Annotated in this window: 102 protein-coding genes and 3 pseudogenes (2 of these 105 cut by a window edge); 75 read left to right on the plus strand and 30 right to left on the minus strand. The window is 58.2% G+C overall.

What is annotated here, in order from left to right; all coding sequences use genetic code 11:
* The 3 genes in view from PSUM_RS01075 to PSUM_RS01085 are tightly spaced (at most 24 nt apart) and all read left to right on the plus strand, a layout consistent with a single transcriptional unit that may run on beyond the window.
* Positions 1-369, plus strand: partial view of a Rieske 2Fe-2S domain-containing protein gene (locus PSUM_RS01075; protein WP_020798269.1) — the final stretch only. 573 nt of this gene lie to the left of the window's left edge; only the last 369 of its 942 coding nucleotides appear in the window; its start codon lies beyond the left edge, outside the window; the stop codon is at positions 367-369.
* 17 nt (positions 370-386) lie between these two features.
* Positions 387-1,415, plus strand: coding sequence for an aromatic ring-hydroxylating oxygenase subunit alpha (locus tag PSUM_RS01080; RefSeq protein ID WP_020798268.1), 1,029 nt, complete (start codon positions 387-389; stop codon positions 1,413-1,415).
* Positions 1,416-1,439: 24 nt separating this feature from the next.
* Positions 1,440-2,219 (plus strand): SDR family oxidoreductase, encoded by a 780-nt coding sequence (locus PSUM_RS01085; protein WP_083348827.1) that lies wholly within the window; start codon positions 1,440-1,442, stop codon positions 2,217-2,219.
* On the opposite strand, the gene PSUM_RS01090 is transcribed toward PSUM_RS01085, so the two are convergent.
* A complete protein-coding gene (locus tag PSUM_RS01090) occupies positions 2,216-2,611 on the minus strand; it encodes a VOC family protein (RefSeq protein ID WP_231989908.1) in 396 nt (131 codons plus the stop codon). The genes PSUM_RS01085 and PSUM_RS01090 overlap by 4 nt on opposite strands.
* Before the next feature lie 201 nt (positions 2,612-2,812).
* On the opposite strand from PSUM_RS01090, the gene PSUM_RS01095 reads away from it, so the two are divergent.
* Genes PSUM_RS01095 through PSUM_RS01115 form a run of 5 tightly spaced genes read left to right on the plus strand, consistent with a single transcriptional unit; the run spans position 2,813 to position 8,988 of the window.
* Positions 2,813-5,050, plus strand: a complete 2,238-nt coding sequence (locus tag PSUM_RS01095) for a CoA transferase (protein ID WP_020798265.1) — start codon at positions 2,813-2,815, stop codon at positions 5,048-5,050.
* A gap of 50 nt (positions 5,051-5,100) precedes the next feature.
* Positions 5,101-5,838: an SDR family NAD(P)-dependent oxidoreductase gene (locus PSUM_RS01100; RefSeq protein WP_083348828.1), complete on the plus strand. Its 738-nt coding sequence runs from the start codon at positions 5,101-5,103 to the stop codon at positions 5,836-5,838.
* 24 nt (positions 5,839-5,862) lie between these two features.
* Entirely contained in the window at positions 5,863-7,158 is a 1,296-nt protein-coding gene (locus tag PSUM_RS01105; RefSeq protein WP_020798263.1) for an acyl-CoA dehydrogenase family protein, read from the plus strand.
* Entirely contained in the window at positions 7,155-8,207 is a 1,053-nt protein-coding gene (locus PSUM_RS01110) for a phosphotransferase family protein (protein WP_020798262.1), read from the plus strand. Before PSUM_RS01105 ends, PSUM_RS01110 begins: the two co-directional genes overlap by 4 nt.
* A 25-nt stretch (positions 8,208-8,232) precedes the next feature.
* Positions 8,233-8,988: an SDR family NAD(P)-dependent oxidoreductase gene (locus tag PSUM_RS01115; protein WP_020798261.1), complete on the plus strand. Its 756-nt coding sequence runs from the start codon at positions 8,233-8,235 to the stop codon at positions 8,986-8,988.
* Between the two features lie 39 nt (positions 8,989-9,027).
* Here the strand turns inward: PSUM_RS01115 and folE are convergent, their stop codons facing one another.
* Together folE and PSUM_RS01125 are read right to left on the minus strand one after the other, a co-directional pair.
* Positions 9,028-9,585, minus strand: a complete 558-nt coding sequence (gene folE, locus PSUM_RS01120; RefSeq protein ID WP_020798260.1) for a GTP cyclohydrolase I FolE — start codon at positions 9,583-9,585, stop codon at positions 9,028-9,030.
* Positions 9,586-9,646: 61 nt separating this feature from the next.
* A complete protein-coding gene (locus PSUM_RS01125) occupies positions 9,647-13,210 on the minus strand; it encodes an indolepyruvate ferredoxin oxidoreductase family protein (RefSeq protein WP_020798259.1) in 3,564 nt (1,187 codons plus the stop codon).
* A 321-nt stretch (positions 13,211-13,531) separates the two neighbouring features.
* Between PSUM_RS01125 and PSUM_RS01130 the strand changes: the two genes are divergently transcribed.
* From PSUM_RS01130 to PSUM_RS01165, 8 genes are all read left to right on the plus strand, one after another.
* Positions 13,532-15,202: a DUF1302 domain-containing protein gene (locus PSUM_RS01130; protein WP_020798258.1), complete on the plus strand. Its 1,671-nt coding sequence runs from the start codon at positions 13,532-13,534 to the stop codon at positions 15,200-15,202.
* 66 nt (positions 15,203-15,268) lie between these two features.
* Positions 15,269-16,621: a DUF1329 domain-containing protein gene (locus PSUM_RS01135; protein WP_020798256.1), complete on the plus strand. Its 1,353-nt coding sequence runs from the start codon at positions 15,269-15,271 to the stop codon at positions 16,619-16,621.
* Positions 16,622-16,687: 66 nt separating this feature from the next.
* Complete coding sequence (locus PSUM_RS01140; protein ID WP_020798255.1) at positions 16,688-17,506, plus strand: SDR family NAD(P)-dependent oxidoreductase; 819 nt, start codon at positions 16,688-16,690, stop codon at positions 17,504-17,506.
* A 33-nt stretch (positions 17,507-17,539) separates the two neighbouring features.
* Entirely contained in the window at positions 17,540-17,989 is a 450-nt protein-coding gene (locus PSUM_RS01145; RefSeq protein ID WP_020798254.1) for a nuclear transport factor 2 family protein, read from the plus strand.
* Positions 17,990-18,026: 37 nt separating this feature from the next.
* The gene (locus tag PSUM_RS01150) at positions 18,027-19,388 is read left to right on the plus strand and encodes a phosphotransferase family protein (protein ID WP_020798253.1); all 1,362 of its coding nucleotides are present in this window, start codon (positions 18,027-18,029) and stop codon (positions 19,386-19,388) included.
* Between the two features lie 59 nt (positions 19,389-19,447).
* Complete coding sequence (locus tag PSUM_RS01155) at positions 19,448-20,269, plus strand: SDR family NAD(P)-dependent oxidoreductase (RefSeq protein ID WP_020798252.1); 822 nt, start codon at positions 19,448-19,450, stop codon at positions 20,267-20,269.
* Positions 20,270-20,280: 11 nt separating this feature from the next.
* Entirely contained in the window at positions 20,281-21,528 is a 1,248-nt protein-coding gene (locus PSUM_RS01160; RefSeq protein ID WP_020798251.1) for an MFS transporter, read from the plus strand.
* A gap of 95 nt (positions 21,529-21,623) precedes the next feature.
* The gene (locus tag PSUM_RS01165) at positions 21,624-22,550 is read left to right on the plus strand and encodes a quinone oxidoreductase family protein (RefSeq protein WP_020798250.1); all 927 of its coding nucleotides are present in this window, start codon (positions 21,624-21,626) and stop codon (positions 22,548-22,550) included.
* 39 nt (positions 22,551-22,589) lie between these two features.
* On the opposite strand, the gene PSUM_RS01170 is transcribed toward PSUM_RS01165, so the two are convergent.
* Positions 22,590-23,495, minus strand: a complete 906-nt coding sequence (locus tag PSUM_RS01170) for a helix-turn-helix domain-containing protein (protein ID WP_083348829.1) — start codon at positions 23,493-23,495, stop codon at positions 22,590-22,592.
* A gap of 142 nt (positions 23,496-23,637) precedes the next feature.
* Between PSUM_RS01170 and PSUM_RS01175 the strand changes: the two genes are divergently transcribed.
* Positions 23,638-24,549 carry a LysR family transcriptional regulator gene (locus PSUM_RS01175; RefSeq protein ID WP_033043238.1) on the plus strand — a complete coding sequence of 304 codons (912 nt, stop codon included), beginning with the start codon at positions 23,638-23,640 and terminating at the stop codon, positions 24,547-24,549.
* Between the two features lie 167 nt (positions 24,550-24,716).
* On the opposite strand, the gene PSUM_RS01180 is transcribed toward PSUM_RS01175, so the two are convergent.
* Together PSUM_RS01180 and PSUM_RS01185 are read right to left on the minus strand one after the other, a co-directional pair.
* Positions 24,717-25,166, minus strand: a complete 450-nt coding sequence (locus PSUM_RS01180) for a hypothetical protein (RefSeq protein WP_020798247.1) — start codon at positions 25,164-25,166, stop codon at positions 24,717-24,719.
* Between the two features lie 138 nt (positions 25,167-25,304).
* Entirely contained in the window at positions 25,305-25,685 is a 381-nt protein-coding gene (locus PSUM_RS01185; protein WP_020798246.1) for a TetR-like C-terminal domain-containing protein, read from the minus strand.
* An 80-nt stretch (positions 25,686-25,765) separates the two neighbouring features.
* Here PSUM_RS01185 and PSUM_RS30825 point away from each other — a divergent pair.
* The 4 genes and pseudogenes from PSUM_RS30825 to PSUM_RS01200 all read left to right on the plus strand — a co-directional run.
* A pseudogene (locus tag PSUM_RS30825) lies at positions 25,766-25,969 on the plus strand (DUF1329 domain-containing protein); the annotation flags it as partial.
* 395 nt (positions 25,970-26,364) lie between these two features.
* A complete protein-coding gene (locus tag PSUM_RS01190; RefSeq protein ID WP_020798243.1) occupies positions 26,365-27,402 on the plus strand; it encodes an amidohydrolase family protein in 1,038 nt (345 codons plus the stop codon).
* A complete protein-coding gene (locus PSUM_RS01195) occupies positions 27,399-28,598 on the plus strand; it encodes a phosphotransferase (RefSeq protein ID WP_083348830.1) in 1,200 nt (399 codons plus the stop codon). Before PSUM_RS01190 ends, PSUM_RS01195 begins: the two co-directional genes overlap by 4 nt.
* Before the next feature lie 2 nt (positions 28,599-28,600).
* Positions 28,601-29,386, plus strand: coding sequence for a tyrosine-protein phosphatase (locus PSUM_RS01200; RefSeq protein WP_083348831.1), 786 nt, complete (start codon positions 28,601-28,603; stop codon positions 29,384-29,386).
* Here PSUM_RS01200 and PSUM_RS01205 read toward each other — a convergent pair.
* On the minus strand, positions 29,383-30,267 hold the full coding sequence (locus PSUM_RS01205) for a DMT family transporter (protein WP_020798240.1): 885 nt from the start codon (positions 30,265-30,267) through the stop codon (positions 29,383-29,385). The two genes, PSUM_RS01200 and PSUM_RS01205, sit on opposite strands and share 4 nt — an antisense overlap.
* A gap of 90 nt (positions 30,268-30,357) precedes the next feature.
* Complete coding sequence (locus PSUM_RS01210; RefSeq protein ID WP_020798238.1) at positions 30,358-31,203, minus strand: SDR family oxidoreductase; 846 nt, start codon at positions 31,201-31,203, stop codon at positions 30,358-30,360.
* 420 nt (positions 31,204-31,623) lie between these two features.
* Between PSUM_RS01210 and PSUM_RS01215 the strand changes: the two genes are divergently transcribed.
* The 8 genes from PSUM_RS01215 (at position 31,624) to PSUM_RS01250 (ending at position 42,858) form a co-directional block, all read left to right on the plus strand.
* Positions 31,624-33,285 (plus strand): DUF1302 domain-containing protein, encoded by a 1,662-nt coding sequence (locus PSUM_RS01215; RefSeq protein WP_020798236.1) that lies wholly within the window; start codon positions 31,624-31,626, stop codon positions 33,283-33,285.
* A 30-nt stretch (positions 33,286-33,315) separates the two neighbouring features.
* A complete protein-coding gene (locus PSUM_RS01220) occupies positions 33,316-34,674 on the plus strand; it encodes a DUF1329 domain-containing protein (protein WP_020798235.1) in 1,359 nt (452 codons plus the stop codon).
* Positions 34,675-34,769: 95 nt separating this feature from the next.
* Positions 34,770-35,900 carry a YCF48-related protein gene (locus PSUM_RS01225; RefSeq protein ID WP_020798234.1) on the plus strand — a complete coding sequence of 377 codons (1,131 nt, stop codon included), beginning with the start codon at positions 34,770-34,772 and terminating at the stop codon, positions 35,898-35,900.
* Between the two features lie 35 nt (positions 35,901-35,935).
* Positions 35,936-38,467, plus strand: coding sequence for an efflux RND transporter permease subunit (locus tag PSUM_RS01230; protein ID WP_083348832.1), 2,532 nt, complete (start codon positions 35,936-35,938; stop codon positions 38,465-38,467).
* Between the two features lie 47 nt (positions 38,468-38,514).
* Entirely contained in the window at positions 38,515-39,486 is a 972-nt protein-coding gene (locus PSUM_RS01235) for a VOC family protein (protein WP_057715112.1), read from the plus strand.
* Positions 39,483-40,301 (plus strand): enoyl-CoA hydratase/isomerase family protein, encoded by an 819-nt coding sequence (locus tag PSUM_RS01240; RefSeq protein WP_020798231.1) that lies wholly within the window; start codon positions 39,483-39,485, stop codon positions 40,299-40,301. Before PSUM_RS01235 ends, PSUM_RS01240 begins: the two co-directional genes overlap by 4 nt.
* 33 nt (positions 40,302-40,334) lie before the next feature.
* Positions 40,335-41,156 (plus strand): SDR family NAD(P)-dependent oxidoreductase, encoded by an 822-nt coding sequence (locus PSUM_RS01245; protein ID WP_020798230.1) that lies wholly within the window; start codon positions 40,335-40,337, stop codon positions 41,154-41,156.
* Between the two features lie 97 nt (positions 41,157-41,253).
* Entirely contained in the window at positions 41,254-42,858 is a 1,605-nt protein-coding gene (locus tag PSUM_RS01250; RefSeq protein WP_020798229.1) for a phytoene desaturase family protein, read from the plus strand.
* Positions 42,859-43,001: 143 nt separating this feature from the next.
* Here the strand turns inward: PSUM_RS01250 and PSUM_RS01255 are convergent, their stop codons facing one another.
* Complete coding sequence (locus PSUM_RS01255) at positions 43,002-43,667, minus strand: TetR/AcrR family transcriptional regulator (RefSeq protein WP_020798228.1); 666 nt, start codon at positions 43,665-43,667, stop codon at positions 43,002-43,004.
* A gap of 173 nt (positions 43,668-43,840) precedes the next feature.
* Here PSUM_RS01255 and PSUM_RS01260 point away from each other — a divergent pair, with 173 nt between their 5' ends.
* The 5 genes from PSUM_RS01260 to PSUM_RS01280 all read left to right on the plus strand — a co-directional run bounded on the left by PSUM_RS01260 (position 43,841) and on the right by PSUM_RS01280 (position 48,844).
* Entirely contained in the window at positions 43,841-45,118 is a 1,278-nt protein-coding gene (locus PSUM_RS01260) for a cytochrome P450 (RefSeq protein WP_020798227.1), read from the plus strand.
* Positions 45,119-45,169: 51 nt separating this feature from the next.
* A complete protein-coding gene (locus PSUM_RS01265; RefSeq protein ID WP_020798226.1) occupies positions 45,170-46,201 on the plus strand; it encodes a hypothetical protein in 1,032 nt (343 codons plus the stop codon).
* 140 nt (positions 46,202-46,341) lie between these two features.
* On the plus strand, positions 46,342-47,130 hold the full coding sequence (locus tag PSUM_RS01270) for an SDR family NAD(P)-dependent oxidoreductase (RefSeq protein WP_020798225.1): 789 nt from the start codon (positions 46,342-46,344) through the stop codon (positions 47,128-47,130).
* A gap of 45 nt (positions 47,131-47,175) precedes the next feature.
* Positions 47,176-48,486 (plus strand): MFS transporter, encoded by a 1,311-nt coding sequence (locus PSUM_RS01275; protein ID WP_020798224.1) that lies wholly within the window; start codon positions 47,176-47,178, stop codon positions 48,484-48,486.
* A gap of 7 nt (positions 48,487-48,493) precedes the next feature.
* On the plus strand, positions 48,494-48,844 hold the full coding sequence (locus tag PSUM_RS01280) for a nuclear transport factor 2 family protein (protein ID WP_020798223.1): 351 nt from the start codon (positions 48,494-48,496) through the stop codon (positions 48,842-48,844).
* A 44-nt stretch (positions 48,845-48,888) separates the two neighbouring features.
* Here PSUM_RS01280 and PSUM_RS01285 read toward each other — a convergent pair whose 3' ends face one another.
* From PSUM_RS01285 to PSUM_RS01300, 4 genes are all read right to left on the minus strand, one after another.
* Positions 48,889-49,722, minus strand: a complete 834-nt coding sequence (locus tag PSUM_RS01285) for an oxidoreductase (protein WP_020798222.1) — start codon at positions 49,720-49,722, stop codon at positions 48,889-48,891.
* Positions 49,723-49,807: 85 nt separating this feature from the next.
* Positions 49,808-51,043: an NAD(P)/FAD-dependent oxidoreductase gene (locus PSUM_RS01290; protein WP_020798221.1), complete on the minus strand. Its 1,236-nt coding sequence runs from the start codon at positions 51,041-51,043 to the stop codon at positions 49,808-49,810.
* 20 nt (positions 51,044-51,063) lie between these two features.
* Positions 51,064-51,384, minus strand: coding sequence for a 2Fe-2S iron-sulfur cluster-binding protein (locus PSUM_RS01295; RefSeq protein WP_020798220.1), 321 nt, complete (start codon positions 51,382-51,384; stop codon positions 51,064-51,066).
* Positions 51,385-51,411: 27 nt separating this feature from the next.
* Positions 51,412-52,674, minus strand: a complete 1,263-nt coding sequence (locus PSUM_RS01300) for an MFS transporter (protein WP_033041598.1) — start codon at positions 52,672-52,674, stop codon at positions 51,412-51,414.
* A gap of 365 nt (positions 52,675-53,039) precedes the next feature.
* On the opposite strand from PSUM_RS01300, the gene PSUM_RS01305 reads away from it, so the two are divergent.
* The 6 genes from PSUM_RS01305 to PSUM_RS01330 all read left to right on the plus strand — a co-directional run bounded on the left by PSUM_RS01305 (position 53,040) and on the right by PSUM_RS01330 (position 58,487).
* Positions 53,040-53,276, plus strand: coding sequence for a ferredoxin (locus PSUM_RS01305; RefSeq protein WP_007942510.1), 237 nt, complete (start codon positions 53,040-53,042; stop codon positions 53,274-53,276).
* 51 nt (positions 53,277-53,327) lie between these two features.
* Positions 53,328-54,086, plus strand: a complete 759-nt coding sequence (locus tag PSUM_RS01310) for an SDR family NAD(P)-dependent oxidoreductase (protein ID WP_083348833.1) — start codon at positions 53,328-53,330, stop codon at positions 54,084-54,086.
* Positions 54,087-54,152: 66 nt separating this feature from the next.
* Complete coding sequence (locus tag PSUM_RS01315) at positions 54,153-55,103, plus strand: 2,3-dihydroxybiphenyl 1,2-dioxygenase (protein WP_020798217.1); 951 nt, start codon at positions 54,153-54,155, stop codon at positions 55,101-55,103.
* A 1-nt stretch (position 55,104) separates the two neighbouring features.
* Positions 55,105-55,989 carry a fumarylacetoacetate hydrolase family protein gene (locus PSUM_RS01320; protein ID WP_033040042.1) on the plus strand — a complete coding sequence of 295 codons (885 nt, stop codon included), beginning with the start codon at positions 55,105-55,107 and terminating at the stop codon, positions 55,987-55,989.
* 38 nt (positions 55,990-56,027) lie between these two features.
* Entirely contained in the window at positions 56,028-57,614 is a 1,587-nt protein-coding gene (locus PSUM_RS01325; protein WP_033040044.1) for an MFS transporter, read from the plus strand.
* An 87-nt stretch (positions 57,615-57,701) separates the two neighbouring features.
* On the plus strand, positions 57,702-58,487 hold the full coding sequence (locus tag PSUM_RS01330) for an IclR family transcriptional regulator (RefSeq protein WP_020798214.1): 786 nt from the start codon (positions 57,702-57,704) through the stop codon (positions 58,485-58,487).
* A 9-nt stretch (positions 58,488-58,496) separates the two neighbouring features.
* Here PSUM_RS01330 and PSUM_RS01335 read toward each other — a convergent pair whose 3' ends face one another.
* Together PSUM_RS01335 and PSUM_RS01340 are read right to left on the minus strand one after the other, a co-directional pair.
* Complete coding sequence (locus PSUM_RS01335) at positions 58,497-59,687, minus strand: thiolase family protein (protein WP_020798213.1); 1,191 nt, start codon at positions 59,685-59,687, stop codon at positions 58,497-58,499.
* The gene (locus PSUM_RS01340; protein WP_020798212.1) at positions 59,687-60,085 is read right to left on the minus strand and encodes a Zn-ribbon domain-containing OB-fold protein; all 399 of its coding nucleotides are present in this window, start codon (positions 60,083-60,085) and stop codon (positions 59,687-59,689) included. The genes PSUM_RS01335 and PSUM_RS01340 overlap by 1 nt, the downstream gene beginning before the upstream one ends.
* A 139-nt stretch (positions 60,086-60,224) precedes the next feature.
* Between PSUM_RS01340 and PSUM_RS01345 the strand changes: the two genes are divergently transcribed.
* The 4 genes from PSUM_RS01345 to PSUM_RS01360 all read left to right on the plus strand — a co-directional run bounded on the left by PSUM_RS01345 (position 60,225) and on the right by PSUM_RS01360 (position 64,113).
* Positions 60,225-60,926, plus strand: a complete 702-nt coding sequence (locus PSUM_RS01345; RefSeq protein WP_020798211.1) for an SDR family NAD(P)-dependent oxidoreductase — start codon at positions 60,225-60,227, stop codon at positions 60,924-60,926.
* Positions 60,923-61,921 carry a fumarylacetoacetate hydrolase family protein gene (locus PSUM_RS01350; RefSeq protein ID WP_020798210.1) on the plus strand — a complete coding sequence of 333 codons (999 nt, stop codon included), beginning with the start codon at positions 60,923-60,925 and terminating at the stop codon, positions 61,919-61,921. Before PSUM_RS01345 ends, PSUM_RS01350 begins: the two co-directional genes overlap by 4 nt.
* A gap of 121 nt (positions 61,922-62,042) precedes the next feature.
* Positions 62,043-63,443: a Rieske 2Fe-2S domain-containing protein gene (locus PSUM_RS01355; RefSeq protein ID WP_020798209.1), complete on the plus strand. Its 1,401-nt coding sequence runs from the start codon at positions 62,043-62,045 to the stop codon at positions 63,441-63,443.
* A gap of 94 nt (positions 63,444-63,537) precedes the next feature.
* On the plus strand, positions 63,538-64,113 hold the full coding sequence (locus PSUM_RS01360; protein ID WP_020798208.1) for an aromatic-ring-hydroxylating dioxygenase subunit beta: 576 nt from the start codon (positions 63,538-63,540) through the stop codon (positions 64,111-64,113).
* Between the two features lie 84 nt (positions 64,114-64,197).
* Here the strand turns inward: PSUM_RS01360 and PSUM_RS01365 are convergent, their stop codons facing one another.
* Positions 64,198-64,938: a DUF2889 domain-containing protein gene (locus PSUM_RS01365; protein ID WP_020798207.1), complete on the minus strand. Its 741-nt coding sequence runs from the start codon at positions 64,936-64,938 to the stop codon at positions 64,198-64,200.
* A gap of 101 nt (positions 64,939-65,039) precedes the next feature.
* Here PSUM_RS01365 and PSUM_RS01370 point away from each other — a divergent pair, with 101 nt between their 5' ends.
* On the plus strand, positions 65,040-65,840 hold the full coding sequence (locus PSUM_RS01370; RefSeq protein WP_020798206.1) for an SDR family NAD(P)-dependent oxidoreductase: 801 nt from the start codon (positions 65,040-65,042) through the stop codon (positions 65,838-65,840).
* 202 nt (positions 65,841-66,042) lie between these two features.
* Here the strand turns inward: PSUM_RS01370 and PSUM_RS01375 are convergent, their stop codons facing one another.
* Entirely contained in the window at positions 66,043-67,674 is a 1,632-nt protein-coding gene (locus tag PSUM_RS01375) for an ATP-dependent acyl-CoA ligase (RefSeq protein WP_020798205.1), read from the minus strand.
* A gap of 183 nt (positions 67,675-67,857) precedes the next feature.
* Here PSUM_RS01375 and PSUM_RS01380 point away from each other — a divergent pair, with 183 nt between their 5' ends.
* The 17 genes from PSUM_RS01380 (at position 67,858) to PSUM_RS01460 (ending at position 84,958) form a co-directional block, all read left to right on the plus strand.
* On the plus strand, positions 67,858-68,589 hold the full coding sequence (locus PSUM_RS01380; RefSeq protein ID WP_083348834.1) for a TetR/AcrR family transcriptional regulator: 732 nt from the start codon (positions 67,858-67,860) through the stop codon (positions 68,587-68,589).
* Positions 68,590-68,934: 345 nt separating this feature from the next.
* On the plus strand, positions 68,935-69,999 hold the full coding sequence (locus tag PSUM_RS01385) for an amidohydrolase family protein (protein WP_020798203.1): 1,065 nt from the start codon (positions 68,935-68,937) through the stop codon (positions 69,997-69,999).
* A complete protein-coding gene (locus PSUM_RS01390) occupies positions 69,999-70,850 on the plus strand; it encodes a fumarylacetoacetate hydrolase family protein (RefSeq protein WP_020798202.1) in 852 nt (283 codons plus the stop codon). Before PSUM_RS01385 ends, PSUM_RS01390 begins: the two co-directional genes overlap by 1 nt.
* A 13-nt stretch (positions 70,851-70,863) precedes the next feature.
* The gene (locus tag PSUM_RS01395; protein ID WP_020798201.1) at positions 70,864-71,766 is read left to right on the plus strand and encodes a 3-hydroxyacyl-CoA dehydrogenase; all 903 of its coding nucleotides are present in this window, start codon (positions 70,864-70,866) and stop codon (positions 71,764-71,766) included.
* Positions 71,763-72,938 carry a thiolase family protein gene (locus tag PSUM_RS01400; RefSeq protein WP_020798200.1) on the plus strand — a complete coding sequence of 392 codons (1,176 nt, stop codon included), beginning with the start codon at positions 71,763-71,765 and terminating at the stop codon, positions 72,936-72,938. Before PSUM_RS01395 ends, PSUM_RS01400 begins: the two co-directional genes overlap by 4 nt.
* A gap of 1 nt (position 72,939) precedes the next feature.
* Positions 72,940-73,443 (plus strand): carboxymuconolactone decarboxylase family protein, encoded by a 504-nt coding sequence (locus tag PSUM_RS01405; RefSeq protein WP_020798199.1) that lies wholly within the window; start codon positions 72,940-72,942, stop codon positions 73,441-73,443.
* Between the two features lie 139 nt (positions 73,444-73,582).
* Positions 73,583-74,860 (plus strand): cytochrome P450, encoded by a 1,278-nt coding sequence (locus PSUM_RS01410; RefSeq protein WP_020798198.1) that lies wholly within the window; start codon positions 73,583-73,585, stop codon positions 74,858-74,860.
* A 201-nt stretch (positions 74,861-75,061) separates the two neighbouring features.
* Complete coding sequence (locus tag PSUM_RS01415) at positions 75,062-76,369, plus strand: amidohydrolase family protein (RefSeq protein ID WP_020798197.1); 1,308 nt, start codon at positions 75,062-75,064, stop codon at positions 76,367-76,369.
* 111 nt (positions 76,370-76,480) lie between these two features.
* Positions 76,481-77,629, plus strand: a complete 1,149-nt coding sequence (locus PSUM_RS01420) for an acyl-CoA dehydrogenase family protein (protein WP_020798196.1) — start codon at positions 76,481-76,483, stop codon at positions 77,627-77,629.
* The gene (locus PSUM_RS01425; RefSeq protein WP_020798195.1) at positions 77,629-78,702 is read left to right on the plus strand and encodes an acyl-CoA dehydrogenase family protein; all 1,074 of its coding nucleotides are present in this window, start codon (positions 77,629-77,631) and stop codon (positions 78,700-78,702) included. Before PSUM_RS01420 ends, PSUM_RS01425 begins: the two co-directional genes overlap by 1 nt.
* Entirely contained in the window at positions 78,699-79,499 is an 801-nt protein-coding gene (locus PSUM_RS01430; protein ID WP_020798194.1) for a crotonase/enoyl-CoA hydratase family protein, read from the plus strand. The genes PSUM_RS01425 and PSUM_RS01430 overlap by 4 nt, the downstream gene beginning before the upstream one ends.
* Positions 79,500-79,541: 42 nt before the next feature.
* Positions 79,542-80,666: an acyl-CoA dehydrogenase family protein gene (locus PSUM_RS01435; RefSeq protein WP_033040994.1), complete on the plus strand. Its 1,125-nt coding sequence runs from the start codon at positions 79,542-79,544 to the stop codon at positions 80,664-80,666.
* 24 nt (positions 80,667-80,690) lie between these two features.
* Positions 80,691-81,242, plus strand: a complete 552-nt coding sequence (locus PSUM_RS01440; protein WP_020798192.1) for a glutathione peroxidase — start codon at positions 80,691-80,693, stop codon at positions 81,240-81,242.
* A gap of 4 nt (positions 81,243-81,246) precedes the next feature.
* Complete coding sequence (panC, locus tag PSUM_RS01445; protein ID WP_020798191.1) at positions 81,247-82,128, plus strand: pantoate--beta-alanine ligase; 882 nt, start codon at positions 81,247-81,249, stop codon at positions 82,126-82,128.
* Entirely contained in the window at positions 82,125-82,982 is an 858-nt protein-coding gene (locus tag PSUM_RS01450; protein ID WP_083348835.1) for a cache domain-containing protein, read from the plus strand. Before panC ends, PSUM_RS01450 begins: the two co-directional genes overlap by 4 nt.
* 42 nt (positions 82,983-83,024) lie before the next feature.
* Positions 83,025-83,765: an alpha/beta fold hydrolase gene (locus tag PSUM_RS01455; RefSeq protein WP_083348836.1), complete on the plus strand. Its 741-nt coding sequence runs from the start codon at positions 83,025-83,027 to the stop codon at positions 83,763-83,765.
* Complete coding sequence (locus PSUM_RS01460) at positions 83,765-84,958, plus strand: MFS transporter (RefSeq protein ID WP_033041000.1); 1,194 nt, start codon at positions 83,765-83,767, stop codon at positions 84,956-84,958. Before PSUM_RS01455 ends, PSUM_RS01460 begins: the two co-directional genes overlap by 1 nt.
* A 687-nt stretch (positions 84,959-85,645) precedes the next feature.
* Here the strand turns inward: PSUM_RS01460 and PSUM_RS01465 are convergent.
* Positions 85,646-86,095, minus strand: coding sequence for an antitoxin Xre/MbcA/ParS toxin-binding domain-containing protein (locus PSUM_RS01465; RefSeq protein ID WP_020798187.1), 450 nt, complete (start codon positions 86,093-86,095; stop codon positions 85,646-85,648).
* A gap of 199 nt (positions 86,096-86,294) precedes the next feature.
* Positions 86,295-86,549, minus strand: coding sequence for a helix-turn-helix domain-containing protein (locus PSUM_RS01470; protein ID WP_020798186.1), 255 nt, complete (start codon positions 86,547-86,549; stop codon positions 86,295-86,297).
* A gap of 111 nt (positions 86,550-86,660) precedes the next feature.
* On the opposite strand from PSUM_RS01470, the gene PSUM_RS01475 reads away from it, so the two are divergent.
* From PSUM_RS01475 to PSUM_RS01485, 3 genes and pseudogenes are all read left to right on the plus strand, one after another.
* Entirely contained in the window at positions 86,661-87,242 is a 582-nt protein-coding gene (locus tag PSUM_RS01475; protein ID WP_020798185.1) for a hypothetical protein, read from the plus strand.
* Entirely contained in the window at positions 87,239-88,624 is a 1,386-nt protein-coding gene (locus PSUM_RS01480; protein WP_020798184.1) for a DEAD/DEAH box helicase, read from the plus strand. The genes PSUM_RS01475 and PSUM_RS01480 overlap by 4 nt, the downstream gene beginning before the upstream one ends.
* Before the next feature lie 201 nt (positions 88,625-88,825).
* Positions 88,826-89,836, plus strand: a pseudogene (locus tag PSUM_RS01485) (inositol monophosphatase family protein).
* A gap of 159 nt (positions 89,837-89,995) precedes the next feature.
* Here the strand turns inward: PSUM_RS01485 and PSUM_RS01490 are convergent.
* Positions 89,996-90,712, minus strand: coding sequence for a hypothetical protein (locus tag PSUM_RS01490; RefSeq protein ID WP_141195464.1), 717 nt, complete (start codon positions 90,710-90,712; stop codon positions 89,996-89,998).
* Positions 90,713-91,039: 327 nt separating this feature from the next.
* Here PSUM_RS01490 and PSUM_RS01495 point away from each other — a divergent pair, with 327 nt between their 5' ends.
* Together PSUM_RS01495 and PSUM_RS01500 are read left to right on the plus strand one after the other, a co-directional pair.
* Positions 91,040-92,668 carry an RNA-directed DNA polymerase gene (locus tag PSUM_RS01495; protein WP_020798181.1) on the plus strand — a complete coding sequence of 543 codons (1,629 nt, stop codon included), beginning with the start codon at positions 91,040-91,042 and terminating at the stop codon, positions 92,666-92,668.
* Entirely contained in the window at positions 92,658-93,392 is a 735-nt protein-coding gene (locus PSUM_RS01500; protein WP_042955442.1) for a hypothetical protein, read from the plus strand. The genes PSUM_RS01495 and PSUM_RS01500 overlap by 11 nt, the downstream gene beginning before the upstream one ends.
* Before the next feature lie 596 nt (positions 93,393-93,988).
* On the opposite strand, the gene PSUM_RS01505 is transcribed toward PSUM_RS01500, so the two are convergent.
* Genes PSUM_RS01505 through PSUM_RS01520 form a run of 4 tightly spaced genes read right to left on the minus strand, consistent with a single transcriptional unit; the run spans position 93,989 to position 98,938 of the window.
* On the minus strand, positions 93,989-94,447 hold the full coding sequence (locus PSUM_RS01505; RefSeq protein WP_042955441.1) for a hypothetical protein: 459 nt from the start codon (positions 94,445-94,447) through the stop codon (positions 93,989-93,991).
* Entirely contained in the window at positions 94,444-96,375 is a 1,932-nt protein-coding gene (locus PSUM_RS30840) for a hypothetical protein (RefSeq protein WP_020798179.1), read from the minus strand. Before PSUM_RS30840 ends, PSUM_RS01505 begins: the two co-directional genes overlap by 4 nt.
* Positions 96,375-97,877 (minus strand): site-specific integrase, encoded by a 1,503-nt coding sequence (locus PSUM_RS01515; RefSeq protein ID WP_083348837.1) that lies wholly within the window; start codon positions 97,875-97,877, stop codon positions 96,375-96,377. Before PSUM_RS01515 ends, PSUM_RS30840 begins: the two co-directional genes overlap by 1 nt.
* Entirely contained in the window at positions 97,874-98,938 is a 1,065-nt protein-coding gene (locus tag PSUM_RS01520) for a site-specific integrase (RefSeq protein ID WP_197677868.1), read from the minus strand. The genes PSUM_RS01515 and PSUM_RS01520 overlap by 4 nt, the downstream gene beginning before the upstream one ends.
* A 197-nt stretch (positions 98,939-99,135) precedes the next feature.
* Here PSUM_RS01520 and ligD point away from each other — a divergent pair.
* Positions 99,136-100,974 (plus strand): annotated as a pseudogene (gene ligD, locus PSUM_RS01525) (DNA ligase D); the annotation flags it as partial.
* A gap of 84 nt (positions 100,975-101,058) precedes the next feature.
* Here the strand turns inward: ligD and PSUM_RS01530 are convergent.
* The 6 genes from PSUM_RS01530 to potE all read right to left on the minus strand — a co-directional run bounded on the left by PSUM_RS01530 (position 101,059) and on the right by potE (position 108,075).
* Positions 101,059-101,733: a DUF3313 domain-containing protein gene (locus PSUM_RS01530; RefSeq protein WP_020798175.1), complete on the minus strand. Its 675-nt coding sequence runs from the start codon at positions 101,731-101,733 to the stop codon at positions 101,059-101,061.
* A gap of 46 nt (positions 101,734-101,779) precedes the next feature.
* Positions 101,780-103,048, minus strand: a complete 1,269-nt coding sequence (locus tag PSUM_RS01535; RefSeq protein ID WP_083348839.1) for an OmpP1/FadL family transporter — start codon at positions 103,046-103,048, stop codon at positions 101,780-101,782.
* Between the two features lie 267 nt (positions 103,049-103,315).
* Positions 103,316-103,594: a DUF3303 domain-containing protein gene (locus PSUM_RS01540; RefSeq protein WP_008063017.1), complete on the minus strand. Its 279-nt coding sequence runs from the start codon at positions 103,592-103,594 to the stop codon at positions 103,316-103,318.
* 214 nt (positions 103,595-103,808) lie between these two features.
* Positions 103,809-104,210 carry a hypothetical protein gene (locus PSUM_RS01545; RefSeq protein WP_020798173.1) on the minus strand — a complete coding sequence of 134 codons (402 nt, stop codon included), beginning with the start codon at positions 104,208-104,210 and terminating at the stop codon, positions 103,809-103,811.
* Positions 104,211-104,383: 173 nt separating this feature from the next.
* Positions 104,384-106,669: an Orn/Lys/Arg family decarboxylase gene (locus PSUM_RS01550; protein ID WP_020798172.1), complete on the minus strand. Its 2,286-nt coding sequence runs from the start codon at positions 106,667-106,669 to the stop codon at positions 104,384-104,386.
* Positions 106,666-108,075: a putrescine-ornithine antiporter gene (gene potE, locus PSUM_RS01555; protein WP_020798171.1), complete on the minus strand. Its 1,410-nt coding sequence runs from the start codon at positions 108,073-108,075 to the stop codon at positions 106,666-106,668. The genes PSUM_RS01550 and potE overlap by 4 nt, the downstream gene beginning before the upstream one ends.
* A 182-nt stretch (positions 108,076-108,257) precedes the next feature.
* Here potE and PSUM_RS01560 point away from each other — a divergent pair, with 182 nt between their 5' ends.
* The 7 genes from PSUM_RS01560 to PSUM_RS01590 form a co-directional block, all read left to right on the plus strand.
* On the plus strand, positions 108,258-108,611 hold the full coding sequence (locus PSUM_RS01560; protein ID WP_042955448.1) for a hypothetical protein: 354 nt from the start codon (positions 108,258-108,260) through the stop codon (positions 108,609-108,611).
* A gap of 206 nt (positions 108,612-108,817) precedes the next feature.
* The gene (locus PSUM_RS01565; RefSeq protein WP_033039169.1) at positions 108,818-109,234 is read left to right on the plus strand and encodes an organic hydroperoxide resistance protein; all 417 of its coding nucleotides are present in this window, start codon (positions 108,818-108,820) and stop codon (positions 109,232-109,234) included.
* Positions 109,235-109,906: 672 nt separating this feature from the next.
* Positions 109,907-110,554, plus strand: coding sequence for a hypothetical protein (locus PSUM_RS01570; protein ID WP_033039167.1), 648 nt, complete (start codon positions 109,907-109,909; stop codon positions 110,552-110,554).
* 364 nt (positions 110,555-110,918) lie between these two features.
* Positions 110,919-111,836: a LysR substrate-binding domain-containing protein gene (locus tag PSUM_RS01575; protein WP_020798167.1), complete on the plus strand. Its 918-nt coding sequence runs from the start codon at positions 110,919-110,921 to the stop codon at positions 111,834-111,836.
* 253 nt (positions 111,837-112,089) lie between these two features.
* Entirely contained in the window at positions 112,090-113,277 is a 1,188-nt protein-coding gene (locus tag PSUM_RS01580) for an aromatic ring-hydroxylating oxygenase subunit alpha (protein ID WP_020798166.1), read from the plus strand.
* A gap of 12 nt (positions 113,278-113,289) precedes the next feature.
* Positions 113,290-114,735, plus strand: coding sequence for an aldehyde dehydrogenase family protein (locus tag PSUM_RS01585; RefSeq protein WP_083348840.1), 1,446 nt, complete (start codon positions 113,290-113,292; stop codon positions 114,733-114,735).
* Positions 114,736-114,740: 5 nt separating this feature from the next.
* Positions 114,741-115,105 carry the start of an FAD-dependent oxidoreductase gene (locus PSUM_RS01590; protein WP_020798163.1) on the plus strand. The gene runs 1,033 nt beyond the window's last position, so 365 of the gene's 1,398 nt are visible here — the first part of the coding sequence; its start codon is at positions 114,741-114,743; the stop codon falls past the right edge of the window.

The raw sequence follows: 115,105 nt of genomic DNA on the forward strand, positions 1-115,105 counted from the left end.
ACACAAATCCTGCCTTCGCAGTTTGTGGTGGATTACCCCTTGATTGTGCGCACCGCCGTCCCATTGAACGGCGGTACTGTTCGGGTGGATTTGCTGAGCGAAGATGAATTGCCGCTAGTGACGCTGATGATCGCGACCGGTGCCAATCGTCGTGGCACCACCAGCCTGTGTTGGCGTGGCTACGTGCATGAGCAGGTGCCGGCCAGGGCACCGTTGCGCTGGCGAGCAGCACGCCTGCGTAAACAAGCCCCATTCCAGGTGAAAAGCCTGATTGATGGCGCAGCCGTCGCGGCCTTGTTGCAAGCCTCATCCCGTGAACTGCGTGGGTTGCGCCAACCGCGCCTGATTCCCGTCAGCGCAGTCGTCTGAGCACAGGAGTTCCCACCATGCATGCCGTGCCTTCCTCCACCGATACGATCCCTGGCAAAGTGCGGGGTGACTGGACGCCGATCAACTACGACCTGCGTGACACCTGGTTCCCGGTGTCCCATAGCCGCGACCTGAGTGCGCGGCCCATTCGCCGGATCATTCATGCCCAGCCCTATTACCTGTGGCGGGACAACGGGCGCGCGGTGGCTGCCGAGTTTCATCCGCATTTCCCCCAGAAAGAGCTGATACTCACAGCGTTTACCGGGGGACGGGGCTTTTATCCGCTGGTTGAGCGTTACGGCTACATCTGGGTCTGGTACGGCAATCCGGACGCTGCCGACATGCAGTTGCTCCCGCATATTCCGTTTCTACCGCAGGACGGCAGTCTTCCCGGTTACACCCAGCGTACTGTGCGGTTTGATGCGACCTCGGCGCTGTCGGTGGAAAACCTGATTGACCTGACCCATGCCGATTTCCTGCATGCCAATACCATTGGCGACGGTATCAGTGAGTCGGACGTGGTGGAGGTGCAATGGACCTCCGAGACCGTGACCCGCACTCGTACCGTGGCGCAAAAGTCAGTGGCGCCCATCATGCGCTGGGTCGGCGGTGTGCGCGCCAAATACCAGGACTTTCGCGCCGTGCTGCACATTCACTTGCGCAGCAACGTGTGCATCTCCTATCCGCGCTTTCGCCCCGGGTATGACGTGCCCAACCTGCAACCGTTCCTGCCGGTGGGCAAGCATAGATCGCGGTGTGACGTCACCTTCAACACCACCGCTGCACCCGCGCCTTTTCGCTATGTGATGCCGCGCATCAACTACATCATCCAGCCCCAGGACAACTCGGTGGTGCGCCCGCAGAACCAACGTTATTTCGAGGTCGACGAACGTCGTGACTTGCACTCGCGCTTCGATACGCCGGGTACCCGTTATCGCTACCAGATGGAACAGTTGGTCGAACGTCAGCGTGCCGGCCAGTTCGCCTACGGCAGCGACGCTGAACCCGGGCGGGATATCACAGCCTTGCTCGGCATGAACGACTGACACCCACGCACGAGGAGTACTGCAATGGATCTGGGTATTGGTGGGCGTATTGCGGTGGTGTGTGCATCCTCTCGAGGGCTTGGCAAAGCCTGTGCGCTGGCATTGGCGCAGGAGGGCTGCGAGGTGCTGATCAATGGCCGCGATGCCGAGAGCCTGGCCCACACCGCGCAAGATATTTTACGCAGCACGGGTCGACTGCCACGCACCGTGGTGGCCGACCTGTCCACCGCAGCCGGTCGACAGGCGCTGCTGGCCGCGTGTCCGGTGGTGGATATACTGGTGACCAACAACGGAGGCCCGGAACCGGGCCGTCTGGAGGACTGGGACCATGCCGCCTGGTTGGCGGCCATTGAGGCCAATATGCTTTCAGGCATTCTGCTGATTCAGGCAGTGGTCGGCGGGATGCGCGAGCGGGGGTTTGGCCGCATCGTCAATATCACCTCGGCGATGGTCAAGTCGCCACGCTTGCCCCTGGGATTGTCCACGGCGGCGCGTGCAGGGCTCACGGCTTTCTGCAAAGCCCTGTCAGTCGAAGTCGCGCGCGACAAAGTGACCATTAACAATCTGCTGCCCGAACGTATTGAAACCGAGCGCCTGCGCTTCATGACCGAGCAGTTGGCCAAGCATCGCCGACTCAGCGTCGAGCAGGCGCGGGTGGAAATGCTCAAGCCAATAGCCGCGCGCCGATTTGGCCAGCCGAGTGAATTTGCAGCGGCCTGTGCGTTTCTTTGTTCGGCTCAGGCCGGCTACATCACCGGGCAAAACCTACAGGTCGACGGCGGCAGTTACTCCGGGTTGATCTAGCCGGCCCGGCGTTCTTTCCAATCGGCTGGCGGCTCTTCGCTGGCGTCAAAGTCGAGTTCGACTTCAACCCCGTTGGGGTCCTGCATGAACAGCTGCCAGGTGCGTTGCGAGCCTGGCGCACGAATGATTTTGAAGCGCACGCCATGCTCGATTAGACGCGTGCACATCGTCTGCAAGCCACTGGCATGAAAGGCCATATGGTCGAGCACGCCACGTCGTGGTTCCGGCATTTGCGCTACGCCCACGACATGCAGCACTGGCTGGTTCCGGGTGTAAAGCCAGAACCCGGGAACCGGGAAGGGCGGGCGTGGCCCCTCAACCAAACCCAGCACCTCAACATAGAAATCCCGTGTCACCTGCAGTTGGTCAGAGACAATAGTGAAGTGGTCCATGCGCAGGATCATGTCGAGGCCCTTGATTGTGTTATTGAACTGATTATTAACTATTGTTCATATCCGTGCTTATGATTCTATATTCGGAATACTAATCTATATATGAAATTAATTTTCGATGGCTTAGGGTGACGCCATGGATTCGTTCTGCAGCTTTGCTGCAGAACGCTTTGAGCAGAACAAGCCACTGAAAGGTGCTGTATGAGCCAGGCAATCCTTGAAGGCATTCGCGTCATCAGCCTGTGTTCCGGCATTGCCGGTTCAGCCGCGGGCCTGCAACTGTGTGAAGCAGGTGCCGAAGTGGTCATGGTTGAATCACCCGGCAACGCGGCTAGAGACCACCAGGTGCTGTTCGCGGTGCTCAATCGTGGCAAGCGCAGTGTCACCCTTGACCTGGAGAACCCTGCCGATCGCCAGCAGTTGCGGTTGCTACTGGCCAGCGCCGATGTGCTGCTGCACGATTTCACCCCGGCAGAGGCGCAGGCCCATGGTCTGGCAGACGCGCTGCTCGTCGCAGACTTCCCCCGATTGGTTGTCTCTGCGATCAGCGGCTGGCCGCAACGGCACGCGCTGGCGAATGCCATACCACGGGAAACACTGATCCTGGCGCGCCTGGGCCTGTTGGATGAGCAGCCCGCGCATCGCCCCGGCCCGGTGTTTGTGCGCATGCCATTCGCCAACTGGCTGGCCTGCTGGCTGTGTGTGGTCGGGGTAATGGCGCGGTTGCTGGCGCGGGACCGTGACGGCTGTGGCGGCATCGCCCATACGAGTCTGGCACAGGCGGCCCTGGTGCCCATGACCATGCATTGGAACCGGGCGCAAACGCCAACCCCAGCCTTCGCCAAGGGCCTGGATAAATACATTCCGATTCCATTGCACCAGTGCGCCGATGGCCGCTGGCTGCATGTGCATTACTCGCCGGACAAATCGCCGTGGATGGCCGCAGCGCTCAGCGAACTGGGCGAAACCGAAGTGACTCGCCTGAATGCGTTATGGCCACCCAGCCATGTGGCGCCCAACTTCGGCGCCAACAAGGCGATTATCGCCACACGACCGGCGCAGGATTGGGTCGAGCATTTCTGGCAGCACGATGTGGCCGCGCAAATCGCCGGCGCCTTTGGCGATATCTACTTCGACGAGCAGGCGCGCCTCAATGGCTATGTGGTTGAAGTTGACGATGTACAACTGGGCAAGACCCTGCAACCGGGTCCGGCCTGGCAGGTGCAGCTACCTGCGCGAGTCGGCGGCAGTGCACCACTGGTTGGTGAAGGGAACGCAGTACTGCCGGGCGCTGATGCATTGCTCCCAGTGCAAGGGAACAAGTGGAGTCCCGCTCCATTGCCACCGCTGCATGGCTTGAAAGTCTTGGATCTGGGCGCCTACCTGGCCGGGCCGTTTGCCTGCATGCTGCTGGCGGACCTGGGCGCCGAGGTCATTAAAATCGAAGCCCCTAAAGGCGACGCCATGCGCCGTCTGGAGCGAATTTTCAGTGGTACCCAGCGGGGCAAATTGGGGGTCGCGCTGCAACTGGGTGATCCGCAAACCGAGCCCGTCGTCGAGACGCTGGCACGCTGGGCCGATGTGGTGCACCACAACATGCGGCTGCCGGCCGCACGCAAACTCAAGGTTGACTACGAGCGTCTCAAAGCACTTAACCCGCAGTTGGTCTATTGCCATGTCAGCGCCTACGGGCCGAACGGCCCGCGTGCGGATTGGCCAGGCTTTGACCAACTGATGCAGGCCTCCTGCGGCTGGGAGGTCGAGCAGGGCGGCGAAGGACAAGCGCCGATGTGGCTGCGTTTCGGCGTGGGTGATTTTTTTGCCGGTTTATCCTCGCTTTATGGCTTGCTACTGGGGTTGTACGAGCGTAACCGCAGCGGCGCCGGGCAAATGGTCAGTTCCTCATTGTTGGGCGCCACGTTGCTGTCGATGAGCGAAGCGGTGGTGCTGGAGGATGGCAGTCTCACGCCTGTCGCCCATATGGACGCGCAACAGACGGGGCTGAATGACGCACACCGTCTGTATCTGTGCAGCGATGCCTGGCTGGCGGTGGCAGCGCTGCAGCCTGATGAAATTCAGCGCTTCACCGCACTGGTGGGCAGTCGTCCCGAGGATTATTTCGCAGGCCTCACCCGGCAGGCGGCACTGGCAGCACTGACTGGCGTGCAGGTTCCTGCGCAGGCCGTGCTGGAGGCGCAGATGGATGCGTTTCTCGACAGCCCCGAACACGCTGCCGCGGGCCTGCATGCCCATTATCCCCATGCGGTGTACGGGGACCTGCAACAGATTGGCGCGTTCTGGGATTTCGGCAATTTGCCGTTGTCGCTGAATCGCCCGCCACCGGCCCTCGGCCAACATACCCGGCAAGTCATGGCAGAGCTCGGTTACACCCGCAGTGAAATTGAACGCATGGCCTCGGCGGGTCTGGTGGCGCTGTAAAAGCGTGGCTATTGCTCGACAGCATTCATCGACAAGCACAAGGAACACCCATGTACGAGTTGGATTTCAGCGGTAAAACCGTGCTGGTGATCGGCGGTTCCAGTGGCATTGGCAATGGCATTGCACAGAACTTTCGCCAGCGCGGTGCCGAAGTGCATGTCTGGGGCACACGAGCCTCGGCAGCGGCCTATCGAGATTCACCCGACTCTAATCTCGAAGGCCTGCACTACGCCCAGTTCGACGTTGCGGACGCGGCGTTGATTGAAGTCGCCAGCGTGCCCTTCACCCGCCTGGATGTGCTGGTGCAAGCACAAGGCACGGTGCTCTACGACCGTCAGGAATTTCTGACCGAGGGTTTCAAGCGCGTACTCGACGTCAACCTCATCAGCCTGATGGTGTGCGCACAGAAGTTTCACCCGCTGTTGATGCAGGCCAAGGGCTCGATGATCACCGTCAGTTCCGCTGCCGCCTTCCACTCCACGCGTGGCAATCCGGCCTACAACGCTTCGAAAACCGGTGCTTTTGGACTCACTCGCACCCTGGCCGAAGCCTGGGCTCGTGACGGCATCCGGGTCAACGGCATTGCCCCCGGGCTGATGGAAACCAAGCTGACACGGGTAACCACCAGCAACCCCAAGCGCCTCGAAGGCGCGTTGCGGGCCATTCCTCAAGGGCGCCTGGGCACGCCCCAGGACATGGCCAACGTGGCGCTGTTTCTTGCCTCGCCGCTGGCCAGCTATGTGCTCGGCCAAACCCTGTTGGTCGACGGCGGCATGCTGCTGGCCTGATCGTTATTTACTAGGAGACACACCATGGCCTGGGACTTTCAGACCGACCCCGAGATACAGGCGGAACTGGATTGGATCGAGCAGTTTGTACGTGAGGAAGTCGAGCCCCTCGATCATGTGCTGGGCAGCCCGTGGAATATCCACGATCCGTTGTTCAAGCAGCTGGTCAAGCCGCTGCAAGCGCAGGTGAAGGCACGCAAATTGTGGGCCTGTCACCTGGGACCGGAGCTGGGTGGGGCAGGGTATGGCCAGGTGCGCCTGGCGTTAATCAATGAAATTCTCGGTCGTTCGCTGTTTGGCCCGATTGTGTTTGGCTGCCAGGCCCCAGATTCCGGCAACGGGGAAATCCTCGCCCATTACGGCACCCCGGCGCAGAAGCAGCGCTACCTGCAACCGCTGCTCGATGGCGATATCGTGTCCTGCTTCGCCATGACCGAGCCGCAAGGTGGCGCGGATCCCGCCGTGTTCACCACCGAAGCGGTACGCGATGGCGATGACTGGCTGCTGAGCGGCGAAAAATGGTTTGCCTCCAATGCCCGCTACGCAGCGTTCTATATCGTGATGGCGGTCACCGATAAAAGCGTATCGGTGTATGAAGGCATGTCTATGTTCATCGTCGCCGCTGACGCGCCTGGGGTTAGCATTATCCGTAACGTCGGTATCGCCGATGACCCAGCCGCCACCCATGCTTATCTGTCATTCGACAGGGTGCGAGTGCCCGCGGGCGACATGCTCGGTGCGCCCGGCCAGGCATTTGTCGTGGCTCAGGTTCGGCTCGGTGGTGGCCGCGTGCACCACGCCATGCGGGTGATTGGTCAGGCGCAAAAAGCCCTTGATACACTCTGTGAGCGGTCCCTGTCGCGCAGTACCCAGGGCAGCCGTTTGGCGGATAAGCAAATGATCCAGGAAAAAATTGCCGATTCATGGATCGAGCTGGAGCAATTTCGCTTGCTGGTGATGCGCACGGCGTGGCGCATCGATCAGTACCAGGACTACAAGCGAGTGCGCCAGGACATCGCCGCAGTGAAGGCTGTTATGCCCAAGGTGTTGCATGACATCGCCGCCCGCGCCCTGCATGTGCATGGTTCGCTGGGCGTCAGTGAAGAAATGCCCTTTACCGGCTACATCGTGCGCTCCTTCCAGATGGGACTGGCCGATGGGCCAACCGAGGTGCACAAAGTCACGGTTGCCAAACAGCTGCTGCGCGACTATCAGCCCTGCGACGAATTGTTCCCCGATTACCATCGACCCACCGCCGAGGCCCGTGCCCGGGAAAAATACGCCGACGTATTGGCCAGCCTTGGCGAGCGCAATCCATGAACGACTGGCAGGATCTGGTCGACCTCGAGCGCCTGGCCGACTGGATGGATAGTCAAGGCCTGGAGCGCGGCCCCATCGAGGCCCCGATACGTTTGACCGGAGGCACGCAAAACCTGCTGCTGCGCTTTCGGCGCGGTTCGCGTGAATTCGTCCTGCGTCGGCCTTCCAGGGAACTGCGCGAAGTCGGCGGCAAGACGATTGCCCGTGAAGCGCGCTTGCTCAAGGCATTGGCGGGGTCGCAAGTGCCCCATGCCGGTTTGATTGCCGATTGTGCTGACCCAGGCGTTTTGGGCGCCAGTTTCTACTTGATGGAACCAATACAGGGTTTCAATCCCAACTGCGCGACCGGTTTGCCGGCGCCTCATGCGCAGCAGTCTGAAATGCGCCGGCGCATGGGGCTGGCCATGGTCGATGCGCTGTTGCGCCTGGGCGAAATTGACTACCAGGCGGTGGGGCTGGCGGATTTTGGCCGGCCTGAGGGTTTTCACCAGCGTCAGGTCTCACGCTGGCTGGCGCAGATGGACAGTGTCAAAGACTATCCCGGTTGGCCCGGCGCCAAGGGTCTGCCGGGGCTCGAACGCTTGGCCCAATGGTTAAGCGAGCATTGTCCGCAGCAGTTCCAGGCCGGTATCCAGCACGGTGACTTTCACCTGTCCAATGTCATGTTCCGGCACGACGACGCAGAGCTCGCCGCGGTAGTCGATTGGGAGCTAGCCACCGTCGGTGATCCGTTGCTCGATCTCGCCTGGCTGGTGGTGACCTGGCCCGATGCCGAGGGTCGTGGCGCCGGCACCATCGAAGTGCATCCCTGGGATGGCTTTTGCAGCAGCGATGAATTGGTCGCCCATTACCGCGCCGGCAGCTCACGCTCGTTGGCGGACTTGACCTGGTACCTGGTGTTGGCTGGGTTCAAGCTCGGCATTTTTCTCGAAGTCAGCCACGCACGTGCCTGTGCAGGTAAAGCTTGCAGGGTCACCGGTGAAAAACACCACGCCTCGGCGCTGCGCCTGATCGCTACGGCGTTGCAACGTATCGAGCAACTATCCTGATATATCCAGACAAGAGGAACAGCCCATGCAACTGGCCGGTAAGCGGATCATCGTCACGGGGGGCGCCCGCGGCATTGGCGCGGCAGTGGTCAAGGCGTTTGTGGAAGAGGGTGCCCATGTCGTCAGTCTCGACCTGGGCGAGGCAGCCTCGATAACGGGTGACGGTGGTGGTTGGGCGCACTCGCGAGTCTGTGACATCGCTGACAGCCAATCGGTGGACGCGGCCTTTGCCTGGGCCAGCGAACAGCTCAACGGTCTGGATGTGCTGGTGCATGCCGCGGGCATCGCGCCGAATGCCAGCGCCGACAGCATCACGCTGGACGAGTGGGAAAAGGTCTTTGCGGTCAATACCCGTGGCACTTTCCTGACCAACCGAGCGGCCTATGAGCAGCTCAAGGGCAGCGGCGGGCGCATCATCAATTTCGCCTCTGCCGCAGGCGTACTCGGACAGCCGGGCAAAGCCCATTACGCCGCCAGCAAGGGCGCCGTACTGGCGTGGACGCGCACGGTGGCGCGGGAGTGGGGGCCCTTGGGCATTACCGTCAACGCGATTGCTCCGGCGATGTGGACGCCGATGTACGACGCCACCCGCGCGAGCATGGGCGCCGAGCAATTGCAGCAACACGATGCGTACATGGCCGGCCAAGTACCAATCGGCGGCAAGCTGGGCGAACCGGCCCGGGACCTGGCCCCTGTGCTGGTGTTTCTTGCCGGCGATGGCTCGCGGTTTGTCACCGGTCAGACGCTGGTGATTGACGGCGGGATGATGATGCTCAGTTGAGTGGCAAGCAGTGTGCCTGGGTGAGCCCGGCACACGTGCCTAGCGACCGCGGATCAGCTGCAAAAACTCCTGGCGGGTGTTGTACGACTCGCGGAAGGCGCCGAGCATCACCGAGGTGCTCATCACCGAGTTTTGTTTCTCAACACCGCGCATCATCATGCACATGTGTTTTGCCTCGATCACCACCGCCACCCCGGCGGCATCGGTCACCTGGGCAATGGCGTCGGCAATCTGGCGTGTCAGGTTTTCCTGAATCTGCAAACGGCGGGCGAACATGTCGACAATACGCGCGATTTTCGACAGTCCCAGCACTTTGCCTGTCGGTATATAGGCGACATGGGCCTTGCCAATAAACGGCAGCAAATGATGTTCGCACAGGGAGTAAAGTTCGATGTCCCGGACGATGACCATCTCATCGTTGTCCGATTCAAACAGTGCGCCATTGACGATTTGTTCGAGGCTTTGCTGGTAGCCATGACAGAGGTACTGCATGGCTTTTGCTGCGCGCTTTGGCGTGTCCAGCAAACCTTCACGTTCTGGGTTTTCACCTACGCTGTGGAGAATCTCACGGTAATTTCTGGCCAGTTCTTCGTTCATGGTTTGACCTTGTTGAATGAACCAACATCCCGGGCTGCACAATGTTCAGCCCGGGCAAGGCTTATAGTTGAGTGACGGCGATTTTGCTGTTGCTCTGGCTGGCATCATGGAATTGGGCGGTGTTGCCATTGCGCCACTGCTCCAGCAATTGCGCCTGGCGTTGTTGCGCATGGCCGAGGAATCGCTCTTTGACCGGACCATAGCCGCGAACGCTTTCAGGCAATTCCACCAGATCCTGGGCCAGGCCCAGTTTTTGGGTGGTCAAGCCCGCCAGCACTTCGTCGAGGATCTGTTCGTAGTTGGCCAGCCAATTGCGTTCCACCTTGCGCTCATGGGTACGACCGAATGGATCAAGCCATGTATTACGCAGGAACTTGAGCCTGGCCAGCAGTTTGAAGCCTTGCAGCATCCAGGGGCCGAAGCTGCGTTTTTTCGATTCACGGCCGGAGCCGTTATCGTTCAGCAGCGGCGGAGCGAGGTGGAAGCGCAGGCGATAGTCGCCTTCGAAGCCAGCCTGGATTTTTTCCAGGAATTGGCCGTCGGTAAACAGACGGGCTACTTCATATTCATCCTTGATGGCCAGCACTTTGAAGTAGTAACGGGCGACGCTTGCCGACAGCTTGCCGGGTTGCCCGAGCAGTGCGGTTTCTGCCTTGATGAATTGCTCGACACGATAGCGGTAGCGTTGGGCATAGGCGTAGTTCTGGTACGCAGTGAGAAACTCCATGCGCCGTGCCAGCGTTTCTTCCAGGCTTTGCGACAGTAAGCGGTCCGGGCTTTGCACCTTGCCGGCTTCCAGTTTGCGTAATACCCGTGGCAGGTCATGGGCGCTGCGCCGACCCCAGTCGAAGGCCGAGAGATTAAAGGGCACCGCCGTGCCGTTCAGTTCGATGGCCTGTAGTAGCGCCGCTTTACCCACCGGCAACCAGCCCTTCTGGTAGGCATAGCCGAGCATGAACGTGTTGGTCGCAATCGAATCACCCATCAGGGCCGTGGCGATTTTGCTTGCGTCGATAAAATCCGCATGCTCAGTGCCCACCGCTTCGGCGATTTGCTCCGACATGTTGCCGGTCTGGAAGGTCGGGTCCGGGTGTTTCAGCAAATCACCAGTTTCCGCCTGCTGGGCGAAGGTACGCACAAAGGCGCTGGTGATGGTTTCTTCGCTGTTGATCAAGGCATGGGTCACGCCATGACGCAGTTTGGACAGGGTTTCGGTGTTGGCGCTGACCACCAGGTCGCAACCGAGCAGCAGGGCGGTCTCACCTTCGGCAATCCGCGGTGCAAACAACTGTTCCTGGTGCGCGGCAATGCGAATGTGCGACCACACCGCACCGCCTTTTTGTGCCATGCCGGCCATGTCCAGATTGAGCGTGCCTTTGCCTTCGATGAACGCCGCCATTCCCAGCAGGGCGCCGATGGTCACCACGCCCGTACCGCCCACGCCAGTGACCAGGATGCTATATGGCTCATCCAGCGCTACGGTCGCGGGCGTCGGCAAATCCCACACGTCATCCTTCGCGGAAGCCAGGGCTTTGGGTTTGCGCAAGGTGCCACCTTCGACCGTGACAAAACTCGGGCAAAAACCGTTGAGACAGGTGAAGTCTTTGTTGCATGAAGACTGGTCAATTTCACGCTTGCGGCCGTACTCGGTTTCCACCGCCACCACCGACATGCAGTTGGATTTGCTGCTGCAATCGCCACAGCCTTCACATACTGCTTCGTTGATCACGACCCGACGTGCAGGGTCCGGGAATTTGCCGCGTTTACGCCGCCGGCGTTTTTCCGCGGCACAGGTCTGGTCATAGATGATTGCCGACACCCCCTGGAACTGGCGCAACTGTTCCTGCACTTCGTCCATTTTGTCGCGACGCAGCACCGGCACGCCGTCTGCCAGATCACGGATGTGCTGATATTTCTCGACATCGTCACTGACGACCACAATACGTTGCACGCCCTCGGCCGCGAGCTGTCGGCTGATCTGCGCAACGCTGAGGCTGCCGTCCACAGGCTGTCCGCCGGTCATGGCCACGGCATCGTTGTAGAGAATCTTGTAGGTGATTTGCACCTTGGCCGCGATGGCGGCCCGAATCGCGAGAATGCCGGAGTGGAAATAGGTGCCGTCGCCCAGGTTGGCGAAGACGTGCCGGGTCTTGGTGAAAGGTGCCTGGCCGATCCATGCCACGCCTTCGCCGCCCATCTGGCTGAAGGTCTGGGTCTGCGGATAGATCCAGGCCGCCATGTAGTGGCAACCGATACCGGCCAGTGCACGACTGCCCTGCGGGACCTTGGTCGAGGTGTTGTGCGGGCAACCGGAACAGTAGTGGGGCACGCGTTCCATCAGGTTGCTGAACTGGCCTTTGCTGGCCAGTTGTGCGTCCAGTACCGCCAGGCTTACTTGCAGCGGACCATTCTGATGCAGGCGCAAAATACGCTTGGCCAACGCACGGGCGATCATTGCCGGGGTCAGGTCATTGGTCGCCGGCAGCAACCAGCCGGTGTGCGGCAGGCTCCATTCGCCTTTATCGTCAAACTTGCCGACGATGCGCGGTCGTACGTCTTCGCGCCAGTTGTAGAGTTCTTCCTTGAGCTGGTACTCGATCATGTGGCGTTTTTCTTCGACCACCACGATTTCTTCCAGGCCCTCGGCAAACTGGCGCACGCCTTCGGCTTCCAGCGGCCAGACCATACCGACCTTGTACACGCGCAGGCCGATCTGCTGTGCGAGGGTTTCATCGATACCAAGGATTTTCAGCGCCTGGCACACGTCGAGGTACGATTTTCCTGACGTTATGATGCCGATGCGCGCTTTCGGTGAGTCCATCACGATACGGTCGAGACGGTTGACCCGGGCGTAGGCGAGGGCGGCATACAGCTTGTGTTCCAGCAGGCGTTGTTCTTGCGCCAGGGGCGGGTCAGGCCAACGGATATTCAAGCCGCCTTCGGGCAACGGGATATCCGGAATGATCGGTTGTACGCGATGAATGTCGATGTCGACCACGGCCGCGCTTTCCACGGTATCGGCCACCGCCTTGAGCGCAACCCAGCAACCGGAATACCTCGACATGGCCCAGCCGTGCATGCCGTAGTCGAGGTATTCCTGCACACCCGATGGCGCCAGTACCGGCATCATGACCGCTTTGAAAATGTGCTCGGTCTGATGCGGCAGCGAGGAGGAACGGGCGCCATGGTCATCACCGGCAATCGCCAGCACACCGCCGAATTGTGAGGTGCCGGCAGCGTTGGCGTGACGGAACACGTCGCCACAACGGTCGACGCCCGGGCCCTTGCCGTACCACATGCCGAACACGCCGTCGTAGGTCGCGCCTTCGAAGATATTGACCTGTTGGGTACCCCAGATCGAGGTGGCGGCGAGATCTTCGTTCATGCCCGGATGGAACACCGTGTGGTGTTCCTTGAGATAGTCGCGGGCCTTCCACAAAGCCTGATCAAAACCACCCAGCGGCGAGCCACGGTAGCCGGAAATAAACCCGGCGGTATTCAGACCATTGGCCAGATCGCGCTGGCGCTGCATCAGAGGCAGGCGCACCAGCGCCTGAATCCCGGTGAGTAAAACTTTTCCGCTGTGCTGGATGTATTTGTCATCCAGAGACGGGGACGCACTCATGCTCATCCTCCAGGCTTTATTGTCATGGCGGCGCCAGGAGAGCGGCGTTGCCTAGTTATTGGCCGGAGTCTAGGGAGGGGGGTGTGGATCGTAAAATCACAAAAACAGCGGGGTGGTATTGGATATTTGAATACCGGAATGTTCTTTGGCATTTGATCAATATCAAATGCATTTCAGCAATGCTCCCAATCGTTGTGCCCAAACCTCCCTGTCCCGTTTACTTCAGCCATATCGAAGCCCTCAGGCCAGCGCTCTTCGGCGCGGTTGAAACGGCCCGGCACTTCGGCTGCCAATAACAAAAAGAATGGGAAGGGAGTGTTGATGATCGACGCAAAACCAAAGCCGTTAAGCCTGGCCATCTGGCTCAGTGTGATCGGGTGTGTCTTGTCCGTTGGCAACAGTAGGGCTGCCGAGTTCGATACCGGCAATCCGGACCTCACCGCGCGCTGGGACAACACCGTTCGCTACAACGTCGGCGTGCGAGCTGAGGGGCGTGACAATGCCTTGGCCAACAACGCCACCTACGACGAGTCTGATTCCAAGTTTGATAAAGGCGATGTGGTGACCAATCGCGTCGACCTGATGAGCGAAATGGAGGTGGCCTATAAGAAGTACAACGGCTTTCGCATCAGCGGCGCTGCCTGGTACGACCAGGCGTACGAAGACACCGATGTCGAAACCAGCGATGGCAACGTCTTCTACCCCGGCGCATTTCCGGGTAAGAGTACGCCGAGCTATACCAACGGCCATTACTCCAACTTTACCAAGCGCTACCACCGCGGACCCAGCGGCGAATTGCTGGACGCCTTTGCGTTTACCCGCTTCGACCTTGGCGACATCCCGGTCAGCGTGCGTGCCGGCCGGCACACCGTGTATTGGGGCAATGGCCTGTTGATTGCCGGGCATGCCATTTCCTACTCACAAGCACCGCTGGATGGGCGCAAGGCCGTGAGTAACCCCGGCACCGAGACGCGCGAAATCTTCCTGCCGTTGACGCAGATTTCCACCCAGGCGCAGGTCACCGACAAGTTGTCGCTGGCGGCGCAATATTTCTTCGAATGGGACACTACTCGTGCGCCTGAGGGCGGCACTTACCTGGCCTCCGCCGACATCGCACTTGAAGGCCCGGACCGCTTGCCGTTGTTCAGTGGTTTCACACGGCCATTGATCGATCCGCTCAAGCCCAAGGACGAGGGCAACTGGGGCGTGATGGGTACCTACAGCTTCGACTATCTGCACTCGGAAGTCAGCCTGTACTACCGCGAGTTCGATGATTACAACCCGTGGGGCCTGCAAGTGGCGCCGACTTTCGCCCGCTACGTTTACGCCAACAACGTCAAGCTTTATGGCCTGGGTTACTCCGCAGGGCCGGTACTGGGTGGCGGCTCCGTGGGGGTAGACCTGTCGTATCGCCAGAACACTTCCCTGATCTCCAGCAACATCAGCACCGTCGACAACGAGGGCGCCCGAGGTGATACCTGGCACCTGGTGGTCAACAGCCTTTGGTTGCTGCCGCGTACCAATTACTTCGACACCGGCAGCCTGATCACCGAAATGGCGTTCAGTCACGTGGAAAAGGTGACAGAGCATGAAGAGCTGTTCAAGGGCGAAGGCTACCGCGGCTGCCCGGCGGGGCAGGACAAACACTTCGGCTGCGCCACCGACAACTATGTCGGCCTTGCCGTTAGCTTTGCGCCGCAGTGGCTGGGGGTGTTCCCCGGTTGGAATATTTCTACCCCGATGAGCGTGGATTACGGCGTCAGCGGCAATGCCGCCACAGGGGGAGGCAACGAAGGCAAATACACCTGGAAGGCCGGTGTGAAGGGCACCTACGACGAGCGCATGGACGTGACGCTGTCTTATATCGGCTACGGCAGCGAACGCCATTACGCCGATGTCAATGGCGTAGGAAAAACCGTCGTCGGTGGTTCCGGCGACGTTGGACTGTCCGACCGTAACTGGGTCTCCCTGACCGTCAGCACAGCGTTCTAAACCGCCCCTGAAATGCAATGCAGTGATCACCGGGCTTGGTGATCACCCATCTGAATGGAGAAGGTCATGAAGATTAATTCTTGTGCGATAGGCCTCGTGGCCATCGCTTTGGCGGGGTCGGCGGTGGCTGATGAGAGCTTCACTACAGCGGACCTGGGCGGCAAGCTCACGGCGTTTGGTTCGATTGTCGCCGGCAACGCGGCGGGCACTATTCCGGCTTACGACGGTGGTCTGAAAGTCCCTGCCGGTATGGTGCCTGGCGATGGGACCTGGCCGAACCCGTTTGCCAATGAAAAGCCACGCTTGCGCATTACCGCAAGCAACGCGGACCAGTACGCTGACCAGATGACGGCCGGGCAGATGAAGTTGCTCAAAAAGTACCCCGACACGTATTACCTTGAGGTGTACCCCACCCACCGGACCGCCACCTTTCCAGCAAACTTCCTGGCAGCTACCCAGCGCAACGCCACCCGCAAAGACTGCAAAACCGAGAACGATGGTCTGTCGATCAGCGAAGCGTGCCGTGGCGGCCTGCCTTTCCCGCTGCCGCGCGATGGCCGCGAGGTGATGTGGAACTACATCCTCAACTATCAGGGCGTGAATGGCTGGGACTGGAACCACAGTGCCTATGTGGTCAATGAGGGCCACATCACGCTGACCAACACCAACCGTTCCACCGGCGAAAAACCTTTCTATCAAATGGATGTGCCAGGGCGTGATCCGAAAATCGCCCAGCGTATCTGGTCGCACGTCGTCGCGCCGGCCCGTACGGCCGGGCAGGCATCCGGGTATTGGGATTACCTCGACCCGGTCACCGACTCCCGCTACGCCTGGAGCTACAGCACCGGCCAGCGGCGTGTACGCAAGGCTCCGGAGTTCAACTACGACACCCCTAACTCGGCGTTCGGCGGGGTAGCGTTCTACGACGAAATCTTCCTGTTCTCCGGGAAGATGGACCGCTTTGACTGGAAGTTGGTGGGCAAGAAGGAAATGTTGATTCCCTACAGCAACTACACGCTGAAATGGGGTTGCGACATGGAGAAAAAGCTCATGCCCAACCACATCAATCCGGCCTGTGAACGCTGGGAGCTGCACCGTGTCTGGGTGGTGGAAGCGACGCGCAAGGACGGCGTGCGTCACGCGCAGAAAAAGCGCCGCTACTACATCGACGAAGACACCTTTGGCGCGGCTGTCTACGACGCCTGGGACGACAGCGGTGCGTTGTTCCGTACCGGCTCGCAGTACAACATCGAGGCCTACGGTATTCCCAACAATCCGCAACAGGATTCCTACTCGCTGTACGACTTCACCCGTGACCAGTACGGCATGTTCGGTAATGGCCCTACACGCTACCGCCAGGAACCGGTCGCCGAGCGTGAAGCCAACCCACAGACCATCGCTGGTGGTCAAACCCGCTGACATCGTGCGCCCTTTTCGGCGTTCGCCTCGGACGCCGATTTTTTTCTTCGTTCCCGAGACCTATTCATGAGCGAGATTCTGAAACGCCTGGACGGCAAAGTCTGCGTGATCACTGGCGCGGGCAGTGGCATTGGCCGCGCTTCGGCACTGCGTTTTGCCAGGGAAGGCGCCACCGTGGTGGTCACCGATCTTTTCGCCGAATCGGCGCAGGCCGTGGCGGCTCAAATCGGCGCCAATGCCCTGGCATTGCAAGTGGATGTCGGCCAGGAAGACGCCCTGCGGGAGATGGTTGAACAGACCGTCCGGACTTTCGGCCGTATCGACGTGCTGTTCAATAATGCGGTGTACCGAAACCCGGCCACCACCCGCGATATCGACTTCATCAACTTCAACACCGAGCTGTTCCACAACTGCATGCGTGTCAACGTGCTGGGCGGTGTCCTGGCGTGCAAATACGCTTTGCCGCACATGCTCGCCCAGGGCAGCGGTTCGATTCTGTTCACATCGTCCACCAGCTCGATTGCCGGCGAAATCTCCCAGTTCAGCTACGGCGCCTCCAAGGCTGCGCTCAATTGGTATGTGCAAACCATTGCCGCCACCTTTGGTAAACGCGGCATTCGTTGCAACGGCATTTTGCCGGGGGTCATTCGCACACCGGCCATGGAAAGCTGGGCCAACGAGGCCATGAAGAGCGCTTTTCTCGACCTGCAAAACGTACCGCAACTGGGGGAGCCGGAAGACATCGCCGCCATGGCCGCATTTCTTGCCAGCGACGACGCGGCCTACGTCAACGGCACGTTGATGCGTGTAGACGGTGGCATGAGCTGCGGTACGCCGATGGTGCCAGTGGTGCGCAATTTCCTGCTGCCCCAAGCCTCGATCTGATCCCGATCAATTCACTGCACTGGAGCCCGTTTCATGGCACTCGAACAGGAACGCTTCATCCTCGACATGCTGGCCGCCTGGGGCGATGGCAGCGACGGCAGCCGCCCGGATATCGAACGCATCATGGCCACTTTTGCCGACGACGCTGTCTGGCAACTTTGGGTACCCGGTGGTCCGGTGATCCGTGGTCGTGACGCGCTGCGCAAGGAGATAGAGCGGCAGATGAGTTATGTCACGCATAACCACTGCAACACGCGCCACATCGTTTCTTCCGAGCGAGTGGTAATGACCGAACGCGATGATTACTGCGTCAGCAATGGCGTCCCCATGCCGCATTCGATGGTGGCGGTGTACGAGCTGAACGAGCAAGGCCTTATCTGTGCCTGGCGCGAGTACCTGGACACCGCTGACCTGGCGAAGAAAAAGGGCGTACCGCTGGAGCACGTGGGCGGGCCGAGCGCTGGTGTTATCAGCACCCATTGATAGCGGCGCTGGACATCAGCGTCTGAGGGAGACATGTATGCCAACAACAAATGTGACCTGTGATCCGGTCGAAGAAAAGCTGCGTACCTTTGTCGAAGGTCTACTGGGCGGGAAAATCACCGCCATGCAGCGTCTGCTGCGCTGGCGCCCGGCCTGGAACCTTGAGCTGCAACGCGATGGCGAAACCCTTCAGTTGCATATTCGGGGCGAGCGCGGTGGGGATGTCAGTCCATTCCCGGATCTGCGCCGGGAGGCGGACATTCTCTCCTTGCTCGGTCAGCAAGGCGTGCCCGTACCGCATATCTACGGCTTTTGCGAAGACCCGCAAGCCATCCTGATGCAGTTGGTGCCGGGTAGCCGTGACGTCAGTACGGCGAAGAGCGATGCCGAACGTCATGGGGTTGCACGCCAGTGGGTCGATGCCATGGTGCGTATGCACCAACTGCCGTTGCAACCCTTTATCGATCAGGGTATCAGCCTGCCCAAAGGTGCCGCGGACATTACCCTGGCGGGTCTGGAAGCCTATTACCCGCTGTATGCGCGTAATAAAACCAAGCCTCAGCCTCTGGCCGAATTCGCCCTCGGTTGGCTGCGGCGCAATGTGCCACAGCACCGAACCCGGCCTGCTTTCGTTCAGTACGATTCGGGGCAGTTTCTGTTCGAGAACGGACAGGTGCATGGCCTCTACGATTTTGAGTTCGCCATGATCGGTGATCCTCTGGCCGACCTCGCTTCGGCGCGCATGCGCGACAATTACGAACCGCTCGGGGACAGTTTTGCGGCCTTGTATCGCTATTATCAGCAAGTGACCGGCGAACCGGCGGAGCCTGATGTAGTGCGCTACCACACCGCGCTCTTCGCCACGGTCAGCACCATGCAGTTCTCGGCATCGGTGGCCACGCCACAACCGGGTGACCCGCATGACACCTACACCGAATTTGATATCGCCCTGCGCCGTGTGGTGGTGCATGCGCTGGCCGAGGCCATGGGTGTTCCCCTGCAAAAGCCGAAGCTGGACGTTGTCGGCACTGGCCCAAATGCACAGCTGCTGACCATGCTGACCGATGCCTTGGCCCAAGTGGAGGTTGCCAGCGATTTCCAGAAAACCAAATTGCGCGCAGTGAGCAAACTGGTGGAATACCTGGGCCGTGGCGATGCCATGGAGTTGCACTTGCGCAAGCTGGAGCAACAGGACGCGCAAGCGCTGCTGGACCGCACCTTCAGTGACTACAGCGAGATCGATGCAGCGCTGGAAACCTTTGTCAAAAACGCCGGGCCGGAATACGACGAACCCTTGCTGCACCTGTTCATGGCGCAAATCGAGCGGCGCGTCCTGGTCTATGGCAGCACCGCCATTGGCGCCTCCGCCAGCCACATCGACCTGCCGCCAGTCGCCTGACGCGGTGAAGCCTTCCTCGCCCGGTGGCTTGCCGCCGGGCCTTTGTTTTCGGAGTGTTTATGTCTGTTCCTGATAACGCCTTCAAGCATCGGTATGGTCCGTGGGCAGTGATCGCCGGTGCCTCGCATGGGGTGGGCGCCGCATTTGCCCATGCACTCGCCGAGCGTGGCCTTAACTGTGTGCTGGTGGCGCGCCGTGGCGAAGCCTTGGCGCAGTTGAAAAATGATCTGGAGCAACGGTACGACGTTGAGGTGCTGGTGCTCATCCAGGACCTGTCCCATCCCGATGCCTGTGAGCAATTGTTGGCGGCTGTTGGTAAGCGGCAAGTCGGTCTGTTTATCTACAACGCCGGGGGCGACCCCTACATCACGCGTTTTCTCGATACTTCGGTCGACGACTGGGGCGCCTTGCTGCGCCTCAACTGCCTAACTGTGATGCAATGCAGCCATGCCTTCGGTGCCGCCATGCTGGAACGCGGGCGAGGTGGATTGCTGCTGGTGGGTTCCCAGGCTGCGTTAGGCGGGATTCGAAAACTGGCGATGTACACCGCCACCAAAGGGTTTGCGCTGAACCTCGGCGAGTCGTTATGGGCGGAGTGGAAAGATCGTGGTGTGGATGTGCTCAACCTGGTCATCGGTACCGTGGACACCCCTACCATGCGCGATGCCATGGTCAAACTGAACATTCCCGACGCCCTCACCATGACGTTGCCCAAGGCTGAAGACCTGGCGCTTCTGGCGCTTCAGGAGCTGGGCAATGGCCCGACGTTGATACACCCCGAAGACACCCTCGAACAGCTCGCCAATGCGCCTGGCCCGGCACGCCGTGCACACGTGCTGAGCAAGAGCGCGCAAGCGGCTGTGTTCATCGGCAACGACTGAGGTCACACACCATGAAAGGCTTTGATAACGCAGAATTCAAACGCGGTTGGAGGGTGCTGATTCTGGCTCTCGTGGGTGTCGCCACCAGTTCCAGTTCGTTGCTGCTGTACAGCTTCAGCTCCCTGGTAATTCCCCTGGAACAGGCCATGGGCTGGGGCAGGGCGGAGTTACAGGCGGCGATCACCGCACTGTCGCTGGGCACCATTGTCGCGTCGCAATTGGCCGGCTGGCTCAATTTGCGATATGGCCTGCGCCTGATCACGTTGCTGTCCTTGTTGGCGTTGTCCGTGAGCGTCTTCCTCCTGAGCTGTGTCAGTGGCTCGATATGGACCCTCTACCTGGGTTTTTTCCTGGTGCCGCTGGCCGGGCTGGGTACGTTGCAGGTGACCTGGTCGCACTTGGTCAACCTGTGGTTTGAGGAAAACCGAGGCCTGGCGTTGGCGATCATCCTCAGCGGCTCCGGGCTCGCGGCCATCATGCTGCCGCTGATCACCGCCTGGGCGATCGGCCGTTGGAATTGGCAGGCGGGTTTTATCGCATTGAGCGTGTTGCCAATACTGCTGGCATTGCCACTGGCGTTACGCTGGTTAATGCCGACCGCTGTTGTCAGCCACAGCACATCACCACTTGCGGTCGTCAGCGAACGATCCGGCGGGCTGCTGTTGCGCGAAGCGCTGCGTTCGTGGCGGTTCTGGGTGTGCAACCTGTCGATGACATTGGTGGTGTCCTGCGTGGTGGGCATGGTCACCAACATTGTGCCACTGCTGCAGGATCGAGGCCTGAGCGCCCTGCAGGCCAGCCAGGTTTTCAGCAGCTTTGGCGTGTCGCTGATTCTCGGACGGTTGCTGGTGGGTTACCTGATTGACCGGTTGTGGGCCCCCGGTGTCGCCTCTTTGGCGCTTTTGATGCCGGCATTTGCCTGCGGCATTTTTGCCTATGGCGACTCCAGCATTGCCCTGTACACCCTCGCCACATTGCTGGTGGGTGTTGGTGCGGGCGCCGAATTCGATATCGCGGCATTCCTGATCGCCCGCTACTTCGGCATGCGCGACTACGGTCGCTTGTTCGGTGCCCATCTGGGCCTGATTACCGCCGGTGCCGCGATCTCGCCATTGCTGTTTGCGGGACTGTTCAAGCTGACCGGTGGCTACTCGGCCATGCTGTTGTTCAGCTTCATCTGCTTTGTCGTCGGACCCTTGCTTCTCCTGACGCTGGGTGGGTATCCGCGTTATCAGGCCGAGTCATTGGCGACCCGCTAGTGGAATTTCGAGCTAAACATATGGACAAATAATTGATTTGTGTTCAACTACTGCTCTAAGTGCAGCCTTAAAATAAAACAGACAAGGAGAATGCCATGCGTGCAGCAATTATTTCCGAGCGCAATGCGCTGCCGGTAGTCGACGAGTTTCGTGAGCCGAAGCCGCAAGACGGCGCGGTACTGATCGATGTCGATACCGCTGGCCTGGGGGGCTGGGATGTACTCGGCGCCTACCGTCTCGGAGTGGAGTACCCCTGTGTCATTCGCGGCGAAGGCGTAGGCCGTGCGCCGGATGGCCGTCGGGTGTATTTCGGGGAACGCTCGGTGCTGCCATTTGGTGCCTGGGCAGAGCGCACCCTGGTGCCGCAAGCCGAAGTGTGGAATGTGCCGGACGACGTGGACGATAAAACCGCGATCAGCATGGGCATTGCGGCTACCGGTGCCATCGTTCCACTGGAAAAAGCCGAAATTCAGAAGGGTGAAAAAGTCCTGATTTTGGGCGCGACCGGTACCCTCGGCCAGATCGCCTTGCAACTGGCGCGCGGTATGGGTGCGGGCAAGGTGGTCGGTGCTGCGCGGTCGGGTGAAGCGCTGGGCCGTTTGAAGTCGCGGGGCCTCGCCGATGAGGTGGTGACACTAGGCGGTAGCGATGATGTCGCAGCTCTCAAGGACGCGGCCGATGGTGGATTTGACGTGGTGCTGGACCTGGTGTGCGGTCAACCCATGTTGACGTCTCTGAAAGCCACCAATTGGGGCGCCCGTATCGTGACCATTGGCACGGGGGCCGGACGCCAGCTCAATCTGGATATTGCCGATCTATTGTTCCGCAACTTGTCGTGCATCGGCACCGGCCAGCGCGCGCCAGCAGACCGTGAGCAAATCTGGCTGCGTCTGCTGAAGATCGCCAAAGAGCAGCAGATTCAGGTGGATTACCTTGACTTCACCCTGGATCAGGCAGCTGAAGCCTGGGCCGCGCAGGTCAATGGGCCACACGCAAAAATCACTGCCACGATTCGTCGTTGAAACCCCTGTCGCTAAAAGGTGCCCTTGTTCGGGTGCCTTTTAGCGTCGGCGCTGATGGCGAAACTCTTCGGGTGTAACGCCGAGTTCTTTGCGGAATGCGGCACTGAAGGCTGCTGCATTGTTGAAGCCGGCCTGATAGGCAACTTGTTTGATCAGTAACCGTGTGTCGGCCAGCAGCGCCATGGCTTTTCGCAGGCGATGTTGTGCTGCGTATTGGCGCAATGTCATGCCAGTCGTGTTTTTGCAGCGACTGGACAGAGTTCGCAACGGCAGCTCGCAGGCCTGCGCCAAGTGGCGCAAAGAGTGGCCTTCGTCGCTCGTGGTATCGAGCAGTTCACGCAGGATGTTGAATTGCCGAGGGCTGAGTTTTTCAGTGTCGGGTAAGGGAACGGCGGCAACGACGGGAACGTCGATGAACTCGCGGCGCAGGTCCAGGGCAATGCTGGTGAGCAGGCACTCGGTTTGCAATTCGCTGGCGAAACCGGGATTGCTCACCTCTTCGGCCAGCCGTTGCAAGGACGCGTGCAGGTAACCGCTCTGCAGGTCAAGCATGGCTTCGCTGACGTTCTCCTTCCAGTTCCAGCGATAACTGCCCAGGGCGCCGAGGGAGGAGGGATCGAACAGGCACACCAGGGCCTTTTGCTTGCTGGCATCGTGGCGTAGATGGAATTCGGTGCGATGGGGAATGAACAGCAGTTTGCCCAAGGGCTGGAATTGATGCGCGCCGTGCCTGGCAAAGCTGCCGCAGTTAGGCTTGCTTTGAACGCTGGCAGGCAGCATCAGGCGTATCAGGCAACTGTTGCCGGTTTCAATCAGGGCCGTGCCGGAGCACGACCATTGCGCCTGTTCAACGCGCAGATCGAAGCCTTGTTTGGCCAGTGAAGCTTCGGTCAGGAAATTACCTGACGCTTCACAGTTGTACTCGCTGTAGTGGATCGCGTTCATTTTTCAACCTTCAGCCTTTTTTATTGTTGGTGCTGAAATTCGAAGGGTGGCAATACGGCAAAGCAGCTACCCGGTCTCGAGTGTACCGAGGCTGTGGACCAAGCTGTTTCATATATTCAGACCGTAGGTATCAGAAAATCAGATGACAAAGGGCAGAGATATTTCAATGCGCCAGCTGCGTTATTTTGTCGCCGCCGCGGACGCCGGACAGTTTTCCCAAGCGGCGCTGAAGGCACATGTATCGCAGTCGGCGATTACGGCGGCCGTGTTGCATCTGGAACAGTCCATGGGCGTCAGCCTGTTCGACCGCCTGCCCCATGGCGTGTCACTGACCGCTGAAGGCAACAAGTTTTCCCAGCATGCGCGGCACATCCTCGACACCCTGCAGGACGCCCTCAGTGAACCGCTTTTTCTCGGTCACGCCATGCAAGGCACCGTACGAGTGGGCGCCTCTTACACGGTGCTGGGCTATTTTCTGCCTGCGCTGCTGGCGCGCTTCAAACGTAGCTACCCTCAGGTTGAGATCGACCTGATCGACATGGACCGTCACAGCATTGAGGAAGCCCTGGGCAATGGCGATCTCGACCTGGGCCTGACGATAGTCTCCAACACACCAAACCTGCAGGGGTTCGCTCACCAGGTGCTGATTCGTTCTCGCCGCCAACTCTGGTTGGCCAGTCAGCACCCTTTGATGTCCGCCACCTCGATCAATCTCGAAGACGTCGCCGAGCATCCCTATATCCTCGCCACGGTCGATGAGGGGGAGGCTTCGACTTCGCGCTACTGGGAATCCCGTGGATTGGCGCCCAAGGTGGCTTTTCGCACCTCATCCATGGAGGCATTGCGCGGGTTGGTGGGGCATGGTTTCGGCGTGACCATTCTCTCGGACATGGTCTACCGGGCCTGGTCCCTGGAGGGCAAGAAAATTGAGATCCGCCCGCTGGTAGACGTGATTCCCCCCATGGAGCTCGGACTTATCTGGCTGCCAGATACCCGTTTGTCAGCATCGGCCCAGGCATTCCGGCAGTTTTTGATCATGGCCTGCGCTTCGTAGCCTTGCAGCTGGCGCGCAGCGTTGACTGGCTATTTGCCGGAGTCGAGTGAGGAGGGGATCGTAAATCGCGAAAACTGTGCAGTGGTATTGGATATTCAGATACTGCAACACAGGTGGGTTTTTTTGCGTCTTCGCAGAGGACAGAATTCAGGGGTGGTATCGCAATTTCAATTCGCTGCTTGCTTGATATCTCCGCAGAAAATATCGACGTTGCCATCGGCCGGCGTGGTTGTCACAACCACGGAGTAGCCGGTGGAAAACAGTTCTGACATGGCGACAGGCGCGCTTCGTGAATAGGTCCAGCCACCGATATCGGAAATACGGCTGGTGTTGATCCGGTCATTCATTGTGTAGGCAACGGGCCCGGGTTGTTTGCAGCTCCCTTTATGGATAGACGTATAGAGGTTCAAGGGACTGAGGGTTCCGCTTGGAACCCCGCCAATGATGAAGGTAAAGGCGGTTTCATTGCCTTGGTTGGCCAATGTCGTATTGGCAATCTCGCCGGTGTTCTGTGGCGTAGCAAGCAGAGGAATGGTCACTGTCTGGTTTGATGAATGCGTACAGCCGAGCATCATCACAGTGGCCATCAGCGCCGCCGATTGATTTCTCAAATTCATGATAAATCTCCTGTGCTCCGAAAATGTAGTACGGGAGATTTTGGTATAGCTCATTTGAGCAATGTCTTGTGCGGGATGCAGACAGGGGCGGTGCCATTTTGCCGGGTGTATTGGGGGTCGACCCGCATCGTGACGCCGCTACTGCCGAGCGTTGTTGGCCGGCGGCCAGGTTCCATTGTTCATCAGGCTGTCGAAGGTCTCGGTCATTTCTTGCGCCGAGTTCGGATAGTCGTGGCGTACCCACCACAGCCACAGCCCGATCAAGGCCCCCACGAAACAGCGTACCGCCGCTTCGCCACGCATGTGCTCCACCTGGTACAAACCCTGTTTTCGGTAGTGTTCCCGCACCTGGATGATCAGGATATTTTCCAGATGGGCAAGAATCACGCTCTGGCCGGGACCGCTGAAAAATGACGTCGTCAGTGCCGCATGACGTTCGGTAGCGCTGAACAGCCAGGCTGACACGTCCAGCAGGACACGACGGTCGCCACCTACCTCGGTGACCTTGGTTGAGGGCATGCCAATGGCTTCATACCCGGCAACGATCAGGTCTTCCTTGTCGCGAAAGTGCGCGTAGAAGGTGGAGCGGGCAACCCCCGTACCGCGCGCTGTTCCAGAGCGGCGTTCAGTTGTACGACAAAAACCTTCCGTACACAGTGAAAAACGTCAGTTATGACTTCAACAAGGGCATGTGGTCGTTGCTCAACGACGGCCTCAAGGGCGGCTACCGGGTACACGACGCACCGCTGTCGGAGCGCGACATGAAACCTGAATCGATTGTTTCCCAGGAAACGCAACGCTGATTGCATCGAATGGACACGCATTTGCGGCCTGAGTGGGCCGCTTTTTTTTTGCTGGATTCTTTTGGCGTACATATCCATTTGAGGCGGCCTGACAGCCGACCCCTGTAGGAGCGAGCCTGCTCGCGATGGACGTCAACGATAACGCGCCCTGTCTGGATGAACGCGTTGTCTGGGCCTCCATCGCGAGCATGTTCGCTCCTACAGGTTCTTCCAATCCGCAAAAGCCCGTTCCACACAAGGCACACCCCAAAAACCTTCTCTAGCTTCAATAATAAATGAACACATATAGAAAAAGTGTCTATATTATTGGCGGTGCAGTTATCCCTCAAACCGGTCCGAACGCCCTGTCAAATGAGGCGTTCGACCTGCTGGCTTATTACAACAAGGAGAATGCCATGCTGATTGATGTCCACGCCCACTTGCTGACTGAGGGTATGCTGAACCGCCACGAGTTCTGGGGGCCGTTCATGAAGGTGCAGGGGCTGACCGTGGGGCATTTTTCCCTCGGTACCAAGCAACCGGCCAAAGCCGCTACTGACGCTGAGGCGCAGGCCAACCTCCTCGCGCGCATGACCCACGCCAGCCGGCGCAAGCTGATGGCCGAACGGGGTGTCGACAAGCTGGTGATGTCCACACCGTCCCACTGTTTCATGTATTGGGCAGGTGATTTCGCCAACGAATACGCGCGCCTGTGCAACGACGAGCTGTCGGCATTTTGCCGGGCCGATCCCGACCACTTCGATTTCTGGTGCCACGCCAACCTGGCGGACCCACTGAACGCAGCCAAGGAAATCGAACGCGCCGTGACTCAGTTAGGCGCCAAGGGCGTGTGCGTCGGTGGGGCCAATTTCAATGGTCTGGAAGCTCACGATGAACGCCTGTTCCCCGTCTGGGAAAAGCTCACCCAGCTGGATGTGCCGATCATGGTGCATGGCTTCAACCAGTCGATCTACTGGGGCGAAAAACACACCGACGACAAGTTCGAAACCACTTCGATCGTGGGTGATTGCGTCGATGAAACGTTGTTCTTCTGGTACCTGATCTGCGGCGGCGCACTGGATGTTTTCCCGACCCTGAAAACCTACATCACCCATGCCGGTGGCATGGCGGTTTTCCAGTTGGGGCGTTTGAGCGAGCTCAATCGGGCAATGGCACCTGACTCGCGCAACCAGCGACCGTTGATGGATTACATGCATAATTTCTACTTCGACCTCGACGTGCATGCGCCCGGCTTGCGTCGTGGTGTCGCCGAGGTGGTTGGGGCGGAGCGTCTATTATACGGCACTAACTTTGGTGGCGCCTATGATCATGGCGACTTGACCGAGGGGCTGGGTTTGTCTGCTCAAGACCGTGAACGGATTCGTAGCGGTAACGCGATCGAACTCCTCAAGCTGAAGGTTCCGGCCAACGCTGGCCGGGTGCTGACGTCGTGACGGACAGCCTGCTGGACATGGCCGCCGGGCGGCCATGCCCGCAGCGCAGCGGGCGATTGCCTCGGCAACTGAGTGAGATATCCGCAGCCTGGCTCACGCAGCTATTGCAGCCGCGTTATCCAGGCATCGAGGTCCTGGCGCTGACGGCGTTGGAGGTCCGTAACGGGCACACCACCAAATTGCGCGCCAGGCTTGAGTTGAACGAGGTCGGACAGCGCGCGGGTATTCCTGCGCATGTGTGCCTGAAGTCGAACTGGTCCGAAGGTTTCGAGAGCGGCGATATCTGTGAGCTGGAAGCGCGCCTGTATCATCTGGCGCGCGGCTGGACCGATGCGCCATTGCCGACCACATTTTTCACCGACTGGGACGCCGATGGTGGCGGTCGAGGTGTGGTGATGATGGAAGACCTCGGTCTGGCTGCCGGGCAATTTGGTCATAGCACCGATCACCTTGGCTTGGACGGTGTTGCTCAGGGGCTCGAGTCACTGGCGACGGTGCATGCTGCTACCTGGAACAGTCCGCAGTTGCAGGAGCAGCGCTGGTTGCCGGTGTCGATGGCCAACCCGGTGGACAGCGACGGTCTGCTGCGCATGTACAACTACATCAAGGTCAATCTGCGTAAACCCGAGTACCAGCAGCTGCTGCCGAAATGGATGTACGAATCACCGGAGTTGTTTAGCCATGCCTTCGATGAATTGGCAGCTTTTGAACTGGAGCAGACTTCACCCTGTTGTTTGATCCATGGTGACTCCCATCAGGGTAATAGTTTCTTGCGCAGTGACGGTCAACGTATCTGGCTGGATTGGCAACTGGCCCGACGTGGCCGGCCATGGCGCGATGTCGCCTATTTCATGCTCGGCGCGTTGACCGTGGAGGAGCGCCGCGCCGAAGCGCTGCGTTTGCTGCGTGTTTACCGTGAAAAACTGATTAGCCTGGGAGCCGAAGGCGTGCTGGGTCAGGACGCGGCCTGGGAACAAGTACGGCGTTGGCCGGTCTGGGGGATGCAGACCTGGATGTCGAACATGGATGATTGGGGGCAGGCCGGACTGCCAATGGTGGAGCGGTTTTTCGCCGCCGCAGAAGATTTTGATACTGTGCGCTTGTTAACCCACGGCCGTAAGCCACGCCGCACACCGATATTGGGGCAGGGCGCAAGGCCGTTGACGCAAGCGTATCAACATTTATTGGAGAGTTGAGCGTGGTCAATCAGGAAGATTTGCGTCTGCAAGGCGCGGATAACTTTCGCAGCTTGAAAGGCATTCCCTCCCATTGTGGTCGCCGCATTGGCGGCGATATTCTTTTGCGCGCAGACCAGTTGCATGGGCTGACTGCTGAAGACTGGCAGACACTTCAGCGCCTGGGGTTGCAGACCGTCTGCGATTTACGCAGCGCGGGTGAGCGTGAACGTTACCCGAACCGCTTGCCCAATAACGCAATCCGGGAGTTGCACCTGGAGGTCATAGGCGATGTCCGGGCCGATCCACGCCTTGCCCTCATGCTGGCGAATAATCCGGTGGCGGAGGGTGCACGGGCCATGATGCTGGAAGTTTACCGGCGGCTACCGGGAATGTTGGCGCCCCGGTTGCCGGCGCTGTTCGAGTTGTTTTCTGCAGGCAAGGGCTCGGTGCTGATTCACTGCACGGCGGGCAAGGACCGCACCGGCATCGCGGTCATGCTGCTGTTGCATGCCCTTGGTGTCACGCCAGAACACATCTTGACCGACTATTTGCGTTCGGCACGGCGTTTCAGTCAGTTGAGTGCAGAGCGTCAGCAGGCGATGAGTCATGCGGTGGGCCGGATGGTGGGCCAGTCGGTCAGCGAAGCGGCGTTCGATGCGGTAGTGGATGCCCGGCCTGAATACCTGAATGCCGCTTATGCGGTGATCGAGGCTGAATACGGTGGCCTGGATCGCTATCTGCAGCGTTTCAGTGGTTTGAGTGGCACGGGCTTGCAGGCATTGCGAGATACCTTGCTGGTCGCCTAGGTCGCGGCGCGGGTCATGACCCGGGCCGGTTTCCATTGCGCCAATCCGATCCCCAGCAAAATTAAGCCGCCACCCACCGCGTGGTACAGGTGCAACGTTTCCCCGAGCAGCACGATCGCCAATACCGCGGTAAACAGCGGCACCAGGTTCATCAATACGGCAGTTTTTTCTGCGCCGAGGGTTTGCAGGCCGCGCATCCACAGGCCGGGTGCCAATGCCGAGGCGAACAGGCCAGCGAATAACACCAGTGGGATGTTCTTTGCCGTCAGGGCTATCGACGGTGCCAGCACGAAAGGCGGCACCAGCAGCAGGGTGCCGCAGATAATTTGCATATACAGGCTTTCCCAGGTTGGCAGGGGAATCTGCCAGCGCTTCACCAACACGCAATACAGCGCGTACGACAGCGACGCCGCCAACATCATCAGCTCACCTTGCCCGACCCCATGCTGCCAGAGTGAAGACAAGTCGCCTGCTGCCAGCAACCAGGCCAGTCCGGCAAACGAAACCAGGGTGCCGACCAGCAATGTCGCGGTGGGCCGGGTATTGAGCACCGGGAAGGCCAGGAGCACGGTGAGTAGCGGCATGGTCGCCAGAATCAGGCCCATCGACGTGGCGCTGACGGTGTGTGCCGCAAAATACGCCAGTGACTGGTACAGCGACATGCCGAGCAATCCCAGCAGCCACAGCTTGGCCAGATAAGGGCGAATCTGACGGCGCAAGCGCCATACCCTGGGCAACAACACCGGTGACAACACCAGCAGCGCCGTCAGCCAGCGATAGAAGGAAATGGCTGCGGGGTCGATCACCCCGACCGACAGACGGTTGACCACCGTACTGGCGGCCCAGATCAGCGTGGCAAGGACGGGTAGCAGCAGATTCATCAGGGTGCGCCAACGTTGAGGGTGCGCCGGGCGCACCGGGACCAAGGCCGCTTTCGCGGCGATCAGTGAATGCCGGACTGCGTGTGCGCGTTATTCGCTGGCAGCGTTACGAGCGGCAATGGCAGCGGCAAAGTCGCGCTTGAGCGTCGGGAAGTAAGCAATCTGCCCACCCATGCCGCCGGCTATGTCGATCGAGGCAGCGCTGATGAAGCTGGCATATTCGCTGGCCAGGAACAGCGCCATGCCGGCAACGTCTTCAGGCTTGCCGTAGCGTCCGAGCGGCACGACTTTCATCACCATGGCGTCGAACTCCTCGCGACTCACGCCCGGCCCCATCTCTTTGTAATGACGGTCCCACTGGCCGGTATCGATCCAGCCCATGTTCAGGCTGTTGACCAGGATATTGTCCTTGGGCAGGGACATGCCCAGCGAGCGGGAGAGGGCGATGCACGACGCGCGGTTGATCACCGAAGGAATGCCGTCTGGCGTCGGAATCGCGCCGGCCAGGGCGTTGATTTCGATGATTCGCCCCCAACGCTGTTCACGCATGAACGGCACCACGGCCTGGACGAAACGAAAATGCCCCATCTGCAGGATGTTGGCATGTTCGAGGATGGCCTCCGGCGTCAGGGTATCGAGATTACCGCCGCGTCCTTGACCCGCATTGTTGACCAGCACATCGACACCGCCCCAGGCGTGTGCAACTTCGGCGACGAAAGCCTTGACTCCCTCACTGTCGGTCACGTCAACCGCTCGGGCAATGACCGCCTGGGCGTGTTCCGCGAGCTGCGAACCCACCTCGCGGACGTCTGCCTCACTGCGGGCGCAAATCGCTACCCGCGCCCCTTCAGCCGCGAAAGCCCGGGCGATGGCCAGGCCGATGCCCCGGGAAGCACCCGTGATGATCACGCGCTTTGCACTCAAATCAATGTTCATGCTGGCTCCTGTTGTTTTTTTTCTGCCGGTCCGCTTGCGGGTTTTCCTGCCTGACCCCCGTATTCAGGGGGTCTGCCCGGACTATTGAAAGCCCAAAGAGGTCATTCGTCAAAGATTATTTGAACGTTTATGTGTTTTGTGTGCAGTATTGCCCCGGGCGACACCGTTGGCTAAAACAGATAGCCAAGGAATCGCGGTTAAAATTCTGAATAGAGAACTGCAATCTTTATGTGGAATTTTACATTGCGATCCGTTACGGTGGCTTTCAGCTGAGGAGGGAAGTGGTCCTGGATGCGTGCCAGGCCTCTCGAGCGGACTGTCCAGGCGGGACATGCATCGATCCTGTGGGGTTTCGCAGATCGCTGGAATGACTGTTTGAACGCACTTAACGTCAGAAAATAAAAATAAAAGGTAGTGTGTATGAAAGAGAAGACCAAACAGGGTCGGCGGGTGCTGACTCAAGGTGCTCTGACACTGTTGATGGTTGGCAGTGCACAGGGTTTGATGGCGGCCTCGTTCGACATGTCGAACCCAGACTACCGCGTGCGTTGGGACAATACGGTCCGTTACAACCTGGGGATGCGGACCGACAGTCAAGACAGCCACATCATGAATACGCCGAACTACGACGAGTCGGACGGCAAGTTCGATAGAAACGAGATCGTGACAAATCGTCTCGATCTGTTTAGTGAGTTCGATTTTTCCTATCTCAACGATTGGGGTGCTCGTCTCAGTGCTGCCGGCTGGTATGACCAGGCCTACGATGACGACAAAGTCCACAGCAACATTCCAGGGTTCGCGACCAGCTACCACAACAACAAGTACAGCGGTGAAGTGGACCGCTACATGAACGGTCCTTCGGGCGAAATTCTCGATGCGTTCCTCTGGAAAAACTTCAACGTCGGCGAAATACCGGTCAACGTGAAAGCCGGTCGCCACACCAACTACTGGGGTGAGGGCCTGCTCATCGGCGCGCATGCCGTGTCTTATTCCCAGGCGCCAAGTGATGGCGTGAAAGCCTCGACCAGTCCTGGTATCGAAACCAAGGAAGTGTTCCTGCCAGTCGGGCAAATATCGGCCAAGGCGCAACTCACCGACCATCTCTCTGTTGCCGCTCAGTATTTCTACGAATGGGAACCGACTCGCATACCTTACGGGGGCACGTACTTTGGTGGTGCCGACCCATTGTTCGAAGGCCCGGACCAGCTACCGTTGGCCGCCAACGGCTCGACCCTGCAACGTCAGGATTCGAAATTCGGGCGTGATGGCAAGAACTGGGGCGTGATGGGCAAACTCAACGTCGAAGAAATCGAATCGACCTTCGGCGCCTACTACCGTCAGTTCGACGATTACCAGCCTTGGCTGGCCCCGGAAATCAAGGCAGCAGCGGGCTCCTATCGGGTGATTTACCCACGTGGCGTGAAGCTCGCGGGCCTCAGCTTCGCCCGGGTCTTCAACACTGTGGCGGTCGGTACCGAATTGTCCTATCGGATGAACGGCGCATTGAATGCCACCGGCGTCAGTGCCCTGGACGATGAAGGTCCTCGCGGTGACACCATCCACTTCATTGCCAACGCTGTTTACGGCGTGCCGCGTAACTTTATTTCGAACAACGGCACGCTGGTTGGTGAATTCGCGTACAGCCATCTGGATCGGGTGACCGAGCACGAAGAGTTGTACAAAGGGGTTGGCGAGAATGCTTGTACCGATGCCAGAAACCCTCGCAGCCCCGGCTCCGGCGATGAGTCCGATGGTTGCTCGTCGAAGAACTACTACGCAGTTGCCGTCAACTACACGCCACAGTACATTCAGGTCCTGCCTTCCTGGGACCTGGATGTCCCAATGACTGTCAACTACGGCCTGCATGGCAACGCCCCGACTGCCGGTGGCGGTAACGAAGGCGCGCTGTCCTACTCAGTCGGCCTGAAGGCCACTTATGCCCAACTCTATGAGTTCGGCTTGCGTTACGCAGACACCAAGGCCCAACCCAAGCATCTGGCCAACGGCACTGTAGCCGGTAACGGTCCGGTCGGTGGTACCGACCGCGGCTGGCTGGCATTTACCTTCAAGACCTCCTTCTGATAAATCCAACAAGAATCGGAGAATGTGTTCATGAAACGACAACTTGCCTTATCCATTGCCCTGATGAGCATGGCGACCTACACCCTGGCGGCAGGCGGTGACGCTTCCGAACTGGGCAAAAGCCTCACCCCGTTCGGGGCGATCAAGGCGGGTAACGCCGAGGGCACCATCCCTGCCTATGACGGTGGCCTGACCAAGGCACCGGCCGGCTTCGTACCCGACAGCGGGTTCTGGGTCGATCCGTTCAAGGATGAAAAACCACTATTTCGTATCGATGCCAAAAACGTCGACAAGTACGCGGACAAGCTCAGTGAAGGGCAAAAAACCCTCATCAAGAAGTACCCGACGTATTACATCGACATTTATCCAAGCCACCGTACGACCGCCTATCCCCAGGCCGTGCTGGATGCCACCGTCCGCAACGCCAGCAGTTGCACGATTCAGAAAGACGGCCTGGCGGTCGATCCGTCCTGCCGTGGCGGCTTGCCGTTCCCGATCCCGAAGACCGGCAACGAAGTGATGTGGAACCAGCAGGTGCGCTACAAGATCGGCACCGGTTACTCAACCACTTCCTCTTCGAACAGCTGGGTGGTGGACGCCAATGGCTCGATCACCAAGACCGCTGAGCAAGCGACCTTCGAAGAGACACCGTACTACCAGGTCTCCCAGGCCGATCGTGATTCACTGATGTATGCCCGAGTGTTCTCGCGCAATGACTATCCGGCGCGCCGCTCCGGTGAAGTCGTGGTGCTCACCGACTTCCTCGACCCACAGGCCAAGGCTCGTCGTTCCTTCAGCTACTCCCCGGGTCAGCGTCGCGTCAAGCTGGCGCCAGAGTTCGCCTTCGATACGCCTGTGGCCAGTCAGGGCGGTGTGACACTGTTCGATGAGCTGCAAATGTTCTCCGGCAGCCAGGATCGGTTCGACTACAAACTGGTCGGCAAAAAAGAGATGTACATTCCGTACAACGCCTACAAGTTCTACTTCGGTACCAAGCAGGAAGATCAGTTCATGCCGCACCACGCCAACCCGGCCAACGAGCGTTGGGAGCTGCATCGGGTGTGGGTCGTGGAGGCGACGTTGAAGCCGGGCATGCGCCACGTCTACAGCAAACGTACCTATTACCTGGATGAAGACACCTTCGGTGTAGGCCTGTATGACGCCTGGGACAAGAGCGGCGCGTTGTATCGCTCGATCTTCCTCAGTGGCGTACAGCTCTACGACAAGAACATTCCCTACAACGTGAAAAACGTCGTTTATGACTTCAACAAAGGCATGTACGCGTTGCTCAACGATGGGCTCAAAGGTGGTTACAAGTTCTATGACAAACCGCTCAGCGAGCGCGACATGAACCCTGAAGCCATCGTAGCCCGGGTCACTCAACGCTGATGTGAGTCGCCTGTCCTGCCCGTCGGTTTGCGCATCAAGCCTGGCGGGTAGAACAGGTGGGTTCTGCCATGCGGGATGGTTAAGGAATAAAAATAATGATTAGCCCTTGCCCTGCTTCTGTTCTTTTTTCCAAGTCGCGCCTACTGCTTGCGGTTGCGTTGACCGTAGGTGTCAGTTCGTTGGTGGCGATGCCTGCTTATTGCGCGGCTGCGCCTTCCACCGATACGCTGGACGTACCGGCGCAACGGGTGGACGAGCGGCTGCCCGCACCCTTGTTGTCGGTCGCCAGGGCTGGCGATGCGATGATCAGCGTCGGTCTCCACGGATTGATCCAGCGCTCCACCGACGCGGGACGAACCTGGCAGCAGGTCGACAGTCCGGTGTCCAGCGATCTGGTGCAAGTGCGGTTTCGCGATGAGCGAAATGGCTGGATCGTCGGTCACGATGCCCTGGTGCTGCACACCACTGATGGCGGTCACAGCTGGCAAGTGCAGCTCGACGGGCGCCGCCTGTTGACACTGCTTAATGCCTACTACGGTCCGCGGTCCGAAAAAGGCGACGAATCCGCGGCCCTGGTAGTCAGGGAAGTGGCAATGGCCGCCGGTACCTCGGCGACCCCGGGCGTATTGGCCGCACCCTTTCTGGATGTGATGTTCGATGAACAAGGCAACGGCTTTGCCGTGGGTGCCTTCGGGCTGTTGTTGCACAGCACTGACAACGGCCAGAACTGGGAGCCGTGGATCGAGCGCAGTGACAATGAGCGGCGCATGCACCTGTATGGCCTGGCTCAGCAAGCGGGCACTTTCTATATCAGCGGCGAACAGGGGCTGTTGATGCGCCTGGATCGTCAGCAACAACGTTTCGTGAAAATCGAAACGCCCTACACCGGCACCTACTTCGGCGTCCGCGCCTACGATCATTTGCTGCTGGCTTACGGGCTGCGCGGCAATCTGTTCGCCAGCCGCGATGACGGGCAGCAATGGCAGGCCGTGGAAACCAACCTCAATAGCAGTCTGGTCAGCATCGTCGAGCAGGGCAACGCCTTGATCGTCGTGAGCCAGGGCGGGCAACTGGTCAGCGTTGATCGCCAGAGTTTGCAAGTCACGCCGCTGGCGGATGCGCGAATGGGTGAGGTTTATGCAGCCAGTGCCACCAACCAGGCTGGGAGCCTGGTTGTCACGCGCTTTAGCGGCGCCAAGGTCATCGATATCGCCCAGGCCAACTGACGCCGTCGGCACGATTCCCCTACGAGAAAGAAAAAATGGTCGAGCAAAAATTCAACAGCGGGATGCCAGTGATTGCCAACCTGGAGGACTTTGACAAGAGCTCCGGAGGCTGGTTTGAACGGGTGATTTTCCGGCATCGCATGTTGGTCGTCATTGCCTGCTTGCTCGCCACCGTGGTGTTGGGCTTCTTTGCTACACGGCTGCAAGTGAATGCCAGTTTCGAGAAAATGATCCCCAGCTCCAGCCCCTACATCAAGAATTACCTGGCCTATAAAGACCAGCTTCCGGGGTTGGGTAACAGCATTCGCGTGGTGGTCGAAAACAAGACCGGTGATATCTACGACGCCGACTACTTGCTGGCGCTGCAGAAGGTCAACGACACCCTGTACCTCATCCCGGGTATCGACCGTTCCTGGATGAAGTCGCTGTGGATGCCCATCGTCCGCTGGAAAGAAGTGACGGAGGAGGGCATCGATGGCGGTGCGGTGATGCCTTCGGATTACGACGGCAGCGACAAGTCGATCAAGGCCCTGCGCCGCAACATCATGCGCGCCGGCATTGTCGGCAACCTGGTGGCCAACGACAGCCAGTCGAGCATGATTTTCGCGCCGCTGCTCGATACCAATCCGCAGACCGGTAAACCACTGGACTACGGGGATTTCTCCAAGCAACTGGAAGCACAGATTCGCTCACTGGAAAGCGACAAGGTCGGCATCCACATCGTCGGCTTCAGCAAGCTGGTCGGCGACCTGATCGACGGCCTGTATTCGGTGATGCTGTTCTTTGGCGCTTCCGTGGTGATCGCCGGGCTGTTCGTCTATTTCTACACCCGTTGCCTGCGCAGCACTTTGTTGCTGGTAAGCGTGGCAGTGGCGGGCGTGGTGTGGCTGCTGGGCTTGATGCAAATCCTCGGCTACGAGCTGGACCCGTACTCGATCCTGGTGCCGTTCCTGATTTTTGCCATCGGCATTTCCCATGGCACGCAGAAGATGAACGGCATCCTTCAGGACATTGGCCGTGGCACCCATAAATACATTGCCGCGCGCTATACCTTCCGCCGTTTGTTCCTCACGGGCCTTACCGCACTGCTGACCAATATCGTTGGTTTTGCCGTGCTGGTGATCATCGATATTCCGGTGATCCGAGACCTGGCACTGACCACCAGCATCGGTGTCGCCGTGCTGATTTTCACCAAGTTGCTGCTGATTCCGGTGGCGCTGTCGTACCTCGGTGTCAGTAAAAAAGCCGCGCGTATCGCCATCGCCAAAGACCAGGCCGGCGCAGAAAACAAAGGTTTCCTAGGGCGTCTGTGGAGCGGCCTCGACCGCTTCACCGAACGGCCGATGGCCACCGCGGTGATCGCCGTGTCGCTGCTGGTGACCCTGGCGGGCAGTGTGGTGATGATGCACCTCAAGGTCGGTGACCTGGACCCCGGTGCACCGGAGCTGCGTGCGGATTCGCGCTACAACCGCGATAACGCCTACATCACCAGCCATTACGGGCTTTCCAGTGACCAGTTCGTGGTCATCATGAAGACCAACGAAGACAGCTGCCGCCTGTACCAGTCGCTGCAAAGCATGGACAAGCTGGCCTGGCGCCTGCGTCAGACACCAGGTGTACAAACCACCCAGTCGCTGGCCGAAACCGTACGGATGATCAGCTCCGGCATGGCCGAAGGCAGCCCGAAATGGCTGAGCATCAGCCGTGACCAGGCGATCACCAACTCGGCGGTGGATGCAGCGATGATTTCCGCCCCGGGGATCACCAACCAGCAGTGCTCGGTGACCCCGATGATTGCTTATCTGGCCGACCACAAGGCCGACACCCTGAGCCGGGTGTTGCAGGTCTCAGAAGAATTCGCCAAGGAAAACAACAGTGTCGTCGGCGCTGAACAGCCGGTGGAATTCCTCCTGGCCGCGGGCAATGCCGGCATCGAGGCCGCCACCAATATCGAAGTCGAGAAGGGCATCATCACCATGTACCTGGCGGTGTATGGCGCCACGGCGTTGCTCTGCCTGCTGACCTTCCGCAGCTGGCGCGCAACCTTGGTGGCGCTGATTCCGCTGCTGATGACCACGATTATCTGCAAGGCACTGATGGTCTGGCTGGGCATCGGCCTCAAGGTGGCCACCTTGCCGGTGATCGCCGTGGGGGTCGGTGTCGGTGTGGACTACGCGCTGTATCTGCTCAGTGTGCAACTGGCGGTGCAGGAGCGTGGTGGCAGCCTGGCGGTGGCTTATCGCCGCTCGCTGGACTTCACCGGCCGTGTGGTTGCACTGGTGGGCCTGACCATGGCCGCCGGGGTGATTACCTGGGCCTGGTCGCCGATCAAGTTCCAGGCCGACATGGGCATTCTGCTGACCTTCATGTTCCTGTGGAACATGCTCGGTGCACTGGTGTTGATCCCGGCCCTGTCGCATTACCTGCTCAATCCCAAGGGCAACTCCAAGGCCGGAGTGACCCTGGACCTCGAAGACGCCCGCGCGCAGCAGGAACCGCGTAAGCCCGCAGCCGGCGCACCGACCCACTCATTGACTGAGCTCGCCTTACCCCGGCGTGCCCGCTGACTAATAGCCGGGCACAGACCCAGGCTGGCAATTGCAAGGAGAGAAGTATGTTCGAGTTACTGATGAGTGCCGACATGATGGTTCCGGACCCGGACGGCATGACGGAAATGTTGGTCGACAAGCTCGGGATCTACAAGCACGAACGCTGGCGCCAGGCGTTCGACAATCACCCGTACATCGCGCATTTTCTGCGGGTACACAAATCCCTGGCGGTGTCGCCAACACGCATCGAACCGCAGTGGCACCTGGATCGACCGAACCCCGGCGATCCGCTGTTCCATGACTTTCTGGAAAGCCTGAAAGATTTCCAGGGGCATCATCGGCCGATGATCACTCACTCCATCGTGCTGGCCCTGCACGGGGACAAGTTCGACGCACTGGTGGACAAACTGATGCGCCGGCGCTTGCCGTTCCGCATGGCACAGCGCACCCCGGAAATGCCGTTCGACCGCCTGTGGCTCGGTGCGACTCCCGAGCAGCCGTACTACCAGCCATCCGTGGACGGTGGCCTTTGCATTGAAATCATGCCGACCGAGCCATTGCAGATGCCGCCGGAAACCTACCAGTTGCCACCGGTGCAACCACGCGATCTCAAACCCGGCGACATGGTACGCGTGACGGCCCGTGGCTTCCTGGTCCGTGACCTCGACGAAACCCTGCGCAAGGTGTCGACCAACCTCGACTGGGAACCGAGCGGGCCGGTGGAGAACATCCGCAGCGAAGGCTACCGCCGTGCGCGCATGGGGTTCACCGTGCCTAACAGTGCAACCCTCGATGTACTCGAGGCGACCTACTGGAACACCGACGCCGGCCACTACGTCAACAACTGGGGCCCGGGGCCGTACTACATCCGTATCGGCGTCAACGACCTGGCCGCCAAGGCCGAAGATCTGCGCGCACGCGGCACGCGGTTCCAGTGGATCGAATCCTCGGAGGCCGTTGGCGGTCGTCCATTGATCAAGATCGATCCACAAGAACTCAATGGTCAGGTCTTCGAGTTCGAGGAGTGCCCTGCATGAGCACAGCGCAAAATCCGCAACTCCCCGTGCTGATCAACGAGGCTGTGCGCCTGGAGCGCGATGCCATGGTGGGCTGGGTGGTACTGACCCGTCCCCGACAGATCAACGCCATCAACGACGAGATCCGCCAGGGCGTACCGCAGGCACTGGCGTTGTTGCAGCAGGATCCGGACATTCGCGTGATCGTGATTCGCGGGGAAGGCGAACGGGGCTTTTGTGCGGGCGCCGATATCAAGGAACGCCGCGGCCCAGAGTCCAGCTTGCAAGTTCGCCAGCGCATGGAAAACGTACGCTGGATCGAAACCCTGGACGGCATCACCAAACCGGTGATCGCCGCCATTCATGGCTACTGCATGGGTGGCGGGCTGGAATTGGTGCTGGCGTGTGACATCCGTTTCGCCGCTCCCGATGCCGTGTTCGCCCTGCCAGAAACCGGTCTGGGGCTGATCCCCGGTGGCGGCGGCACGCAACGACTCTCCCGAGTGGTGGCACCGGGTCAGGCACTGGACATGTTGCTCACCGGTGACAGGGTGGGCGCCGAGCAGGCGCAGCGCATTGGTCTGGTCAGTCGACTGGCCAGTGACAGTGCCAACCTTGTGCAAGAAGTGCGGGCTTTTGCCCAGCGCATCGCCAGCAAACCACCCACCGCGTCGGCCTTTGTCAAACAGGCTGCGCGGGCGGCACTGGAAATGGATCTCAAGCGTGGCCTGGACCTGGAGCTTGATCTGTTCGCCTTGTTGGCCCCGACCAAGGACGCCCGCGAAGCGGCCCAGGCCTTCAGCGAACGGCGCGAACCGCGTTTTACCGGCGAATAAAGCGCCACTCCCTAAAACAAAAAGGATAAGGGCATGAGTACAGGAAAACTGGCAGGACGAGTGGCCATTATTACCGGCTCCGGTGGCGGCCTGGGCGCCGAATGCGCACGGGTACTGGCATCCCATGGCGCGAGTATTGCCGTAATCGATATCAATTTCGAGGGGGCGACAGCCGTTGCCCAATCGTTGGTCGCCGAGGGCCATCAGGCTTTGGCGATTGCCACCGATGTGTCCTCGGAAGACGACGTGCGGGCAATGGTTGCCCAGGTGAAAGAGCGTTTTGGCCGTATCGACATCTTGCACAACAACGCGGCGATCCTGAATGCCGAGCAACGCCAGCTGGACCGTGATTTCGTCAACCTCGACATGCAGGCCTGGGACCGCGCCATCGCGGTCAACCTGCGTGGCGCCGTGCTGTGCACCAAGCATGTGATTCCGGTCATGCTGGAGAACGGCAAGGGCTCGATCATCTTCGCCACCTCGGGTCTGGGCATGCAGGGCGATATGTCCCTGACCGGCTACGCCACTTCCAAGGCGGGGCTGATGATGCTGCCACGCATGGTGGCCTCGCAGTACGGCAAGCAAGGCATTCGCGGCAATGCCGTGCAGATCGGCCTGGCGCCTTCGGAACACGCCATGCCTGAACCCTTGCTCGACATCCTGCGCGACAACCACTGCACCGCCGAGCTGGGTACACCTCGGCAGATCGCCGATGTGGTGGCGTTCCTGGCCAGTGACGAATCCTCCTTCGTCACGGGTACCACTCTGGTCGCCGACGGTGGTTTCAGCAGCCACACGCCATCCCTGGTTGCGATGCGCGCGTTGTTCGCGCAGATGGGTCGCACCGGCATGTAACCTTTGCCTCGGTGCACCGTCCGGTGCGCTGGGGTTGTACTTCGCCACCACAGCCGCCGCGCGCCGCCGTGGTTGAATTACGTCATGGAAGCAAGTGATGAATCAGAACCACAAAGCGGGAAACACCGACTTCGATGTGATCGTCGTCGGCGGTGGCACCAATGGCCTTTCGGCTGGCTGTTACCTGGGCATGGAAGGCAAGAAAGTGCTGGTGCTCGAAGCGTTGGACAAGGTCGGCGGCATGGCGTCATCGGGCTATCTGATACCCGAAGCACCGCAGCACCTGGTCCACCCCTGTGCCCTGGACATGATGTCGATGCGTGTGCATTCCCACGTGCCGGCGGAGCTCGGGCTGGAGCGCCACGGTTTCAAATCGGTGGAGCTCGCGCCGGGGTATGTGTACCTGCATCCAGATGGACAGTCGCTGATTTTCTGGCGTGATCGCGAGAAAACCGCTGCCGAGATTCGCCGCTTCAGCAGCAAGGACGCCGAGGCGTTTCTTGAGTTCATGAAGGTCATCGACATGTTCCTCGATATCGCGCTGCCGATGATGCGCGTCGACCCGGCGAAGACCAACCTGGGTGTGAAGCTGAAGATGCTCGGCACCGCGATCAAACACAAAGCCTTGAAGCCCGAACTGATGGCACTGATGACGGGATCCGCGCTGCAAGCGGCGCGTGAGCGCTTCGAGCATCCGGTGACCATATCCGCGATGTGTGCACTGACCGGTCTGGCAGGTGATATCAGCGCCGATGGCGGTGGCATCTATTACGCCTTGCTCGGTTTCCTCCATCGTTTTGGTGTGGGTCGTGTCCTTGGGGGCATGCAGCAGTTGAGCAACGCCATGCAGGCGCGTCTGGAAGAGCTGGGCGGTCAGGTGCTGGTGTCGGCCAGCGTCAGTGAAATCGTTGCCAAGGATGGCCGGATCAAAGGGGTGAAACTTGCGGATGGTCGCCAGTTCATGGCCCGCGCGGTCATTGCCGGCTGTCACCCCAAGCCTGCGCTGGATATGGTCACCCGTGGTGAAATCCCCCAACACTTGCTCACCCGCATCGCCATGGCACCAGCCAACGGCAAGGGCTCGGGACCACTGAAGGTGGATCTTGCCTTGCGTGGGCAGATTTCCGTGCCACGTTTTGCTGCCATTCGCGGCGACGGTGTGGATCTGCGTAAAACCGTGATGTTGATCGGCACCGAAGAGGCGGTGCTGGAAAACTTCGCCGCTTGCGCCCGAGGCGAGGTACCGAAGTTGCCCTACATCACCGTGGCCGCACCGAGCGCCGCCGATCCCTCACAAGCGCCAGCCGGCCAGGATGTACTGTACATCTATCCGCCGGTCATGCCGGTGAACCCCAACGAGGGTTGGGACGCATTGCGTGAACGGGTAGCCGACCAAGTGCAAGAACAGCTGTATGACTACATTGAAGGGATCGAAGGGCAGGTGATTGGCCGTCACATCGAGGCCGCCCCGGACTTTACCGCGCGCTTGAACACGGTGAATGGCTGCGTGGTGCATATCGACACGACCTCCATGCGTTCGAGCACCATGCGCCCAGCGTACGGTTTGGGCGGCGATACCTTACCGGTGGCCGGGCTGTATTTCGGCAGCGCCGGCATACATCCGGGCGGTGGGGTCAACGGCATGGCAGGGCGGTTGGCGGCCAAGCGGGTGAGCAAGTACTTGAGTAAAAAAGGCAACTGAGCCGTCGATAGATAAAACCTGTGGGAGCGAGCCTGCTCGCGAAGGCGGAGTGTCAGGTGGCGGTGATCCTGGAGGTACCTGTCCCTTCGCGAGCAGGCCCGCTCCCACAAAGAGATCGTGTTTATGCAACGCGCTGATAGTCGTTAAACGCTGTCAGCGTTTTTTTTTGCACCCAACGAAATACTCGCCAGGACAAAATCTGCCGAGTACTGGCGCCAGGTGGCCATGCCTTCTGCCGAGTCAGTGTCCAGGCCTGCGAGTGCAGACATGGAGTAGCGGTTGGTGAACCAGCCTGTGGTCACCAGTGAGGCGCTGGCCAGCAACAAGCGCGGGTTGATGTCCGCACGAAAATCACCACTGGCGGCTCCGCGGACCAGGATCGCGTCGAGCTTGGCGATCAGCTTCGGTGCCATTTCAAGAAAATGGTTACGCGGTGTTTCGTGGGTGTCGTGGTAGCGAATGCCTTCCAGCGCCAGGCTGCCGAGGAAGGGGTCAAACCGGTATTGGTCGAAGAAGTGATTGAGCACGGTGCGCATCGCCTGAGGCGGTGGCAGCTCTTCAACCTTGAGGTTGACCAGCTCGGACATGATGTTGTCCGAAGATTCATCCAGTACCGCGACAAACAGCCCTTCCTTAGAGTTGTAGTAGTGGTAGACCAGTTGCTTGGTGACCCCGGCATCCCGGGCTATTTCTTCCACGCGCGCACCGGCCAGGCCTTTTTTAGCGAACTCCACGCGCGCAGCAGCGAGCAGGCGATTCATCGTATTGCGTTTGCCCTGTTCGCCACCTTCTCCTGCCTTCACCGCCACCTCGTACTCCTCCTGTTGAATGGGGTCACACCTTGAAGCATATACCCGGGCGCCATCGTTTGACCCAGAGTCAAACGAAGCGCAGTACCGGTGCAGACACAACCGCATACCATGGATTGGCAGCCGGGCAATCTTGGTGTGCAAGAGCAATAAAAACAAGACAGGAGAACCTGATGAGCAACGAAAGCGCAGCACTGGACCTGGCCACCGCGTATTCCGCCGTATCGGAAATGTATCGCGGCACTGACCTGGATATTCATGCGGTGTGCCGCGAGCAACGGTTGAAGTCACCCATCTATGAAGGCGATTTCATTACTCAATTCGGGGTGCCAACCAATGCCGGTACCCAGCAGGGCACTCGCCCGACCTTCGCCTTGTTCAAATACCAGGACGTGATGACTGTTCTGCGCGATGGTGCGACCTACACCAGCGGCTTTATTGCCGAAGGTCTGGGCGCGTTTTTCGATGGCTTGATCATTCTGGCCATGGACGGTGACGAACACCGCAAGGTGCGCGCCTTGCTGCAACCGGCATTCATGCCCGAGACCGTGAACAAGTGGCGCCCGCAGATCGACCAGGTGATCCGCGAGGAGTACATCCAGCCAATGTTGCCGGCAAAGAAGGCCGACCTGATGAAGTTCGGCCTCGAGCTGCCGATTCGCATCATGTACGCCTTGATGGGCTTCCCCTCGGATGAACCGTCCAAGTACAAACAATATGCGGCCTGGGCCTTGGCCATTGTCGGCGGCAACCAGATCGACCCGAGCAAGATGGTCGAAGCGCGGCGTCAGGCCGGCATCGCCGTCAAGGGTCTTTACGACGCACTGGCCGAAGTCGTGGTGCAACGTCGCGCCGAGGGCAGCCAGGGCGATGACGTGGTCGGTCGTTTGCTGCGCGCGGAATACGAAGGGCGCACGCTGGATGACCATGAAGTGATCACCTTTACTCGCTCGTTGTTGCCGGCGGCCGGGGAAACCACCACGCGCATGTTCGGCTCGGTGATGACCTTGCTGCTCACAACTCCCGGCTTGCTCGAGCGGGTCAAGGCCGACCGCTCACTGATCGGCAAGCTGATGGACGAAACTACCCGTTTTGAACCGGTAGCCACTTTCAAAGTGCGCGAAACCGCCAAGGAAGTGGAATTTCACGGTGTGAAGATTCCCAAGGGCTCATTCGTCCAGTGCATGGTGGTGTCTGCCAACCGCGACGAAGAAGCGTTTGAAAACCCGGATGTCTTCGATATCGACCGCAAGCCAAAACCATCCTTTGGTTTTGGTTTTGGCCCGCACATGTGCATCGGTCAGTTCGTTGCCAAGGTCGAGATCAGCTGCGCGGTCAACGCGATCCTCGATCTGTTCCCCAACTTGCGTCTCGACCCGACCCAGCCCGTACCGCAGATCGGCGGTGCACAGCTGCGTGGCGTGTCGACGCTCCCGGTGATCTGGGACTGAACCACGATTCAAATCCGTTTCCAGGCCTTGATAAAAACAACAGAGGGCAGTATGAGAACGTTCAAAACCATTCCAGAACGCGGTGATTTCGGCTTCCAGCAACTGGTCGGGCCGCACAAGGTCACTGGCGCTTCGATGTCTGCCGAGCGCGGCTTCTTCGGCCTGCATTTGAGCAAGAGCTCGCCGTTCGGCTCTGTGCGCGATGAGCAGGGCAATATCTATTCATTTGTGCGGTCGCTGATGGCGCCCAATGGCACGCCGAACCCGACCAAGTTCTACTACCTGAACAACCACGTCGACAACGTCCACCTGCGCATGGACCACGAAAAAATGGCCCGCCAGGCGCTGACGCCACTGCCTGTGCATAGCCTGGAAGGTGATACCGCACGCTGGGCCAGCCAACCGGGTGAAGCCGGTAATGGCTGGGAAATCACGGCCAGCAGTGAACGCCTGACCTGGAAAGAAGAAGGCTTGTTTCACCTCGAAGGTCGTCTGCTCGGACCGGGTTTGCAGTGGTACTTGCCGGGTGTGGAGTGGGGCACGTTCTACGTTTCACAGTTGTGGGATATCGCCGGTGTCTGCGAGGGGCGTCCGGTAAAAGGCGCCATGGCGCTGGACCAGTTCTACATGGCTGAAGGCGGCGCCATCCACTTCAAGAAAGACCTGGTAGTAAACAACAACAAGCATGTGATCTGGTGGTCCTTTGTCACCGTTTATAAAGACGGCACGTGGGATACCGGTTCTTTCATGGTCGGTCACGACCACCTGGGTTACGCCATTTTCAACAATGAAAAAGGCGAGGTGCGGGTCACCACCGATATCGAAGGGCACACCGAGCACAAGGACGGAAGCTACTTCTTGAAGTCGGCCAAAATCGTGCTGGAAGGCAAGGAAGAGTGGGAATTCCTGCCTGACGAGAAGGGCGAAATGATCGACTTCGTTGGCGGTTTCCCTGTCACGGCTCAGCAGGAAGGGCGTTGGCGTCGGGTTGGCGATACCCGCGAGCCTTCGCACTGGCTGGGCTGGGGCGAGTCGGACCGGCGTAACGGCTCGGCCCGTAACGTTCCAGGCAAGGACCTGTAAACCTGTGAACCCCCTGTAGGAGCGAGCCTGCTCGCGATGGACGTGAAGGATACCGCGTGATGTCTGACACCCCGTGGTGTTCTCAGGTTTATCGCGAGCAGGCTCGCTCCTACAGGGCATAACAATAAAGAGGAATCACGATGAAATTCCGCGACAAAGTCGTACTGGTCACCGGTGCCGGTCGAGGCATGGGACGCGCCATTGCCCTGGCCTATGCCCGCGAGGGCGCCAAAGTGGTGGTGTCGGCACGCACTCCTCGATACGGCAAAGAAACAATCGAGCAAATCAAGTCCCTGGGCGGTGAAGCCTGCCTGGTCGGTGGCGACATCGCCGATCGCGAGGCGATCAAGTCAATGGTGCAGGGCGGCGTAGAACATTTTGGCTCCCTAGATATCGTGGTGCATTGCGCCGCTGACACCAGTCACGGGCTGATCGCCGAAATGGCCGATGACACCTTCGATCACATCGTGCGCAGCAATATCCAGTCGTTGTTCTGGCTGGCCAAGGACAGCGCGCCCTACCTGTCCAAAGCGGTGGACAAAGGCCGGCTGATTTTCATCTCCTCTGGTGAAGCCAACCGCAAGTACACACCACGCCTGATTGCCTATGGCTCAAGCAAAGCCTTCATGAACGCCTTTGCCCGCGGCCTGGCGGTGGAGTTCGGCGCCATGAATATTCTGGTCAACGTTATAGAGCCCGGGCTGATTGGCACTGACCACATGCTGGAAACCCTGGGCGATGAACTGCCGCACAAACTCGCCGCACATTTCCCGGTCGGGCGCCTGGGCGAGTCCGCCGACATTGCCAATGCCGTGATGTTTCTCACCTCCAACGAGGCCTCCTACATCACCGGCACGTCGTTGTTGGTGGATGGCGGCGCCACCATGATCGCACTGCCCAAAGTCGAAGAAATCCTCAAGGGCCATTAATCATGTCGCGCATCCGCGAAGGCGGCCTGCGCCGGGAGTGAGTTGATGACAACCGAGACACGCAACAATACGGTCCATGGTGGCAATGATTTTTCCGAGTTCAAGCGTGGCTGGCGCGTTGTCCTGCTGGGGCTGTTTGGCATTTGCACCAGCATCACCGCCGCGCTGCTGTATGCCTTCGGCACCTTGGTGATTCCGTTGGAACAGGCCTTTGGCTGGAGCCGTGGCGACTTGCAGGCTTCAATCACCTTTCTGTTCGCCGGCGTGGCGATCTCCACGCAGTTGGTCGGTCCGCTCTACCGCCGCTACGGCCTGCGACGAGTCGCGATTTTTTCTATCGTGCTGCAGATAGTCGGTTACTTCGCCATTACCCGGATCCAGGGTTCCATTGGCTGGTTGTACCTGGCATTTTTCAGCATGCCGATCGTCTGTGCCGGCACGATTGCGATTACCTGGACCCAGTTGGTCAACCTCTGGTTCGAACGCAACCGTGGCCTGGCGCTGGCGGTGATCCTGTGTGGGACGGGGTTGATGGCGATGATCCTGCCGCCATTGTTGTCGCGGCTGATTGCCGCCTACGGCTGGCAAGCTGGATTCATTGCCCTGGGGGCGATGCCCTTGCTGTTTACGCTGCCGTTGTCGTTGATGTGGTTGCGCATGCCGGCACAACCCCTCAACACTAATGCGAGCGCGCAGAAGGAGCTCCCGGAGCTGAGCGGAATGTCTTTCAAACAGGCATTGCATTCAGGGATGTACTGGGGTTTTAACGTCGCCTTGATACTGTCGGTGTCGTTGACGGTGGGCATGGTCACCAACATCGTGCCGATGCTGCAAAGCAAGGGTTTGAGTGCCCAGCAAGCCGCGCAGATTTTCAGTACGTTCGGCATTTCCATCATCGGCGGGCGGTTGTTAGTGGGGTACCTGCTGGACCGCTTTTCACCTTCTTTGGTGGCTGCGGTGAGTCTGGCGCTGCCTGCGTTGGGCTGTGCGATCTTTCTATTTGGTGGGGCGCAGAGCACACTGCTGCTGGTACTTGCCACCCTGTGCATCGGCGCCAGCGCCGGTGCTGAATTCGATCTGGCGGCCTTCCTGATGGCACGCTATTTCGGCCTGAAGGACTACGCGCGGATCTTTGGCTTGCACCTGTGCCTGATCACCATCGTTTCCGGGCTGGTGCCCATGCTGTTCGGTCATCTTTACGACGTATACGGCAGCTATTCAGCGGTGCTGGTGTGCTGTTTCTGCTGCGCGATCATTGGCCCCAGCATTCTGCTGTGGCTGAAGATGGAACCGGCATTCCTGGCACGTCAAGAACCTGCAGCAACGGCAGCACGCCTGAACCCTACCCGAGGATGAACAAGAGATGAGCATGGACAAACACGCAATCGAGCACTTCCTGCACGGTCAGATCGACTGCTGGAACAGAGGCGACAAAGAGGGCTTTTTCGCTCATTACCGCAGCGTCTCGGCCAATGGCTTGAGTATCGAATACGTCGGCAAATCACAGCACGATGCCTGGCAGGTCCTGGAAGGCATGTGGGCGCAACAGCAACCGAAGATTCGCGTCGAGGTGCGACAGTGCATTGTCAATGGCGATGAAGCTGCGTGCCATCACCTGAATGCCTTTCGCGAGCAGGAAGGAGGCATAGAGACGATCGAGCTGTATCGGTTCGAAGAAGGGAAGCTGTTTGTTCGTTACTTCATCAATCAGTAATGGGGGACGCACAGCCTTGTCAAAAGGCTGTGCGCACTGGCGACCTATAGGCCATCGGTGGAATAGGAAAGCTGTCGCCACAGTTCGATTTCCGCGAGCATGGTGTTGAGCTTGTTGCTGATTTGCTGATAGGCGTCGGAGCCTGCCAGGTAACGCAACGGCGGATGTTCACTATTGGCCAGGAGCACCAACGCGTCCCCCAGTTTCGCCGGATTGCCGGTTTGCTGGTGGTTATACGCGGCCGAGGCGCTTTTGACCTTGGCGGTGAATGCGGCGTAGTCCTCAAGCGTGCGTGTGCCAAAGACCGCGGAGCTGGGGTCGAGAAAGTCGGTACGGAAAACCCCCGGCTCCACCAGCGTGACCTTGATGCCGAACTGAGCCACTTCCAAGGCCAGGGATTCGGAAAAGCCTTCCACGGCAAATTTCGACGAGCAGTACAGCGCCGCTCCACCCATCCCCACCACACCGCCCATCGATGACACGTTGAAGACGTGACCTGTGCGTTGCTTGCGCATGACCGGCAACACGGCGCGGCAGACGTTGAACACACCAAACACGTTGGTTGCGAACTGCTTGTCGGCATCGCTGGCGAAATTGTCTTCAAAGGGAGCCAGTTGGCCATAGCCGGCATTGTTCACCAGCACATCGATTCGGCCAAAACGTGCGACCGCAGTCTCTACGGCAGCCAGTGCCTGGGCTTCTTCGGTCACATCCAGGGCCACTGCTAAAACGCGCCCGGCGTATTCGGCGAAGACCTTTTCCAGCGGTTCGACACGACGGCCAGTGACCACCACGCGGTCGCCGTCGGCCAATGCGGCTTTGGCAATGGCGGCACCCAGGCCGCGGGCCGCACCGGTAACAAACCAGACTTTATTCATTGCATCGCTCCAGTCGTTGTGCAAAAAAAATGCCGCGTCAGCTTGGAGGCGGGCGCGGCTGTGGGCTTTACCTGGCCGAGCGCGCTCAGTCGCGGTTGGCCGCTTCCCAGGCTTTCAGGTCGAAACCGTCGGCGGCGGCTTCGGCTGCCGTCAGTTTGGGCGCCCGGGCAAGGATCTTGCGCGCGGCCATGTGATCGCCCATGCGATTGCAGGACTCCACGGCCACCAGTCGATCATTGCGGAAACACAGCACGGAAAGCTGCTTGTCCTTGGCAGAACCAAGGACCACCGTGCTGTCGTAGCCGTGGGAGAGTCCGGCAATTTGCAGCTTCAGGTCGCCCTGATCGGTCCAGAACCAGGGCAGGGCGCTGTAGGGCGCCGGCTTGCCCATCAACCTTGAGGCCACTGCGCGGGCCTGGTCGATGGCGTTCTGCACCGACTCGAGGCGGGTATGTTGTTCATCGTTTTGCAGGCAAGGGAAACTGGCAACATCGCCCAAGGCGGAGATTCGCGGGTCGGAAGTGAGCAGGTTGGCGTCGACTTTGATGCCGTTCTCGATGGCCAGGTCCGCTTCGGTCGCCAGTTGCGCGTTGGGGATCACTCCGATACCGAACACCACCAGGTCGGCGGGCAGGACGCGCCCGTCAGCGGTTTGCACGGCGCAGACCTTGCCGTTGTCGCCATCGATGCGGCTCAAGCCCTGGCGGAAGTCGAAATGCACACCCCACTGTTCATGTGCCTGGCGGAACAGCTCTGACATCTCCCTCGACACCGCACGCGCCATTGGCCGCTCAGCAAGCTCCAGCACATGAACGTTAGCACCCAGTGCTGCTGCCACTGCTGCGAACTCCAGGCCGATGAAACCCGCGCCAATCACCACCACGTTGCGCGCGGCTTTCGCCAGCGGTGCCAGGGCATCGGCATCGGCTTTGGTCTTGATGCCGAATACTTGCGGCAGCTCACCGCCTGGCACCGGCAACGGGCGGTTGTGCGCCCCGGTGGCCAGGACCAGATGGTCATAACTGATTGCATCACCGCTGGCTAGAACCACGCGACGGTTCACTCGATCAATGGCTGTCGCCTGGTTATGCAACAGCTCAATACGCTGGGTCGCATAAAACTCGGCTGGCCGGAATAGCAGATTGGTCTCCTGGATCTTGCCCAGGAGGTAGGCCTTGGATAAGGGGGGGCGCTGGTACGGCAGGCCTGGCTCATCGCCAATCAGGGTAATGCGCCCGTCATAGCCTTCCTGACGCAAGGAGGCAGCGACCTGAAAACCGGCCTGGCCAGCACCGACGATAACGACTGAGGCGAGGGTCATGGGAGCTCCTTCAAGCACATTCAGAATTGCGACGACGGCAGGTGCAGAACCATGCCGTCCATCTCTTGGCTGATGATCAACTGACAGCTCAGGCGGCTGTTGTCACGGCGTTCGAAAGCGTACTCGAGCATGTCGTTTTCCATGCCTTCGGGCGCTTGGACTGTGTTCAGCCAGGCCTCGTCGACATAGGCGTGGCAGGTGGCGCAGCTGCAGGCACCACCGCAATCGGCAGGAATGCCCGGCACCGAGGCGAAGGTAGCGGCCTGCATCACCGATTGCCCGATGTCGCCTTTGACTTGATGGGCGGTGCCGTTGTGTTCGATAAACGTCAATGTGGGCATGTTCTGCTCCGATTCTTGTTGGGGAACTCAGGATTGACTGGGAACTGTTTGTGCGTTGAAACGCGGCACTCGCCCCAGGGTCAGTAACAACAAAGGGCCGATCAGGCAGCAAGCGGCGCTGTAGACCAGCATCGCGGTATATGAGCCGGTGCGTGCCAACAGATAGGCGAAGAGCAGCGGCGCCAGCGCCGAGGCTACGGTGTTCAAACCCTGATGGACGCCAAACAGACGTCCGTACTCGCGCAAACCGAAGTAGCGGGCAATCAGGAAAGCGGCAATGTCGAATTCTGCCCCGGCGCCAAAACCGACCAGTACGGCCGCCAGCAGCAGGGGGGCGAATTCGCTGGTCGGGCTCAGGTAGATGAAACACCCGACGGCGGGCAAAACCAGGCTGAGCGCGGACACCGCTGGCGGCCACAACCGATCGAGCAGGTAGCCGATCAACATGCGGCCGAAGATCAGCGAGATACCAAAACCACTGAAGATGGTGGCGGCTTGCGCAGCGGACAAACCTCTGGCTTGCAGCATGGGCACGGTGCTGGTGACCATGCCGACAATCGAAGAAATCACCAGGCCGAGTGCCAGGTTGCAGGTCCAGAATTTCAGCGAGCCCATGCCTTCACGAAAGCCCATGCCGGGCAATTGCTCCAGCGCACTGGCGTCATCACGGTTGCCCTGGGCAACGGGGAGCTTGAACCACAGCAGAATCAGCGGCAGCAGCACCAACAGGTTGAGCAGCGCGAGAATCACGAAGGCCGCGCGCCAGTCCCATTGTTCAATGCCCCACGCCATCAGGCGGGGAATGGTTGCGGCGGTGACGCCAGTACCGGACAGCCCGATGGCCAGTGCCAGGCCACGATTTTTGTCGAACCACAGGCTGATCAATTGCGTCCAGGTGACCGCCAAAGCGCCCATGCCGATGATGGGCAGCAACGCGAAGGCGATGTACATCGACCAGATCGATTGGGTCAGTTGAGTGGTCGCCAGGTAGCCGAGCGACAACAACAGCAGGGAAATCACCGTGACGCGCTTCATGCCGTAGCGCAGGTTGAACCAACCCACCAACTGCAAGGACACCACGGCGCCACCAAACAGGAAGGTGATACAGGCCTGCAGTTCGCTTTTACTCCAGCCAAAGGCATCGCCCAGCGGCACGACCAGGGTGCCGAAGCCATAGAGTAGGGCGGCATTGATGCTGATGGCGACACCGGCGACAGCCAGAATCAGGATCTTCCAGCTTTGCCGGAATTCATGAAGATCAATGGCCGCTTCGTTTTTGGACGGGTGCATGAAGTTGGCTTCCTTATAGGTTTTGTTGAGCCAAGCACTGCTTTGGATGGTGATGTGGACCACCGCCAGCAGATTCTTTGAACAGAATCTGGTTTTTTATTCAGAATAAAATCAGGATTTCCGCTTTGTCCAGCACTGCTATCTGACTCACGGACAAACGAATTTCCTGCGAAACACTTACCATTGAATCAATCTGGTCCGGCCGTGTTCAACATGGGGGTAGCGAGCCCGCTCCCCCGGCGAATCCATGTGTGGCACAGAGGTCCTTCAGGTGACTCCAGCATATCTGCGTTAAAAACTAATTGCACATAAAATAAATAAGTGTTCATAATTTGCTGTGACTGGACCTGATAAGGAGAAAAAAAGTGAGTTCAGAAAAAGCGCAATTCAAAGCCGTGGCGGACCGTAGCCGCTGCTGTGGGTACGGTTTGTGTGCCGCGATCTGCCCCAGCCTGTACAAACTTGATGCCGACGGCCTGGTGTACATGGACGATGCCCGTGTACCACCAGAACTGGAGGAGGAAGCCCGTGAAGGGGCTGCTGCCTGCCCGGCAGAGGCCATCTGGCTGGAACCCATCACCCCTGAAGACGAAGCCGTTTAATGGTGCGAGCGTCAGCCGCAACGTGATAACCACTGAGGTGAGGATGTGCTGATGGGACGTTTAAACAATAAAGTCGCATTGATTACCGGGACCGGCGGAGGCCAGGGCCGCGCTGCGGCGCTGCGTTTTGCTCGCGAAGGGGCGATTGTGGTCGGCTGCGACTTCAATGCCGAAGGACATGAAGAGACGGCAGCCTTGATGCGAGCCGAGGGGTTCACCTTGTATGGCTCGGTGCCCGTCGACCTGGGCGATCACGAACAGGCTAAGACCTGGATCGATGCCGCCGTCGCTGAGCACGGGCGCATTGACGTCCTCTACAACAACGCTTCCGCCGCACGTTTCGGGCTGGTCAGCGAGATGTCGATCGAAGATTGGCAGTTCACCATGCGCAACGAAATCGACCTGCTGTTCTATACCACCAAGTACGCCTGGCAGCACTTGGCCGAGCAGCGAGGAGTGATCATCAACGTGTCGTCTACCGCGGCCTGGGGCGGTTCGAAAGTCGCCGGTATAGCCGCGCATTCGGCCGCCAAGGGCGCCGTGGTGTCCTTCACTCGCCAGTTGGCCGTGGAGGGTGCGCCGTTCGGTATTCGTGCGGTCAGCCTGAGCCCGGGGTTTGTCGCCACGCCGGGTACCCGGCCGTTTCTGGACGACCCGAAAATGCGCGCCATGCTGCTGGACGGTGTATTGATGGACCGTCCCGGCGAACCCGAAGAAGTGGTGGCCATGGCGGTATTCGTCGCGTCGGATGAGGCTTCGTTCATTACCGGTTCTGACTTCGTCATCGACGGCGGGTTACTGGCGGTCTGACACACGCAGCGTCGGGGCAGGTGCCACTGGCACCCTTTCATCTCGAACAATAACAAGGTGAATAACGTGGACATCATCGGTATCGGTTACATGGGCTTCGAAACCCCCAATCTCGAGGCGTGGCGTGAGTACGGCCCGCAGGTGATGGGCTTTGGTATCGGCAAGAATCCCGAGAGTGACCCTGAGTCGCTGTATTTCAAAATCGACGATCGCCGTCACCGCTTCGCATTCCATCCGGGCAAAGTTGACCGAATTGCTTATATCGGCTGGGAAGCGGTGGGGCGCATGGCGTTCGAGGACGGCATCAAGAAGTTGGCCGCGGCCAATGTCGAATACTCCCGTGGCGATGCACAACTCTGTGAAAAACGTGGTGTTCGCGAGCTGGTGCGCTTCCGCGACCCGGTTGGGTATCAGCACGAACTCTTTTACGGGCAAAAATGGCTGCCGCGCTCGTTCCAGCCAGGGCGTCCACACAGTGGTTTCCTGGCCGACGAACGTGGGGCAGGCCACGTGGTGCTGATCACCCCGGACTACACGCCGGAACTGGAAGACTTCCTGCTCAACGTCATGGGCTTCAGCTGGTATGGCGCCGGCGCGGGCAAAGGGCGCACCGGATTCTTCCGTTCCAAACTCAATCACCACACCAGTCATGACATTGCTTACGGCCACGGCCCGGGACGCATGGGCGTGCAACATGTCGGGCTATTTGTGCGCAACGTGCGTGATGTCGGTGAAACCTACGACATCGTGCGCCAGCGCGAACTGCCGATGATGATGACCCTCGGTCAGCATGCCCAGGATCCGCACCTGTCGTTCTACCATTTCAACCCGTCAGGCTTTGCCTTCGAGACCATTGCGGAAATCGAGCCATGGCAAGGCGACCCTTACGAGTTGAATCCGGAAAAGCTCAGCCTGTGGGGCCACGAAATGGTCGGTCCGATTCTCGGGGCTAGCGTCAAGACACCGGAAGAAGTGCTCGACGCCGAATATCTGCCCATCTACCTGGCCAGACGCTGAGATGCGTCTGGCGCGGGTCGAGGTAGCCGGGCAGGCGTTCTGGGCGTTATTGGATGCGCAGTCGGATCGCCTGCGGCGGATCAATGCGCCATTCACCCAGTGGGCCGGGCTGGGAGTGCAGCTCGCGCCGGATGCCCTTGACCTGACTGGCGAATGGTTGCCCTTGTCGGCTGCGCGCCTGCTTGCGCCGCTGGAACCGGGCAGTCGGGTTTTTGGTGTGGGCCTCAATTACCTGAGCCACCTCAAGCGTCTGGGCAGTGATGCGCCGGCGCACCCGCTGGCGTACATGAAACCTGAGTCGGCGCTGGTTGGTGCTTATGATGAGATCGATTACTCGCCGCTGACCACCCAGCTCGATTACGAGGTGGAACTGGTCGCTGTCGTGGGCCGGCCGTTGCTGGATGAGCCCAATGCCAGTGCCTGTCTGCTGGGGTATACGGTGGGAAATGACATCAGTGCGCGGGATGCCGGCAAGCAGATTGGGCGCCTGGACCTGTTGACCCAGAAGGCCATGGACCGCACCACGCCTGTAGGTCCATGGATTGTGACCGCAGATGAGTTGGGTGTGGCAGGGCAACCCGCACTGGATATGCGCCTGAGCGTCAACTATGAAACGCGGCAGCAGGACAACACCCGGCAGATGATCTTTGCCCTAGATGAGCTGCTCAACTATCTGGATGCGCGGATCAGTCTGCGTCCGGGTGATCTGGTGTTTACCGGTTCCTCCCACGGTGTGGGGCTGGAGAGCGGGCGTTTTCTGCGGCCGGGTGATCGGGTCGAAGCGGAGATCCAGGGCATCGGCCGACTGCGCAACACCATTGCTCATCCACGCCGGCTTAGCCCTGCGCGTTCGGTGGGGCGACTGGGCCAACCGCTGGTTGATTAAGCGCAGATTTCTACAGATACAAACGCCGAGGATTGATGATGAGCGAGGGGTCGGCGTGGGCGCCGTTCAGCAACAAAGCATTCCGCGGCTTATGGCTGGCAGGCGCAGTGGTCAATATGGCGATCTGGATGCAGACAGTTGCCGCGGCGTGGATCATGACCACATTGACCACGTCTGCGGCGATGGTCTCGCTGGTGCAAACCGCCGTGACCCTGCCGGTGTTCCTGTTTGCCTTCCCGGGCGGCGTGATTGCCGATCGGGTCGATCGTCGCAACTGGCTGATCATTACCCAGTGCATGATGCTGTTCGCCGCGCTGGTGCTGTGCGGGCTGGCGTACAGCGCACATCTGGAAACCTGGGGATTGCTGGCGTTTACCTTTGTCCTGGGCACCGGCAGTGCCTTGGGGATGTCGGCGTGGATGGTCACCATGGTCGGTGTACTTTCCCGCGATCAGGTACCTGCGGCCGTGTCCTTGAACGGCATTTCCATCAACGCGACCCGCGCTTTGGGGCCAGCGCTGGCCGGTGCGTTGATTGCTTACTGGAACACCACTTCGGTGTTTCTGGTCATCGCGCTGTGCATGTTCTTGGTGCTGCTCTTCCTCTTTCGCCTGGTACCCAACCCGCCAGCCGTGGGCTTGCCACCGGAAACCCTGACGGGAGGCATGCGCAGCGGCCTGCGTTATATCCGTCATTCGGCGGTATTGTTCAGCGCCATGAAGCAGGTGTTGGTATTCACCAGCTGCGCCAGCGCTTTGTGGGCATTGATGCCCCTGGTAGCCAAGCAGGAATTGGGTATGGACGCCGGCGGTTACGGCTTGCTCATGGCGTTTCTTGGCGCGGGCGCCGTGCTGGCGGCGCTCAACTTGCCACGTCTGTATCGAGTCATGAGCATGCGTCATCTGCTGGTGTGCGGTGCCATCGCCTTTGCCCTCGCGACCCTCACCGCCGCGCTGTCCCATAACCGCTATGGGGTCTGCGCAATGATGTTGCTTGCAGGGTTTGGCTGGATGGCGGTCAATGCGACCATTTCCACGGTTGTGCAGACGTATGCCGCCAATTGGGTTCGCGCACGGGTCGCATCGGTCTATGTGTTGATCCTCATGGGTTCGATGGCCGCCGGCGGTGCGATCTGGGGGGCGCTGGCCGAGTACGTGGGACTGAGCCAGAGCCTGTTGCTTTCTGCGCTTTTGTTGCTGGTCGGCATTCTGTTGACCCGTAACGGTCGTGTGGAGCTGGGTCAGGAGGCAGATTTCGCCGAAGTGCAATTGACCGACAAACTTCAGCTGGCCAGCCCAGTGTCCCATGCCGATGGACCGGTATCGGTAGAGATCGTGTACCAGGTGACGGCGCCGGACTGCGATGACTTCCTGGCTGCCGTGTACGCAGTAGGCAAGGCGCGCCGGCGCAACGGTGCGCAGAACTGGCGACTGTACCGCGACATGGCCAACCCGCAGCTCTACAGCGAGCGATTCATTGTCGAATCCTGGCTGGAGTACTTGCGCCAGCAGACGCGGGTGACTCAGGCAGACCATATCCAGGAGCGTCTCATCGAACGTTTTCGTCGCGAGGACCTGAAAACCCGCCGGCTGATCCATCAACCTCTGGTCAGACAACCGGGCTGAAATGTTCGAATAATTCCCAGACAAAACTTTACGGCGCGATTCATTCTCAGGCTAGAATGGCGACACTATAAAGTGACTGGATTGGGCATGGACTTCACCGACGTCAACGACAACAACAAATCAGCCGGCGCAACACTCGTCAAACCCGTTTCCAACGCGATACGCATCCTGCGTTACCTCAGCCAGGTGGGCACACCGGAACGCTCGGTGGACATCGCCCGACAACTGAAGATCAATCCCAGCACCTGCTTCAACATCCTGCGCACGCTGGTGCAAGAGGACGTGGTCGACTTCAGTGCCATGTCCAAGCGTTACTCCGTGGGCCTGGGCCTGGCGCGTCTGGTCGAGCAATTGGTCACCCAGGGCCACCGCGTGCAGATGGCCAAACCCCTGCTGCAGAACCTGGCCGCGCGCCAGCGGGTAACCATCACCCTTTGGCGCAAGATGAGCCCCGACCGCATCGTCATTGTCAGCTCCGCTGCCAGCCCGACTGATGTGCGCATCGACATGGCCGAAGGTCAGCGCCTGCCGATTCTGATGGGCGCCAGCGGGCGTTTGTTCGCCACTCAGATCGACCTCGACGATCCCGAGGTACAAAGCAGTTTCGATACCATTCGCTGGGCCCAGCCGCTGTCGCTGGAGGTTTTCCGGGAAGAAGTCCGGGTCGCTGCCGAGCGTGGTTGGGCAGTGGACGACGGGCATTTCTCGGGTGGGATTCTTGCCGTCGCGGCGCCTGTGTACTCACCGACCCACAGCATCGACTTCACCGTTTCCGCGGTGATGTTCCGCGGGCAGCGCGATGAAGAGGGCCTTGCCGAACTGGGCAAGGCACTGATCGAGTTCTGCAGCGAAGTGGCCGGCGTACTTTACTGAGCCATGCCGTTACTCCCGGACCAGCAGCAGGCTGCCCCCCAGCGGGCCGCCCCCTGCGGCTACCGTGCTGACGCGGTGCTCGCGGGTTTGCCGCCCTTCGGCACGGCCCCACAGTTGCAGGCAGGCTTCATGCACGTAACCCAGGCCATGGGTGCGTCCACCGGATAGTTGTCCGCCGTTGGTATTGATTGGCAAGCTGCCATCCAGTGCGATGCGTGTGCCACCCTCGACAAACCTGCCGCTTTCCCCGACGGGGCACAGGCCCAGGGCCTCGAGCCAGATCAGGGTCAAAATCGAAAACCCATCGTACAACTGCGCAGATTCGACATCCTGCGGGCTGTAGTCAGTGCGTGCCCACATCATCTGACCGACATCGAAGGCAGCCATTTTGGTCAGGGAGATCTGGTCCCAGGACCAGGGCTGGTTCAATGCAGCTCCCATGGCCTCGATGCGGATCGGCTGGTTGGGTTGATCCTGGGCGATATCCCGGCGCGACAGGACGATGGCAGTCGATGCATCGCAATGCACGTCGCAGTCGAACATGCGCAGCGGAGTGGAAATCATCCGCGACGCCATGTAGTCCTCCATACTCATCGGCGTGCGAAACACCGCCTTGGGGTTGCGCATGGCGTTCTGGCGACAGGTCAGGGCTATCTGTGCCAGCTGCTCCGGTCGGGTGCCGTATTCATGGAAATGGCGTTGGGCATACAGCGCCATCAGATTGGTCGCCGATAACACATTGAAAGGCGTGAACCACTGCCAGGCGTAGCTACTGTCGCGCCCCTGGGTTTTGTTGGTCAGGGCACTCGCTTGCTTGTTGACCAGGCGGGCCGACGCTTCGGTGATGGTGCGAAACACCAGTACGTGCTTGCACAGGCCCGCCGCAATCGCCATGGCACCATTGATCACGCCAGTGAGGGGGCCGGGGCCTTCGTAACCGCCGCCGAACCAGTTGACGTTGAGTCCAAGAGCGCTTTTCAGTGCGCTGGGGCCGACCGGCGAAAACGCGTCGCCATTGTTGTTGTCACCCGGCCAGCAGCCCACGCCATCTATATCGCTGCGTTGCAGCCCGGCGTCGGCTATCGCTTCCAGGCAGGCTTCGAGGGTCAGGCGCATGGCTGACTTGTTCGACGGTCGGCCGACTTCCGATTGGCCGATGCCGGTGATGGCTACGTCTTTTTCATAACGATGATCGAACATCACTGATCCTTCTCGAACAGAGGCAACCAGACATCCTCGACATTGAGGAAGCTGACTCGTACCGGCATGTCGATATGCACATCCGTGACCGGCAGGCCCACCACGTTGCTCACGAATTGCAAGCCGGGTTGTTCCACCAGCTCGACGATTGCCACCACATAAGGCTCCACAAGGTCAGGGGTCCAGGCCTGGTGGTTGATGGTGTAGCTGAGCACCTTGCCTTTTCCGGACACCGCTTCTGGCGCCACGTCAAAGCTTGCGCAATGCGGACAGAGCGGCGCGGGCGGATGGAAATACTGGGTGCAGGCCGCGCAGCGATGAATGAGCAGTTCGCCCTGTTTGCCGCCTTGCCAGAAAGCAAGGTTGTCGGCGTTGAGTGCAGGAAGTTTTCTAGGCATCAGCGGTCCGCAGGTGAGTGTTTGACTTGAAGTCATACGGTATCATTTGAACATATTTTATAAAAGTGTCATATATTTGTACCGACGAAGGCGCGAATCGAACCTTCGCACCGTAAAACAACAACAAGAGGATTTCGCGATGTCCCAGTCGTTACTGGACAAAAGGGTAGTCGTCACCGGTGGGTTTGGAGCCCTCGGCAGCGCACTTGGCACATTTCTGCTGGCACGTGGCGCCCGGGTTGCGTTGCTGGATCGCAGCGAGGCGCCTGCCTCCCTGCTGGACACGGAAAACCTGCTGTGCCTGGGCGGTGTCGACCTGACTTCGACCGAGTCGGCCAGTGCTGCGTTCGAGCAGATCGCCGCGCAGTGGGGCGGTATTGATGGTCTGGTCAACGTCGCGGGCGGTTTTGCCTGGGAGACGGTCGAAGGCGGTAACCTGCTGACCTGGGATCGTCTCTACCAGATGAACGTGCGTACCGCCGTGGTCAGTTCTCAATCGGCGCTGGCGCATCTGTTGGATTCCACGGCAGGACGCATCGTCAACATTGGCGCGCTGGCCTCGGTCAAGGCCGCGGCAGGTATGGGGGCTTATGCAGCCTCCAAGGCCGGTGTCGCCCGGTTGACCGAAGCCCTGGCCGAAGAGCTGAAAGATCGTGGTGTCACGGTCAACGCCGTGCTGCCAAGCATCATCGATACACCCACTAATCGCGCCGACATGCCTGATGCCGACAGCAGCCGCTGGGTGACGCCGCAAGCGCTGGCAGCGGTAGTGGCGTTCCTGTTGTCCGACGAAGCCGCTGCGGTAACCGGTGCGCTGCTGCCTGTGAGTGGCCGCGTATGAGACTGGTGACCTATACCGATGCCGAGGGCTTTGATCGAGCGGGTGCGTTGCTCAACCAGGACCAACAGGTGCTAGACCTGCAAATCGCCTACCGCTTGCTGGAAAGCCGCGAAACCCCGGCACTGAGCAGTATTCTGTCCCTGGTGGAAGCCGGTGAGCCGGCGCTGGAGTTGGCCCGCTCCCTGGTGGCCAAGGCCCCCTCGGCGGCAGTGCTGGAGCGCGCCAGTGTGAAACTTCGCGCACCGATCCAACCGCCACCGCAGATGCGCGATTGCTCCTGCTTCGAGTTGCACCTGCGCCAGAGTTTCGCGGCGGCCCGGCGCGCCCGGGCGTTGCGTACCGAAGACCCGGAAGCGACCTTGAAGGCGATGAACACTCGCGCCGACGACCGGGTGATCGAGACTTTCAACAAGCAGCCCATCTACTACAAGGGCAACCGTTTCGCGGTGATCGGCATCGATGATGAGTTCCAGTGGCCGAGCTTCAGTCGGGCAATGGATTTCGAACTGGAGTTCGGTTGCTACATCGGCAAGCGCGGCAAGGACATCAGTCGTGAAGCCGCCCGTTCGCATATCGTCGGTTACACCATCTTCAACGACATGAGCGCGCGCGACGCACAGGCCCTGGAAATGCCCGGCATGCTCGGTCCGGCCAAGAGCAAGGATTTCGACACAGCCAACATCATGGGGCCGTGCCTGGTGACCGCAGACGAACTGGGTGATCCCTACGACCTGAACATGGTTGCCCGGGTCAACGGGGAGGAGTGGGGGCGCGGCAATACCCGCGACATGCGCTGGAGCTTCGAGGACGTGATCGCCCACGTGTCCCGCTCGGAAACCTTGTACCCCGGTGAGTTTCTCGGCTCCGGCACGGTCGGTAACGGCTGTGGACTGGAGCAATTGCGCTATTTGAAGCCCGGTGACGTGGTCGAGCTGGAGATCGACGGTATTGGCGTGCTGCGCACCCAGGTGGGCACCGCGACTGGCAAGAACTGACGTTACACGAATGTTGAAGAATTCACTTACAAGTAGAAAGTGAATTCTATGTACAAAAATAAAGAAAGTGTCTTATATTTCGTTGCGACCACTGTCGTGACGCTCTGATTAGGAGGCAATCATGCTAACAAGAACAAGCCCCGTATTGTCTGATGGAACCAAGGTCTCGGACCTGATCTATCCATCCAGCCGTGAAGTACAAATGCGCGTGTTGTCCGACCGCGAAATTTACGAGCTGGAAATGGAGAAAATCTTCGGCAAGATCTGGGTACTCCTGGGCCATGAGTCGGAAATCCCCAATTCCGGAGACTTCATGGTCCGTGACATGGGGTCTGATTCGGTCATTGTTGCCCGTGGCAAGCAGGGCGAGGTGTTCGTCACCCTCAACGTGTGCCCGCACCGCGGCATGCGCATCAGCACCGCCGATTGCGGCAACACGCAAATTCATAAATGCATCTATCACGGCTGGGCCTTCCGCCCCAATGGTGATTTCATCGGCTCGCCGGTCGAGCGCGAATGCATGCACGGCAAGATGCTGCCCAAGGAAGAGCTGGGTCTGAAAAAGGCTCGGGTCACCTTGTATGGCGGTCTGGTATTTGCCACCTGGAACATCGAAGGACCGTCGTTTGACGAGTTCCTGGGCGATGCCAAGTGGTATTACGACATGTTGTTCTGTCGTTCCGACAAGGGCATGGAAGTGCTCGGTCCACCCCAGCGCTTTGTCGTCAATGCCAACTGGAAAACCGCGGGCGAGCAATCGGCGGCCGATGGCTTCCACACGCTGACCTTGCACCGTTGGCTCGGTGAAGTGGGCAACTACGCCAAGAAGGGCGAGGGTGAAACCGCCGATCTCAGCCCGGAAATGATCGGCGTCGAAATCAGCTCGCCCCACGGCCATGCGCTGCGCTGCATCGACCTGGCGCGCAAGATCAAGCGCCTGACCGGCCTCGACCCTGCCGAACTGACCGTGCAGCAAAAACTGGAAGCATTGCCGCCTGCGGGCATGACTGCCGACATGGTCGAGCAGCTGGCGCGCAATTTGTCGGAAGACCAGTTGAAAGTGCTGACCAGCATGCCGCCGCAAGTCGGTGGGATGTTCCCGAACATTCTTTTCGGCTTCGTCTACATTCCGCAGCCGGACGGCAGCGTAGTCGGGTCGATGACCCTGCACGCTTACGTGCCGCGCGGCCCGGACAAGCTAGAGTTCGTCAACTGGGTGTTTGCCGAGAAAGACGCATCCCCTGAACTGCGCGACAAGATGCTCAAGCAAACCATCCAGTTGTTCGGCACCTCGGGCATGGTCGAGCAGGATGACTCCGATACCTGGCCGCACATGACCCTGGCCGCCAAAGGCGCGATGGGCCGCAAGAGCACGCTGAAATACCAGGCATGCTTTGAAACCGGAGCACCTGAGGGTTGGCCAGGCCCCGGCATCGTCAATGAAGGGTTTACCAAGGACGATACCCAGTGGCACTGGTGGTTGTACTGGCACGAACTGATGACCGCCTCGGACGACCAATAAGCGTTCGCCAGGCCTGGTTCGAAAGCGGCCCCCGCGGGCCGCAGTCGCCGGATACAGCATTTACAAGCACAAGAATAAAAGTGAGGAGTGACTCATGGCTCAGGTTCAACAACGCGGCGTGGAGGATATCCAGCCGGGTTCCCCAGTCGGCACAAAGCGGGTGCCGGTGGGCTCGCCAATCTACAACGATGTGGTGACCTTTCTCTACGAGGAAGCCACGCTGCTCGACCAGATTCGCCTGCAGGAGTGGGCCGAACGCCTGGACACCGACCTGGTGTACACCGTGCCGCTACGCCAGACTCGCGTGGCGTCCGAGTTGAGAACCACCATTGTGCGCAGTGTCCAGCACTATCACGATGACTACCGTTCGATCATGGGCCGCATTTTGCGCCTGTCCGGTAAAAGCGCCTGGGCGGAAGATCCTCCCTCGCGTACCCGGCGTTTGGTGACCAACGTGTTTGTCGAAGAAACCGACAAGAGCGATGAGTTTGTGGTGACCAGTTACCTGCTACTGACCCGTAGCCGTTTCAACGATCACCATGTTGACGTCATCAGTGGTGAGCGACGTGACGTGCTGCGTCTGCATGAGGCGGGGTTCAAGCTTTCCCGGCGTGAAGTCATCCTCGACCAGGCGGTGCTCGGCACACCCAACCTGGCCGTCTTCCTCTAAGTCATATCGGCGGTCCGGGGCGAACCCGGATCGTCGGGCCTGGCAGTTGTCGGTCGTGTAGCTCTTGCGCCAGAAGCAGCCTGGTTAAGGCCTTTGTCTCAACCAATCCTGGTCCTCGGCGCACAACTTGAGTTGTTCATGGGTGAAATCCAGGGTAGATCCCTTCATTCGCAGTGCCTGCTCGGCGCGTACGGGCTGTTGGCTGTAGCAGAGCGCGGTGCTTGCGGCGTGAATCTCCTCATCAAGGTTGAAGGCGCGCCCCATTGAGATCAGCGTGCAGCGACGAAGTAAAAGGGCCGCTTCGGCGACTTCTTCGTTGAGTGTATTGAGTGCCCAGCGAGCCATGCCTTCGCGAAGATTGATGCCGGAATAGGGCATCGGACCTTCGATCAATGTGCCATCGACGTCCCAGACCAGATCTTCAACGCCATCGCATATCAAGGTTGCGCGGGTGCGATTGGCGATGCGTCGGCCGATGTTGATGTCATAACGTCGCTGGTGGGTGCCGCGTGCGGCGGCTGCAATGGCAAGGCCCGCCAAGTCGAACAGGTGGGTGCATTGATGGCTGGCGTCGGCCTGCCGGGTGACTGAGTGGGCTATCCGGTCCAGTTTCATGCCTAACAACAGCTGTAATGGGCCGCAAGCCTGTGGGCACATGGAAAAGGGGTAGCGCAGCGCTTCACCGCCAATGGCAGTCACTTCGCCTTCGTGGTGGCGAACCCATACACGGAAGTGGTGAAAGTCATCTTCCAGAGCCGCGCGGACTTCACCTGTGCCATCGACAGGGTGAGCAATGATGTCTATGCGCCGACGAAATACAGTCATCCTCAATATCCTTGTTCCAATACTGTTTAGCTTGAAAAAATACGCTATATTTAGACACTATAACCAATAATGTTCACAAAAAAACAAAAAACGGAGTGGCTATGGCACTGCTAAATGAACAGGTTGCGCTGATTACCGGTGCAGGCGGCGGGATTGGGCGCGGTATTGCGCTGAACTTTGCCAAAGAGGGTGCTGCCGTAGTGGTCGCCGAACTGGATGTCGCCAGTGGAGAGGCCGTAGTCGCCGAACTGAAAGCGTTAGGTGGCCAGGCTGTATTCATCAAGACAGACGTGTGCAGCAAAACGGATATCGAGGCCGCCGTGCAATTGGCCGTCGATCAATTCGGGGGGCTGGACATCCTTGTCAACAACGCCTTTGCGCCCACCCCCAATGTGCTCCTGGAAGAAAAAACCGATGCCATGCTGGAGCAAACCCTAGGTTCTACAGTGTGGGCTGCATGGTGGGCGATGAAAGCCGCGCTGCCTCATATGAAGGCGCGGGGCGGTGGCAAGATCATCAACTTCTACTCTATCGATATCGAAATCGGTGCCTGGTTGCATGGCGACTACAACACGGCGAAGTCGGCCATTGTCGGGCTGACCCGCAGTGCTGCATCCGAGTGGGGGCGGTTCAACATCCGCACCAACGCCATCGCTCCTACGGCAATGGGTGCCACCTTTCACAAGCTCGCCGCAGAGAACCCCGGCTTTGCCGAGATGTCTGCTTCCATGCGTCCACTGGGCCGTTGTGGCGAGCCTGAAGCCGACATTGGCCCAGTGGTGGTATTCCTTGCGTCCGAGATGTCGCGTTTCATCACGGGCGAAACCATTCACGTCGACGGAGGCCTGCATCTGCCGGGTTATAACTCCCGTCCCAAAGGCATTCCTGTGCGTGAGTATTGAATTCAACAGATCAATGTAGGAACGAGCCTGCTCGCGATGGACGTTAACGATAACGTGTACGTTCTGTAGAGCGCGTTGTCCTTAAGTTCATCGCGAGCAGGCTCACTCCTACAACGGCGACACCAGGCCCAATGGACGAGAAAGCCCGCTTCAAAGCGGGCTTTTCTATGTTGGATGGCCAACTGCAGCCAGCTAGAGACTATTATTTTTTGGAGACCACTATCGATGTGGTTTCCAAGTCCCAAGTGGTCGCGGTTTTTCCTTCATCGCGCAGCAAATATTTCAACACCCGACCCTGGGGGTTCTTCGGCAAGCTGCTGCGAAATTCGATATAGCGGGGCAGGGCATAGTAAGGCACCGATTCGGTGGCCCAATGGAACAGCTGCTCCGGATCCAGGGTCACGCCTTCATGCAGCACCGCTGTGACTTTCACATCGTCCTCGCCTTTATCCGATGGCACTGCATGTACCGCGACCTCGGCCAATGCCGGGTGAACAGCAAAGGCTGCTTCCATTTCAAAGCTGGAAATGTTTTCGCCTCGGCGGCGCAGATAATCCTTCTTGCGATCGACGAAGTAGAAAAAGCCATCGTCATCGAACTTGCCAATGTCACCAGTGTGGAACCACATGTTGCGCATCAGCTTCTGGGTGTCTTCCGGACGGCGCCAGTAGCCCTGGAACATGATGTCCGGACGCAGCGGACGAACCACAATTTCGCCGGCGCTGTTTGGCGCAACTTCCTGATCGAGGTCGTCGACGATGCGTACATCGAAATCCGCAATGCGTTTACCCGAAGAGCCCGGTGCGGCGTACTCGCCGGCAGCCAATGAGGTGATAACGCAGGCTTCGGTGAGGCCATAGCCATTGCCGCCCACCAGCTTGGTACCGAAACGCTCGCGCCAGATCTTTTTGGTTTCTTCGGTGTAAGGGTTGCCTCGAGCGGTATGGATCTGCCCGACACAACGCAGCATCGCTTCGTTATCCGGCGCCTGGGCGAGGAGACCGCCCATGCCACCCAGGATCGAGGCGATGGTAGCGCCGGAGCGTTCCACTTCCTGCCAGAAATTGGAAACGGAGAAGCGCGGGAGAATGGCGGCGCGCGCGCCCACCAGAATGCTGGCGATGATCGATACACATAGCGCATTCATATGGAACAGCGGCAATGGCGTGATGGTCACGTCATCGGCACTGGCTGGACCGGCACGCAATTGCAAGCGTGCCAGGTTGCACATGAAGTTGTAGCTGATCATGCAACCCTTGGAAGGGCCTGTGGTGCCTGAGGTGTAAATCAGGCAGGCAAGGTCTGAAGGTTGCGGTTTATTGACGAGTGGAGTGGCGTCATGGCCGCGCCATTCATCCAGTGGCGCAATGCGAATTCGGCATTCGGGGATCGCATCGACCGTGCCTCGGTGAAGGATGTGCTGGACGTCCTGCAGTTGCTCGGCGAGCGGTGTGATGCGTGGCAGGTAGGCTGCTTCGCAAATCACCACTGCAGTGCCGGTATCGGCGATCTGGTGACGCAGAAACTCGCCCTTGAGCGCGGTGTTGATCGGCACGCTCACGGCGCAGAGCTTATTGATGGCCAACCAGGTGGTGACAGCGTCGATGTTGTTATCGAGCATCGTCAGCACGGTTTCACCGGCTTTCACGCCCAGGGTAGCGAGGGCGTTGGCCATCTTTGTTGATAGTGAGTCAACCTGAGCATAAGTGTATAACTCACCACTGAAATCCAACAAAATCTTGTCTGGATGCCTTGCTACTGCACGACTTAGCGCTTCGATGACAGTGTCTCGTTCTCCCACTGCCCAGGTTTCTGGATTGCCACTGCTGCCCATGAATATTCTCCTTTTAGGCGCCTAAAGCTGCTGGTTTGCCTGATTTTATTTTGATGAGAGAATTTGATTCTAAATACAAAATATGGAAATGTCTTTAGCAATAAGTTGAACATGAAATCTTATTTATGCACAGATCCTGTGCTAGTGTTGATCTATCTTTACTCTCAATGAGCCCGTCAATCCATGCCAAAAGCCGCATCCCAGAAAGCAGAAGCGCCGACGCCAGCCTCCAAAACGAAAAAAAAATCGCTGCCTGATGCAGGGGTGACTCCGGTAAAACCGGTGGAGCGACGTACCGCCGCCAATGGCGTGGCAGGCCCCAAGGTCAAGCCGAACCGCCGTTCGGAAGAGACCATTGCCAACATTCTTAAAGCCACTGAAGAAGTGGTGCTGATGTCGGGTGCGGATCGTATTTCGATCCTGGATGTGTGCCAGGTGGCCGGTGTTTCGCGCGGTACCTTTTATCGCTATTTCGCCTCCCAGGAAGACTTGCTCGACACCTTTTCCCGGCATAAACGCGAAAGTTTCCACAGTTCGCTGTCCCAGGAGCTGGGCCATATCAGCGACCCGGAAGCACGCCTCAACGCGCTGTTTGCCTATCTCGACAACTACCTCGAGCAGAGTCGAGCCCGGCGGTTGCTGGTGGTTGCACCTGACTACGCACTGGGCTTCTTTCGGCGGATTTTCCACGATTCGATCGTGCGCTTTCAGGATGGCCTGGGCATCGTGTTCGACGATTGGGATGAGCGCCTCGGGGTCCGTCTTGACCGTGAGCTGATCTGCGAAATGATCATTCGATACGTGTTGAGTGAAATCCTGGTGCCGGAAGCGGCGGGGCGACGTTTGTTCCCGGTACGGGTGAAAAAACTGCTCGGTGCCTTGATCATGGGTTCCACCTCCCGCACTCGTCGCTAACTGCCGACCAACACCCTTGCGCTATAGGCAAAGCCCCCGTATTTCGGGGGCTTTTCGTTTCCGCCTGATAATTTTCTCTCGCCTGCGTGCCGCGATTTTTCCTTTCTGCGTCCATTTTTTGACTCTGCGAAGTGTTTTTGACATCTGGCGAAGGCTCTGGCTCGGGCTTTTTCACGCGTCTTGAAAATAAACTGAACAGATTTTTGATTTCTGCTCAATTTAAATTTAAGCTCTGGTCTTAGCAGTGAGCCCCTGGCTTCCCCTTTCGCGGCAGTTTGATCCTGGTCACGTGAAGGCTCTGCGCCAATAACCAATAAAAAAGTGCCAACTTCGAGGTACCTAGACATGCTTATCGATCTACACGCCCACGCACCCCACCCTGGCTATTACAACCAGCACCCGCACTGGGGGCCGTTCTTCGAGCAACACGCCGACGGCGATATCAAGCTGCGTGTAGGTGATTGGATTCTTGGTCTCGGGTCGCCAGAGCGTAAGGCTGCCGTGCGCTCCGGTAATGGTCCCAAGCTTGAGGAATATTTTTCACGCTGGGCTGACCCAAAAGTGCGCCTGGCCGGTATGGATGCCGCAGGGCAGAACCTGCAGGTGGTTTCCGTCCCGTCCCATTGCTACATGTATTGGACTGAAGCCGAATTCGCCGTGCCATTCGCCCGCACCGTCAACAACACGCTGGCCGAATACTGCTCCGCAGCCCCTGATCGCCTGATGTTCTGGGCTCATGCACCGCTCAATGCACCTGAAGCGGCGGCGGCTGAAATACGTCACGCTTGCACAGAGCTGGGAGCCAAGGGCCTGGTCGCTGGCGGTGCCAACTTCGGCGGTCTGGAATTCGATTCGCCGGAACTTGATGTGGTGTGGAAAACCCTCTGTGACCTGGATCTGCCGATTTTTGTACACGGCTATAACCAGTCCGTTACCTGGGGCAAGAACGCTAACAGCGACCGCTACGAAACCACCGCTATCGTCGGCATGCAATACGACGAAACCCGTTGTTTCTGGAACCTGATTTGCGGCGGCGTTCTGGATCGCTTCCCTGACCTCAAGGTCTACATCACCCACGGCGGCGGTTATGTCCCGTACCAGCTCGGTCGCCTGGCCAAGACCAATGAAAACCTCGACGTTAAATACAACAAGAAGCCACTGCTCGAGTACATGAAAAACTTCTACTTCGACGTAGAGCTGCATGAAGTGCCGATGCGCCAGGCTCTGGTCGACATTATCGGTGCGGACCATGTGCTGTACGGCAGCAACTTCGGCGGCAGCGATGCCGTGCGCCACGATCTGACACACGGTCTGCAGTTGTCCGATGCGGACATGCGCAAGATCCGTTATGAAAACGCATGCCGCTTGCTGCACCTGGATCCTGCCAAGTTGGGCAAGGTAGGTGGCTGATGAAACTGGCGCGATGTGAGTATTTTTCTACCGGCGTTTTTTGGGCCGTGGTGGATGTCGCTCAAGATCAAGTGACACCCATTTCCGGTGATTTCAAGGATTGGGCACCGGCGGTAGCCGCCGGGCGCGGTATCAGTTCGGTGCGTTTTGCCGGGCCATCGCTGCCGTTGTCGAAGGTGCGCCTGCTGCCCCCGATTGAACCGATCAATCGGGTGGTAGTGGCGGGTGCCAATTACGCCAAGCACCTGGTGGAATTCGGATTGCAGGCGCCGGTACAGCCGGTGGCTTTTCTCAAGGCCTATGGCGCGCTGATTGGCGCCAATGACCCGATCCGTTTCCCGCCGTTAACTGAAGAGCTCGATCACGAAGTTGAACTGGTGGCCGTCATCGGCACCGAAGAAATCGACTTGGAAAACCCACTGGCTTGCGTGCTCGGCTACACCGTCGGCAATGACGTCAGCGCGCGCGACCTGCAGCGTAGTGGGCCGGCAGGTATAGGCATGGACCTTTTCGCCGCCAAAAGCCAGGACCAGACCACCGGTCTTGGGCCCTGGATCGTGACCAAGGATGAGTTTCCCGAGGGCTCACCACACTTGCGCCTGACCCTGAAAGTGAATGGTGAAGTGCGTCAGGACGGCTCAACCGGTGAAATGACCTGGGATGTTGGCCAGCTGATTCGCTTCGTGCAGCAGCGTTCGAGTTTTGCCAGTGGCGACGTGCTGTTCACTGGCTCGCCGGCGGGAGTGGGGATGGGCACCGGCCTGTTCCTCAAGGAAGGCGATGTGGTCGAAGCCAGCGTCGAAGGCATTGGCACGTTGCGCAATGTGGTCAGTAAAAAGAACCGCGCCTAATCGAGAGCCAAACATGAACGCCAATAAAGAAAAAGTAGTCGTGGTGGGTGCCGGTCTGATGGGCACCGGTATTGCCCATGCGTTCGCAAGCGCAGGTTTCAATACGCTGTTGGTCGATACCAATGCCGTCTCGTTGACGAACGCCCGGGCAAGCATCGAAAAGATCCTTGCCGATGGCGTGCGTCTGGGCAAGGTCAGCGAAGAACAAGCGCAGCAATCGCTGGCCAATCTGCTGACGTGTAGCGACTTGAGCGAAGCTGCGATGGGGGCCAACTGGCTGGTGGAGACGGTCTCCGAACAGTTGGCGGTGAAGAAGGCGGTGATTGGCCAGGCGGCGCCGCTGCTGGCGGCGGATGCCATTATTGCCACCAATACGTCGGCCCTCAGCGTGACCGAGATTGCGGCGTCGGTGGACTGTGCCGATCGCGTGATCGGCATGCACTTCTTCAACCCCGTGCACAAAATGAAACTGGTGGAGTTGGTGCGTGGTTTGGCCACCAGCGATGAAGTGGTGGCGCGCACTCGCACCCTGTGCGAGCAGATCAGTAAAACCTCGATCGTGGTCAATGAGTCGCCAGGACTGACCACCAGTCGCATGTCTGCGCTGCTGGGCAACGAGGCGATGTGGATGCTGCAGGAAGGCACCGCAACCGCCGAGGACATCGACACGGCGCTGCGCCTGGGCTTCAACCACCCGATGGGTCCATTGGAATTGGGAGACTTGACCGGCTGGGACACGCGGCTGTCGGTACTGCGTTATTTGCACCAGACCTTGGGCGAAAAATTTCGACCTTGCCCGCTGATCATCAAAATGGTCGCCGCCGGACGACTGGGGCGCAAGTCAGGACACGGGGTTTACCGCTATGAAGAGGGTAAGCAAGTACCGGGCTCGGGGCTCAAGGCGAGTGCGCTATGAAAGACATCGTCATTGTTGATGCGGTACGTACGCCCATCGGCAAGTTCCGCGGCAGCCTTGCCGGCGTACGCGCTGATCACCTTGGGTCGTTGGTGATCAGCCGTTTGCTGGAGCGGGTCGATGTCTCGCCGACGTTGGTCGATGACGTGATCTTCGGCAATGTCACGCAAATTGGCGAACAGTCCGCCAATATTGCCCGCACGGCGTTACTCGGCGCTGGCTGGCCGGTCACCGTTGCGGGGCTGACTATCGACCGTAAATGCGGTTCGGGTGAAGTGGCTGTGCATATGGCCGTTGGCGCCATCGCGGCGGGTGCCGCCGATATTGTGGTGGCCGGTGGCGCGGAAAACATGAGTCGCGTGCCCATGGGCAGTAACCGTGAGATCCACGGCGCGGCGTTTGGCTGGATGGCGGCGCAACGTTATGAGCTGACCAGTCAGGGGGAGGCGGCCGAGCGTATGGCTGACAAGTGGGCGCTCAGCCGCGATGCGCTGGACGATTTCGCTTTCGCCAGTCACCAGCGTGCAGCGACTGCCTGCGATGCCGGTTATTTCGATAATGAAACCATACCGGTGGTGGTTGAAGAACTCCGCGAAAAAGAGCTGTCGGAACCCGCTGGTGTGTTGCGTCAAGATGAAACCATTCGTCGTGATACGTCGCGGGAAAAACTGTCGACACTTAAAACCAGTTTTCGTCCGGACACCGGGCGCATCACCGCTGGTAACTCGTCGCAGATCTCCGACGGTGCGGCAGCGTTGCTGCTGATGAGTGCCGACACAGCGAAAAAGCTCGGCCTCAAAGCACGAGCGCGTGTCGTGGCCTTCACCACAGTCGGCTCTGACCCGACATTGATGCTCACCGGCCCGATTGCCGCTACTCAAAAGGTACTTGCCAAGGCAGGACTGAGTATCAATGACATTGATCTGTTTGAGGTCAACGAAGCTTTTGCCTCCGTGCCGCTGGCCTGGATGCAGGAGACCGGTGTGCCGCACAGTAAGTTGAACGTCAATGGTGGCGCCATTGCCCTCGGACACCCATTGGGGGCCAGCGGCGCTCGCTTAATGACCACGATGTTAAATGAGCTCGAGCGCCGTGGCGGGCGTTATGGGTTGCAAGCCATTTGCTGCGCCGGTGGCATGGGCACGGCGACCATCATCGAACGGCTCGATTGAGATGGCTCGCTTGCCGTTGATTCCCCTGGATGCCATGCCTGCCGCGTTGCAAGACGCGGTCGAGCGTGGTCAGAGCAGTCGCATGCTCAGCTCTACGACGCCGGTGCAGGTCTGGGCACATCGACCAAAGGTGGCGTTGGCCTGGCTGGGCTTAATGGAGAGCCTGCACAGCGACAGTCTGCTGGATGAGCGCTTGCGCGAACTGGTGCGGCTGAAAATTGCCAGCATCACCACCTGCAAGGCCTGCCAGCTGGCGCGCAAATCCGACCGTGTGACGGATGAGGATATTGCATGCATGGCGACGGACAGCGAGTACTTCACGCCAGCCGAGCGTGCAGCGCTGCGCTACGCCGAGTTGTTTGCCAGCGATTACCTGAGCATCGATGACGAGCAATTTACTCAACTGGGCGCGTTTTTCTCCACCGCCCAAGTGGTAGAGCTTGGAATGTACTGCGCGCTGATGTTGGCGGGTGGCCGCATGACATTGGTGCAGCAGGCCTACTGAGCAGGTCGCTCATCTAAAATAGTTGATCGAATTATTGAGAAGTGTCTAATACTGTCCTGCTCAGGCCTATTATTAGCCGAAAGGTATAGCCTTCTGCAGGCTGACTCAAAAAATAATGACAATAACAACGGAGACGATCATGTCCACACCGGTACAGAGCGACCTGACCAAGGTATTTACCGACGTCGCTAGCAATTATCGCGGCACCAGTGATATCGATCTTCACGCGACCTACAGCGAGATGCGCGCCAATTCGCCTGTGCTCCAGGACAACTTCATGGCCCGTCTGGGCGTGCCATCGATTGCCGGCCTGGATGCCAATCGACCAACCTTTACCCTGTTCAAATACGACGATGTCATGGCCGTCATGCGTGACGCCGGTACTTTTACCAGTGGTTTTATCGCCGAAGGGCTGGGGGCGTTTTTCGATGGCCTGATCCTCACGGCAATGGATGGTGATGCTCACAAGAGCATGCGTAATCTGCTGCAACCGGTATTCATGCCGGAGACGGTCAATCGCTGGAAAGAAACCAGGATCGACCGCGTGATTCGCGAGGAATACATCAAGCCGATGGTGGCGAACAAGGGCGCCGACCTGATGGACTTCGCCCTGTATTTCCCGATCCGGGTGATTTACTCCTTGATCGGCTTTCCTGAGGATCGCCCTGAGCAAATCGAGCAATACGCCGCCTGGGCATTGGCAATCCTGGCCGGTCCGCAAGTCGACCCGCAGAAGGCCGCCGCCGCCCGTGGCGCAGCCATGGACGCCGCGCAAGCGCTGTATGACGTAGTGAAAGTGGTGGTGGCGGAGCGTCGGGCTGCGGGTGCATCGGGGGATGATTTGATCAGCCGGCTGATCGGCGTCGAGTACCAGGGACGTTCCCTGGACGATCATGAGATCACCACCTTCGTGCGCTCACTGCTCCCGGCTGCCAGCGAAACCACGACCCGCACCTTCGGAACCTTGATGACATTGCTTTTGCAAAATCCGGATGTGCTGGAGCGGGTGCGCAATGATCGTAGCCTTGTAAACAAGGCCATTGATGAAGCGGTGCGTTTTGAGCCCGTGGCCACCTTCAAGGTGCGCCAGGCCGCCAAGGATCTGGAGATTCGCGGTGTGCCGATCCCCAAAGGGGCAATGGTGCAATGTATCGTTACCTCCGCCAACCGCGATGAAGACGCGTTCGAAAACGCCGATAAATTTGACATCGACCGCAAACCAAAACCTTCGTTTGGCTTCGGCTTCGGCCCACACATGTGTATCGGTCAATTCGTTGCCAAGACCGAGATCAATTGCGCACTGAATGCGATCCTCGACTTGATGCCCAATATCCGCCTTGACCCAGACAAGCCGGGGCCCCAGATCGTCGGTGCACAGCTGCGCGGTCCGCATTACCTGCATGTGTTATGGGACTGAACGGCGTCCATAACCCTCTTGTAAATCGTCTGGTTGAACCGCGACAGGTCTTGCGCCTGCCGCGGTTCAACGCATTCTGCCTCAAGGGTTTTCCCGCGCAACGGAATTAATATGAACACATTCAAAAAATGTGTTTAATTAAGTCGAGATGTGCACTATGATTCAGGCACAACAACAAGCCCGAATGCGAAGGGGAAAACAATGAAAGTTGAAGATCTGATTCTCGTCAGTGTCGATGACCACGCGATCGAGCCACCGAATGCTTTTGCTCGCCACATGCCTGCGCGCTTCAAGGGGCGTGAACCTCATGTGGTCAAGAAAGGCGATCGTGACGTGTGGGTCTTCGAGGAGCAGGCCACTGGCTACATGGGCCTCAACTCCGTGGTCGGTCGACCGAAAGAGGAATACGGCATGGAGCCGTTGGGCTACGACCAAATGCGCCGTGGTACCTGGAACATCAAGGACCGTGTCGACGACATGAACGCCAACGGCGTGCTCGGTTCATTGTGCTTTCCAACCTTCCCGGGCTTTGCCGGGCAACGCTTCCAGGTCCACGCTGACCGCGATGTGTCGATGGCAGCCATCCAGGCCTACAACGACTGGCATTTGCACGACTGGTGCAACGCAGCGCCTGGCCGCTTCATTCCGCTGATGATCGTGCCGTGGTGGGACATGAAAGCCGCCGCTGCCGAAGTGGCGCGTCTGGCGAAACAGGGCGTGCACGCGCTGTCGCTGTCGGATAACCCGGCGATTCACGGTTACCCGTCGATCCATAGCGATTACTGGGATCCACTGTGGAAGGCCTGCAGCGACAATAAAGTGGTTATCTGCTGTCATATCGGTACCGGTGTGAAAGCCCAACACGCATCGGATATGTCGCCAATCGACGCCTGGATTACCTCCATGCCGATTTCCATCGCCAACTCCGCGGCGGACTGGATCTGGGCACCGATGTGGAAGAAGTTCCCGGACCTGCGCATGGCGCTTTCCGAAGGCGGCATCGGCTGGATTCCTTACCTGTTGGAGCGCGCGGACTTCACCCACCGTCATCACAACGCGTGGACCAACTCCAACTTCGGCGGGAAGATGCCAAGTGACATCTTCAACAAGCACTTCATCACCTGCTTTATCGAAGACAACTTCGGCCTGAAGAACCTCGACTACTTGAACGCCGACATGGTCACCTGGGAAAGCGACTACCCGCATTCTGACTGCACTTGGCCAAACTCGCCGGAAACAGCGTGGGAAGGGTTGCAGCACCTGCCAAAAGAGATGATCGACAAGGTCACTCACTTGAACGCGATGCGTGAATTCTCCTTCGATCCGTTCTCCATTCACGGTCGAGAAAACTGCACAGTCGGCGCGCTGCGGGCCCAGGCTACCCACGTCAGCATCGAGCCGGCCCTGGGCCTGGGTGGTGCCGATCATGGTCGCCACGACAACAAGCCGGTTACCTCCGGCGACATCAATGCGATGTTCGCCCAGGCTGACGCGCAAACCGCGTTGTAAGTTGCCGCTGTTCCTGCAGTCGCCGGCCATCGGCGACTGCAGGAGCGGTTGCCGTTCTGTGGTCGCTTCGTTCGAGGCGATTGCGCCTGTGTTCAGCGTTAGAGAGCGCATATGGCCATCAGTCAATTTACCTACAGCAACATCCCCCCCGAGGCTGAAGCGCTTCGTGCAGAAGTGCGGGCGTTCATCCATGACACGCTGGCCGATTACCCGCCGACCTTGAGTGCTCAATCCTGGATGGGCTTCAGCGCCGAGTTCAGCAAGAAGCTTGGGTCCCGGGGCTGGGTCGGCATGGCCTTGCCCAAGGCTTATGGTGGCGCCGAGGCGGGGCCCTTTGCCCGATATGTGATTATCGAAGAGTTGCTGGCTGCCGGTGCACCGGTATCGGCCCACTGGATCGCCGACCGCCAAAGCGGTCCGCTGATCAATCGCTTCGGTACCGAGCAACAAAAACAGTATTACCTGCCAGCCATTTGCCGGGGTGAAAGCTACTTCTGCATTGGCATGAGCGAGCCCAACTCAGGCTCCGACCTGGCTTCGATCAAGAGTACCGCCGTCCGTGAGGGCGATAGCTGGCTGGTCAATGGCCAGAAGGTCTGGACCACCAACGCCCATCATTCGCAGTACATGATTGCCCTGGTGCGTACCGGTGAAAAACAGGAGGCCCGTCACGAGGGCATGTCGCAATTCATTGTCGACCTGAGCCTGCCCGGCATCACCATCCGACCCATTCGAGACCTGGCCGGTGGCGAGCATTTCAACGAAGTGTTTTTCGACAATGTGCGGTTGCCGGCTGATGCCTTGATCGGTACTGAAGGCAAAGGCTGGGATCAAGTGACCGCCGAACTGGCCTTCGAGCGTAGCGGCCCTGAACGGTTCCTCAGCTGCATGGCGCTGCTGAAAACCCTGATCGATGCGCTGGGCAAGACCCCCAACGCGTTACAGGCGCGAGAAATCGGGCGTCTTTCGGCCAAGCTGCTGACCCTGCGCAACATGTCATTGTCGGTTACGGCACAGCTGGCAGCGGGTGAGCACCCAGCCTGGGCGGCTTCCTGCGTGAAAGACCTCGGCAATGCCTTTGAACAGGAAATCCCCGAGGTTGCCCAGCTGCTGCTGGAAACCGAGCCACGGCAAGACGGCGGCAGCGAACATGCCCGGGTACTCGCCTACCTGACTCAGATGGCGCCCTCGTTCTCACTGCGCGGGGGCACTCGTGAAATTCTGCGCGGCATCATTGCCCGCGGCCTGGGGTTGCGATAATGCGCGAGATATTTGAAACGACGATTGAACGCCTGTTCGCCGATTTGGCGACGCCCGCTTATGTGATGAGGTGTGAAGGCGGGGAATGGCCGGCGGATTTATGGGCCGCGCTGGATGAGTCGGGCTTCTCTTTGGCGGGTGTCAGCGAAGCGCTGGGCGGAGCCGAAGCCAGTTGGTCTGATATGTATGTGCTGGTGCGTGCCGCCGGACGCTTTTCCGTTCCGGCCCCAATAGGTGAGGCCTTGCTGGCCAACTGGCTGCTGAGCAAGTCAGGCCTGGAGGGGAGGGCTGGTGCGCTGAGCATGGCTGCCAATGCCAATCTGGTGCTCGATGGCGAGCGCGTTAATGGCACCGCCTATTCGGTACCTTGGGGGCGTAATGTCGAAGAGGTTGTCGCGATTGCCAACAGCTCAACGGGGGTTCCGCATGTGGTTTTGCTATCGCGTAGCGCTGCCAGTGAACTCACGCTCAGTCTGAATGTGGCTGGCGAACCGCGTGATGACCTGGGTTTCAACAGCGCCCAGGTACTGGCGCAAGCGCCGCTGCCCAACGGGTTCGACGCCAATGTCCTGGAATTGGGCGGCGCGATGCTGCGCGCGGCGCAGACTGCCGGGGCATTGCATGCGCTATTGGACATGACTGCCAACTATGCCGGGGAACGCAAACAATTCGGCAAGGCCATCGGCTCGTTCCAGGCCATTCAACAGCAACTGGCGGTATTCGCGGAACAAGCCGCCGCCGCCGGGATTGCCGCCGAGGCTGCCTTCGTGGAATCGCGTTGTGGACTCGCCACGTTGACCATTGCGGCCGCAAAAATCAGCACGGCAGAAGCGGCCAGTGTTGGCGCCGGCTTTGCCCATTCGGTGCATGGTGCCATTGGCTTTACCGAGGAATATCCCCTGCATTTGCTCACCCGGCGGTTGTGGGCGTGGCGCAGCGAATTCGGATCGGCCAGCCTTTGGAGCCAACGCCTGGGCGTCCGGGTCTGCCAGGGTGGAAGCGAAGGGTACTGGCCGTTACTGACAGGTCATGGCCAACATTCATTAACCCGACTTGTGAGTGATCCGGTATGAGCCCGTTTCTTCAGATAGAGCGCGATGGCGGTGTCGTCACTGTGCGCATGAACCATCCCGAAACCCGCAACGCGTTGACGACGCCCGAGCAAATTCAGGAGTTTGTCGACCTCTGTGCCCAATTACGTCGCGACCCAACGGTGCGGGTCATGGTGCTCACCGGTAATGGCAGCGCCTTTTGTGCCGGTGGCAACGTCAAGGACATGCATGAGCGTGGCGGCATCTTCGCTGGCTCGCCTTATGAGCTGCGCAACACCTACCGTGATGGCATTCAACGTATTCCCCTGGCGATCTACGAGTTGGATATCCCGGTGATCGCCGCGGTCAACGGCCCAGCGATTGGTGCGGGCCTGGATCTGGCGTGCATGTGCGACATCCGGCTGGCGGCACCCAAGGCGATCTTCGCCGAGAGTTTTGTGCGCCTGGGCATTGTTCCGGGTGACGGCGGCGCCTGGCTGTTGCCGCGCATCATCGGCATCCCGAAAGCCAGCCTGATGGCGTTTACCGGTGACGCTATCGATGCTGCAAAAGCGCTGGAATGGGGCCTGGTAGAGCAGGTCTGCACCCATGAAACCCTGCAGTCGGAAGCGCAAGCCTTGGCGCGGCGGATCGCCAGCAACCCGGGCCATGCGTTGCGGCTGTGCAAGCGCCTGCTGCGCGAAGGCCAACATATGCGTCTCGACTCGCTACTGGAGTTGTCTGCCGCATACCAGGCACTCGCCCATCACACCGAAGACCATCAGGAAGCGGTGGCCGCTTTTGTCGATAAGCGCGAGCCGCAATACCGGGACCGCTGATTACTCATTGCCAACAACAAGAATCGATCTGGAGTAAGCAAGATGCGTGGCGTATTTCGAGAAGACCACAATATGTTCCGTGATCAGGCCCGCCGTTTCGTCGATCGCGAAATCGTGCCCTACCTGCATGAGTGGGAAAAGAACGGCATCGTGCCCAAGGAAGTCTGGCTCAAGGCCGGCGAGAACGGCTTGCTGTGCTCCACGGTGCCCGAAGAATACGGCGGCCCGGGAGGCGACTTCGGTCATTCTGCGGTGATGATCGAAGAACTGGCGCGAGCCAATGCCACCGCGGTGGGTTTTACCACTCACTCGGAAATCGTCACCCCTTACATCGTTGCCTATGGCAGCGAAGAGCAGAAGCAGCAATGGCTGCCGCGCATGGTCAGCGGTGAGTTGATTGGCGTGATCGCCATGAGCGAACCAGGCATCGGCAGCGACCTGCGATCCATGCGCACTTCGGCGCGCCGCGACGGTGATGACTACATCGTCAACGGCCAGAAGACCTTCATCACCAACGGCGGCAATGCCGGCCTGGTGGTGACCGCCACCAAGATTGATCCTGCTGCCAAAGAGCTGACCTTGATCTGCGTCGAAGAAAGTCGTGCGGGTTTTGCCAAGGGTCGTCTGCTGGAAAAGATCGGTCTGAAAGGGCAGGACACTGCCGAGCTGTTTTTCGATGAGGTAAGGGTGCCGGTTGGCAATCGATTGGGGGAGGAGGGGATGGGGTTCAAATACCTGACTCACCAATTGGCCTGGGAACGCTTGATCATTGCTATCCGTGCCGCCCAATCGATCGACACGCTGCTGGAAGAAACCATCGGCTACACCCGTGAACGCAAAGTCTTTGGCAAACCGGTTCTCGACTTCCAGAACACCCGCTTCAAGCTTGCCGAAGCCAAGGCCCAAGCCACTATGTTGCGGGTGTTCGTCGACGACTGCCTGGCCAAGGTGATGCGCGGCGAGTTGACGCCCGAAATCGCAGCGATGGCCAAGCTGCTGGGATCGGAAATGCAGGGCAAGCTGCTCGACGAGTTCCTGCAATTGCATGGCGGCTACGGCTTCATGAGCGAATACAAGATCAGCCGCGCCTGGGTCGACGCGCGAGTGGCCCGTATCTATGGCGGCACCTCGGAGATCATGAAAGAAATCATCGGCCGTACCCTTTGAAGCCAACCTGCATGAGGCAGACAAATGAGTAACTCTCTTTATGATATTTCGCTGAAGCAGATCGATGGCAGTGCCAGCCGCCTTGGCGATTATCGGGGCAAAGTCCTGCTGGTGGTCAACGTGGCTTCTAAATGTGGCCTGACCCCGCAATACGAAGGTCTGGAAAAGCTCTACCAGAGCAAGCATTCACAAGGGCTGGAAGTGCTGGGTTTCCCTGCCAACGATTTCAGGGAACAGGAGCCCTATAGCGACGCGGAAATCGCTGAGTTCTGCTCAGTGAACTATGGCGTTCACTTTCCCCTGTTCTCGAAAATCTCGGTTGTTGGCACCGAGCAGCATCCTCTCTACGCCGAACTGACAGCCGCGCAACCCGAGTCCACAGGCGAAGGTCCAATGCGCGAGCGTCTGCTGGGTTACGGGATCGAGTCCGCCAACACGACGGACGTGCTCTGGAACTTCGAGAAGTTTCTGATCGATCGCCAGGGTGCGGTCGTCGCTCGTTTCGCTCCGGACGTTGCAGCGGATGATCCGCGGTTGATTGAGGCAATCGAGGCGCAACTGGCTAAAGAGGCGTAACGCGGTGCAGACAGTCGATACGGTTGGCGCGCTGCGTGCGCTCGTGGCCCGCGCCCGGGGTGAGAACAAGAAAGTCGCACTGGTGCCGACCATGGGCAATTTGCATGACGGTCATATAGCCCTGATTCATTGCGCAAAGCAACGAGCGGACTTCGTCGTCGCCAGCATCTTCGTCAATCCACTCCAGTTCGGGGCCAATGAAGACCTGGCCAACTATCCCCGCACGCCCGACGCTGATCGCGAAAGACTGGTCAATGCCGGGTGTGATGTGCTGTTTGCCCCCGCTGTCGAACAGATCTATCCGGATGGAATGCTCAATCAGGCCATCGTCAGTGTGCCGAACGTTTCTGAAGGTCTTTGCGGTGCGGCACGCCCTGGTCACTTTGACGGCATGGCCACTGTCGTCGCCAAGCTGCTAAACATTGCCCAGCCAGACGTGGCGGTTTTCGGGGAAAAGGATTATCAGCAGCTGGCAATCGTGCGCTCGATGGTCAGGGATCTCAACATGGTGACTGACGTTGTCGGTGCACCGACGATCCGAGCCTCGGACGGCTTGGCATTATCCTCGCGCAACGACTATCTGACCGAGCATGAGCGCTCGGTAGCCCCCGTCCTCTACGCTTGTTTGAAGCAAATGGCGGCGAGTATCCAGCTCGAGAGGCGGGTGGCTGAGCGCCAGTTGATTGAATGTCATCAACGTATCAGTGACGCCGGTTTTCAGCTGGAATACTTTGAAATCAGGAATGCCCAGGATCTGACACCACTGAAAAGCACCGATACTCACTTTGTGATTCTGGTGGCGGCGCGCATTGGCAAAACACGGCTCATTGACAATCTGACAGTGGACCTTCGGGCATCGGAAACTTCACCAGAGGCACAACCATGAGTCATTATCGAGCGATCGCTGCGTTGTGCCTGTGTTTTTTCTCCCTCGTCGGCTTTGCTCAGCAAGCAGCGGTCGACGCTTACAGTGCTGACACCCAACGCGCAAATGCCTTGTTGGTAAAAGCTGTTGACGAGTACAAAGCCAAGGGTGACTCGGCGTTGGCCGAGTTCAGTCGGCAGGGGGCCTTTATCGATGGTGAACTGTACATCTACGTGGTCGATACCTCCGGTGTGATGCTCGCCAGCGGCGGGCCTTCCGCTTCGCTGGTCGGCAAGCCGGTGTTAAGTGTCCTGGATGTCGATCTCAAGGAGGCATTCGAGCATGCCATTGCACAGCCTGACGATGGCATTGTGCGTAGCGCCGAATACCGCTGGTGGAACTGGCAACACGCCAAGGTCGAGCGCAAACGCGTGTTCTATCAGCGCGTCAAGGATCGGTTGATCGTCGTGGGTTACTACATGCCACGGTCCTCCCCCGAACAGGCCCAACAGCTGCTTGGGCAGATTTCGCGACAAGTTGCCAACGACGCGAAAACCACCTTCGGGCTCATTAACCAGCACGATAAACAGTTCACCGAGGATGATCTGTATGCCTTTGTGGTGGATCTCAAGACCAAGCGGTTTGTCGCTCACGGTTTTTCGTCCCGGCTGATCGGCACCGACTTCAAGTCATTGCGCTCAGTCGATGGCAAGCCGATTGGCGAGGACATCCTCAAACAGATGAGCGGCCTTGAAACAGGTGAGATCGCTTATCTGTGGCGTAACCCGATTACCGGGCAAAACGAATACAAGAGAACTTTTCTGCAGCGGGTAAACGGGTTCGTCGTCGCCGTGGGTTGCTATGCAGTCAAGTGATCAAGACAGGTACGACTGGTACCCACTCTCAGGAGCGTGCGCATGACTGATTTGGTATTGCTGCATGGCGGCAACCACGGCTCCTGGTGTTGGGGGCCCTTTATTGAAGTATTAAACCAGCAGCCCGGATGCTTCGAGCGAGTGATTACCCTAGATATGCCAGGGTGCGGCACCAAGCGCGGGCGGGATGTTGTGTCCCTGCGGCTCGATGATGTGGTCGAGGAGCTTAATGAGGACCTGCGTGCACTCGGCGTGAACCAGGCCGTCCTGCTTGGGCATTCCATCGCGGGAGCCCTGCTGCCGATGATGGTACTGGCCGCTCCCCAACTGTATTCGCAGTTGGTGTACCTGGCTTGCGCATTGCCCAGTGAAGGCCAATCAATTCTGCAGCTGCTTGGCACCAGGCTGCATGGCGAAAGTCCGGACCATGTTGGCTGGCCGCTGGATCCTGCGCAAACCACCCCTCAGGCGCTGGCCGTGGCGATGTTCGGGCAAGATTTGAGTGAGCAAACCCTGGGTTGGTTGTTAAGTGAAGCGAGCCAGGACACGACGCCACTCTGTGTGGCGACAGACGCCATCAGCCGCGTGGGATATCCGGGCATCATTGCGGCGAGTTACATCATCACCCTGCGCGACAACATCCTGCCCGTCGACTGGCAGCGGCGGTTTGCGCAACGTGCCGACGCAGAGGTGGTTGTCGAGATCGATACAGCGCATGAGCTGTTCGTATCACACCCGCAGTTGCTTGCGGATGTCGTATGGGGCCTGGAGCGGCATGGGTGATGGGCGACATCGGTGTTTTAAGCCGTAGTAATGGCAAGGCTATCGGCAGCCACTGGTTGATCCTGTCCATTATCTGCTTCAACTTCATCTCGTACGTCTGCAGTGGCTTGCCACTTGCGGTGTTGCCGGGCTATGTCCTCAATGACCTGGGCCTGACCTCGATTTTTGCCGGCGTGGTGATCAGCTCGCAGTACCTGGCGACGCTCCTGGCTCGCCCGTTGGCCGGTGGCGTGGCTGATCGCCTGGGCGCCAAATACGCGGTGGTGTGTGGGCTCAGCGGCTTGATGTTGAGCGGCATCCTGACCGCACTTGCGCTCATCTTGCACACCCAACCCTGGTTGACCCTGACGCTCATACTGCTGGGCAGGCTGGTGTTGGGGGCGTCCACGGCCATGATCTCCACGCCTTGTTGCACCTGGGCCATTGGATTATGTGGTGCGCCTCGGGCAGCACAGGTCATGTCGTGGAACGGAATAGCGGCTTATGGTGGTACGGCAGTCGGAGCGCCGCTGGGCGTGCTGCTGCGTAATTCGTTAGGTATTGCCAGTGTCGGACTGTGCACCGTATTGCTTGGCCTGATGTTCCTGCTTTTGGCGCTGGGCAAGCGCCCGGCGCCCTTGATTTCAGGCGCCCGATTGGCATTTTATCGAGTTCTTTTCGCGGTCATGCCCAATGGCCTGGTCCTTGTGTGCAGTTCAGTAGGGTTTGGCGGCCTGACGGCATTCGTCGCACTGTACTTCGACAGCAACGGGTGGGACAACGCCGCCTACTGTTTGAGTGGGTTCGGTGCTGGTTTTATCGTTGCCCGCTTGTCGTCGCCCGGAATACTGCAGCGATACAGGGGCTACAAGGTGGTGGGCGGCTGCCTGCTTGTACAGACCTTGGGAATGCTGCTGATATGGCTGGCGCCATCTCCCGCACTGGCAATTGCTGGCGGTGCGCTGACCGGGATAGGGGTGTCATGGGTCTATCCGGGATTAGGGGTGGAAACACTGTCCAGCACTCCGGCGGCCAACCGTAATTCGGCGCTCAGTGCACTTTCTTTATTCTTTGATATCGCAGTGGGGCTGGCCGGCCCGGTGATGGGCCTGGTTGCTTCTGGCCTAGGCTATGCGGCGATATTTCTCTGTGCTGCGTTGATGTCGATGGGTGGGTTTGTTGCGGTGCTCTATTTGTGTAGGAATAAAAGGTAGGAGCGATAAGAGGTGCTGTTGCTACGGATGTCCGCCCCATGGCACAGCGGCTATACCCGACAGCGGCTATCAAAAAACGGTTACCAACGTGACCACTTGCAAGACCAACTAGTAATCGCTTGCCGCTGGAGGGTTGTTACGGCGGCATTCCGTTCCCGATTCCGAAAATCGACACGAGGTCATCTGGAGTGGTCCAGCTTTCGCGATGGACGTTGACTGGGCGGTGAGGGGCTCACGAGGGGCGAACTGTATCCCATACGATGCTCATGAATTGCCCTTTATTATTGTTGAAGTGGAGTGCTTTTAATGCCAACTTCGTGCGAAATTGGTTGTCGCTTTACGGTGATCGACACCTCAGTGACTTGCCTGCTTTCTTGTCGGTGAAGCTAGGGCCAAACATTCAGAACTAGCAGTCCGTCAGCATCGGGTTGCCTTGCGCAGACGGAATGATAGTCGTGAAATGGCCTTTCTCCGATCCTGATGACTGTGCCCGATTCGTTCGTGGAATGACGCAAAGATCCGCATCGACTCCATTCACCTCGATGTCGAGCGCATGAACATGAGCACTGACACTGCGGTGGCACGGATCGTGGCGGTCTTCGGTGTGGCGAAGCCGCCGTCTGTTCCCAGTCGGTTTAGCTGGAGGAAGAATCTCTCAATTCTGCGTTGCACCGACGTGCCCAGCGATCAAAATGCGTACCCTTCAGCAACCTGTATTAGTAATTGCTCAACCTGGTGAGTGCCTTGTTTGGTTGAGAGCATTGCTATTGGACTTTTCCCGGAAAAATGATCCTTAGGCTTCGAGAGCCACGAACTGGCTTTCTCTCTTCTACCAAAAAGTACTTCTGCCATAGCGGCGATGTAGGCATGTCGAAATAAGCGCTCACTCTCATCCACCGTGAGTCTCTGCCCGAGCGTCAACCTAGAGCTGAGTGTCTTGTAAGGGATGATCTGGTCGCGTTGTTGCGGGGGGATTTTGCCCTGCTCGCAAAAAATGTTGATCCGATCGGCTGAAAAGCCGGCATTGATCATCTCATGGATGTCCGAGTCTGAAGCGTCGATGGGGACATTGAGAAAATCTGACAACCGGTCCCGGAAGTCACGATAAGAATTCTCGTTCAGCACTTCGGCAAGCATGGCGCACCTTCATGGTTGGATCTTTGCCACTTAGTATCTGGCACATCCGTATCGCATGAAAGCGCGCAAATTTTAACGGCCGCTGCCGCATGGTTCATTTAGAACTGGAGGAGGCAGGGAAGCGCCCAATCACTAGAGCGTTCGGTCGGGGAAAAAACGATAGGGATAGCTAAATTCATGTCGACGCATGCTTGTTGGCTCAGTCGCTTGCCGCCAAATCAGAAGCCAATTCGTGGAGAGACAGCGCCTCAGGCAAGAGAAATTGCGGCTCGCATTCCAATACGGTGGCTATGCGATATAGCTTTTCCACGGTGATGTTGACTTCACCGCGTTCAATACGCCCCATATAGCTACGATCGACACTGCAGGAAAGCGCCAAGGCATCTTGTGAAAATCCTTTGGCCTTCCGTTGTGTCCGTATTCTTTCGCCCAATGCCTTTGCAAGCTGATGCATAACCGCCTCGGTTCCCACTGAGGCGGCACTATCGTGCGTTTGCGGATGAATCAACCACGGATTATAATCCGCATTTTGATCGTTCCGCGAATTTCCCTTCCAGGTGCCTGCATGAAACCCGATTCATTTATCCTCGACAGGCGGCTTTACGACCTGTTTCAGCAGGAGCATCTACGCCAATTTACGACCCAGGAGCTGCGTGACGCGTACGCTACTCACCTGACGGGTATGACTTTTAACAGCAGCGACTTGCGTCGATATGTCTATGAGCAGATCCGACGCATGCTGCGTAGTGGATGGGTCATTCAGGATGAAAAACGACAAAAGCGAGGTCAGATCTATCACTGGCACGGAATTCCGGCGAACTTGCAGGTAGAGCTCGTCGATAATGGGTACGAGAGCAGTGCTAAGCCGACAAATAAACCGTTACATCAGCCCTTACAAAGCATGGACCCAGAGCAGTCAGGCCCAGATGTGATCGAGCACTTGGAGTCCATACTCAAAGAAATTCGCCTCGACTTCCTTTCTTCGATGGGAGAGGCGGAGCGGTATAAGCAGCTGCTCGAGGAAATGCCGCATCTGAAAGACCAAGTCGAAGGCGAGTATTTGGAGGCTCGAGACCGAAGCTCTCGTCTTCTAGGGCATCTCCGGGCGGTCGAAAAGACGCTCAAGACAGTCACGTCCGCACGATGAAAGCATTGCCGAGAAAATGGCAGAGTCAATGCATTGAGATCGCGTTGGAACACTACACCTCAACGCCGCACTTCTTCTGTCAAGCCACCCCGGGGGCGGGGAAGACTCGGATGGCCGCAGAGCTTGCTCGGCGTTTGTTGGAGCAGGGCAAGATCGATCTCGTGCTGTGTTTTGCTCCCTCGTGCCAAGTCGTCGAAGGCTTTCGCACTACGTTCTCTACAGTATTGGGGAGGCGTTTGGATGGACTGATCGGTGCCATTGGAACCGCAAGTACCTATCAAGCCATGGAGCACCAGGATGAGGCTTTCTGGAGGCTTTTCGATGACTATCGCGTGTTTGCAATATTCGACGAAATCCATCACTGCTCAGGACACGATCCGCTTTTAAGCAATGCCTGGGGACAACAAATTCTTTTGAAGATGCAGGACCGTGCCGCTTTTACCTTGGCTCTATCGGGTACACCCTGGCGCTCCGATGACAGAGGCATTGCTCTGGCTCGTTACTCCAACCCGGAAGGCCGATTGATTTGCGACTATCGCTACGGCCTTAAAGACGCCATTTCCGACGGGGTTTGTCGGTCACCTCGCATTGTTCTGTTAGATAACCAGATGCTGAGGCTCAAAGAAGATTCTGCAAACGAGAGTACGATCAAGCTTTTTCCCAGCATCGCTAAGCTGCTGCGTGAGTCTCCGGTCTCATACGAGGATCTGATTTGTCATAAGGACGCGCTTCTCCAGTTGCTTGACCTGGGGAGCAAGAAACTTGATGAAGTGCGGATGCTTAAACCGAATGCCGCGGGCTTGGTAGTTGCCACGAATATCAAGCATGCTCAACAAGTCGCCATGGCGCTGAAGGACAAGGGCGAAAGCTTCCAAGTCGTGACAACCAGAACCCCGGATGCGCAACAGGTAATCAATGGGTTCAAAAATAGCGACTGCCGTTGGATTGTTGCAGTGGGAATGATCAGTGAGGGGACCGATATTCCTCGGCTTCAAGTTTGCTGCTACCTCAGTCGAATCCGTACTGAACTGCATTATCGTCAGGTGCTGGGAAGAATCCTTCGACGTATGGGCGAGATTGATGATCAAGCTTGGTTATTCGTCCTGGCGGAGCCGACACTGAAGCGATTCTCTCAGCGTATCGCAGATGATTTGCCGGAAGATCTGGCTGTTGTGTGCGCTTTAGGTGCGCCTGCACCCCAGGCTTGTGCAATCGAAGGTGAGTTGGATTGTTCCGTGAACACTCTCAGTGGAGACCCAGGCAGCTCTACGCCTACTGCTACAGCGCAGAAATTTCTATCGGAGGTCGATTTGTCCCCTACATCGACTTATCAAATAAGCTTTTCGAAGAATTATCGCCAGCAACTGTTGGCCGTTTTCTGATGTGTATTTTGTCCATTAAGAGACCATATCAGTGCTGGTTCAGCGTGGCCTGGGGGTCCACCTATGTTGGAACTTGTGATCTATCTCTCCGCTGAGCTCGGTCGGCTGCCACCCTTCTTTAGCACTGATAGAGGAGGGAGGTCGTTGATCGTGATCGGCGCGACAGCGAACCATTTTGCTCATCAAGAGCGTGGGGGGGTAATGAAAGGTAAACGCAAAGCGAAAACATCGAAATGGGCCATGAAGTTTCAATTTAAAACGGAGGCTCAGCGGTCAATCTCCGCGAGGTCCGAAAAAGCGTCAAATCGTTTTCTTGATGCCGCGCTGCATTTGGGTTCAGCGCACGAGCCGCTAGGCAGGCTCGCTGGGGCGTCATTCGAGCACCACACAAAAAGCCCAGAACTGCCAGAGCTGCTTACCTCCGTCATCAACATAGTTTGCAAGGCAGGCCAACCCTCGTAACAGAATGGCAACGAGAAGACGGGCCAAGGGGGCAGGGGGACAAGGCAGTCGTTGATGTCGAAATTGAACAGCTTCTACGTCAGCGGTTGCTTGACCTGTTTTTCTGCGACTATTGGGGGGAGGAGACCGGCCATACCCTGACACCTGACAGGAGATTCATGGTGTTGGGTAGTTGACCCCAATGATGGCACAAACGATTTTCTGAGAGGGCTGAAAGGCTCAGCTATATCAGTCGGCCTTCTATACAAACACACACCAATCTTAGGTGTGGTCTACGCACCCGTAACGCTCGAAGGGTTTCCAGATTGCATCGCTTGGGCTGAAGGATTGTCCAATTTGCTACGCAATGGGAAATCCGTAGCCCCCAAGCTTCCGGGCATGATTTGGTCGAGCGATTGTCGCGTGATGCTCAGTTCAGCTGCCGTAAATAAGGCAGAAATAAATCACCAGCTTTGCGCTCCAAGCAGTTTTGTCTGCATGCCCTCGATTGCCTACAGGCTTGCAAAAGTAGCCGCTGGCGATGGCGTGTGCGGTGTTTCTGTATGCCAGGTATCTGCGCATGATGTTGTCGCGGGTCATGCGTTGCTTAAGGGGGCGGGCGGCGTTCTGCTCAATGAAAATGGCGAATCAATACGGTACGTAACGCAGGACAATATGCAAATAGTATCACGACGCTGTTTTGGTGGATTGGAAGCTGTGTGCCGAACATTGGCTGCTCGAGATTGGGATCGAATTTTCACCGATAAATAATTTTTTCCTGGAAAATTAGTCTGTCGCAGTAGCCAACAAACAATCCGCGTTATCCAAATCTCCATATCATTATCTGGCTGACATGGCGGCTTCCTTTACAAATTGAAGGGATAAGAATCTCGGAGCGAGCGCGATGCACGCTCCGGTTCAAGTGATTGGCTACAGGTGTTCGAGCAGCTCGATTTCGCGGGTGATGAGTGCAGTGACGTCAATCATCCCTTCGCGGGGGAACACTTCAGTATTGATTGACCACGCGTCACGACGGCCCGGTGTGAAGCGTAGTGCACCAATATCTTGAAGTAGGGCTGCAAGCGCGCTGGCGTCAGGCGGCTTACCCTTCTTGTCGGTCGCCTCGTAGTAGGCTTTGCCGATACCAAACGCGCTTTCGCCGGCACGGATCTTCGTTGCGCTGTTGGCTAATGGGAATGTCGTGCTGTCCGATACTTCCCAAAGAATATTCAACATCTTGTTGATGACCTCGATCGGGTAGCGGCGGCCTTCATGGAGCCGTATTGCGCCGTCGTCAATCTGGTAGTGGAACTTATTGCCTCTTGCAGCGGTGTAGCACTCGGTCCAAGCGTCACCAGGCATCGGGGGTGTGGTCAATTTAGCCTGAGCATTGCTCCCGTCACGAGGCAGGTCATAACCGATCATGAACAATGCAGCCTCCAGTTGGCGGAGCGCCAGTACGGCAGAGGAGGCAGCAAAGCCGCTGGCAGGTGCCCGGGCCAATGTCGCTGACAGAATCCAGCAGGACTTGAGATTCCACTCTGCATGGTGAGCACCGGTGATCAAACGCGGAAAGCTGAAACCATCCCGACTAGGGTTGCGGTTCTTGGGCGACTTGGCATGAGGGCCCTCTTTCGAAGGCGTCAAAGGAAATTCGATACAGGGCTTTTGAGCGTAGTTGTGTTTTTACACACTCTGGGCCCGTTTCTGTCGCTGCTCACAGGCAGTTGTGGGTCGAAAGATCTTCGTTTCCCCCAAGAAGGAGAAGTTCACGCTCCAGTTGGCTCGCATGAAAGTCTTGCCGCTGCAGCTGCCGGCCTAGGCACAATCCCGGACGATTCGATGTGTATGCTCAGCCGGTTACTTTACTAAGCGTCTATCGACATGCACCGGGCGTGCTGAGATGATCGGTGGGTGAGAGGATTGTCGGTGCACTGAGCCCGGCGAATAGAGGTCTTCAGCCCGGGAAAGGACATGACTGAAGTTACACTTGAGCATTTTCTGCGCGCGGCAGCTGATATCGGAGCGCACGGTGACAACGACACGCTCCCTTTCGATGTCGACACGAATTTCGTTTCAGCTAGGCAAAATGAGCTAGCAGAGGTCGCTTTCGCTTTTTCGGAGGAGCTGCGTAAAGACAGTGAATCCAATAGCAAAAAAAAAATTGCAGCATTAACCGTATTTAGCGAGCGCCTTTTGGTCGCAACAGGTGCATCAGGATTCAGGGTGACTACAAAGCTCCACCCGTTTTGGAGCATTTATTTCAACGGATTGGGTGTAGCTATCGCCGATCAGTTAGAGCCAAGACGTGATCAGCGAACCTTCTCATACAGGTTCCAGACGGAGGGCGGATCTGAGCTATTCGATCGAGGCTCATCCTGGAGAGTGTTCAGAGAGGCTACGGCGAAAGAGGCTGCACGCGCTCCCAAAGGGACAGTAGTCATCCAAACGGACATTTCGAGCTTTTACGAACACATCTCGCATCATTACTTAGAAAACCTAATCGATGACCTGTTCTCAGATGGCAGGGTAGGTAACCAAATCACCGCATTGTTAACAAAATTTTCAGCTGGACGTTCTTTCGGACTACCTGTTGGAGGACAGTGCTCGCGGATTCTGGCAGAGCTGTTTTTGAACTCTGTCGACCATCAAATGACACATGATGGCTTACGGTGGTACCGATATGTCGACGATTACGTGCTCATTGCAGATTCGAATTCCGACGCTTACGCAGGGTTAGCATTTCTATCACACGCTCTCGCAGACTATGGGATCACGCTAAATAAATCGAAAACTATCATGATGACGGCTAAGCATTATGAGGAATACGTTACTACTCAACTTGGTGGTGACGATACCAATGCAGGAATTTTGAGACATGTCGACCTACATTATGATCCTTACTCTGATAACCCAGAAGGGGATTATGAGTCACTGAAAATGACTGTCGAAAATCTAGACGTCCAGAAATTGCTCGGCAGCGAATTGCAAAAGTCGCTTCCGGATAATTTCTTGATTACCCAGATAGGTAGGACACTGACATTCCACAGCCCAATCGTTGCCCTGCAACTCGCGTCTACACTGCTGGAACCGAATAACCTGCATGCCTTTCGCGCTTCGTGGTCAACCATCATGCGAGGTGTGGCTAACCTCAGAGCGGGGGCGGGATATGAAGAAATCCACTCCGATCTAGACGCGGTGATAGATAGAGTGGCTTTCCATTCTGAGCATTTACTGCAAGCTGAAGCCAGCTTGTTACACTACCTTCGGGTGCTGAAGTTCTCGCAAACGCCGCTCAGAGCTGCTTTTGTCCAAAGAACCTATAAATCTAACTCGTCCCACACAGTCAAAAGGGCATGCATAGACTGCTGGCGTCTATGGAAAGACAGGTCCGGTTTCAGCTCTGTCTCAAGCCGATGGAGCGAAATCAACGCGGAATGTCAGCGATTGACATGGCTCGCGGCCGAGTCCTTTGGAGACCAAGGGGATGGTCTACGCCGTCAGATGGGCCCAAGCCTAGAGCAATCATGGAGGCTAGGAATAGAGCGTCAGGATCGCCCGACCTTCGCCGGTCTCTATCGGAGTTGGTGTGATGACAAATAGAGCTGGGCGTGATCCGAGAACGATAGCTCGAAATATTCCCGGCATACTGAATGCTATTTTCCCAGGACTAACGCCTGGCATCGTTTCGCTTTATAACAAATCGGCTGTCGGTTGTGCGGTGGTCATCGTGCCAGTAGAAGCGATTCAAGCAAGTAAACTGCAAAAATCTCTGCTATTCGAGCTAGCCTTTGCCGTAGGTGAGCAGCTCGTCCTTGGTAACAATCCGACGTGGGGAGAATGCGTTGCCACCGCTACAGATAGGCAAAGCAGGTTCTTCGATGCAATCAGCCCATCGGAAATCTCTGAGAATGATCAACGTATCGCCCTGCGCGTAGCGGACAACCTTGTGACTATGGTCAAGCAGGTAGCTACTGATTGTAGCGCGGCTTATGGTGCGGCACCGGTGATACCCGGCTTTCGTTGGATCGCCTCAGGAACCGGCGATTTTTTTGCCGGGTCAAAGCTAATCGAGGTGAAATGCACAGCCGGTAACTTCTCCGCTGCCGATTATAGGCAAGTGGCAATGTACTGGTTGTTGAGCTATGCGGCGGCTGTAGAGACTGGCAATGATGAGTGGAGGTCTTGCGTCTTGATGAATCCGAGAACAGGCAAGCTCGTAAACATCGACTTTGATGAGTTCATTCACCTCACCGGCGGCGGCAAAAGCAAGGTAGAGACTCTCCAGGCTTTTGCTGCGACTCTTACTGAAATCCAAAAATTCTAGTTCTTCTGGCCCTTCATTGACCTACGCGACAAACACAACCCATCCCGATGGTTATATTCCCGCAAGAGCGGGGAGCTGTTTACAATCCAGCTGGCAGTCGGCTCTACTTGCGTCTCGTCGCTCGACATACTCGGCGGACTATCAGCTGGACTAGCTGTAAGCGACTTAACTATCTGGAAGAAGCTGGCCTATTGATGCACTCCAGTTCTTCATACCAGCGAATGGTGATCAATGCAGGGTATGGGAAACAGCCAAAATACTCACGAAAATCGCGAATGGACCAGCCAGACCGCGCTTCCACCTTGATCGAAAGATCGTCAGGGATGGTAGAGGTGGCTAAAAGCGAACTTCTGCGTCTAGCCGTTCTCTGCCGGCCATGCCTCCACGAATATTGGGGCAAGTCCGTGCAGTTACCTAACTGTGATCTGAAAATGGGCGAGAGCAAAACTCTCATACTCTGAGGACGATTCAAAGCATCTGGTCAAGTCCCATGCAAACAGCTGGTCAAGTAGGGTGCAATTTCGCAGCAAGCACTCCGGCTCTGCGTAGATGCCGAGTGCTTGCGGTCTTGCGGATTAGCAAGCCTGTTGTCGAAGCTACTTTACAGGCTGGGGAAACTCTAGAACCGTAGTCCCTTGAGGCAAAGCGCCGAGTTCCTGAACAGCGTCACCGATCTCTTTATACTCTTTCCAAAATCGCTCGAGTGCACCCATCCCGCCGACCAATTGAACAGCACGAATCAATCCTGCGTGCGCAGCTACAAGTTGTTTAATTTGCAATTCCAAAGCTGCCACCTCCACCGTTCGCTTTGCCGCAACACTAGCCTGCACGACAGTTGGCGTTATGCCTGTAGCAATAACGCGGACCTGAAGCTGTTTCTGACGCGCTTCAGTGATGAAGCTCATTCGAGTACTGTTTCGCGTAAATGCCGAAGCGTTCTTCAACTCAGAGTGACGTCGAGCGACTTCTCGAACGGTAATATCGATGTTTTCGGAAAGCAGCTGCTCTAGAATTGCCTTCAATTCAACATTGGTGGGGTCTTGTAATCTTCTCATGCGAAAACGTCCTTTTTGTTGGGGGATGCGTAGTCAACCCCTTCCGCGAATACATTTTGCTGTGGTTGAGCATCTAAAGCAGCTTGAACTCCCTCAATAAGCCTCACCGCATGCGTAATTTGATTGATTCGACCCATGGTTCGCGATGGTTTCGCTTCCGCTGCATGCTGCATAATTACAAGACTCTCCCGAAGGTCCAATAAGGTTTCGCGATGCTCAGGTAAACCACTTGCGGCAAAGTGTTTGCATCTGTCAAAACACTTCAAGTGTCTCGTACAAGGATTAATAGAGAAGCTATTGGTACAGAACCCATAGGGCGTTACATGAAATCCATCAGAGTTTGCTGCAAGATATGCAAACGCGGCTGCGTCGCCATGTTCTGCTTGGATGCGTTTGAATGATTGTCCTAAATGACTGATGGCCGCGATGCCACTTACCACCATCTTAGCCACAAGCTCCTGAGTGCTTCCTGGCGGAACATGAGGGCGGGAGGTCGAAGGAAGTTGAACAAACTTCAGTTTTTCCGAAAGACTCCGGTGGTCATACTCGTAGCTCTGCGCAACGGAAACCCGGCCGAATTGGTGTGTGATTGCAGTATCAGGAACGTTAAGACGAAAGAGTTCAGTATTCATAAGATGACGTAGAGAATGCGGCTTTATCGATAAATTCTTCTCCTGTGGAGTACCGCCGTATTTCTTAAAAAATGAGAGCGAACCGTTTCCTATTGTGCTGCCAAGAGCTGTATAAATACGAGGTGGGAGAGGTGTGCTAATTGCTGAATCCGGCGTGAGCGGTTCGATCAATGGGAACCTCAAAACTGATCCTGTGGTTAGGAATAGACATTGCCAAGTTCCTACGACGCGTCCTGAAGAAGTTTTAAATGTTCGAAGATCTGAGTTGGGATAGTTATTTTGCGTATGTGACTGCCTTTCCAAAATCTCCCGAAGGGAGGTCGTTGCGTTCAACGTTTCGGTGACGGTGGTTTCGATTAGGCCTTCAAATCTCGAAGGTACGTTATAAAACTTCTCAATCAAAATGTCAGGAGCTCCATCTCTTTGCTTCTCAGCGTAGTAACGCAGCTGAAGCGAGCGACCTATACCACCGATGTCACTCACATTTTTTCCAGTCACTACATCTATGTGATTGTGCCAGACTAGACAATCATCGGGGAGAGTTAAGATCTCAGTAATGCGCAGGCCAGTCAGGATAAGGAGTCTAAATACAGAAAAGATAATGCCATCATTAAACGTTGTCGGCACCTCTTGGAAGACGATTCGCGTCAACTCGAACAAAGCATGTTTGTCCGGAAGTTTGTGTCCGGTGGTTCGGGTATTGAGACCGGGTAAGAGTTCAGTTTTCGGTTTTGATTCCACTGATGGTTTGACTGGGCAATGCTCAGACAATAAGTTTTCATCAATAATTTTCGCCACCACGCTAAAGTCCCGTTTTGCTTTGTCACTCCAAGACTTAAGCGAAAGTAGAGCCTCGAAATGCTCACGCGAGACTTTATAAGGAGGTATTGTGGTGCAAGAAAACAATCGCTTAGCAGCTTTCGCAATGACTTGGGCATTATCTGCTGTCCGTCCACTCAGACAGCGGGTAGCTATGATCGCCTTGATAAAGTCTTGGACGGAGTCTGACAAAACCGCGCCCACGGGCAAGCGCGCCAATGGCCATTGTGCGTTGATCGCGAGCTCACGCACTTGGTCATCTATTCCGAATCCCACTGTTCCAGGTGCAAACCTGTCGTGGCTACCGTTTAACACTCTCAAGTCCCAATCACTACCTTCAATCGGCTTGCCTTTATCATCCATAGGTATACCCCACTGCAGCCCTTTTGCCTCGACTGCTTGGCGTATGTTGTCGACAAATAGTTGAAATTGCTGGGGACGGAGTTCGCCAGGGGCGGAAAGTTGAAACACAGTCATTATTGCTTCCTCAGATGCAATTCTTCGATTGCATCCAACGCTTGCTGAGCGCCCGAGAGTGCGCGGGTGAGTTGGAGGTAGGCCGGATTTTCTGGCCGGACACCGCGCGCCAAATATACTCGAACTTGCTGGCGCATTCCTTCTACGGCATCTCTATGGGCATCCCTATCCAATGAAGGCATGAACTTCGAGCAGCCGTAGCACGAGGTTACTGGGTTGTAATTACAGTGGCTTTGGCCAGACCTACAGAGTCCGATACCTCCCACTAAACTCTCGCCAACAATCCCGCCAATTTGTTGGTCTTCATCAGAATTAAGCATCTCTTCAAGAGTCACGAATTTTCTGTAAGCAATGCCGTGTATTTTATTGTAGAGTTTGGAAGCTCCCAGGGCTGAGTTAATGAGCTGCGTTTGCTGCAAGCTGGCACGAACATAAACTGCGGCGCTTGCTATACCTGTATGCCCTAAGAACTGTTGGATGCTTTCGCGTGTGTGTCCGGCATCTGCTAACGCCTGAGCGGCTGTATGTCGAAGGTGCGGCGCGGTACATGTAAGTTCCACATTAAATAATTTGCACAGGGTTTTCGCGCGGTACCACAGCAACGAAGAAGTAGATGTGTCGAAGAGTCGTGATCTCCCTGAATTTACCGCGATTGTATGGAGTCGAGCGATTATGGGAACCCATTCTGGTTTGATCTGACGGACTATTTCAAATGTCTCACCGTTTTTTTGTTTGGCCGCATGGAAAGATGCGACGCAGGCAGTCTCGTTCGATGCGTCTTTAAAAAATCTAACGTGTTGCACGTTGAGGCATAAAACTTGAATTGGCCGGACACCATGCTGATATATAAGTAACAGTGCGGCAGCCCCTTCGAGCTGTATTGTCGAAAGATCTGTAATGCACGCGGCAGCATCCAGTGCTTTGATAATGCCTGCGTGTAGATGTACGTTGATAAGGTGCTGCCGAGTCTCAATGTTACCCGTGTGTCTGGCGACTTCAGAGTTCGCTCGAGTATCCAGGCTATTAACTACCGGTGTCGCCCGACCACTCCAGTGGCCTACATTTGCTGTGCACGCTAGCTTGAGGACATTTTTGTATGTACCGGCAAGTGGGATTGTGTCAACATACTCGTCCCATGTTGCTTTTATATTTTCAGGTCGGGTGTGAAGGAGCGCTACGACAATATCCCACTTCTGTACTAGCAGACGTCCCGTCCGATGGAGTGTACCTGGGCTAGACCGGCCACTGATTAGTAAGGCTAGTCTTCTCTGGAGCGAACCAGTGCTACCGCTAGCGAAAACGATTGATTCTACGTTGCCCTTGTAACTAAACCGCCAAGTGTCTTCTTCTGAGTGAATTATATAGTTAGTGTCGGTGTACTTGTCATATATGGGAAGCGTTGTTGGTGCAACTGGCCATGCCCAATCAAGTACTGAACCATATCCGTCACCCCCAGAATGAGCCGTAGTAGGATTCTTTGTTTGGTCAGGTATCGAATTCATGGCGTGAGCCCCCGCAGAATGCTCGTCCTGGTATCAAAGAGTTGGCCCCATATACGTAGCAAGTCTTCTTGAATCGCTGCACGTGCATAGTGCTCAGGCATAGACGATTGCGCGGACCATCCGAAGAAAGCGCGTAAGCGCTGGAATGTGAGATCTCTGTTTGGCTCATGAGCCATGAACATGGAGTATCTGGCGGTGGCACAGGTATGCCTGAGATCATGTGGCGATATTCTTCCTTTACCACCGCTGCGCTCGGTAAATCGAGAAAGCAATTCTGAAGAAATAGCGCTTGAGAGTTTGGTGAAAACCTTGGTTATTGCCTCAGCAGAAAGAGGCGCACCATTCATGGCTGTAAGTAGAAGACCATGCTCCTTCCCGTTGTGTCGGTATTCCGATACGTACTGCTCAAAGAGAAAAGCAAGGTCTGCCGATATTGGCACCTGCCGATGCGAATGCTCTGTCTTCATGCTTGGCGAGCTAGAGCGTGGGTCATGCTCTGTAGTCGTTGTTACGTCAAGCCAATAGACGACTTCGCATGTTTCTAAATCTACGTCGGATTTGAGCGAGCCACACTCCAGCAACATCAACTCGCCTCGACGCAATCCAGCGAGAAGTAAAAGGTTAACGATTAGCCAGTTTCTTGTCTGAACGAGTTCATCATGAAATGGATTGCGATCGGATCCCGGGTTTGCAACATCCAGTAAATCAATCAGTGTACCTACAGGAATCGCGCGAATGAAACGGAAACGACCTCGGTGGGGTTTTCGAATCCTCCCCATAGCCCCTAAGGTCGAGGACAATGAACGCCATGCCTGACTCGATGGCGCTCGTTGTCGTGAGAGGTGCCGAACAAATTCGCGTACTGCATCCCAGCGCTGCACAGCAGTTGTTGTGTAGTCCGGAGTTGAAGTGAGTTCCAAGTAAAACGCTTCGACAAGTTTCTGGGTAGATACAGCATCACGATGGCTGACTGCGAAATCGAAGGAATCGAGCCCAAATCGGTCATCACAGAAAGAGTAGAAGGCGTCAATGTGTCGAAGCTTTGTCTTGCGCGTATTCACGGCGAGAGCATGTCCTTGAGTAGACAATGACCAAGCTGTCGCCCAGTACCGAGGCAGCATGCGATGAGGGTCTACGATGACAAAGTTCGGTAATGCGTCTGTGTGAATAATCATGAAATGCAACGCTCAATAGGTACAGTTTAGTATTACGGCTCCCATCCAAGAAACTTGAATCGCAACGGTTGTACAGGTGCCTATTGAAGTTCGACGGCTACCGCATCATGGCGCGTATCGACCATGACGAGGTCAAGCTCTTCACTCGCAACGGCCACGACTGGACCCACAAGCTGCCCGACCAGGCCAAGGCGCTGGCGGGGCTGGGCCTGGAATCGGCCTGGCTGGACGGCGAAATGGTGGTGGCCAACGAGCAGGGCGTTCCGGACTTCCAGGCTTTGCAGAATGTCTTCGAAGCGGGCCGCAGTGGGAATATCCTCTACTACCTGTTTGATTTGCCCTATCTCAATGGAGTGGACCTGCGCGAAGTGCCCGTCGAGGAGCGCAGGGCGGCGCTCTCGACCGTGCTCAAAACCAGCAAAGACCCATTGCTGCGCTTCTCCGACGCCTTTGGCGAAGACCCGGAAGCCCTGCTCAATAGCGCCTGCCAGATGCAAATGGAAGGCCTCATCGGCAAACGCCTGGGGTCGCCCTATGTATCGCGGCGCAGCAGTGACTGGGTCAAACTCAAATGCAAGCATCGACAGGAATTCGTCATCGTCGGCTTTACCGACCCCAAAGGTTCACGCAGTGCCTTCGGTGCGTTGCTCTTGGGGTTGCACGACCGCGACAGCGGTGAGTTGCGATACGCAGGCAAGGTCGGCACCGGGTTCACCGAGGCAACGCTCAACAGCATTCATCAACAACTCAAGCCCTTGCAGACGAAAAAAGCCGCCGTGGTCAACCCGCCCAGCGGTGCCGAGTTCAAGGCTGTGCATTGGCTCAAACCCAGCCTGCTGGCGGAAGTGGCCTTTGCCGAAATGACCAAGGACGGTTCGGTGCGCCATGCGGTGTTCCATGGTCTGCGCGATGACAAGCCCGCCAAAGACATTACCGAGGAGCGACCGACTGCCGTGAAAACTACCCCCGCGAAAAAAACCGTCGCCAAACCGACGACCTCGAAGAAGAAAGTCGAACCAGCACCCTCTCAAGTCGGTCTTGAGCAGGGCAAGGTACGCATCACCCACCCCGACCGGGTGATCGACGCCAGCACGGGCGCGACCAAAGTGCAGCTGGCGCAGTACTACGCCAGTGTTGCCGAATGGATTCTGCCTCAGCTCAAGGACCGACCCGTGGCGCTGGTGCGTGCACCGGATGGCATCGCTGGCGAACTGTTTTTCCAGAAAAACGCCGAACGCCTGGCGATCCCCGGCATCACTACCCTCGACCAGCAACTCACAGGCCAGCCGATGATGGTGATCAACAACGCCGAAGCCTTGATTGGTGCGGTGCAGATGAGCACGGTCGAGCTGCACACCTGGAACGCCACCACCGACAACCTCGACAAACCCGACCGCTTCGTCCTCGACCTCGACCCGGACCCGGCGCTGCCATGGAAGCGCATGGTCGAGGCCACTCAGTTGACCCTGACGGTGCTCGACGAACTGGGACTCAAGGCGTTCCTCAAGACCAGCGGCGGCAAGGGTATCCACCTGGTAGTGCCGCTAACTCGCAAGCACGGCTGGGATGAGGTCAAGGACTTCAGCCACGCCATTGTCAGCCACATGGCCAAGATGCTGCCGGAGCGTTTTTCTGCTGTTTCGGGGCCGAAGAACCGGGTAGGGCGGATCTTCATCGACTACCTGCGTAATGGCTTGGGCGCCACGACCATCTGCGCCTACGCCGTGCGTACCCGCGAAGGATTGCCGGTGTCGATGCCGATTTTTCGGGAAGAAGTCCCTACGCTCAAGGGCGGCAACCAGTGGAACATCCACAACGCGCATGAACGCCTGGCCGAAGTGGGCGATGAGCCTTGGGCGGACCTGAAGAAAACCCGGCAGACGATTACAGCCGAGATGCGACGGCGAGTGGGAATGAAGTAGTAGCTGCCGCAGGCTGCGATCTTTTGATCTTGAAAAAACAGAATCAAAAGATCGCAGCCTGCGGCAACGCCTACAGCACTTGCGTTATTTTATGAAGGCCTGGAAGTCGCTACCCAACTTGTCGATCGCCGCCTTGAAATCCTGCGCGGTGATTTTCTGGCTTTCGTTTGACAGCTGTTTGCCGAACACCTTGCGCACCACCTTGGCCACGGTCTGGTTGCTTTTCGCGTCGATGAACTCTGCTTCGATAAACAGTTCGGTGTCCTGGTCCCGATGACCGGTGGCGGCCTGTGTCGCACCGACGACAGCGGCGATGGGCACTACTTCATACCATTTCATCCCTTCGTTGGAAGCGCTCACACCGGTGATGGCGGCGCGCATGACCAGGGTTTTCGCTCCCTTGGGTGCGGCGCTTGGACTGGAAACCACGCGGTACTTCTGCCCCAGTGTCGACTTGGCTTTGCTGGTCATGTAGTTCTGGATGTCATTGAGGGTCTGCTGGTTGACCCGCTCGTTGGGCTTGGGGGCCGGGTAGAGCTCCAGGCGGTTGAACGCCACCGTGTCATAGGCGTCGGGGTTCCACGATGGGCTGACCCAGCGCATCGCCGTGCCACCGCTGGGCGTTTCGACTTCCTGAAGGTTGTTGTAGTTGGACAGGTAGCCGGAGTACTGCTCCCGCTCGGTGACTTTCGAGGTACAACCGCCGAGCAGAAGCCCGGCCAAGGCAGTGCCGACAAGCAATTTACGGGACAGGTTCATAGTGCGGTGTGCTCCTTGGGTAATTCGTCTAAGCGTAGTCAGATAATCAGAAACGCCAAGTCATGTTCCCGGTCACGGCTTGAATCCAGGTATTGTCGAATTGACCGGAAATTCTATTGCGAGACAGGTCCTTGCTCTGGTCAACCGGCATGTCGCCCATCCAGACCATGGCCCAACTGAGGTTGACGTCGGTGTCTTTGTTCAGCGCATAGGTGGCGCCCGTCGCAATGCGCCAGGATTCGGCCATGGGCACGATCACCGAACGCTTGCTGTCGGACACGGCACTGCTGTCGTAAGCCACACCGACGTTCCACAGCCACTGCTCGGTGGCCTGGTATTGCGCGCCGAGTGACAGGTGCCAGGTGTCCTTGAAACCGGCGTCGATGTTGGTGGATCGGGCATCGTTTGCCGAGGTGTCGACCTGGACGCCGATATCGCCGAATTCCGACCAGTCCTGCCAGTTGATCGAGGCCAGCAGCGCCCATTGCCGGTCCAGTTGCTGGAACAGGCTCAGGGTCACGGTTTGCGGCACGGTGATATCAAGTTCGGTGTTGGTACCATCCAGACGTTGCAGTAGCGGTCCGTTTCCCTTGATGTCCAGCCCGTCCTCGAACTCCAGGTCGACCTTGCTGGTGTAGGTCAGTCCGATGCGGGTGCCAGGTTGCGGGGCGTAGATTACCCCGACGTTGGCGCCGAAGCCCCAATCCTTGTCCTTGTATTTGAACTGGCCGTCGCCGCGTTCGGTGAAGCCGAAGGGCGAGCGGTCAATCGCGGTCTGGGCCTGGAGCATGCCGTACATGGCTTTGACGCCGACACCCACCGACCACTGATCGTTGAAGCGGTACGCCACGCTGGGCACCAGCGACAGGCCGAGCAGGCTGGAATTCTGCGAAAAGTAGCGCCCCGACCAGTCATTGTCGTAATTGACCGCCAACCCGAAGTCGCCGTACTGGCCGAACCCCACGCTCCAGTGGTCGTCCAGTTCATGGCTGACGAAAAAACTGCCACCGGGCAACGGATCAAGGGCGTTGCCGCTGCCACTCCCGGAGACGTTGGTGCTGTCGTCGCGATCGAACGAAATATCACCGTAGAGCACCTGCAAGCCGGCGGTGATCTGCGTGCCTGGCAAGTAGCTCATGCCCGCCGGGTTGCTGGCGATGGTGGAAGGGCCCTGGGCCCGGGCGGCGGCGCCGGCGTTGGCCAGGCCGACGTTATCGGTGCCGACTTCGTATAGCATGATGCCGCCAGCCTGTACCTGCTGGCAGCACAGAGCGAGCAATGAGACGGCGGGTAGGGCGCAATTTTTCAGCTGCATGGGGTCACCTTTGTGCATTCCCATTACGGACACCGGTGGCTGTCGCCATCGACCGGTGTCAACTCCCCTGAGAGCAGTCAACTGACTGCCATGAAATTTGTTTCCCACGCGAAAGAGCGTAGGTAGGTCTCGAGAAATATCCAGTAATTAGTGAGTTAAAACCGATAGTTCACGCTAAGGCTCAAGGAGCGTTTCCAGGGGGCTCAACGCGTTCTGCCGCATCGCTTCGAATCGAGGCGGCGAGCAGGTCTCGCCGCCTCGAGACCATTACCTGCCGGCAGCGGCTGCCAGCAACGGGGCTATCTGTTCGTCAGTCAGTGCCGCCTGGACCTCCATGGTCATCAGGTCGCTCCATTGCAGTACCCACTTCTGGATCGGTACCGGATCATTGGCCTCGGCCACGCCAAAACCGGCTGCGCCACCCACGGCGTGCCAGCGTCCGAGCATCTTGACGCCTTCCGGTGGCGCGCCACCGGTCTTGAGAAAGCGCTCGATCGCGCTGTTGCGATTGGCCGAACTGATTTTCCAGCTGACGATGAACAACATCTGCCACCTCCTTCCAGGGATTGGCACCTGCCTGTCTTCGCGCACCGGGTTGGCGCCGGGACCTCGGTCACGTTTGCCTTGCCAGTGTCATCCTGTCTGGCCTGAAACGATTGCTCCCTGCAGAAGGCATAGCAGCGCCACGCACTTCACGTACGACCGCCGATCCTCTTTTACAGGGGGTGTATGGCAGCTGTCTCAGCGCTGAAACAGACGATCAGGTGTCACGCAACAGGTCGTTGGCGTTGAGCAGCTCGAAGGCGATTTGCGGGCGCTTCTCCATGGCCCGGCGAATCGCCGCCGGGATCGCTGCCCGGGTCTTGCGGCATAGTCCTGGCAGTTCGTCGATGTGAATGCCGATGCCGCGCATGGTCCGCACTTCATTGAAACCGGGAGCGATGTTCACGCGAATGCCCAACTGCTCGAACATCCGCCGTTGCAGGTGTTCGAGGTCCTGGAGGCTTTGCAGGTTTTCCAGGCGTTCGACAAGGCGTTTTTCTTCCGCGCGGGTCAGGAACAGGATGCGCACATCCGCACCCGGTGTTTCCAGCAGCGGGTCACGCCCGCAGTCGCAGGCGCCGGGCGGGCAGGGTTGGCGGATCGGGGCAGAGGTGATCATGGGATTCAATCATAGAGCGCAGTGATCGAATTTGCCCATAGGTAATGTGATCCCTGTAGGAGCGAGCCTGCTCGCGATGGACGTCAACGATGACGCGGGCTGTCTGGATGCCCGCGTTGTCTGGACGTTATTCGCGAGCATGCTCGCTCCTACAGGGGGGTTGCGGGTCCCTGTTATTTCAGTACCAGCATCCGATAAACCCCGGCCTCGGCTTCGATCCCGTGGGTGTCATGGGTGAACCCCGGGAAGGACCTGTCGAAGGCTTCCAGTGCCTTGAGATAGGCCAGCAGCGGCCCGTCGGCAGCCCCGGCGTTCTCACCCGGCATCAGCAAGGGAATGCCCGGCGGATACGGCACGATGCCCGTGGCGGCAATGCGCCCGGCGGCTTGTTCCAGGGTGACCAGTTCGATGTCGTTGCGCACCAGTTTCTCGTAGGCCTCCACCGGGCTGAAGACGGCTTGCGGTAGCGTGCCGAACGCCTGGGCCATGGCCGAGGTGGTCTTGTGTAACTTCATGGCGGCGAAGATTTCGTCCGCCAGGTCCTTCAGGCCCATGCCGGCGTAACGGGTCTGGTTACCGGCCAGCAGGTCAGGCAGGCACAGCTCCAGTTCGACGTTGTCGTCATAGTCGCGCTTGAAGTCCAGCAGCGCGTTGACCAGCGTGCCCCATTTGCCCTTGGTGATGCCGATGGAGAACAGGAACAGGATTGTGAAGTCGGTGGTTTTCTCGACGACGATGCCCTGGCGTCCGAGGTACGCCGTCAGTACACAGGCCGGGATGCCCGTGGCCAGCAGGTTGCCGTCGTCGCCCATGCCAGGGCTGAGCACCGAGACCTTGATCGGGTCGAGCATGCAGTAGCCTTCCTCGATGTCGCCAAAGCCGTGCCACACCTCGTTGGGGTGCAGGACCCAGCATTTGGGCTCGGTCTTGAGCAGCAGCGGATCGACTTCGTGGAACGGCACCGTGGCATTGCCCACTTGCACGGTGGGCGGCTGCCAGCAGGTGAAGAACCAGTCGTCCTTGCTCGACATCTCGTGGTGCATGCGTGAGATGACCTGGCGGAAAGACACGGCCTCTTCTATGGATTCGCTGGTGAGGATCTGCCCGCTGGGCGCTTCCATCATCGCCGAGCTGACATCGCAGGAGGCCATGATCGCGTAGTTGGGCGAGGTCGAGGCGTGCATCATGTACGACTCGTTGAAGCGTCCGTGCTCGATCGGGTTACGGCCGTTGCGCACGTGAATCATCGAGGCCTGCGACAGGGCCGCCAGCAACTTGTGGGTCGACTGGGTGGCGAATACGGTCGGCTTCGAAGCATCGTGGTCGTCCGGGCTGCCGTGCATGGCGTGGCGGTCTTGGTACAGCGGGTTGAAGCGCGCATAACCGTACCAGGCTTCGTCGAAATGCAGGCGGTCGACACTCTGGCCCAGCAGTTCTTCGACGCGGGTGACGTTGTAGGTCAGGCCGTCGTAGGTGGAGTTGGTGATGATCGCGTGGACCGGCGTCGGATCGATGCCTTCCTTGACCAGTGGGTTGTTGGCGATGGCCGCTTTCACGCCCTCGCTGCTCAGGGTTTGCGGGAGGATCGGGCCGATGATGCCGTAGCGGTTACGCGTCGGTACCAGATAGGTCGGCAGCGCCCCCGAAAGGGTCATCGCATGCTCGGCGGACTTGTGGCAATTGCGGTCGCACAGGGCGATCTGGTTACGCGTGACGCTGGCCATGAGGATCACGCGGTTGGACATCGACGAACCGTTGGTCACGTAATACGTGCGATGGGCACCGAACACCTTGGCCGCATAGCGCTCGCCCTGGCCGATGGGGCCACTGTGATCGAGCAGCGAACCGAGTTCACCGACCGAGATCGACAGGTCGGAACGCAGCAGGTTTTCCCCGAAGAACTCGTAGAACGCCCGTCCCGCCGTGCTTTTCAGAAATGCCGTGCCACCGGCATGACCGGGGGTGTGCCAGGAATATTCATAGGACCGGGCAAACTTCACCAGTGCGCCGAACATGGGCGGCAGGGCGGCCTGGCGATAGCGTTCGATGGCCGCCAGGATACGTCCGCTGAGGAAGCGGCTGGTGTCTTCCGGCAGCCAGATGAAGTCGTCGGCGTGTTGCATGACCAGGAGCGGAATGCTCGACGCGGTAGTGCGGTCGCTGATCAGGAACACCGGCACGCGCGTGTTGCGCTCGCGCAGCTTGACCAGCAACTTGATGCAGTCGTCGTGACCTTCGCTGGTGTCCATTTCCCAGCTGATCAGCACGCATTGAACGGCCGGGTCCGAACGCAGGATCGACGCGGCATCGCTGAGGCTTTCCGAGGCCAGTACGCTGACGCCACGTCCCTCTACGTCACTGACCAATTGAGTCAGGGCGCGACCAAACACCGTGCGCTTGTCCGCTGGGTTGCTGACCACCAGCGCGAGCATCCCGAGTGAGTGTTTATATTCCGTCATGCGTGAATCTCCAGAGTGGCTTTTTTCAGGCTATTCACCGGCACCGGTTGGCCAGTGATGTGCTGCGCGCTGACTGTTTGTGTCGGCACGCTGTTGTTGAGTGCTTCAAGGCGAATCAGGCGGTTGTTGACGAAACCGAACAGGGTGTAGCCGAAAATGGTCGCCACACCGCCGAGCATCAGCGCCTGTTCGCCGGAACTATAGAGCGCCAGGTAGCTGTAGGCCGCCGCCACCCAGGCAATGATGTTGGTAGCCAGCGCCTTGCCGGCGGGTACGTTGGAGACCTTTTGCATGGTCATCAACGCGGCCATGGAGAGGATGTACGGCACCAGGTTGGTGACCACCGCGAGGTTGACCAGGGTGTCGAACTGTTTACTGAGGTCCGGGCTGATGGTGAGGAAACCCAGGGCCGTCTGCGCCGCCAGCAGCACCAGCATGCCGACGATGGGCGTCCCGGCCTTGTTGGCCTTGGCGAAGATCGACAGGAAGTAACCGGTGTCCGCCGAGCTCTTGTAGACCTGGGCAATGGTGAACTGCCAACCCAGCAGCGAGCCGATGCAGGCCAATACCATCGCGGCCATCACAATGTCGCCAACCAGTGGGGTGAACATCTTCGCGAAGACCAGGCCGAACGGTGCGGTGGAGGCGGCCAGTTCCGGGTTATCGACGATGCCGGCAATCACGTTGGTGGAAACGATGTAGATCACTGCCGCACCCAGGGTGCCGCCGAGCACCGCAATCGGTACGTTCTTCTCGGGGTTTTCCACCGCATCGGTGTTGGCACATGCTGACTCAAGGCCCAGGAATGCCCACAAGGTGATCGCCACCGAGGCCCCCGCGGCGTCGTACCAGGCCATGTTGTGCGGGTTCCAGCCGGCGGCATACACGCTGCTGTCGAACCAGAACCAGCCAATGGTCGACACCAGCACTACCGGCGCAATCACGCCCCATACGGTGACTGCGCCAATGCGACCAGTAATTCGCGCACCGCCAAAGTTGGCGAACGTGGTGATCCACAGTAATGCGATGGTCGCCAGGCCCACTTGCAGTGAGTCCAGTTCAATGTGGAACAGTTCCTGGATGTAGCCGACCGCGGTAATGCTGATCGCCACGTTGGCAATCAGCAACGAGAGACCATAGGTGTAGTTGGTGATGTAGTTACCGGCCTTGCCGAAGGTGTATTCGGCATATCCCCCCATGCCGCCGGTTTTTCGACTGAGCATCCCACATCGCGCAAAGGCGTAGGCCAATGCCAGTGAACCGGTGGCTGTAATCAACCAGGAAAGAATTGAAATCGACCCGACTTCCGCCAGTTTCGACGGTAGTAGCACAATGCCTGAGCCCAACATGTTGACCGCGGTCAACATCGTCAGTTGCCCCACACTCATTTTCTTTGCGACTGACATTCCGTTGCCTCATTAGTTGGCGGTGAGAGCTTAGCTATAGCAAAGTTTTGAAATGTCGCAAGAAAATGACTTTCGGTTACTGACGCAAGTCAATCAATTGAATAGAAGGCATTATGCTGGCCCCCAGATTTCTCGCGTGTTGCCAGAATCGCTTTATTTTCAGGCGGTTAGGTGGAATGCAAATGCGCAATGTCTGGGTCGCGCTGATCTCTTTCAGCGTTGCGGGTCTTACAGTTTCTGCCCAGGCCAGGGAACTGAAGCCCGGTGATACTTATATATGCAGTTGGGGTGCAGGGACGGCGGCAAGAGCCCAGGAACTCAAGTTGTCCGGGGTTTCGCTGTATGCGGCACGGCAAAAAATCCAGGCGTACAAGTTTGCCAAGCCATGGATGCGGATGATGGCAATGGGCATTACCGAACAAACTTATGACAGCCCGACACGGCTCAAGCCGGCGGCGGTCCGGCAGAGTTTTTATGACGATTGTGTGAAGTACAAGTTGGCGAGTAGGCGCGAGCATGCTCGCGAAAAACTTTAGAACACCGCGGGGTGTCAAGCTCCCCGCGTAATCGTGGACCTTCATCGCGAGCCTGCTCGCGCCTGCAAAGTTTGCGTGTTGCAGGAGGGCCTTTGTCGGATCGGGCGCTGGGTCGGGCACCGCCGTCTATATTGAATGCCTGGCACCAAGCCGGAAGACTGATTCACCTGACAATGCATAAACCTCAATTCAATCAGGAGATCATCATGACCCAGCTCGACAAAGTCCTGTACACCGCAAAAACCCATACCACCGGCGGCCGGGACGGCGCCTCGCGCAGTTCCGACGGCATCCTGGACATCAAGCTGTCGTCGCCGGGCGCAGGCGGCGGTGGCACTAATCCGGAGCAGTTGTTCGCCGCCGGTTGGTCAGCCTGCTTCATTGGCGCGATGGGCGTGGCTGCCAAAGAACTGAAAGTGGCATTGCCCAAGGACGTGGCCGTCGATGCCGAGGTGGACTTGGGTACCAATGAAGGCGGCTATCTTCTGCAGGCCCGGCTGAATGTGAGCCTGCCGGGGCTGGACCGCGAAACCGCACAGAAACTGGTCGACACCGGGCACAAGTATTGCCCGTACTCCAAGGCCACCCGCAACAACATCAACGTGACATTGAAGTTGGTCTGATTTGAGATATAAAACGCGCTTGGCGACTGCTTGGAGAAGCAATGTCGCCAAGACTCAATAAATATTAAATGATCAACAATGGGTTGTTAGTGTCGCAATGTTTGGAGGCTAAGTTGACCCGGAGAGCACAGGGGTCTTCCTGTGCCCGGGATGCTTGAAATCGACAAGCCCTGAAAATAGTATGACTGTTTGTTGGCGGGCAGCCCTCTCGCGATTGACCCCGCTTTTTACTCCACGACAACTAGTGGATCCAATTATAAGTGTCAACGCTCATGTAATCCAACGAACTCAGCTGTCATGGGCCTCAACGCGTAAGTTGATGACCGATCATCCATGTCGGTGGCGTTCGATGCCGCTACCGCCTGTCGGTGCTGTGGTTAAAAAATGAACATTTTCGCGCTGTAGGCCTCAGATCCTGCAGCACGGCATCCATGGCCGGCTCTCGCAATCGAAAAAAAGAAGCGGAATTAGAACCTCAAATGCAATTAATGCAGATGGGGATTTTTTTACCCGAAAATTGAGAGGTAGTAACTAAGATGTCATCAACTCCCTTACTGATCCAATAGGATATCAATAATAATCTATTGGTCGGTTTTCCTGTATGAGCAAGGTCGAGCGGAAAAGCCTGCTGACTGACCGATCTGTACTGTCGAATAAGGTGGAGAGATACCCGTGACGATAAATACAATTATGAGCCTGATCGAACATAAAGAATTCATGGAGTTTTTACGGCTGGGCGTTGTTTACGTTCATTTGCTCGCCTGTTGTGTGGCGATAGGTTTGGTGTTGACCAGTGATATTGCAATGGTCAGGGATATATTGAAGCGCACAATGTTCACTGAACATGACAATGCGCACATGGAAAGTCTTCAGAAGTCTGTCGTGGTTGCGTTGATCTGTCTATGGGTGACAGGCACTGCCATCATCGGCATCGACTACCTCGACAAAGGCCTGGAGTACTTCATGAATCCGAAGCTTCACGCCAAGGTGATCATTGTCGTGCTGCTGACCTATAACGGCATCCTGCTGCACCGACTCGTATTGCCGGCCCTGCAAAAGGCAGGCTCCTTGCTCGACCTCGAATTCAGCGCCCGAATGCTTGCCCTGTTTTGTGGGGCACTATCGGCGGTGTCGTGGCTGTACGCCGCCATGCTCGGCGTCGGCCGTCCTTTGGCCTGGAAATACTCGCTCTCCGATCTGTTGATGGCATACCCGGTTCTGATCATGCTCGGCTTCTTGACGATGCTGGCGCTGACTCAGCGAGCCAAGCGCCACAACACGTCCATCGCGCCGCAATGGGCGACGGCCGGCACGCATTGACAGGGTGATGCGCGAGCGCCTGGCGCGTTGGCGCAGAAGTGGAAAAAGGTCCTGGCGCCAGATTTTGCGGAGTAATGTCGCCAGGACCTGAAAGCATCCGCCGCACAGGCCATGTGTCACAACCCCGACAGGGAGTTCGTGGGGCGCCAAGGGGCACCCTTGGGCCTGCTGTGCATCGGGGCGATGCTGGCCGGCCTCATCGGGCTCAAACGGTTGCAGTCGAATCCAGGCTCGATCTTCGTTGACAGGCAGGCTCGCCGGCGGAGATGGCCTTGAGTGAGTGTGTTTTTTGCCGCTGTGCACCTGCAACGACAGGGGCTAGACTGCCGCGATAAAACCAAAATAACGACGTGACCTGCCTTGTATGAAAATCCACCCGTTACCCCCCCTCAACAGCTTGGTCGCGTTTGAAGCGGCAGCGCGCCATTTGAGTTTTACCCTGGCGGCACAAGAATTGAACGTCACCCAAGGGGCAATCAGTCGACAAGTCCGCCTGCTTGAAGACTACTTGGGCAAGGTCCTGTTCGAACGCACCACCCGCACGATTCACCTGAGCCCGGCAGCCAGCCAATACTACGAGACGGTCCGTGCGTCACTGCTGCAGGTTGCCCAGGCTACCGGTGAAATTCGCCATTGGCAGGGCGCCGAGCAGGTGACGGTCGCCACCAGTACGGCGATGGCTTCACTGTGGCTGTTGCCAAAAGTGAGTGAGTTTCAACGCGAGAACGAAGAGATCGATCTTCGAATCATCGCCCATGACCAGGTCAAGGATTTCTCTCGCCTCGATTGTGACCTGGCCTTGTATTACTGCCGGACACCGCCCAGGGACATGCAGGTCACGCCGTTGTTTTCCGAAGAGGTGTTCCCGGTGTGCAGCCCCGCTTACCTGGCCAGGCATCCGGCCTTGAACAAGCCCGAGGACCTTGCTGCCTGCACCTGGTTGTTCCTCGACGACCCCCAGCGTGACTGGATTGGCTGGCCCGAATGGTTCCGCAACCTGGGCCTGAAAAGCGTCGAACCCAAACGCCGGATCAATATCAATAGCTATTCGATGCTGATCCAGTCTGCTATCAGCGGACAGGGTATCGCGCTGGCCTGGTCCAACCTGGTCGACGATTACCTGCATACGGGGGCCTTGGTGCGACCGCTCGACACGGTTTTGTGCACCGATGCGCAGTTCTGCTTGCTGGAGCCCTTGGCGCGTGGCGGTATGCGGCAAAGTGTAAAACGCTTTCGCAGTTGGCTGATGAATCAACTTCCAGCGCCGCAGGACACCAAGTAACGAAGTGGTCATGGCTAATCGTCAGTCGAACTGAATCACCTTCAGTTTTAATCCCTCGAACCCTCGGTATTTTCAATGCCGAGCGGCCACATTGCATGCGCTGACTTCCTGATTATTTATGACAGAAAGTCATGAATGGCGCCGGAAATATCGTTTGTCGAGCCCCCTCTGTTTTCCCAAACTTGCTGCCAGCGGACCTTGGCCCATGTGCCTGCCGACCCTTCAATACCGTGCCCAGCAGGGGAGAACAATAATGAGCAGCATCCAGCAAATTCCTGTGCATCAACTTGAAACCGTCCTTAATCCGATTCATGAAGCGACCGGCCTCGGCAACGAGTTCTACACCGAACAACGCTACTTCGAGCTCGAGCGCGATCAGGTCATGGGTAAAACCTGGGCGTGTGTCGGTTTCGCCAGCGACCTGGGCAAGGCCGGTTCGGTCAAGCCTGTCGATTTCATGGGGTTGCCGTTGCTGCTGATGCGCAACCGTGAAGGCCTGGTGCAGGTGTTCCATAACGTTTGCAGCCACCGCGGCATGAAGCTGGTGGAGGAGGCCGGTGAGGTACAAGGCGTCATCCGTTGCCCTTACCATTCCTGGACCTACGACCTCAACGGCGGCCTGCGTGGCACGCCCCATGTCGGCGGCATCGACCAGCACAAGGACGAACGCTTCGCCTGTGAAAAACATGGCCTGAAAGCCATCCGCAGCGCGATCTGGATGGACATGGTGTTCATCAACCTGTCCGGTGAAGCACAACCGCTCGAGGACATGCTGGCGCCCCTGACCCAACGCTGGACGCAGTTTCTCGGCGAAGACGGCATGAGCCTGCTGCGCCGCCGCCCTGGCCATGACGCCACGACGCTGGACATCAACTGCAACTGGAAGCTGGCGGTCGAGAATTACTGCGAGGCCTATCACCTGCCGTGGGTGCACCCGAGCCTGAACTCGTACTCGCGCCTGGAAGACCACTACAACATCATTTTCGACCAGCACTTCGCCGGCCAGGGCAGCTACGCCTACAACCTGTCGGACGTCGCCGGCACGCATTTGCCGAAATTTCCCGCCTGGCCGCTGGATCGCCTGCGCAACGCCGAGTATGTCGCGTTCTTCCCTAACGTCCTGCTCGGCATCCAGGCTGACCATGCCTTCGCCATGCAGCTGGAGCCGGTTTCGCCGGGACGCACGATCGAACATTTGCGCCTGTTCTATGTGGGCGACGACGCCGCCACCAGCGAGGAGTTCAGCGCTTGCCGCGAGGCGATCCTGGAGTCCTGGAAAGTGGTGTTCGCTGAAGACATCAGCTCGGTCGAAGGCATGCAGAAAGGCCGTCATTCCCCAGGCTACAGGGGTGGGGCGTTCTCTCCGGAAATGGACATTCCGACGCATTTCTTCCACCAGTGGGCCGCCCGTCAACTGCTCGCCACCACGCCGTCTGCCTGAGGAGGTTGTCCCATGTATCCGATAGCCTCTCACTGGCTCAATTACATCGACGGTCAATGGTGCGACAGCGCCCAGCGCCTGGCGGTCAACAACCCCGGTACGGCGGAGCCGCTCGCGACCATCGCCCAGGCCACCGTCGACGATGCCGAGCGCGCATTGCTGGCTGCCCGCCGCTGTGCCGACAGCGGTGAGTTGAACCGTGTGCGTCCGGCGCAGCGCGTCACCTGGTTGCTGCGCATTGCCGAGGAAATTCGCGCCGTGGCCGATGAGGGCGCCTGGGTGCTGTGCCAGGAAAACGGCAAGCGCCTGAGCGATGCCCGGGACGAGTTCATCGAGGCGGCGCGCTACTTCGAGTATTACGCCGGCATGGCCGACAAGATCGAGGGCACGTCGATCCCGTTGGGCAATGGCTACATGGACTTTACCCTGTACGACCCGATGGGCGTTTCGGCACAGATCGTTCCGTGGAACTTCCCGGTGTCGATCTGCGCCCGTTCGCTGGCGCCGGCCCTGGCGGCGGGCAATGCGGTGGTCATCAAGTCCCCCGAGCTTTCACCGCTGGGCATGTGCGTACTAATCCGCGCTATTGCCAAGGCCGGCTTGCCCGACGGTGCGGTCAACCTGATTTGCGGCCGCGGCCGCGAAGTCGGCGCGTATCTGGTCAGCCATCGTGCTGTCGACCAGATCGTGTTCACCGGTTCTGTACCAACGGGCCAGTCGATCCTGCGCGATGCCGCGCAGCATGCGATTCCCAGTGTAATGGAGCTGGGCGGCAAGTCCGCGGCGATCGCCTTTTCCGATGCAAACCGCGAGCAACTGCTGGCCAGCGTCCAGTCGGGCATTTTCTTCAACGCCGGCCAGGTCTGTTCGGCGATGTCGCGCCTGTTGGTGCAACGCGACATTTATGAAGAGGTAGTCGAGGCCGTCGTCGCCATGGCCGAGGGGCTCAGCGTCGGCCTGGGGCAGGACAACGCAGACCTCACCCCCGTGGTCAGCGCCGGGCAACTGGCGGGTATCGAAGCCTTGTGCCGCCGCGCAGTGGAAGACGGCGCGGTGGCGGTCACCGGTGGTGAAGCATTCGCTGACCGGGCCGGGCATTTCATGCGCCCGACCGTGTTCCGCGACGTTACCCCGCAGATGTGCATTGCCCAGGAAGAAGTGTTCGGGCCAGTCCTGGCGATCCTGCCGTTCGACACCGAAGAAGAGGCGATTGCCATCGCCAATGGCACTGAATTCGGCCTGGTGGCCGGCGTGTTCACCCAGGACATCAGCCGCGCCATGCGCTGCACGCGTCGCCTGAAATCCGGCCAGGTGTTCGTCAACGAATGGTATGCCGGTGGCATTGAAACGCCTTTTGGCGGCGTTGGGTTGTCAGGCTTTGGCCGGGAAAAGGGCCAGGAAGCCTTGTACAGCTATGTGCGCACCAAAAACGTGGCGATCCGGGTCGCCGGGGAGTGAGTAGCATGTTCAAGACTTGGCTTTGCATCGTGTGTGGCCTGATTTACGACGAAGCACTGGGATGGCCGCAGGACGGCATCGTCGCCGGCACCCGCTGGGAAGATGTCCCCGAAGACTGGATGTGCCCTGAATGCCACGTGGGCAAGTCTGATTTCGATATGCTCGATATCAGTGAGTACACTCAGGCGGCCACGGTTGCCAGCGTGCCGGTCAGCGCGCCACCGCTGGCTGTTGCCGCGCCGTCGCCACGCCAGCCGATCGTCATCATCGGCAGCGGTTATGCCGGTTACGGCCTGGCCCAGGCGTTGCGCAAGGCCGACCCCAAGGTCGAGATCCGCGTGCTGACCCAGGAGTCCGGTCACCTGTACTC

Origin of the sequence: Pseudomonas umsongensis (genome assembly GCF_002236105.1) — a bacterium.
Taxonomy (GTDB): domain Bacteria; phylum Pseudomonadota; class Gammaproteobacteria; order Pseudomonadales; family Pseudomonadaceae; genus Aquipseudomonas; species Aquipseudomonas umsongensis.

What these genes read in the sequence shown, in the direction of transcription:
- PSUM_RS01080 (WP_020798268.1), top strand. Translation starts at nt 387, where the DNA reads ATGCATGCCGTGCCTTCCTCCACCGATACGATCCCTGGCAAAGTGCGG.
- PSUM_RS01085 (WP_083348827.1), top strand. Translation starts at nt 1,440, where the DNA reads ATGGATCTGGGTATTGGTGGGCGTATTGCGGTGGTGTGTGCATCCTCT.
- PSUM_RS01090 (WP_231989908.1), bottom strand. Translation starts at nt 2,611, where the DNA reads ATGGACCACTTCACTATTGTCTCTGACCAACTGCAGGTGACACGGGAT.
- PSUM_RS01095 (WP_020798265.1), top strand. Translation starts at nt 2,813, where the DNA reads ATGAGCCAGGCAATCCTTGAAGGCATTCGCGTCATCAGCCTGTGTTCC.
- PSUM_RS01100 (WP_083348828.1), top strand. Translation starts at nt 5,101, where the DNA reads ATGTACGAGTTGGATTTCAGCGGTAAAACCGTGCTGGTGATCGGCGGT.
- PSUM_RS01105 (WP_020798263.1), top strand. Translation starts at nt 5,863, where the DNA reads ATGGCCTGGGACTTTCAGACCGACCCCGAGATACAGGCGGAACTGGAT.
- PSUM_RS01110 (WP_020798262.1), top strand. Translation starts at nt 7,155, where the DNA reads ATGAACGACTGGCAGGATCTGGTCGACCTCGAGCGCCTGGCCGACTGG.
- PSUM_RS01115 (WP_020798261.1), top strand. Translation starts at nt 8,233, where the DNA reads ATGCAACTGGCCGGTAAGCGGATCATCGTCACGGGGGGCGCCCGCGGC.
- folE (WP_020798260.1), bottom strand. Translation starts at nt 9,585, where the DNA reads ATGAACGAAGAACTGGCCAGAAATTACCGTGAGATTCTCCACAGCGTA.
- PSUM_RS01125 (WP_020798259.1), bottom strand. Translation starts at nt 13,210, where the DNA reads ATGAGTGCGTCCCCGTCTCTGGATGACAAATACATCCAGCACAGCGGA.
- PSUM_RS01130 (WP_020798258.1), top strand. Translation starts at nt 13,532, where the DNA reads ATGATCGACGCAAAACCAAAGCCGTTAAGCCTGGCCATCTGGCTCAGT.
- PSUM_RS01135 (WP_020798256.1), top strand. Translation starts at nt 15,269, where the DNA reads ATGAAGATTAATTCTTGTGCGATAGGCCTCGTGGCCATCGCTTTGGCG.
- PSUM_RS01140 (WP_020798255.1), top strand. Translation starts at nt 16,688, where the DNA reads ATGAGCGAGATTCTGAAACGCCTGGACGGCAAAGTCTGCGTGATCACT.
- PSUM_RS01145 (WP_020798254.1), top strand. Translation starts at nt 17,540, where the DNA reads ATGGCACTCGAACAGGAACGCTTCATCCTCGACATGCTGGCCGCCTGG.
- PSUM_RS01150 (WP_020798253.1), top strand. Translation starts at nt 18,027, where the DNA reads ATGCCAACAACAAATGTGACCTGTGATCCGGTCGAAGAAAAGCTGCGT.
- PSUM_RS01155 (WP_020798252.1), top strand. Translation starts at nt 19,448, where the DNA reads ATGTCTGTTCCTGATAACGCCTTCAAGCATCGGTATGGTCCGTGGGCA.
- PSUM_RS01160 (WP_020798251.1), top strand. Translation starts at nt 20,281, where the DNA reads ATGAAAGGCTTTGATAACGCAGAATTCAAACGCGGTTGGAGGGTGCTG.
- PSUM_RS01165 (WP_020798250.1), top strand. Translation starts at nt 21,624, where the DNA reads ATGCGTGCAGCAATTATTTCCGAGCGCAATGCGCTGCCGGTAGTCGAC.
- PSUM_RS01170 (WP_083348829.1), bottom strand. Translation starts at nt 23,495, where the DNA reads ATGAACGCGATCCACTACAGCGAGTACAACTGTGAAGCGTCAGGTAAT.
- PSUM_RS01175 (WP_033043238.1), top strand. Translation starts at nt 23,638, where the DNA reads ATGACAAAGGGCAGAGATATTTCAATGCGCCAGCTGCGTTATTTTGTC.
- PSUM_RS01180 (WP_020798247.1), bottom strand. Translation starts at nt 25,166, where the DNA reads ATGAATTTGAGAAATCAATCGGCGGCGCTGATGGCCACTGTGATGATG.
- PSUM_RS01185 (WP_020798246.1), bottom strand. Translation starts at nt 25,685, where the DNA reads ATGCCCTCAACCAAGGTCACCGAGGTAGGTGGCGACCGTCGTGTCCTG.
- PSUM_RS01190 (WP_020798243.1), top strand. Translation starts at nt 26,365, where the DNA reads ATGCTGATTGATGTCCACGCCCACTTGCTGACTGAGGGTATGCTGAAC.
- PSUM_RS01205 (WP_020798240.1), bottom strand. Translation starts at nt 30,267, where the DNA reads ATGAATCTGCTGCTACCCGTCCTTGCCACGCTGATCTGGGCCGCCAGT.
- PSUM_RS01210 (WP_020798238.1), bottom strand. Translation starts at nt 31,203, where the DNA reads ATGAACATTGATTTGAGTGCAAAGCGCGTGATCATCACGGGTGCTTCC.
- PSUM_RS01215 (WP_020798236.1), top strand. Translation starts at nt 31,624, where the DNA reads ATGAAAGAGAAGACCAAACAGGGTCGGCGGGTGCTGACTCAAGGTGCT.
- PSUM_RS01220 (WP_020798235.1), top strand. Translation starts at nt 33,316, where the DNA reads ATGAAACGACAACTTGCCTTATCCATTGCCCTGATGAGCATGGCGACC.
- PSUM_RS01225 (WP_020798234.1), top strand. Translation starts at nt 34,770, where the DNA reads ATGATTAGCCCTTGCCCTGCTTCTGTTCTTTTTTCCAAGTCGCGCCTA.
- PSUM_RS01230 (WP_083348832.1), top strand. Translation starts at nt 35,936, where the DNA reads ATGGTCGAGCAAAAATTCAACAGCGGGATGCCAGTGATTGCCAACCTG.
- PSUM_RS01235 (WP_057715112.1), top strand. Translation starts at nt 38,515, where the DNA reads ATGTTCGAGTTACTGATGAGTGCCGACATGATGGTTCCGGACCCGGAC.
- PSUM_RS01240 (WP_020798231.1), top strand. Translation starts at nt 39,483, where the DNA reads ATGAGCACAGCGCAAAATCCGCAACTCCCCGTGCTGATCAACGAGGCT.
- PSUM_RS01245 (WP_020798230.1), top strand. Translation starts at nt 40,335, where the DNA reads ATGAGTACAGGAAAACTGGCAGGACGAGTGGCCATTATTACCGGCTCC.
- PSUM_RS01250 (WP_020798229.1), top strand. Translation starts at nt 41,254, where the DNA reads ATGAATCAGAACCACAAAGCGGGAAACACCGACTTCGATGTGATCGTC.
- PSUM_RS01260 (WP_020798227.1), top strand. Translation starts at nt 43,841, where the DNA reads ATGAGCAACGAAAGCGCAGCACTGGACCTGGCCACCGCGTATTCCGCC.
- PSUM_RS01265 (WP_020798226.1), top strand. Translation starts at nt 45,170, where the DNA reads ATGAGAACGTTCAAAACCATTCCAGAACGCGGTGATTTCGGCTTCCAG.
- PSUM_RS01270 (WP_020798225.1), top strand. Translation starts at nt 46,342, where the DNA reads ATGAAATTCCGCGACAAAGTCGTACTGGTCACCGGTGCCGGTCGAGGC.
- PSUM_RS01275 (WP_020798224.1), top strand. Translation starts at nt 47,176, where the DNA reads ATGACAACCGAGACACGCAACAATACGGTCCATGGTGGCAATGATTTT.
- PSUM_RS01280 (WP_020798223.1), top strand. Translation starts at nt 48,494, where the DNA reads ATGAGCATGGACAAACACGCAATCGAGCACTTCCTGCACGGTCAGATC.
- PSUM_RS01285 (WP_020798222.1), bottom strand. Translation starts at nt 49,722, where the DNA reads ATGAATAAAGTCTGGTTTGTTACCGGTGCGGCCCGCGGCCTGGGTGCC.
- PSUM_RS01290 (WP_020798221.1), bottom strand. Translation starts at nt 51,043, where the DNA reads ATGACCCTCGCCTCAGTCGTTATCGTCGGTGCTGGCCAGGCCGGTTTT.
- PSUM_RS01295 (WP_020798220.1), bottom strand. Translation starts at nt 51,384, where the DNA reads ATGCCCACATTGACGTTTATCGAACACAACGGCACCGCCCATCAAGTC.
- PSUM_RS01300 (WP_033041598.1), bottom strand. Translation starts at nt 52,674, where the DNA reads ATGCACCCGTCCAAAAACGAAGCGGCCATTGATCTTCATGAATTCCGG.
- PSUM_RS01310 (WP_083348833.1), top strand. Translation starts at nt 53,328, where the DNA reads ATGGGACGTTTAAACAATAAAGTCGCATTGATTACCGGGACCGGCGGA.
- PSUM_RS01320 (WP_033040042.1), top strand. Translation starts at nt 55,105, where the DNA reads ATGCGTCTGGCGCGGGTCGAGGTAGCCGGGCAGGCGTTCTGGGCGTTA.
- PSUM_RS01325 (WP_033040044.1), top strand. Translation starts at nt 56,028, where the DNA reads ATGAGCGAGGGGTCGGCGTGGGCGCCGTTCAGCAACAAAGCATTCCGC.
- PSUM_RS01330 (WP_020798214.1), top strand. Translation starts at nt 57,702, where the DNA reads ATGGACTTCACCGACGTCAACGACAACAACAAATCAGCCGGCGCAACA.
- PSUM_RS01335 (WP_020798213.1), bottom strand. Translation starts at nt 59,687, where the DNA reads ATGTTCGATCATCGTTATGAAAAAGACGTAGCCATCACCGGCATCGGC.
- PSUM_RS01340 (WP_020798212.1), bottom strand. Translation starts at nt 60,085, where the DNA reads ATGCCTAGAAAACTTCCTGCACTCAACGCCGACAACCTTGCTTTCTGG.
- PSUM_RS01345 (WP_020798211.1), top strand. Translation starts at nt 60,225, where the DNA reads ATGTCCCAGTCGTTACTGGACAAAAGGGTAGTCGTCACCGGTGGGTTT.
- PSUM_RS01350 (WP_020798210.1), top strand. Translation starts at nt 60,923, where the DNA reads ATGAGACTGGTGACCTATACCGATGCCGAGGGCTTTGATCGAGCGGGT.
- PSUM_RS01355 (WP_020798209.1), top strand. Translation starts at nt 62,043, where the DNA reads ATGCTAACAAGAACAAGCCCCGTATTGTCTGATGGAACCAAGGTCTCG.
- PSUM_RS01360 (WP_020798208.1), top strand. Translation starts at nt 63,538, where the DNA reads ATGGCTCAGGTTCAACAACGCGGCGTGGAGGATATCCAGCCGGGTTCC.
- PSUM_RS01365 (WP_020798207.1), bottom strand. Translation starts at nt 64,938, where the DNA reads ATGACTGTATTTCGTCGGCGCATAGACATCATTGCTCACCCTGTCGAT.
- PSUM_RS01370 (WP_020798206.1), top strand. Translation starts at nt 65,040, where the DNA reads ATGGCACTGCTAAATGAACAGGTTGCGCTGATTACCGGTGCAGGCGGC.
- PSUM_RS01375 (WP_020798205.1), bottom strand. Translation starts at nt 67,674, where the DNA reads ATGGGCAGCAGTGGCAATCCAGAAACCTGGGCAGTGGGAGAACGAGAC.
- PSUM_RS01380 (WP_083348834.1), top strand. Translation starts at nt 67,858, where the DNA reads ATGCCAAAAGCCGCATCCCAGAAAGCAGAAGCGCCGACGCCAGCCTCC.
- PSUM_RS01385 (WP_020798203.1), top strand. Translation starts at nt 68,935, where the DNA reads ATGCTTATCGATCTACACGCCCACGCACCCCACCCTGGCTATTACAAC.
- PSUM_RS01390 (WP_020798202.1), top strand. Translation starts at nt 69,999, where the DNA reads ATGAAACTGGCGCGATGTGAGTATTTTTCTACCGGCGTTTTTTGGGCC.
- PSUM_RS01395 (WP_020798201.1), top strand. Translation starts at nt 70,864, where the DNA reads ATGAACGCCAATAAAGAAAAAGTAGTCGTGGTGGGTGCCGGTCTGATG.
- PSUM_RS01400 (WP_020798200.1), top strand. Translation starts at nt 71,763, where the DNA reads ATGAAAGACATCGTCATTGTTGATGCGGTACGTACGCCCATCGGCAAG.
- PSUM_RS01405 (WP_020798199.1), top strand. Translation starts at nt 72,940, where the DNA reads ATGGCTCGCTTGCCGTTGATTCCCCTGGATGCCATGCCTGCCGCGTTG.
- PSUM_RS01410 (WP_020798198.1), top strand. Translation starts at nt 73,583, where the DNA reads ATGTCCACACCGGTACAGAGCGACCTGACCAAGGTATTTACCGACGTC.
- PSUM_RS01415 (WP_020798197.1), top strand. Translation starts at nt 75,062, where the DNA reads ATGAAAGTTGAAGATCTGATTCTCGTCAGTGTCGATGACCACGCGATC.
- PSUM_RS01420 (WP_020798196.1), top strand. Translation starts at nt 76,481, where the DNA reads ATGGCCATCAGTCAATTTACCTACAGCAACATCCCCCCCGAGGCTGAA.
- PSUM_RS01425 (WP_020798195.1), top strand. Translation starts at nt 77,629, where the DNA reads ATGCGCGAGATATTTGAAACGACGATTGAACGCCTGTTCGCCGATTTG.
- PSUM_RS01430 (WP_020798194.1), top strand. Translation starts at nt 78,699, where the DNA reads ATGAGCCCGTTTCTTCAGATAGAGCGCGATGGCGGTGTCGTCACTGTG.
- PSUM_RS01435 (WP_033040994.1), top strand. Translation starts at nt 79,542, where the DNA reads ATGCGTGGCGTATTTCGAGAAGACCACAATATGTTCCGTGATCAGGCC.
- PSUM_RS01440 (WP_020798192.1), top strand. Translation starts at nt 80,691, where the DNA reads ATGAGTAACTCTCTTTATGATATTTCGCTGAAGCAGATCGATGGCAGT.
- PSUM_RS01450 (WP_083348835.1), top strand. Translation starts at nt 82,125, where the DNA reads ATGAGTCATTATCGAGCGATCGCTGCGTTGTGCCTGTGTTTTTTCTCC.
- PSUM_RS01455 (WP_083348836.1), top strand. Translation starts at nt 83,025, where the DNA reads ATGACTGATTTGGTATTGCTGCATGGCGGCAACCACGGCTCCTGGTGT.
- PSUM_RS01460 (WP_033041000.1), top strand. Translation starts at nt 83,765, where the DNA reads ATGGGCGACATCGGTGTTTTAAGCCGTAGTAATGGCAAGGCTATCGGC.
- PSUM_RS01465 (WP_020798187.1), bottom strand. Translation starts at nt 86,095, where the DNA reads ATGCTTGCCGAAGTGCTGAACGAGAATTCTTATCGTGACTTCCGGGAC.
- PSUM_RS01470 (WP_020798186.1), bottom strand. Translation starts at nt 86,549, where the DNA reads ATGCATCAGCTTGCAAAGGCATTGGGCGAAAGAATACGGACACAACGG.
- PSUM_RS01475 (WP_020798185.1), top strand. Translation starts at nt 86,661, where the DNA reads ATGAAACCCGATTCATTTATCCTCGACAGGCGGCTTTACGACCTGTTT.
- PSUM_RS01480 (WP_020798184.1), top strand. Translation starts at nt 87,239, where the DNA reads ATGAAAGCATTGCCGAGAAAATGGCAGAGTCAATGCATTGAGATCGCG.
- PSUM_RS01495 (WP_020798181.1), top strand. Translation starts at nt 91,040, where the DNA reads ATGACTGAAGTTACACTTGAGCATTTTCTGCGCGCGGCAGCTGATATC.
- PSUM_RS01500 (WP_042955442.1), top strand. Translation starts at nt 92,658, where the DNA reads ATGACAAATAGAGCTGGGCGTGATCCGAGAACGATAGCTCGAAATATT.
- PSUM_RS01505 (WP_042955441.1), bottom strand. Translation starts at nt 94,447, where the DNA reads ATGAGAAGATTACAAGACCCCACCAATGTTGAATTGAAGGCAATTCTA.
- PSUM_RS30840 (WP_020798179.1), bottom strand. Translation starts at nt 96,375, where the DNA reads ATGACTGTGTTTCAACTTTCCGCCCCTGGCGAACTCCGTCCCCAGCAA.
- PSUM_RS01515 (WP_083348837.1), bottom strand. Translation starts at nt 97,877, where the DNA reads ATGAATTCGATACCTGACCAAACAAAGAATCCTACTACGGCTCATTCT.
- PSUM_RS01530 (WP_020798175.1), bottom strand. Translation starts at nt 101,733, where the DNA reads ATGAACCTGTCCCGTAAATTGCTTGTCGGCACTGCCTTGGCCGGGCTT.
- PSUM_RS01535 (WP_083348839.1), bottom strand. Translation starts at nt 103,048, where the DNA reads ATGCAGCTGAAAAATTGCGCCCTACCCGCCGTCTCATTGCTCGCTCTG.
- PSUM_RS01540 (WP_008063017.1), bottom strand. Translation starts at nt 103,594, where the DNA reads ATGTTGTTCATCGTCAGCTGGAAAATCAGTTCGGCCAATCGCAACAGC.
- PSUM_RS01545 (WP_020798173.1), bottom strand. Translation starts at nt 104,210, where the DNA reads ATGATCACCTCTGCCCCGATCCGCCAACCCTGCCCGCCCGGCGCCTGC.
- PSUM_RS01550 (WP_020798172.1), bottom strand. Translation starts at nt 106,669, where the DNA reads ATGACGGAATATAAACACTCACTCGGGATGCTCGCGCTGGTGGTCAGC.
- potE (WP_020798171.1), bottom strand. Translation starts at nt 108,075, where the DNA reads ATGTCAGTCGCAAAGAAAATGAGTGTGGGGCAACTGACGATGTTGACC.
- PSUM_RS01560 (WP_042955448.1), top strand. Translation starts at nt 108,258, where the DNA reads ATGCGCAATGTCTGGGTCGCGCTGATCTCTTTCAGCGTTGCGGGTCTT.
- PSUM_RS01565 (WP_033039169.1), top strand. Translation starts at nt 108,818, where the DNA reads ATGACCCAGCTCGACAAAGTCCTGTACACCGCAAAAACCCATACCACC.
- PSUM_RS01575 (WP_020798167.1), top strand. Translation starts at nt 110,919, where the DNA reads ATGAAAATCCACCCGTTACCCCCCCTCAACAGCTTGGTCGCGTTTGAA.
- PSUM_RS01580 (WP_020798166.1), top strand. Translation starts at nt 112,090, where the DNA reads ATGAGCAGCATCCAGCAAATTCCTGTGCATCAACTTGAAACCGTCCTT.
- PSUM_RS01585 (WP_083348840.1), top strand. Translation starts at nt 113,290, where the DNA reads ATGTATCCGATAGCCTCTCACTGGCTCAATTACATCGACGGTCAATGG.